Origin of the sequence: Sphingobium olei, assembly GCF_042678845.1 — a bacterium.
Classification (GTDB): domain Bacteria; phylum Pseudomonadota; class Alphaproteobacteria; order Sphingomonadales; family Sphingomonadaceae; genus Sphingobium; species Sphingobium olei.
This window is the reverse complement of record NZ_JBHTLS010000131.1, coordinates 55,654-170,175: the sequence shown is the minus strand read 5'-3', so window position 1 is coordinate 170,175 and position 114,522 is coordinate 55,654. Positions and strand designations below refer to the sequence as shown.

Annotated in this window: 101 protein-coding genes, 2 tRNA genes and 1 pseudogene (1 of these 104 only partly in view); 53 read left to right on the top strand and 51 right to left on the bottom strand. The window is 64.7% G+C overall.

Annotated features, from left to right (window positions below):
* Positions 1–1,597, bottom strand: the 5' portion of a protein-coding gene (polA, locus tag ACFQ24_RS15850) for a DNA polymerase I (RefSeq protein WP_380912927.1). Its footprint begins 1,190 nt before the window's first position; the window shows 1,597 of its 2,787 coding nt (coding positions 1–1,597); its start codon is at positions 1,595–1,597; its stop codon lies off the left edge, out of view.
* Between the two features lie 116 nt (positions 1,598–1,713).
* Here polA and ACFQ24_RS15845 point away from each other — a divergent pair, with 116 nt between their 5' ends.
* Complete coding sequence (locus tag ACFQ24_RS15845; protein WP_380912925.1) at positions 1,714–2,517, top strand: transporter; 804 nt, start codon at positions 1,714–1,716, stop codon at positions 2,515–2,517.
* A gap of 9 nt (positions 2,518–2,526) precedes the next feature.
* Here the strand turns inward: ACFQ24_RS15845 and ACFQ24_RS15840 are convergent, their stop codons facing one another.
* Positions 2,527–3,663 carry a serine hydrolase gene (locus ACFQ24_RS15840; protein ID WP_380912923.1) on the bottom strand — a complete coding sequence of 379 codons (1,137 nt, stop codon included), beginning with the start codon at positions 3,661–3,663 and terminating at the stop codon, positions 2,527–2,529.
* 186 nt (positions 3,664–3,849) lie between these two features.
* Here ACFQ24_RS15840 and ACFQ24_RS15835 point away from each other — a divergent pair, with 186 nt between their 5' ends.
* Positions 3,850–4,677, top strand: coding sequence for an alpha/beta fold hydrolase (locus ACFQ24_RS15835; protein WP_380912921.1), 828 nt, complete (start codon positions 3,850–3,852; stop codon positions 4,675–4,677).
* Here the strand turns inward: ACFQ24_RS15835 and nadB are convergent.
* From nadB to ACFQ24_RS15810, 5 genes are all read right to left on the bottom strand, one after another.
* The gene (gene nadB, locus ACFQ24_RS15830; RefSeq protein WP_380912919.1) at positions 4,674–6,266 is read right to left on the bottom strand and encodes an L-aspartate oxidase; all 1,593 of its coding nucleotides are present in this window, start codon (positions 6,264–6,266) and stop codon (positions 4,674–4,676) included. The two genes, ACFQ24_RS15835 and nadB, sit on opposite strands and share 4 nt — an antisense overlap.
* A 106-nt stretch (positions 6,267–6,372) precedes the next feature.
* Entirely contained in the window at positions 6,373–7,317 is a 945-nt protein-coding gene (locus ACFQ24_RS15825; RefSeq protein WP_380912917.1) for an ABC transporter ATP-binding protein, read from the bottom strand.
* Between the two features lie 238 nt (positions 7,318–7,555).
* Positions 7,556–7,867, bottom strand: coding sequence for a LysR family transcriptional regulator (locus ACFQ24_RS15820; RefSeq protein WP_380912915.1), 312 nt, complete (start codon positions 7,865–7,867; stop codon positions 7,556–7,558).
* 149 nt (positions 7,868–8,016) lie between these two features.
* On the bottom strand, positions 8,017–9,183 hold the full coding sequence (locus tag ACFQ24_RS15815) for a pyridoxal phosphate-dependent aminotransferase (protein ID WP_380912913.1): 1,167 nt from the start codon (positions 9,181–9,183) through the stop codon (positions 8,017–8,019).
* Between the two features lie 245 nt (positions 9,184–9,428).
* The gene (locus ACFQ24_RS15810; protein ID WP_380912911.1) at positions 9,429–10,601 is read right to left on the bottom strand and encodes a pyridoxal phosphate-dependent aminotransferase; all 1,173 of its coding nucleotides are present in this window, start codon (positions 10,599–10,601) and stop codon (positions 9,429–9,431) included.
* Between the two features lie 165 nt (positions 10,602–10,766).
* Between ACFQ24_RS15810 and ptsP the strand changes: the two genes are divergently transcribed.
* From ptsP to ftsH, 6 genes are all read left to right on the top strand, one after another.
* Positions 10,767–13,040 (top strand): phosphoenolpyruvate--protein phosphotransferase, encoded by a 2,274-nt coding sequence (gene ptsP, locus ACFQ24_RS15805; protein ID WP_380912909.1) that lies wholly within the window; start codon positions 10,767–10,769, stop codon positions 13,038–13,040.
* 89 nt (positions 13,041–13,129) lie between these two features.
* The gene (locus ACFQ24_RS15800) at positions 13,130–13,978 is read left to right on the top strand and encodes a helix-turn-helix domain-containing protein (protein ID WP_380912907.1); all 849 of its coding nucleotides are present in this window, start codon (positions 13,130–13,132) and stop codon (positions 13,976–13,978) included.
* Positions 13,979–14,070: 92 nt separating this feature from the next.
* Positions 14,071–15,015, top strand: coding sequence for a tetratricopeptide repeat protein (locus tag ACFQ24_RS15795; protein WP_380912905.1), 945 nt, complete (start codon positions 14,071–14,073; stop codon positions 15,013–15,015).
* Positions 15,006–15,956: a tRNA lysidine(34) synthetase TilS gene (tilS, locus tag ACFQ24_RS15790; RefSeq protein WP_380912903.1), complete on the top strand. Its 951-nt coding sequence runs from the start codon at positions 15,006–15,008 to the stop codon at positions 15,954–15,956. The genes ACFQ24_RS15795 and tilS overlap by 10 nt, the downstream gene beginning before the upstream one ends.
* A gap of 149 nt (positions 15,957–16,105) precedes the next feature.
* On the top strand, positions 16,106–16,297 hold the full coding sequence (locus ACFQ24_RS15785; protein ID WP_380912901.1) for a hypothetical protein: 192 nt from the start codon (positions 16,106–16,108) through the stop codon (positions 16,295–16,297).
* 111 nt (positions 16,298–16,408) lie between these two features.
* Positions 16,409–18,358, top strand: a complete 1,950-nt coding sequence (gene ftsH, locus ACFQ24_RS15780) for an ATP-dependent zinc metalloprotease FtsH (protein ID WP_380912899.1) — start codon at positions 16,409–16,411, stop codon at positions 18,356–18,358.
* A 117-nt stretch (positions 18,359–18,475) separates the two neighbouring features.
* On the opposite strand, the gene ACFQ24_RS15775 is transcribed toward ftsH, so the two are convergent.
* From ACFQ24_RS15775 to purM, 3 genes are all read right to left on the bottom strand, one after another.
* Positions 18,476–19,045: a nucleotidyltransferase family protein gene (locus ACFQ24_RS15775; RefSeq protein WP_380912897.1), complete on the bottom strand. Its 570-nt coding sequence runs from the start codon at positions 19,043–19,045 to the stop codon at positions 18,476–18,478.
* 88 nt (positions 19,046–19,133) lie between these two features.
* Positions 19,134–20,084, bottom strand: a complete 951-nt coding sequence (purN, locus tag ACFQ24_RS15770; protein WP_380912895.1) for a phosphoribosylglycinamide formyltransferase — start codon at positions 20,082–20,084, stop codon at positions 19,134–19,136.
* A 112-nt stretch (positions 20,085–20,196) separates the two neighbouring features.
* Positions 20,197–21,291, bottom strand: a complete 1,095-nt coding sequence (gene purM / locus ACFQ24_RS15765) for a phosphoribosylformylglycinamidine cyclo-ligase (protein WP_380912893.1) — start codon at positions 21,289–21,291, stop codon at positions 20,197–20,199.
* Positions 21,292–21,427: 136 nt separating this feature from the next.
* On the opposite strand from purM, the gene ACFQ24_RS15760 reads away from it, so the two are divergent.
* The 4 genes from ACFQ24_RS15760 to ACFQ24_RS15745 are packed head-to-tail and all read left to right on the top strand — an operon-like array spanning position 21,428 to position 26,997.
* A complete protein-coding gene (locus ACFQ24_RS15760) occupies positions 21,428–22,693 on the top strand; it encodes a heavy-metal-associated domain-containing protein (RefSeq protein WP_380912892.1) in 1,266 nt (421 codons plus the stop codon).
* On the top strand, positions 22,690–23,328 hold the full coding sequence (locus ACFQ24_RS15755; RefSeq protein WP_380912890.1) for a chromosomal replication initiator DnaA: 639 nt from the start codon (positions 22,690–22,692) through the stop codon (positions 23,326–23,328). The genes ACFQ24_RS15760 and ACFQ24_RS15755 overlap by 4 nt, the downstream gene beginning before the upstream one ends.
* Before the next feature lie 3 nt (positions 23,329–23,331).
* The gene (locus tag ACFQ24_RS15750; RefSeq protein WP_380912888.1) at positions 23,332–25,470 is read left to right on the top strand and encodes an RNA degradosome polyphosphate kinase; all 2,139 of its coding nucleotides are present in this window, start codon (positions 23,332–23,334) and stop codon (positions 25,468–25,470) included.
* Between the two features lie 6 nt (positions 25,471–25,476).
* Positions 25,477–26,997 (top strand): Ppx/GppA phosphatase family protein, encoded by a 1,521-nt coding sequence (locus ACFQ24_RS15745; protein WP_380912887.1) that lies wholly within the window; start codon positions 25,477–25,479, stop codon positions 26,995–26,997.
* Between the two features lie 120 nt (positions 26,998–27,117).
* Here ACFQ24_RS15745 and rplL read toward each other — a convergent pair whose 3' ends face one another.
* The 3 genes from rplL to ACFQ24_RS15730 all read right to left on the bottom strand — a co-directional run bounded on the left by rplL (position 27,118) and on the right by ACFQ24_RS15730 (position 31,057).
* Positions 27,118–27,495, bottom strand: a complete 378-nt coding sequence (gene rplL / locus ACFQ24_RS15740) for a 50S ribosomal protein L7/L12 (RefSeq protein ID WP_380912885.1) — start codon at positions 27,493–27,495, stop codon at positions 27,118–27,120.
* Between the two features lie 69 nt (positions 27,496–27,564).
* Positions 27,565–28,080, bottom strand: coding sequence for a 50S ribosomal protein L10 (rplJ, locus tag ACFQ24_RS15735; protein ID WP_380912883.1), 516 nt, complete (start codon positions 28,078–28,080; stop codon positions 27,565–27,567).
* A gap of 394 nt (positions 28,081–28,474) precedes the next feature.
* Positions 28,475–31,057, bottom strand: a complete 2,583-nt coding sequence (locus ACFQ24_RS15730; RefSeq protein ID WP_380912881.1) for a TonB-dependent receptor — start codon at positions 31,055–31,057, stop codon at positions 28,475–28,477.
* A gap of 283 nt (positions 31,058–31,340) precedes the next feature.
* On the opposite strand from ACFQ24_RS15730, the gene ACFQ24_RS15725 reads away from it, so the two are divergent.
* Both ACFQ24_RS15725 and ACFQ24_RS15720 read left to right on the top strand, forming a co-directional pair.
* A complete protein-coding gene (locus ACFQ24_RS15725) occupies positions 31,341–31,964 on the top strand; it encodes a hypothetical protein (protein WP_380912879.1) in 624 nt (207 codons plus the stop codon).
* Complete coding sequence (locus tag ACFQ24_RS15720) at positions 31,961–33,601, top strand: sialidase family protein (RefSeq protein ID WP_380912877.1); 1,641 nt, start codon at positions 31,961–31,963, stop codon at positions 33,599–33,601. The genes ACFQ24_RS15725 and ACFQ24_RS15720 overlap by 4 nt, the downstream gene beginning before the upstream one ends.
* Before the next feature lie 469 nt (positions 33,602–34,070).
* On the opposite strand, the gene ACFQ24_RS15715 is transcribed toward ACFQ24_RS15720, so the two are convergent.
* Positions 34,071–35,462 carry a carboxylesterase/lipase family protein gene (locus ACFQ24_RS15715; RefSeq protein ID WP_380912875.1) on the bottom strand — a complete coding sequence of 464 codons (1,392 nt, stop codon included), beginning with the start codon at positions 35,460–35,462 and terminating at the stop codon, positions 34,071–34,073.
* A 459-nt stretch (positions 35,463–35,921) separates the two neighbouring features.
* Here ACFQ24_RS15715 and ACFQ24_RS15710 point away from each other — a divergent pair, with 459 nt between their 5' ends.
* Positions 35,922–38,702 carry a TonB-dependent receptor gene (locus ACFQ24_RS15710; RefSeq protein ID WP_380912873.1) on the top strand — a complete coding sequence of 927 codons (2,781 nt, stop codon included), beginning with the start codon at positions 35,922–35,924 and terminating at the stop codon, positions 38,700–38,702.
* 141 nt (positions 38,703–38,843) lie between these two features.
* Here the strand turns inward: ACFQ24_RS15710 and ACFQ24_RS15705 are convergent, their stop codons facing one another.
* Positions 38,844–39,866, bottom strand: a complete 1,023-nt coding sequence (locus ACFQ24_RS15705) for a LacI family DNA-binding transcriptional regulator (protein ID WP_380912871.1) — start codon at positions 39,864–39,866, stop codon at positions 38,844–38,846.
* A 147-nt stretch (positions 39,867–40,013) separates the two neighbouring features.
* Between ACFQ24_RS15705 and ACFQ24_RS15700 the strand changes: the two genes are divergently transcribed.
* The 4 genes from ACFQ24_RS15700 (at position 40,014) to ACFQ24_RS15685 (ending at position 47,168) form a co-directional block, all read left to right on the top strand.
* Entirely contained in the window at positions 40,014–41,837 is a 1,824-nt protein-coding gene (locus ACFQ24_RS15700; RefSeq protein WP_380912869.1) for an alpha-amylase family glycosyl hydrolase, read from the top strand.
* Entirely contained in the window at positions 41,834–43,432 is a 1,599-nt protein-coding gene (locus ACFQ24_RS15695) for an alpha-glucosidase (protein ID WP_380912867.1), read from the top strand. The genes ACFQ24_RS15700 and ACFQ24_RS15695 overlap by 4 nt, the downstream gene beginning before the upstream one ends.
* A gap of 10 nt (positions 43,433–43,442) precedes the next feature.
* Positions 43,443–45,500, top strand: coding sequence for a glycoside hydrolase family 97 protein (locus tag ACFQ24_RS15690; protein WP_380912865.1), 2,058 nt, complete (start codon positions 43,443–43,445; stop codon positions 45,498–45,500).
* 165 nt (positions 45,501–45,665) lie between these two features.
* Positions 45,666–47,168, top strand: coding sequence for an MFS transporter (locus ACFQ24_RS15685; RefSeq protein ID WP_380912863.1), 1,503 nt, complete (start codon positions 45,666–45,668; stop codon positions 47,166–47,168).
* 228 nt (positions 47,169–47,396) lie between these two features.
* On the opposite strand, the gene cobA is transcribed toward ACFQ24_RS15685, so the two are convergent.
* From cobA to ACFQ24_RS15640, 9 genes and pseudogenes are all read right to left on the bottom strand, one after another.
* Positions 47,397–48,176, bottom strand: a complete 780-nt coding sequence (cobA, locus tag ACFQ24_RS15680; protein WP_380912861.1) for a uroporphyrinogen-III C-methyltransferase — start codon at positions 48,174–48,176, stop codon at positions 47,397–47,399.
* Positions 48,163–50,775: a molybdopterin-dependent oxidoreductase gene (locus ACFQ24_RS15675; protein ID WP_380912859.1), complete on the bottom strand. Its 2,613-nt coding sequence runs from the start codon at positions 50,773–50,775 to the stop codon at positions 48,163–48,165. The genes cobA and ACFQ24_RS15675 overlap by 14 nt, the downstream gene beginning before the upstream one ends.
* Positions 50,775–51,110 carry a nitrite reductase small subunit NirD gene (gene nirD / locus ACFQ24_RS15670; RefSeq protein WP_380912857.1) on the bottom strand — a complete coding sequence of 112 codons (336 nt, stop codon included), beginning with the start codon at positions 51,108–51,110 and terminating at the stop codon, positions 50,775–50,777. Before nirD ends, ACFQ24_RS15675 begins: the two co-directional genes overlap by 1 nt.
* A gap of 5 nt (positions 51,111–51,115) precedes the next feature.
* Entirely contained in the window at positions 51,116–53,623 is a 2,508-nt protein-coding gene (nirB, locus tag ACFQ24_RS15665) for a nitrite reductase large subunit NirB (RefSeq protein WP_380912855.1), read from the bottom strand.
* A gap of 196 nt (positions 53,624–53,819) precedes the next feature.
* Complete coding sequence (locus tag ACFQ24_RS15660; protein ID WP_380912853.1) at positions 53,820–55,028, bottom strand: hypothetical protein; 1,209 nt, start codon at positions 55,026–55,028, stop codon at positions 53,820–53,822.
* 76 nt (positions 55,029–55,104) lie between these two features.
* Positions 55,105–56,349, bottom strand: a complete 1,245-nt coding sequence (locus ACFQ24_RS15655; protein WP_380912851.1) for a nitrate/nitrite transporter — start codon at positions 56,347–56,349, stop codon at positions 55,105–55,107.
* Positions 56,350–56,562: 213 nt separating this feature from the next.
* Positions 56,563–57,771 (bottom strand): ABC transporter substrate-binding protein, encoded by a 1,209-nt coding sequence (locus ACFQ24_RS15650; protein WP_380912849.1) that lies wholly within the window; start codon positions 57,769–57,771, stop codon positions 56,563–56,565.
* On the bottom strand, positions 57,768–58,349 hold the full coding sequence (locus ACFQ24_RS15645) for an ANTAR domain-containing response regulator (protein WP_380912847.1): 582 nt from the start codon (positions 58,347–58,349) through the stop codon (positions 57,768–57,770). Before ACFQ24_RS15645 ends, ACFQ24_RS15650 begins: the two co-directional genes overlap by 4 nt.
* Before the next feature lie 89 nt (positions 58,350–58,438).
* Positions 58,439–58,792, bottom strand: a pseudogene (locus ACFQ24_RS15640) (transposase); the annotation flags it as partial.
* A 325-nt stretch (positions 58,793–59,117) separates the two neighbouring features.
* Between ACFQ24_RS15640 and ACFQ24_RS15635 the strand changes: the two are divergent.
* From ACFQ24_RS15635 to ACFQ24_RS15590, 10 genes are all read left to right on the top strand, one after another.
* Complete coding sequence (locus ACFQ24_RS15635) at positions 59,118–60,365, top strand: tyrosine-type recombinase/integrase (RefSeq protein WP_380912845.1); 1,248 nt, start codon at positions 59,118–59,120, stop codon at positions 60,363–60,365.
* Between the two features lie 101 nt (positions 60,366–60,466).
* Positions 60,467–60,931 (top strand): hypothetical protein, encoded by a 465-nt coding sequence (locus tag ACFQ24_RS15630; RefSeq protein WP_380912843.1) that lies wholly within the window; start codon positions 60,467–60,469, stop codon positions 60,929–60,931.
* 122 nt (positions 60,932–61,053) lie between these two features.
* Entirely contained in the window at positions 61,054–61,704 is a 651-nt protein-coding gene (locus ACFQ24_RS15625) for a hypothetical protein (RefSeq protein ID WP_380912841.1), read from the top strand.
* A 65-nt stretch (positions 61,705–61,769) separates the two neighbouring features.
* On the top strand, positions 61,770–62,003 hold the full coding sequence (locus ACFQ24_RS15620) for a helix-turn-helix domain-containing protein (RefSeq protein ID WP_380912839.1): 234 nt from the start codon (positions 61,770–61,772) through the stop codon (positions 62,001–62,003).
* A 3-nt stretch (positions 62,004–62,006) separates the two neighbouring features.
* A complete protein-coding gene (locus ACFQ24_RS15615) occupies positions 62,007–62,195 on the top strand; it encodes a hypothetical protein (protein ID WP_380912837.1) in 189 nt (62 codons plus the stop codon).
* Positions 62,188–62,499, top strand: coding sequence for a hypothetical protein (locus tag ACFQ24_RS15610; RefSeq protein WP_380912836.1), 312 nt, complete (start codon positions 62,188–62,190; stop codon positions 62,497–62,499). Before ACFQ24_RS15615 ends, ACFQ24_RS15610 begins: the two co-directional genes overlap by 8 nt.
* Complete coding sequence (locus tag ACFQ24_RS15605; RefSeq protein ID WP_380912834.1) at positions 62,496–63,446, top strand: toprim domain-containing protein; 951 nt, start codon at positions 62,496–62,498, stop codon at positions 63,444–63,446. Before ACFQ24_RS15610 ends, ACFQ24_RS15605 begins: the two co-directional genes overlap by 4 nt.
* Positions 63,439–64,734 (top strand): AAA family ATPase, encoded by a 1,296-nt coding sequence (locus tag ACFQ24_RS15600; protein ID WP_380912832.1) that lies wholly within the window; start codon positions 63,439–63,441, stop codon positions 64,732–64,734. The genes ACFQ24_RS15605 and ACFQ24_RS15600 overlap by 8 nt, the downstream gene beginning before the upstream one ends.
* Before the next feature lie 197 nt (positions 64,735–64,931).
* Complete coding sequence (locus ACFQ24_RS15595; protein WP_380912830.1) at positions 64,932–65,513, top strand: hypothetical protein; 582 nt, start codon at positions 64,932–64,934, stop codon at positions 65,511–65,513.
* On the top strand, positions 65,470–65,604 hold the full coding sequence (locus ACFQ24_RS15590; RefSeq protein WP_380912944.1) for a hypothetical protein: 135 nt from the start codon (positions 65,470–65,472) through the stop codon (positions 65,602–65,604). Before ACFQ24_RS15595 ends, ACFQ24_RS15590 begins: the two co-directional genes overlap by 44 nt.
* Positions 65,605–65,630: 26 nt before the next feature.
* Here the strand turns inward: ACFQ24_RS15590 and ACFQ24_RS15585 are convergent, their stop codons facing one another.
* A complete protein-coding gene (locus ACFQ24_RS15585) occupies positions 65,631–66,092 on the bottom strand; it encodes a surface-adhesin E family protein (protein ID WP_380912828.1) in 462 nt (153 codons plus the stop codon).
* A gap of 329 nt (positions 66,093–66,421) precedes the next feature.
* On the opposite strand from ACFQ24_RS15585, the gene ACFQ24_RS15580 reads away from it, so the two are divergent.
* Entirely contained in the window at positions 66,422–66,766 is a 345-nt protein-coding gene (locus ACFQ24_RS15580; RefSeq protein WP_380912826.1) for a hypothetical protein, read from the top strand.
* Between the two features lie 521 nt (positions 66,767–67,287).
* Here the strand turns inward: ACFQ24_RS15580 and ACFQ24_RS15575 are convergent.
* A tRNA-Ser gene (locus ACFQ24_RS15575) sits at positions 67,288–67,378 on the bottom strand.
* Between the two features lie 92 nt (positions 67,379–67,470).
* Here ACFQ24_RS15575 and ACFQ24_RS15570 point away from each other — a divergent pair.
* Positions 67,471–68,376 (top strand): peptidylprolyl isomerase, encoded by a 906-nt coding sequence (locus ACFQ24_RS15570; protein WP_380912824.1) that lies wholly within the window; start codon positions 67,471–67,473, stop codon positions 68,374–68,376.
* Here ACFQ24_RS15570 and ACFQ24_RS15565 read toward each other — a convergent pair.
* Positions 68,373–68,834 (bottom strand): Lrp/AsnC family transcriptional regulator, encoded by a 462-nt coding sequence (locus tag ACFQ24_RS15565; protein ID WP_380912822.1) that lies wholly within the window; start codon positions 68,832–68,834, stop codon positions 68,373–68,375. The two genes, ACFQ24_RS15570 and ACFQ24_RS15565, sit on opposite strands and share 4 nt — an antisense overlap.
* A gap of 153 nt (positions 68,835–68,987) precedes the next feature.
* Here ACFQ24_RS15565 and ald point away from each other — a divergent pair, with 153 nt between their 5' ends.
* Positions 68,988–70,103 (top strand): alanine dehydrogenase, encoded by a 1,116-nt coding sequence (gene ald / locus ACFQ24_RS15560; protein WP_380912820.1) that lies wholly within the window; start codon positions 68,988–68,990, stop codon positions 70,101–70,103.
* 313 nt (positions 70,104–70,416) lie between these two features.
* Entirely contained in the window at positions 70,417–71,247 is an 831-nt protein-coding gene (locus tag ACFQ24_RS15555; protein ID WP_380912818.1) for a sulfite exporter TauE/SafE family protein, read from the top strand.
* Between the two features lie 39 nt (positions 71,248–71,286).
* On the opposite strand, the gene ACFQ24_RS15550 is transcribed toward ACFQ24_RS15555, so the two are convergent.
* Positions 71,287–72,525: a phospholipase D-like domain-containing protein gene (locus ACFQ24_RS15550; RefSeq protein WP_380912816.1), complete on the bottom strand. Its 1,239-nt coding sequence runs from the start codon at positions 72,523–72,525 to the stop codon at positions 71,287–71,289.
* 86 nt (positions 72,526–72,611) lie between these two features.
* Here ACFQ24_RS15550 and rpoZ point away from each other — a divergent pair, with 86 nt between their 5' ends.
* Entirely contained in the window at positions 72,612–72,956 is a 345-nt protein-coding gene (rpoZ, locus tag ACFQ24_RS15545) for a DNA-directed RNA polymerase subunit omega (protein ID WP_066763185.1), read from the top strand.
* 118 nt (positions 72,957–73,074) lie between these two features.
* On the opposite strand, the gene ACFQ24_RS15540 is transcribed toward rpoZ, so the two are convergent.
* Positions 73,075–73,392 (bottom strand): glycine zipper 2TM domain-containing protein, encoded by a 318-nt coding sequence (locus ACFQ24_RS15540; protein ID WP_380912814.1) that lies wholly within the window; start codon positions 73,390–73,392, stop codon positions 73,075–73,077.
* 116 nt (positions 73,393–73,508) lie between these two features.
* Positions 73,509–74,201: a uracil-DNA glycosylase gene (ung, locus tag ACFQ24_RS15535; RefSeq protein ID WP_380912812.1), complete on the bottom strand. Its 693-nt coding sequence runs from the start codon at positions 74,199–74,201 to the stop codon at positions 73,509–73,511.
* 100 nt (positions 74,202–74,301) lie between these two features.
* Here ung and bla point away from each other — a divergent pair, with 100 nt between their 5' ends.
* The 3 genes from bla to ACFQ24_RS15520 are packed head-to-tail and all read left to right on the top strand — an operon-like array spanning position 74,302 to position 76,883.
* Positions 74,302–75,357 carry a class A beta-lactamase gene (gene bla, locus ACFQ24_RS15530; RefSeq protein WP_380912810.1) on the top strand — a complete coding sequence of 352 codons (1,056 nt, stop codon included), beginning with the start codon at positions 74,302–74,304 and terminating at the stop codon, positions 75,355–75,357.
* A gap of 51 nt (positions 75,358–75,408) precedes the next feature.
* Positions 75,409–75,771 carry an Mpo1-like protein gene (locus tag ACFQ24_RS15525; protein ID WP_380912808.1) on the top strand — a complete coding sequence of 121 codons (363 nt, stop codon included), beginning with the start codon at positions 75,409–75,411 and terminating at the stop codon, positions 75,769–75,771.
* A gap of 44 nt (positions 75,772–75,815) precedes the next feature.
* Positions 75,816–76,883, top strand: a complete 1,068-nt coding sequence (locus ACFQ24_RS15520) for a GNAT family N-acetyltransferase (RefSeq protein ID WP_380912806.1) — start codon at positions 75,816–75,818, stop codon at positions 76,881–76,883.
* Here the strand turns inward: ACFQ24_RS15520 and ACFQ24_RS15515 are convergent.
* A complete protein-coding gene (locus ACFQ24_RS15515) occupies positions 76,861–77,730 on the bottom strand; it encodes a cupin-like domain-containing protein (protein WP_380912804.1) in 870 nt (289 codons plus the stop codon). The two genes, ACFQ24_RS15520 and ACFQ24_RS15515, sit on opposite strands and share 23 nt — an antisense overlap.
* Positions 77,727–78,857 (bottom strand): GNAT family N-acetyltransferase, encoded by a 1,131-nt coding sequence (locus tag ACFQ24_RS15510; RefSeq protein ID WP_380912802.1) that lies wholly within the window; start codon positions 78,855–78,857, stop codon positions 77,727–77,729. Before ACFQ24_RS15510 ends, ACFQ24_RS15515 begins: the two co-directional genes overlap by 4 nt.
* 149 nt (positions 78,858–79,006) lie before the next feature.
* Here ACFQ24_RS15510 and ACFQ24_RS15505 point away from each other — a divergent pair, with 149 nt between their 5' ends.
* The 4 genes from ACFQ24_RS15505 to ACFQ24_RS15490 all read left to right on the top strand — a co-directional run bounded on the left by ACFQ24_RS15505 (position 79,007) and on the right by ACFQ24_RS15490 (position 82,699).
* On the top strand, positions 79,007–80,008 hold the full coding sequence (locus ACFQ24_RS15505; RefSeq protein WP_380912800.1) for an NAD-dependent epimerase/dehydratase family protein: 1,002 nt from the start codon (positions 79,007–79,009) through the stop codon (positions 80,006–80,008).
* A 278-nt stretch (positions 80,009–80,286) separates the two neighbouring features.
* Positions 80,287–81,297 carry a KpsF/GutQ family sugar-phosphate isomerase gene (locus tag ACFQ24_RS15500; RefSeq protein ID WP_380912798.1) on the top strand — a complete coding sequence of 337 codons (1,011 nt, stop codon included), beginning with the start codon at positions 80,287–80,289 and terminating at the stop codon, positions 81,295–81,297.
* 5 nt (positions 81,298–81,302) lie between these two features.
* Complete coding sequence (gene kdsB, locus ACFQ24_RS15495) at positions 81,303–82,103, top strand: 3-deoxy-manno-octulosonate cytidylyltransferase (protein ID WP_380912942.1); 801 nt, start codon at positions 81,303–81,305, stop codon at positions 82,101–82,103.
* Between the two features lie 5 nt (positions 82,104–82,108).
* Positions 82,109–82,699, top strand: a complete 591-nt coding sequence (locus tag ACFQ24_RS15490; protein ID WP_380912796.1) for a histidine phosphatase family protein — start codon at positions 82,109–82,111, stop codon at positions 82,697–82,699.
* 6 nt (positions 82,700–82,705) lie between these two features.
* Here ACFQ24_RS15490 and dmeF read toward each other — a convergent pair whose 3' ends face one another.
* A complete protein-coding gene (dmeF, locus tag ACFQ24_RS15485) occupies positions 82,706–83,683 on the bottom strand; it encodes a CDF family Co(II)/Ni(II) efflux transporter DmeF (protein WP_380912794.1) in 978 nt (325 codons plus the stop codon).
* 5 nt (positions 83,684–83,688) lie between these two features.
* Positions 83,689–83,961 carry a metal/formaldehyde-sensitive transcriptional repressor gene (locus tag ACFQ24_RS15480; RefSeq protein ID WP_380912792.1) on the bottom strand — a complete coding sequence of 91 codons (273 nt, stop codon included), beginning with the start codon at positions 83,959–83,961 and terminating at the stop codon, positions 83,689–83,691.
* A 75-nt stretch (positions 83,962–84,036) separates the two neighbouring features.
* On the opposite strand from ACFQ24_RS15480, the gene crtY reads away from it, so the two are divergent.
* The 4 genes from crtY (at position 84,037) to ACFQ24_RS15460 (ending at position 88,276) form a co-directional block, all read left to right on the top strand.
* Positions 84,037–85,179 (top strand): lycopene beta-cyclase CrtY, encoded by a 1,143-nt coding sequence (gene crtY, locus ACFQ24_RS15475; RefSeq protein WP_380912790.1) that lies wholly within the window; start codon positions 84,037–84,039, stop codon positions 85,177–85,179.
* Positions 85,179–86,666, top strand: coding sequence for a phytoene desaturase (locus ACFQ24_RS15470; protein WP_380912788.1), 1,488 nt, complete (start codon positions 85,179–85,181; stop codon positions 86,664–86,666). Before crtY ends, ACFQ24_RS15470 begins: the two co-directional genes overlap by 1 nt.
* Positions 86,667–87,248 (top strand): LOG family protein, encoded by a 582-nt coding sequence (locus tag ACFQ24_RS15465; RefSeq protein WP_380912786.1) that lies wholly within the window; start codon positions 86,667–86,669, stop codon positions 87,246–87,248.
* A gap of 131 nt (positions 87,249–87,379) precedes the next feature.
* Positions 87,380–88,276: a phytoene/squalene synthase family protein gene (locus ACFQ24_RS15460; protein WP_380912940.1), complete on the top strand. Its 897-nt coding sequence runs from the start codon at positions 87,380–87,382 to the stop codon at positions 88,274–88,276.
* Positions 88,277–88,386: 110 nt separating this feature from the next.
* Here ACFQ24_RS15460 and ACFQ24_RS15455 read toward each other — a convergent pair whose 3' ends face one another.
* The 12 genes from ACFQ24_RS15455 to araD1 all read right to left on the bottom strand — a co-directional run bounded on the left by ACFQ24_RS15455 (position 88,387) and on the right by araD1 (position 100,874).
* Positions 88,387–89,826, bottom strand: coding sequence for an ammonium transporter (locus tag ACFQ24_RS15455; RefSeq protein ID WP_380912784.1), 1,440 nt, complete (start codon positions 89,824–89,826; stop codon positions 88,387–88,389).
* A gap of 11 nt (positions 89,827–89,837) precedes the next feature.
* The gene (locus ACFQ24_RS15450; protein ID WP_004209785.1) at positions 89,838–90,176 is read right to left on the bottom strand and encodes a P-II family nitrogen regulator; all 339 of its coding nucleotides are present in this window, start codon (positions 90,174–90,176) and stop codon (positions 89,838–89,840) included.
* A gap of 154 nt (positions 90,177–90,330) precedes the next feature.
* Positions 90,331–90,906 carry a DUF924 family protein gene (locus tag ACFQ24_RS15445; protein ID WP_380912782.1) on the bottom strand — a complete coding sequence of 192 codons (576 nt, stop codon included), beginning with the start codon at positions 90,904–90,906 and terminating at the stop codon, positions 90,331–90,333.
* A gap of 111 nt (positions 90,907–91,017) precedes the next feature.
* Positions 91,018–92,460 (bottom strand): metalloprotease TldD, encoded by a 1,443-nt coding sequence (tldD, locus tag ACFQ24_RS15440; protein WP_380912780.1) that lies wholly within the window; start codon positions 92,458–92,460, stop codon positions 91,018–91,020.
* A 91-nt stretch (positions 92,461–92,551) separates the two neighbouring features.
* A complete protein-coding gene (locus ACFQ24_RS15435; protein WP_380912778.1) occupies positions 92,552–92,779 on the bottom strand; it encodes a zinc-finger domain-containing protein in 228 nt (75 codons plus the stop codon).
* Between the two features lie 539 nt (positions 92,780–93,318).
* Positions 93,319–93,394 (bottom strand) — tRNA-Val (locus ACFQ24_RS15430).
* A gap of 49 nt (positions 93,395–93,443) precedes the next feature.
* A complete protein-coding gene (locus ACFQ24_RS15425) occupies positions 93,444–94,466 on the bottom strand; it encodes a winged helix DNA-binding protein (RefSeq protein WP_380912776.1) in 1,023 nt (340 codons plus the stop codon).
* A 217-nt stretch (positions 94,467–94,683) separates the two neighbouring features.
* A complete protein-coding gene (locus ACFQ24_RS15420; RefSeq protein ID WP_380912774.1) occupies positions 94,684–95,535 on the bottom strand; it encodes a D-amino-acid transaminase in 852 nt (283 codons plus the stop codon).
* 178 nt (positions 95,536–95,713) lie between these two features.
* Entirely contained in the window at positions 95,714–97,228 is a 1,515-nt protein-coding gene (rpoN, locus tag ACFQ24_RS15415) for an RNA polymerase factor sigma-54 (RefSeq protein WP_380912772.1), read from the bottom strand.
* Between the two features lie 46 nt (positions 97,229–97,274).
* Positions 97,275–98,057, bottom strand: coding sequence for an LPS export ABC transporter ATP-binding protein (gene lptB / locus ACFQ24_RS15410; protein ID WP_380912770.1), 783 nt, complete (start codon positions 98,055–98,057; stop codon positions 97,275–97,277).
* A gap of 193 nt (positions 98,058–98,250) precedes the next feature.
* The gene (locus ACFQ24_RS15405; protein ID WP_380912939.1) at positions 98,251–99,819 is read right to left on the bottom strand and encodes an alpha-N-arabinofuranosidase; all 1,569 of its coding nucleotides are present in this window, start codon (positions 99,817–99,819) and stop codon (positions 98,251–98,253) included.
* A 62-nt stretch (positions 99,820–99,881) separates the two neighbouring features.
* Complete coding sequence (gene araD1, locus ACFQ24_RS15400) at positions 99,882–100,874, bottom strand: AraD1 family protein (RefSeq protein WP_380912768.1); 993 nt, start codon at positions 100,872–100,874, stop codon at positions 99,882–99,884.
* 181 nt (positions 100,875–101,055) lie between these two features.
* On the opposite strand from araD1, the gene ACFQ24_RS15395 reads away from it, so the two are divergent.
* Positions 101,056–101,820, top strand: a complete 765-nt coding sequence (locus tag ACFQ24_RS15395; RefSeq protein ID WP_380912766.1) for a FadR/GntR family transcriptional regulator — start codon at positions 101,056–101,058, stop codon at positions 101,818–101,820.
* 78 nt (positions 101,821–101,898) lie between these two features.
* On the opposite strand, the gene ACFQ24_RS15390 is transcribed toward ACFQ24_RS15395, so the two are convergent.
* Positions 101,899–103,206 carry a sugar MFS transporter gene (locus ACFQ24_RS15390; RefSeq protein ID WP_380912764.1) on the bottom strand — a complete coding sequence of 436 codons (1,308 nt, stop codon included), beginning with the start codon at positions 103,204–103,206 and terminating at the stop codon, positions 101,899–101,901.
* A gap of 125 nt (positions 103,207–103,331) precedes the next feature.
* Here ACFQ24_RS15390 and ACFQ24_RS15385 point away from each other — a divergent pair, with 125 nt between their 5' ends.
* On the top strand, positions 103,332–104,486 hold the full coding sequence (locus ACFQ24_RS15385) for an aldose epimerase family protein (protein ID WP_380912762.1): 1,155 nt from the start codon (positions 103,332–103,334) through the stop codon (positions 104,484–104,486).
* 228 nt (positions 104,487–104,714) lie between these two features.
* Here the strand turns inward: ACFQ24_RS15385 and ACFQ24_RS15380 are convergent, their stop codons facing one another.
* Positions 104,715–104,957 (bottom strand): hypothetical protein, encoded by a 243-nt coding sequence (locus tag ACFQ24_RS15380; protein WP_380912760.1) that lies wholly within the window; start codon positions 104,955–104,957, stop codon positions 104,715–104,717.
* A 219-nt stretch (positions 104,958–105,176) separates the two neighbouring features.
* On the opposite strand from ACFQ24_RS15380, the gene ACFQ24_RS15375 reads away from it, so the two are divergent.
* Positions 105,177–107,075 (top strand): potassium transporter Kup, encoded by a 1,899-nt coding sequence (locus ACFQ24_RS15375; protein ID WP_380912758.1) that lies wholly within the window; start codon positions 105,177–105,179, stop codon positions 107,073–107,075.
* Between the two features lie 6 nt (positions 107,076–107,081).
* On the opposite strand, the gene ACFQ24_RS15370 is transcribed toward ACFQ24_RS15375, so the two are convergent.
* From ACFQ24_RS15370 to ACFQ24_RS15360, 3 genes are all read right to left on the bottom strand, one after another.
* On the bottom strand, positions 107,082–107,234 hold the full coding sequence (locus tag ACFQ24_RS15370) for a hypothetical protein (protein ID WP_380912756.1): 153 nt from the start codon (positions 107,232–107,234) through the stop codon (positions 107,082–107,084).
* 19 nt (positions 107,235–107,253) lie between these two features.
* Positions 107,254–107,964 carry a hypothetical protein gene (locus ACFQ24_RS15365; protein WP_380912754.1) on the bottom strand — a complete coding sequence of 237 codons (711 nt, stop codon included), beginning with the start codon at positions 107,962–107,964 and terminating at the stop codon, positions 107,254–107,256.
* A 127-nt stretch (positions 107,965–108,091) separates the two neighbouring features.
* Positions 108,092–109,315, bottom strand: coding sequence for a toxic anion resistance protein (locus ACFQ24_RS15360; protein ID WP_380912752.1), 1,224 nt, complete (start codon positions 109,313–109,315; stop codon positions 108,092–108,094).
* Between the two features lie 155 nt (positions 109,316–109,470).
* On the opposite strand from ACFQ24_RS15360, the gene ACFQ24_RS15355 reads away from it, so the two are divergent.
* The 5 genes from ACFQ24_RS15355 (at position 109,471) to ACFQ24_RS15335 (ending at position 114,520) form a co-directional block, all read left to right on the top strand.
* Positions 109,471–109,791 carry a DUF485 domain-containing protein gene (locus ACFQ24_RS15355; RefSeq protein WP_380912750.1) on the top strand — a complete coding sequence of 107 codons (321 nt, stop codon included), beginning with the start codon at positions 109,471–109,473 and terminating at the stop codon, positions 109,789–109,791.
* The gene (locus ACFQ24_RS15350; RefSeq protein WP_380912748.1) at positions 109,788–111,482 is read left to right on the top strand and encodes a cation acetate symporter; all 1,695 of its coding nucleotides are present in this window, start codon (positions 109,788–109,790) and stop codon (positions 111,480–111,482) included. The genes ACFQ24_RS15355 and ACFQ24_RS15350 overlap by 4 nt, the downstream gene beginning before the upstream one ends.
* A gap of 103 nt (positions 111,483–111,585) precedes the next feature.
* Positions 111,586–113,406 (top strand): translational GTPase TypA, encoded by a 1,821-nt coding sequence (gene typA / locus ACFQ24_RS15345; RefSeq protein ID WP_380912746.1) that lies wholly within the window; start codon positions 111,586–111,588, stop codon positions 113,404–113,406.
* A 210-nt stretch (positions 113,407–113,616) separates the two neighbouring features.
* Positions 113,617–114,108, top strand: coding sequence for a LuxR C-terminal-related transcriptional regulator (locus ACFQ24_RS15340; RefSeq protein ID WP_380912744.1), 492 nt, complete (start codon positions 113,617–113,619; stop codon positions 114,106–114,108).
* Positions 114,109–114,175: 67 nt separating this feature from the next.
* The gene (locus ACFQ24_RS15335) at positions 114,176–114,520 is read left to right on the top strand and encodes a hypothetical protein (protein ID WP_380912742.1); all 345 of its coding nucleotides are present in this window, start codon (positions 114,176–114,178) and stop codon (positions 114,518–114,520) included.
* Positions 114,521–114,522: the final 2 nt, after the last annotated feature.

The following is a 114,522-nucleotide window of genomic DNA, read 5'->3' as shown; positions in this document are numbered from 1 at the left end:
CGACGAGCGGCCGGTCGACCAGTTCATAGACGCGGCTCGCGCCTTCATTGGCGACGCGGGCCTTGAAGCGCTTCCACAGGCGCAGGGTGACGTCCGCATCCTCGGCGGCATATTCGGTCGCGCGGTCGAGGGGGACTTCGCCGAAGGTTATCTGGTTCTTGCCGGAGCCGACCACATCCTTGAAGCTGATGCAGGTGTGATTGAGGTGTACCCGCGCCGCCTCGTCCATGCCGTGGCCGGCGAGAGACTGGCCTGCGTCGAGATCGAAGCTCATGACGATGGTGTCGTCAAAGGGCGCGACCTCTATGCCATGGCGGCGCAGGACGGTAAGGTCATATTTGAGATTCTGGCCGACCTTGAGAACGGCGTCGTCCTCCAGCAGCGGCTTGAGTTTTGCAAGGACAAGCGCCTTGTCGAGTTGCTGAGGGCGCTCGGCGAACATGTCGGTGCTGCCATGGCCGACGGGGATGTAGCAGGCTGCGTTCGGGCCGGTGGCGAGGCTGATGCCGACCAGGCCGCAGGACACGCAGTCGAGCATGTCGGTTTCAGTATCGATCGCGACCAGGCCCTCCGCCTGCGCCGCCGCGATCCAGCGGTCGAGCGCCTCTTCCGTGACCACGGTTTCATAGAGGCTGCGATCGATCGCTGGTTCGTCGGCAAAAGCGGGCGGGGGCGGGGCGGCTTCGTCGGTCATTGCCGCAGCGGTGGCCGCGACTGCCACCGCAGCCGCCGGTGCGCCGAGCCGCCCCAGCAGCGTCTTGAAGCCATGATGCTCAAGGAACGCCTGCAACGGTTCCTTGGGGATGCCCTTGAGCGTCAGCTCCTCCAGCGGTTCGGGCAGGTCCATCGTTTCGTGCAGCGCGACGAGCCGGCGCGACAGGCGCGCCATGTCGGCGTGCGCGATCAGGTTTTCCTGCATCTTCGATTTCTTCATCAGCGGCGCGGCATCCAGCGCCGCTTCCAGCCCGCCATATTCGGTGATGAGCTTCGCCGCCGTCTTGGGTCCGATGCCGGGGATGCCGGGCACATTGTCCACGCTGTCGCCCATCAGAGCCAGAACGTCGCCCAGCAGTTCCGGTCCGACGCCGAACTTGCCGATGACATAGTCGGCGCCGCGCCGCTCATTCTTCATCGTGTCGTACATGTCGACGCCGGGCTGGATCAGCTGCATCAAGTCCTTGTCGGAGCTGACGATGGTGACGTGCCAGCCCTGCGCCACCGCCGCCTTCGTATAGCTGGCGATGATGTCGTCCGCTTCATAGCCCGCCTCCTCGATGCAGGGGAGGGAGAAGGCGCGGGTGGCGTCGCGGATCATCGGGAACTGGGGGACGAGGTCTTCCGGCGGCGGCGGACGGTGTGCCTTATACTGGTCGTACATGTCGTTGCGGAAGGTGTGCGACCCCTTGTCCAGCACCACCGCCATATGGGTCGGCCCTTCCGCGCGGCCCAACTCCTCCGCCAGCTTCCAGAGCATCGTCGTATAGCCATAGACCGCGCCGACGGGCTGGCCGTGCCGGTTGGTGAGCGGCGGCAACTGGTGATAGGCGCGGAAGATGTAGCCCGAGCCGTCGACGAGGTAGAGATGATTCTGGGTCATGGCGAGGGAGATAGCCGCTAACCGTCGCCCCCTCCAGTGCTGCCGCCTTCTGAAGGGAACAAGGATGGTGCAGAATTATTTCTGCCTTGTTGCTATATTCGGGTGAGAGGGGCGTCATGAATTTCCGGTGGATGCTTGCCGCAGCCGCGCTGGCCGCCTGTCCCGTGCTCGCACATGCGCAGGATGCGCGGGACTTGTGCACGGATCGGCAGGGCCTTGGCACGCCGCCCTGTACCGTGGAGCCGGGGCGCGTCGTGGCGGAGCTGGGCCTCGCTGATTGGACCCACGACAAGGATGCGCTGAGCCGCACCGATACGGTGGAGGCCGGCGACCTTCTCCTCCGCTTTGGCCTGACCGAGAGCCTGGAGGCGCAGATCGGCTGGACCGCCTATGGTCATGAGCGGGTGCGGGATCGTGTCACCGGCCTTGTCGATCGGAGCGCGGGGGTGGGCGATGTGCGGATCGGCCTGCTCCGGAATCTGCGCAACCCGGATGGATCGGGCTTCTCCATCGCCGTCCTGCCCTACGCCACCTTGCCGACCGGCGGTTCCGCGATCGGCGCGGGAGACTGGGGCGCGGGACTCCTCCTTCCCGTCAGCTACGAGCTGACCAAGGGCGTCGCTCTGCAACTGACGCCCGAGGTCGATGCCGCCGTGGATGAAGATGGCGACGGTCGCCATCTCGCCTATGGCAGCGTTATGGGCCTTGGCCTCGACATCAGCGATGCGGTTTCGGCGAGCATCGAGACGTCGTTGGTGGGCGACCGTGACCCATCAGATCACAGCACGCAGGCGCTGGCCGGATTGTCGCTGGCATGGCAGCCGGGCGACGATCTGCAATTCGACGCCGGCGTCAACCTGGGCCTCAACGCGGACTCGCCCGACCGGGAGCTTTATGTCGGCGTCACGCGCCGCTTCTGACCCCGTAGATCAGCGCTTTTCATGGTTGGCGGCGATGGCCCGCGACACTGCCTGCATCAGTTCCATACGCTCGGGGATGGGGCGAGTGGTGGAACCGATCATGACTGCCACCGCATAGCTGGTGCCGTCAGGCGCGGTCATGATGCCGATGTCGTTATAGCCGGTCGAGCGCGGCGGCAGGTCCTGCCCGGTGCCGGTCTTGTGGAGATAGGACCAGCCGGGAGGGACGCCGCCCTTGATGCGCCGGGGTCCGGTCTTGGCTTCCGACATGATCGACATGAGCAGCCGCGAGGAGGCGGGCGAGAGCATCTGGTTCTGCTTCAGCTTGGCGAGCGCGTGGACGATGGATGAGGGGGCGGCGCCATCCGGCGGATTGGCCAGATAATTGTCGAGCGCCCGGACCCGGACCCCCATCGGCAGCCGGGCGCGGGCGGCGTAGAAATTGCGGCCGACGGAATAATCCTGACGCCAGTCGAGTCCCGCCGTCGCCGATTGCAGCAAGCGTTCGCCGGGACCGAAGCGGATGTCGCGGATCATCTTGCGCGCGAGATAGCTACGCACCGCTTCCGGCCCGCCCACGGCGCGCAGCAGCGTGTCGTTGGCGGTATTGTCGCTCTGCGTCATGGCGCGGCGCATCAGGTCGGAATAGCTGGTCGTCCACATCCCGTCCTTCAGCATCATGGCGCTGGGCTGATGGAACAGGGTCAGGTCGTTCTTCGTGATCGTCGCCGTGTCGGTGATGCGCAGCTTGCCGCGATCCACCGCGTCGAGGAAGGTCATGGAGACCCACAGCTTCGAGACGCTTTGCTGCGGAAAGAGGGCATTGCCGTTCCACGCCACCGTCCAGTCCGCACCGATGCGGCGGACCGCGATCCCGACCTTCCCGCTGAAGCTCTGGCCAAGATTGCGCACTACCTCGACAAGCGCGGGGGGCGGCGCTTCCCTCTGGTCGATGTCGCGATAGGGTTCGGGCGGATTGGCGACGGGGCGGATCGGCCACGTATTGGTCGTAGGCTGCGGCTTTTTCTGAGGCACCGCCGCTGCCGCCTGCGCGCCCGGCCGTTCCGGCGCGCTGACGCAGGCGGACAAGGCTGCGATCAACAGGGCGAGGCGCACTGTGTCGCCCCGATTGCCATTCGATGTCATTGATAACCCCGGCACTCTCTGCCGCCATATGGCGCGCTTGGGAGGCGAGACGGCAAGGGCCCTGCGACGAATGATTCCTGAAATACGATGGAGGGAAGGGCAAGGGTGCAACCGCTTGATCCATATCGATATTGCTCAGTTGCGGTTCAGCGGCGGACGGGCAATAGCGGCGGCATGGAGCAGAGGATGGACAGGCGGACGCTGCTGGTCGGCGCGGCGGCGGCGGGCGGGTTGGCATGGGCACGTCCGGGCTGGGCGGCGCCGTTCGCGTCGCGCCGCATTGCCTTGACCGTGCGCGGCAACGGGCCGGACGTGCTGCTGATCCCCGGCCTGTCCAGCGGTCCTGCCGTCTGGAACGGCGTGGTCGGCGCGCTCGGCCGATATCGATTTCATCTGGTGCAGGTTCGTGGCTTCGCGGGCTTGCCGGCCGACGGCAATGCAAACGGCCCCGTCGTGCAGCCGGTGGCGGACGAAATCGCCCGCTACATCGCTGCCGCAGGGCTGAAGCGGCCCGCCGTGGTCGGCCATTCGATGGGCGGGACGCTGGCGATGATGCTGGGGCTGAAGGGGGTCGCCCGGCGGGTGATGGTGGTCGACATGCTGCCCGCCGGCGCGGCGATGGTCGGCGGGACGGCGAGCGGTCTTGGCTTTCTGGCGGATCAGCTGAGCGGCTATCTGACCGGGACGGCGGCGGGGCGGCGCTACCTGGCGCAGATGGTCGCGCGCACGCCCGGCGCACAGGGCAGCGATCCCGACGTGATCGCCAACGCGCTGCGCGACCTTGCCAATATCGACCTGGAACCGCAATTGTCGCGCCTGCCCGTTCCCCTGGCGGTCGTCTATGCCGTGGGGAACGATGCGCAGATGAACGCCGCCATCACCGACCGGTTTCGCAGCGCCTACGCGGTTAAGAAAGGGGCTGTGCTGAAGCCCGTCGGCCCCAGCGGGCATATGGTGATGGGCGACCAGCCCGCCCGGTTCAACGCACTGCTGAAGGATTTTCTGGCCGGTTAGGGCGCCAGCACCGTGTCGACGGCTTCGGGCAGCGTGTCGGGATAGTCCAGCGTATAGTGAAGACCCCGGCTTTCCTTGCGGTGAAGGGCGGAGCGAACCACCAGCCGCGCCACTTCCAGCAGGTTGCGCAGTTCGATGAGGTCGGGGGTCACGCGGAAATTCCCGTAATAATCGTCCACTTCTCTGGACAGAAGATCGATGCGGTGCTGGGCGCGCTCCAGCCGCTTGGTGGTGCGGACGATGCCGACATAGTCCCACATGAAGCGGCGGATTTCCTTCCAGTTGTGCTGGACGATCACTTCTTCGTCGCTGTTGGTGACGCGGCTTTCGTCCCATGGCCGGATCGGCGGGGGCGGGGGCAGCGCGTCCCAGTTCGCGCGTATGTGCCGGCCCGCCGCCTCGCCGAAGACGAAACATTCGAGCAGCGAGTTGGAGGCGAGGCGGTTCGCGCCATGGAGGCCGCTTTCGGATACTTCGCCGGCGGCGTAGAGGCCGGGCAGGTCGGTGCGGCCGTCAAGGTCGATGACCACGCCGCCGCAGGTATAATGCTGCGCGGGCACGACCGGGATCGGTTCTTTGGTGATATCGATGTCTAGGTCCAGCAGCCGGGCATAGATGGTCGGGAAGTGATGCTTCACGAACTCGGGATCTTTGTGGCTGATGTCGAGATGGACATAGTCGAGACCGAGGCGCTTGATCTCATGATCGATCGCACGCGCCACCACGTCGCGCGGGGCGAGTTCCTCGCGCGGATCGAAGCGGGGCATGAAGCGCTCGCCGGTGCCGGGAATCTTGAGATGTCCGCCTTCGCCGCGCACCGCCTCCGTAATCAGGAAATTCTTGACCTCCAGATTGTAGAGGCAGGTCGGGTGGAACTGGTTCATTTCCATGTTCGACACACGGCAGCCGGCGCGCCAGGCCATGGCGATGCCGTCGCCGGTCGCGCCGCGGGGGGCGGTGGAGAAGAGATAGGTGCGCCCCGCGCCCCCGGTGCAGAGGATCGTCGCCTTGCCCAGCAGCGTATCGATGCGATTCGTCGCCTTGTTGAAGGCATAGACGCCCCAGACATGGCCGTCGCCCGAATAGCGCTCGCCATGGCGGGAGGTGATGAGGTCGATGGCGACCATGTCCTCCATCAGGGTGATGTTGGGATTGGCGCGCGCGGCCTTCAGCAGCGCGACCTGCACCGCATGGCCGGTCGCGTCGTCGACATGGATGATGCGGCGGTGGCTGTGGCCGCCCTCGCGCGTCAGGTGCCAGCGCTCGCCAAATTCCTCGCCGCCGTTGAAGGGGACGCCGAGGGCGGCGAGCCGCTCGATCGCGGCGGGGGCTTCGGAGACGACGAACTCGACGGTGGCGCGGTCGTTGAGGCCCGCGCCTGCCACCATCGTGTCGTGGACATGCGCCTCGAAACTGTCGCCAGCGTCGAGCACCGCGGCGATGCCGCCCTGCGCCCAGTTGGTGGAGCCACCGTCCAGCGCGCCCTTGGCCAGCACCAGCACCTTGCGGTCCTGCGCCAGATTGATCGCGGCGGTAAGCCCGGCAGCGCCGGAGCCGATGATGACGACATCGTGGAGGGTGGTGGTCATTCTTGTTCTGGTTTCTTGATCCGTTCGGGCTGAGCCTGCCGAAGCCCCACCCTGTCTTGAAGAAAAGGAGGCCCTTCGACAAGCTCAGGGCGAACGGAAGAAAAGATCAACCCTGCGCATCCGCCGTCAGGTTGAGGAAGACGTCCTCCAGGTCGGGATCGCGGGTGGAGACGTCGACGATGGAGAGGCCGTTGGCCTGCACCGCGCTCAGCACCTGGCCGGCGTTCGCGCGGTCCTTGCTGTAGGTGATGGTGAGTGTGCGGTCGTTCGACAGTTCGACCTTTTCGAAGCAGGGCGCGTCAGGGGCGGCGAGAAGATCGCGGTCGACCGTCACGACCACAACCTTTTCCTGCGCCATGGCGATGAGTTCGCGGGTCGGCTTGTCGGTGATGACGCGGCCGTGGTTGATGATGCCGATACGGTCGCACAGTTCCTCGGCCTCTTCCAGATAATGGGTGGTCAGCACGATGGTGACGCCGCGCTGATTGAGTTCGCGCACATAGGCCCAGAGTTGCTGGCGCAGCTGGACGTCGACGCCGGCGGTGGGTTCGTCCAGCACCAGGATGGGCGGCGAATGGACCATCGCCTTTGCCACCAGCAGCCGCCGCTTCATGCCGCCCGAGAGGGTGCGTGCATAGGCGTTGGCCTTGTCGTCCAGATGGACGGCGCGCAGCAGTTCCATCGAGCGGCGGCGATCCTTGGGCACACCATAATAGCCGGCCTGGTTCTCCAGCGTCTCGAACGGGGTGAAGAAGGGGTCGAACACGATTTCCTGCGGCACGATGCCGATCGAGTTCTTGGCATTGCGCGGGTGCGCGTCGATGTCGAAGCCCCAGATGCTGACGTCGCCAGCGGTCTTGTTCACCATGCCGGCGAGGATGTTGATCGTGGTCGACTTGCCCGCGCCGTTGGGGCCGAGCAGGCCGTATATCTGGCCGCGCGGGATGGAGAGATTGATGCCGTCGAGCGCGCGCTTGCCGCCCTTGTAGACTTTGGTGAGGTTGCGGATCTCGATGGCGGCCTGAGGCGAGGCGAACGGGGCGTCGGTCATGGCCCCTCTATGGGGATGGGGAAGGGCGAAAGAAAGAGGCTGATTGCCGCTGCGAAGCGGGGTCCGAAACGCGACAGGTGAAGTTCACACCATTCTGCCCATTTTCACGCAGGGATTCGCGCAAATCGGGGCGGTGAAGCGACAGGCGCGCGCCGGGATCGCGACGGCGACGCGACATCCGGGTCATGCCGAAGTCACTATGGGGCGACAGGTTCGCGACGGGATGCCAGGGGGCATGTCAGGGCGCGGCGCGGGGCTGACGCGGCGGCGCCGGCTGGGGCGCGAAGGGATCGGCCATGCGTTCGGCATGGAGCGCGAGCGCCCGGGTCCAGGTGAGGTCGAACGGGGTGCCGGCGAGGCGCGCGCGCAGGCGGTGGGCGCTGGAGCGCGACATGCCCGCCGCCTTCGCCGCGCGTGCGACATTGCCGCTCTCAAGGAGGGCGATGAGGAAGAGCCGCTGGCGCGCGGGCGTCCAGTGGCGGCGGTCGGGCGGGATCGGGCCGGCAATCGTGGCGGCGGGATCGGCGGGGGAGGCGGGCTGCTGCGTCATCCGACAGGATAGATCAAAGAAAATCCTACATTGGAAGGGCTTTTCGCCCCTCTGTCTCGCCTGTGCCGGAGCAGACGCGCCGCGTTCGAGGAAAAAGGGCGCCCGGTTGCCCGGACGCCCTTCCTTCGTGACGGCGCTATGGGGAATGCTTACGCCTTGTAGACCTTGTCGACGGCTGCGCGGAACTTGGCCATGTCGTCGGACGAGCCGACGGTGACGCGCGAGACGGTGGGCCAGATCGCCCAGCTGCGGCCGATCTGAACCTTTTCCGGCGCGGCGAGCAGGGCGGCCTGCATCTCCTTGGCCGGCTTCTTCCAGTTGACCATGAACATGTTGGCCTGGCTGCCCGGCTGCACCTCGATGCCCTTCTTGGTCAGATAGGCGATCGTTTCCTCGCGGTTGCCGATCATTTCGTTGCGGCGCGCCTTGATGAGGGCGGCTTCCTTATAGACCGCATTGCCGCAATGCATGGCGGTGATGGCGAGGCCGCCGGCGGCCGGGCCGAACAGCATGATGCGCTTCTGCACTTCGGGATCCGCAAAGGTGAGGCCGAGGCGCACGCCCGCCATGCCGAACAGCTTCGAGAAGGTCCGCATGACGATGATGTCCTTGCGGTTGCCGATCAGGCTGGCGGCGCTGGGCGCTTCGGAGAAGTGGATATAGGCTTCGTCCACCAGCAGCATGGCGTCGGCCGGCTTGTTGTCGAGCAGCCACTTGATGTCGGCGAGCGGCGTGATCGTGCCGGTCGGGTTGTTCGGCGTGCAGATATAGTAGAGGCCGGCGTTCGGGTTGGCGGCCAGCATCGCCTTCACGTCATGACCCTCGCCGATGGCCTGGGGCGCCTTGGCGATCGGAGCCTTCAGATAGTCGGCGGTGCGCCAGGCGGATTCGAAGGTCGGATCGGCAGTGACCAGGCCCTTGGTCGGCGAGCAATAGGCCGCGACGATGCTGACCAGCGGGCCGCCCGAGCCGGGCCAGGGCATGATGTGGGTTTCGGGCAGGCTTTCCACCGCCGCGACGGTCTTGATGAGGTCGCCGCGATAATTGTCGGGATCATACCAGTTGCCGAAGGAAGCGGCTTCGGCGGCGGCCTGCACACCCGAGGGGAAGGGGCCGGTCCAGCATTCGTTGGCGCCGATGCGCACTGCGCCCTTGATGCCGCGACCGGCCTGCTGCTGCGCGAGGGCGGCGGCGGGGAGCAGCGAACTGGCGGCGACGCCCGCGCCGACGAGGGCGGTGATTTCGGCAAGCTGGCGGCGCGAATAGCCGCGGTCCATCAGGTCTTCCTTGGCTTCCTTGTTCAGCATCATGGTCATGGTGTGATGTCCCCTGTCTGCGATGAGAGCGTCTGCGATGCGACTGTCTTGCTTGTTCAGGAGGGGAAACGAAGCGGCGGCGCATTTCCGCAATGCGCCGCCGCCAGTTTATTGAATTTTATTAAGGCGATTTGGCCTTGTCCCAATGGTCGTCATCCCGGACTTGATCCGGGATCCCGCTTTTCCTTTAGGTCAGACAGACAGCGGGGCCCCGGATCAGGTCCGGGGCGACGAGGTATGGCTATTTACGCCTTCCACACCTTGTCGACGGCGGCGTTGAAGGCTTCCATCTCGCTCATCGAGCCGACCGACACGCGCGAGACATTGGGCCAGATCGGCCAGCTCCGCCCGATCTGCACATTCTGCGCCAGCAGCGCGTCCATCATGCCCTTGGCGGGCCTGCCCCAGTCCACCATGAACATATTGGCCTGGCTGCCGGGAATGACCTTGGTCCCCTTCGCCTTGAGGTGGGCGACCGACTTTTCGCGCGCGGCGACCATTTCGGCGCGGCGCTGCTTGATGAGCGCGGCTTCAGTGACCGAAGCCGTGCCGCAGGCGACGGCGGTCATCGGCAGCATCCCGCTCACCTGCCCCCCGTCATAGCGCATCATCTTCTCCATCAGCGCAGGCGAAGCGAAGGTGAGGCCGAGACGCATGCCCGCCATGCCGAACAGCTTGGAGAAGGTGCGCAGGATCAGCACGTCATCGCGCGTCGCGGCCAGCTTCGCGGCGTTGGGGCCGTCGACCCAGTGGATATAGGCTTCGTCCACCACCAAGATCGCGTCCTTGGGCTTGTTGTTCGCCAGCCATTCGATGTCGGCGATGGGCGTGACCGTGCCGGTGGGGTTGTTGGGCGAGCAGATATAATAGACGCCGGCATTGGGATCGGCCGCCAGCATCGCCTTCACGTCATGGGCGTAATCCTTGGTCAGCGGCACCTTCTTCACTGGCGCGTCGAGCCAGGCGGCGGTCCGCCAGATCGCTTCATAAGTGGGGTCGGCGGTCACTACGCCGCGCGTGGGCGAGGCGTAGGCGACGGCGACGCGGCTCAGCGGATCGGACGAGCCGGGCCAGGCGACGATGCGCTCGGCCGGGATGCCCTCCACCGAGGCGACGGCGGCGAACAGCTTGGCATGTTCGTCGTCGGGTTCGTAGCGGTTGCCTTCCTGCGCCAGCCTGGTGGCGGCGGCCACGCCCGAGGGGAAGGGGCCGGTCCAGCATTCGTTGGCGCCGATGCGCACCGCGCCCGCCACGGCTTTCGCGGCCTGCTGCGCGCTCGCTTCGGGCATGCGGATGGTCGCGGCGGCGGCGCCGAGCAGCGCCGCGGCCTTTGCCATCTGGCGGCGGGAATAGCCGCGCGCGGCCAGATCCTGTTCGAAACTTGCCGGTTCAAATGTGGATGCTGCGTCGGTCGCCATGGTCGCTGTCCCTCTCTGGTCAGGGGATGCGGAACCCCCCATCACCCCGCTGAACGATTGTATCGAATGTTTCCGCCATGCAAACAGGCAAAGTCCATCAATAATGCGCCGCGACCGAATGAAATCGCCTTGGTAAGCCCGGCATCAATCTGTTAGCGCAATGACATGCCCAGCACGCCCGCCGCCGCCGCTCGCCAGATACTGGTCCGCCTTCAGGAAGTGATGGCCGCGCGCACCAGCGCGCAGGCCAAGCTCAACAAGGTGGTGGAGATCATCGGCGAGTCGCTGTCGAGCGAGGTCTGCTCCATCTATCTGGTGCGCGAGGGCGTGCTGGAGCTGTTCGCGACGCGGGGATTGAAGCAGGAGGCGGTGCATGTCACCCGCATGGCGATGGGCGAGGGGCTGGTCGGCCTGATCGCCACCAACGTAGAGACGCTGAACCTGGACGAGGCGGCGGCGCACCCGGACTTTTCCTATCGCCCCGAAACGGGCGAGGACATGTTCCACAGCTTCGCGGGCGTGCCGATCGTCCGCCGCGAGCGCGCCATCGGCGTGCTGTGCGTGCAGCATATGGAGCCGCGCCGGTACGAAGAGGTCGAGATCGAGGCGTTGCAGACCGTCGCCATGGTGCTGTCGGAACTGATCGCCAATGCCGAGCTGGCCGATGACGGCCCGGCGGACTCGCGGGTCGCCGAGACCGGCACGACGATGCTGCACGGGCTGCAGCTGGTGATGGGGATGGCGCGGGGCCATGCGGTGTTCCACCAGCCGCGCATCCATGTCGAACATACGGTGGCGGAGGATACCGAGGCGGAGCGCGCGCGCGTCATTTCCGCCTTCGCCAAGATGCGCGAGCAGATCGACCGCATGACCGGCGCGGCCGAATTCGGCACCGAGGGCGAGCATCAGGAGGTGCTCGAAACATACAAGATGTTCGCCTATGACGAGGGGTGGACGCGCCGCATCAACGAGGCGATCGACAGCGGCCTGACCGCCGAGGCGGCGATCGAGCGGGTGCAGCAGCGCACGCGGATGCGGATGCGGCAGATCGACGATCCGCTGCTGTCCGACCGGATGCACGATCTGGAGGATCTGGCGAACCGGCTGCTGCGGATCGTGTCGGGGCAGCTGGGCACGGCGGCGCAGATGGGCCTGCGGCAAGACGCGATCCTGATCGCGCGCAACCTTGGCCCAGCCGAACTGCTGGAATATGACCGGCGGCGGCTGAAGGGCGTGATCCTGGAGGAAGGATCGCTGACGGCGCATGTCACCATCGTTGCGCGCGCCATGGGCGTGCCGGTGCTGGGCCGGGTGCGCGACGTGCGCCATCAGGTGAGCGAGGGCGACCTGATCCTGATGGACGTCAACGAGAATACGCTGCTGCTCCGCCCGAGCGCCGACATGGACGAGGCGTTCGAGAACAAGCTGCACGTCACCCAGAAGCGCCGTGCCGAATTCGCCGCGATGCGCGACCTGCCATCGGTGACGGCGGACGGGCAGCGGGTCGAGCTGATGGTCAATGCCGGCCTGCGGGAGGATGCGCAGGCGCTGGACCTGGTGGGGGCGGACGGCATCGGCCTGTTCCGCACCGAATTCCAGTTCCTGGTGTCGGCCACGCTGCCGCAGCGGGAAAAGCAGCAGCGGCTGTACAAGGATGTGCTGGATGCGGCGGGCGACCGGCCCGTCATCTTTCGGACGGTGGACATCGGCGGCGACAAGGCGCTGCCCTACATGCAGCGCGACGATGACGAGCATGAGGACAATCCGGCGATGGGCTGGCGCGCGCTGCGGCTGGCGCTGGACCGCGATGGCCTCATGAAGGCGCAGGCGCGCGCGCTGCTGGAGGCGGGCGCGGGCAAGGTCTTGAACATCATGTTCCCCATGGTGTCGGAACCCTGGGAATATGAGGAAGCCCGCGCGTTGGTGGAGGGGCAGCGCGAATGGCTGATCGGCCAGCGCAAGAAGATGCCGATCGCGGTCAGATATGGCGCGATGCTGGAGGTGCCGGCGCTGGCGGAGGTGCTGGACCTGCTGCTGCCGCGCCTCGATTTCCTCTCGATCGGCACCAACGACCTGACGCAATTCCTGTTCGCCGCCGACCGCGCCCATCCCAAGCTGGCGGAGCGATACGACTGGCTGAGCATCGCCATCCTGCGCTTCCTGGACCGGGTGGTGCGGGCATGCGCGGCGCATCAGGTGCCCGTGGGCGTGTGCGGCGAGATGGGCGGGCGCACGCTGGAGGCGATGGCACTGATCGCGCTCGGCATCCGCCGCCTGTCGATCACCCCGGCGTCGGTCGGGCCGGTCAAGGCGATGATCCGCATGATCGACGCGGCGGAACTGCAGGCGTTGATGCGCCAGTGGCTGGACGAAGGCGCGGCCGACATGCGCGCCCGGCTGTCCCATTGGGCGAAAGAGCGGAATATCGAAGCTGGGTGAACTGCCCGTCCCGGCGTTGACAAGGTCAGTGCCACAATGAGACAAGACCGGCAAGAACAGGGCCGGCAAGAATAAGGTCGCGGAGCAGCATGGCGGACGAAACGGAACCAGACACCGGCGCGGTCGGCGCGGCGGAGGCGCAGACCAATACCCCCGGCGCGAAGCTGCACGCGGGACGGGAAGCGCTGGGCCTGTCGATCCAGGATGTCGCGACCCGGACCCGCATCGCCCAGCGCCAGCTGGAGGCGATCGAGCGCGACGATTATGGCGCGTTGCCCGGCATTCCCTACGCGGTCGGCTTCGCGCGCGCCTATGCCCGCGCCATCGGCATGGACGAGGTGGAGATCGCCGCCGACGTGCGCCGCGCCGTGCATGAAAGCGATCTGGGCGCCAACCGCTATGAAGCGTTCGAGCCGGTCGACCCCGCCCGCGTCCCGCCGCGACGGCTGGCCTGGGTCGTGGCGGTGATCGTGGTGCTGCTGATCGCGGGCTATACGCTGTGGCGCACGCAGGTGCTGACGCCGCCGATGGGCGAGCAGATCGCGCAGCAGCAGACGACCCAGCCCGCCGCCCCGCGGCCCGCCGGAACCCGCCCGTCCGTGCCGCCGGCTGCCCAGCCGGTCGTCTTCACCGCAGTCGATGACGTATGGCTGCGCATCTATGACGAGGCGGGCGAGCGGTTGAAGGACGGCCTGATGAAGAAGGGCGAGAGCTTCACCCTGCCCGCCGCGGCCAAGGGGCCGATGATCCTGACTGGCCGTCCGCAGGCGCTGTCGGTGACGGTCGGCGGCAAGCCGATCCCGCCGCTGGGCGCGGCAGACCGGACCATCGCGGACGTGCCGGTGAGCGCCGAGGCGCTGCTGGCACGGGGCGCTGCGACCGCTCCGGCCGGGGCGACGCCTGCCCCAGCGCCGGCGGCCGTTCCCGCGCGCCCCTGAGCCGGGCGCCCCTGACCCGAGCGCACGTCGCGCTTTACCGAGCGGAATAAGCGATTATGGTTGGGCGTGAGAGAGTTAAGTCGGGGATCATGATGCGTAACGCCCTTTTTGCGACTTCGGCCGTCCTGTTGGCGATCGCCCCCGCAGCGACCGCGCAGACGACGGTGGAGGGCCGCGTCGACCGGCTGGAAAAGGAAATGCGCGCGGTGCAGCGCAAGGTGTTTCCCGGTGGCCAGCCGCTGGAGGCGGAGATCAGCCGGCCGGCGACGCCGACCGTCGCGCCCGGCAGCCCGGCCAGCACGCCGATCGCGGATTTGACGGCGCGGGTCGGCGCGCTGGAATCGCAGCTTGCCTCGGTCACAGGGCAGGTCGAGGAAACCAGCTTCAAGCTGCGCCAGCTGGAAGAGGCGTTCAACCGCTACAAGGCGGAGACGGACGCCAAGCTGGCCCCGCCGGCGGTCGATCCGGCGGCTGCGCCGGCCGCTACCGCGCCCTTCACGCCGCCGGCCGGTAGCGCCCCGGCTCCGGCCGCGACGCGTCCTGCAGCGACGAAGCCGGCACCCGCGCCCGCCAAACCGGCCCCGACGCCGGTCGCCAGCGAAGAACGCAAGACGGCGGTCGCGGCGATCGAGCGGCCCAGTACGGGCAACGCGGCCGACGACGCCTACAGCTATGGCTTCCGCCTGTGGGACGCGAAATTCTATCCCGAGGCTCAGGCGCAGCTGAAGGCAACGGTCGAGAAATATGGCGACAGCCCGATCGCCAGCAAGGCGCAGAATTTGCTCGGCCGCGCCTATCTGGACGATGGCAAGCCCGCGCTCGCGTCGGTCGCCTTCTATGAAAATTACCAGAAGCGTCCGCGTGGCGATCGCGCGCCCGACAGTCTCGCTTATTTGGGCGAGGCGCTGATCCAGCTCAAGAAGCCAAGCGACGCGTGCAAGGTCTATCAGGAACTGGAACAGGTCTATGGCGAGACGCTGTCCGCCAGCCTGAAGGGCATGATGACCAAGGGACGCGCCACCGCGAAGTGCAGCTAGGGAGCGACCGGGCGGCGCTGGAGGCGCTGCTGGCGCAGGCCGTCGCCGCGCTGACCGGCGCTGACGACGCCGCGCGCTTCGGCATCGCGGTGTCGGGCGGGCCGGACAGCATGGCGCTCCTCTCTTTGGCGGCGCGGCTCTATGCAGGTCGAGTCGAGGCGGTGACGGTCGATCACCAGCTGCGGCCCGAGGCGGCGGAGGAAGCGGCCATGGTGGCGCGCTGGTGCGCCGGCGCGGGGGTCCCGCACGCGATTTTGACGCCTGACGCGCCCGTCACGGGCAATGTCCAGAACTGGGCGCGGATCATGCGATACCGGCTGATCGAGCAATGGGGGAGCGCGCGCGGCATCGATTGGATCATGACGGCGCATCATGCCGACGATCAGCTGGAAACCATGATCATGCGCCTGAACCGGGGATCGGGCGTAGCGGGACTTGCGGGCGTGCGGGCGCGGACGGGGCGGGTGATCCGCCCGCTGCTGGGCGTGCGCAAGGCGGCGCTGGTCACGCTGGCGCAGGCGCAGGGGCTGCCTTTCGTCGATGATCCTTCGAATGTCGACCGGCGGTTCGACCGGGCGGCGCTGCGGGCGGTGCTGGCAGGGGTGGACTGGATCGATGCGGAGGCGGCGGGGCGCAGCGCGGCGGCGCTGGCCGAAGCGGAGGCGGCGCTGGCCTGGAGCGTCGAAGCGCTGGCAGCGGCGCATGTGCGGCAGGAAGGCGCGGGCTGGCGGCTGGAGCGTACCGATCTGCCGCGCGAATATCTGCGCCGCCTGCTGCTGCACATGCTGGCGCTCGCCGATCCCGAGGCACCTGCGCCGCGTGGCGAGGCCATCGATCGTGCGATCGCGCAGGCCTTGGCGGGCGGCAAAAGCAGCCTGGGCGGGTGGCTGCTGACCGGTGGCGAAAGCTGGACACTGATGCCTGCACCAGCCCGGCGGTAACGAGCTATGCCTGCCGTAAGCGGTCGTTACGATATGGTTCCACGGATAATCGCGCGAGCCGAACGGTCTGCCGTTTTTGTGCGGTGCAGTGACCTTTCCTTAACGGCCCTTTGCCCTATCCTGCGCCCGCACAAGCGGGGAATTTGTAGATGATGGAATTTGCAGCGCTGACCTATGGCCTGTTGGCAAGCGTTATCCTTTCGGCGGCGCAACGGAACCGGAAAATGGCGCGGCCGCACCCGCCGCTGCTGCTCTATGTCGGTTATCTGCTGTGCGGCCTGTCCGCCGGCGTGGCGATTGCGCTGGCCTGGGTCGCCGCGCGGCTGTTTCTGGGGGCTTGACGCCGGTCATCGGACGTAAAGATGTCGGGCCATAAAGCGGGCGGGGGAGGACGCCCGTCCGCTTGCGCTTTTGCGGGCGCGCCCTATCTTGGCCGGTGAAAGAGAGTGATGATGAACGACGAGAAAGACCCGCAGGGCAACCCCTGGATCAAGAGCGCCATGATATGGGCGGGCGTGATCGTCGCCCTGCTGCTGTTCGTGTCGATGTTCGGCAACACCACCGCCACCGGCGGCGGGACGGGCATCGCCTATTCCGAATTCCGCTCCAAGGTGCAGGACGGCCAGGTCAAGGACGTCGCCATCGCGCCCGACAAGATCAGCGGCACATTGTCGAGCGGGCAGAAATTCTCGACCGTTCCGGTGAACGATCCGGGCCTCACCGGCTTGCTGGACGATTATAACGTCAAATATTCGGGCCAGGCGCAGGAGCAGCCGAGCTTCTGGCAATATCTGCTGTTCCAGTCGCTGCCGTTCCTGCTGATCCTCGGCATCGCCTTCTTCGTGCTGCGCCAGATGCAGAAGGGCGGCGGCGCTGGCGGGGCGATGGGTTTCGGCAAGTCGAAGGCCAAGCTGCTGACCGAAAAGCACGGCAAGGTGACGTTCGATGACGTTGCCGGCATCGACGAAGCGCGCGAGGAATTGCAGGAAATCGTCGAGTTCCTGAAGGATCCGAGCAAGTTCGCGCGGCTGGGCGGCAAGATCCCCAAGGGTGCGCTGCTGGTCGGTTCGCCCGGCACCGGCAAGACGCTGCTGGCGCGGGCGATCGCTGGCGAGGCGGGCGTCCCCTTCTTCACCATCTCCGGTTCCGACTTCGTCGAGATGTTCGTGGGCGTCGGCGCGAGCCGCGTGCGCGACATGTTCGAGCAGGCGAAGAAGAACGCGCCCTGCATCGTTTTCATCGACGAAATCGACGCGGTCGGCCGCCATCGCGGCGCGGGCCTGGGCAATGGCAATGACGAGCGCGAGCAGACGCTGAACCAACTGCTGGTCGAGATGGACGGCTTCGAGGCGAACGAGGGCATCATCATCGTCGCTGCGACCAACCGTCCCGACGTGCTGGACCCCGCGCTGCTGCGCCCCGGCCGCTTCGACCGTCAGGTCGTGGTGCCGCGCCCCGACATCGAGGGCCGCGAGAAGATCCTGGCCGTCCATATGAAGAAGGTGCCGCTGGCGCCCGATGTCAATCCGCGCACCATTGCGCGCGGCACGCCGGGCTTTTCGGGCGCGGACCTCGCCAACCTCGTCAACGAAGCTGCTTTGATGGCCGCCCGCCGGGGCAAGCGGCTGGTCGCCATGGACGAGTTCGAGGCGGCCAAGGACAAGGTCATGATGGGCAGCGAGCGCCGCTCCATGGTCATGACCGACGACGAAAAGAAGATGACCGCCTATCATGAGGCGGGCCATGCCATCGTCGCGGTCCATGAACCCGCGTCGGACCCGATCCACAAGGCTACGATCATCCCGCGCGGCCGCGCGCTGGGCATGGTGATGCGCCTGCCGGAACGCGACAGCTACAGCTATCACCGCGACAAGATGCACGCCAACATGGCCGTCGCCATGGGCGGTCGCGTGGCCGAGGAGATCATCTTCGGATACGACAAGGTGTCGAGCGGCGCGTCGGGCGACATCCAGTACGCCACCAAGCTGGCGCGCGACATGGTCACGCAATGGGGCATGTCCGACAAGCTGGGGCCGCTGCAATATGAAGAGCAGCAGGGCGAAACCTTTCTTGGCTATTCGCAGAGCCAGCGCGTCCATATGTCGGACGAGACGGCCAAGCTGATCGACAAGGAAATCCGCGGCCTGGTGGAGCAGGGCTATGCCCGGGCGCAGGAATTGCTGAAGGGCCATGAGGACCAGCTGCACCTTCTGGCCAATGCGATGCTGGAATATGAGACGCTGTCGGGCGACGAGATCAAGGCGCTGCTGGAGAAGGGCGAGATCACCCGCGACGACGGCACGACGATCAAACCATCGGTGATCCCGGCGGCGGGCAGCTCCATCCCCCGCACGCGCAAGCGCAAGGGTCCGTTCGGCGATCCCACGCCGCTGGGTGCCTGAGGCGCAGCGAAATGGGATGAAAAAGCGGGCGGGGTCGATGACCTCGCCCTTTTGGTGGTGTGGGAGGTCCGCTACCGACCCAAAAATGGACGCTGAAAACCGCGTGTGAACGGCCCGCTAGCTGCCGCTATGTCGGTCCCCAAGCGACAGGAGGGGATACCGTTCAAGCCAGCGTTTCGAGTTTACTCGATCCATGAAAATCGGGTGCTTTGTCGTCAGGAAGTTCGGCGTTGGCTGCAATCGTAGCGCGAACAAATCACGCAAACCAAAAGGCGCATTGACCTCAACTGCCCCCGAACGCCCAAGCCGAACCGCAACAGCTGTCGCTGTCTCGGGCCAGTGCTGCATGGCGTCGGACACGGACGCATAAGGATCGTCACCGTTGCGATGGTGCATCCTAGCTTGATTCTTCACCGACCACGACAGGCAAGGCATTTTGATGCGCAGGCTCTGCTCAATCGAGCGGTCACGGCTTTCTTCCGGCTGAGCGGTGTTATACCAGATGACATCCACATCACCCCTTGGCACGGTCACGTCATTGCCGTGAAGATGCGCCCACAACGCATCGCGAACGAAGCCTGCGCCGATCCAACAATCAGGCAGGTCGAGTTCCGCTACCGCTTCAAGAGCTTGGCGGCGCAGCGGATCGCTCATCATGAGGGTCTGGAGGATAGCGGTTTGATCCATGCACATCTTTTTACCGACTGCAGCTAGCGACCGCTTTTCTTATTTATATGTTGTAAGCCGCCTGTCCGCTTCCCACCCCAAAGCGCCCTCAAAATTCTTCGGCAATATCCATCAGGCCGAGCAGCTTCTTCGGAGCGATCTGGCGCCAGCTGGCGCGGAGGCGGATGGCGATGTGGTCCCAGTCTGTGTCGCCCAGGTCGAGGCGGATGCCGACCCAGTCGTTGCCGAAATAGGCGGGGCGATAATAGCGGGCGGGGTCGGCCTCTATCAGTGTCGCCTGTTCGTCGGGCGCACTGGTCTTGACCAGCAGGGCGATGATGCCGTCGCCATGATGGTCGCGCGTGAACCAGCCGAACTTCTTGCCCTTAGCGACGCCGAAGCAGGGCATGCCGTGCGACAGCGTCTCTTCCGCCTGCGGCATGGCGAGCGCAATTTCGCGCACCTTGTTGAGCAGCCAGTCGGGCTGCCGCTCGCGCGTCACGAAATCGGCAAGGGTGCGGGAATAAAGCTGATGCTCGGCGATCAGGATGCGGGCGGCGAGGGTGTCGGCGGTGTCGCCCGGCAGGATCGCGACCGGCGTCTGGCCGAGCACTGGCCCATCATCGAGTTCCGCCGTCACGATATGGACGGAGCAGCCGGCATGGCTGTCACCCGCATCGATCGCGCGCTGGTGCGTGTCCAGCCCCTTATATTTGGGGAGCAGGCTGGGGTGAATGTTGAGCATCCGGTTTTCCCATGCGCCGACGAATTCGGGCGAGAGCAGACGCATATAGCCCGCGAGCGCGACATAGTCCGCGCCCGCCGCGCGCAGTTGCGCGTCGATGATGCGGTCGAACTCGGCGCGTTTCAGCCCCTTGTGGCTTTGGCCGAAGGTCGCGATCCCTTCCGCGGCGGCGAGGGCGAGACCCGGTGCGTCGGGATCGTTGGCGGCGACCAGCACAATCTCATAGGGGCAGCTTTCCGCCTTTGCCGCGTAGAGCAGGGCCGCCATGTTCGACCCGCGACCGGAAATCAGGACGCCGACTTTTGCCCGTTGCATGACGAACTTCCCTCCCGCTTGTAGGAGAGGTCGGGGGAGGGCCAGTTAGGCCGGCTCCTTCGACATGCCCTCCCCTAACCCCTCCCGCAAGCGGGAGGGGGATTGGCATTGTTCAACCCAGATGCGTCGCCGACCAGTCGGCCCGCGCGCTCCATGTTTCGGCGCTGCCACGGACGGTGCAGCCCTTGTCGCCTTCCTCCACCGCGCCGATGGTGAAGACGGTTTCGCCCGCATCCTCCAGCGCCTTGGTGACGGCGGCGACATGCGCTTCGTCCACGGCCAGCACCATGCCGACGCCGCAGTTGAAGGTGCGCGCCATTTCCTCCGGCTCGATATGGCCCTGCGCCTGGAGGAAGGCCATCAGGCGCGGCTGTTCCCAGGCGTCGGCGTTCACCACGGCGTGCGCACCGTCGGGCAGAACGCGCGGGATGTTTTCGAGAAGGCCGCCGCCGGTGACGTGGGCGAGCGCGTTGATCATGCCCGCGCGCACCAGCGGCAGCAGGCTCTTCACATAGATGCGGGTCGGCGCCATCAGCGCGTCGATCAGCAGCACTTCGTTATCGAACAAGGCGGGGCGATCGAGCTTCCATCCCTTGTCGGCGGCGAGGCGGCGGACCAGCGAATAGCCGTTGGAATGCACGCCCGAGGAAGCGAGGCCGAGCAGTATGTCGCCCGGCTTCACCCGGTTGCCGGTCAGCGCCTTGGCCCGTTCCACCGCGCCGACGCAGAAGCCCGCAAGGTCATAGTCGCCATCGGCATACATGCCAGGCATTTCGGCGGTTTCGCCGCCGATCAGCGCGCAGCCCGCCTGGCGGCAGCCTTCGGCGATGCCGGCGATCACCCGTTCGGCAACGCCGCTTTCCAGCCGGCCGGTGGCGTAATAATCGAGGAAGAAGAGCGGTTCGGCCCCCTGCACGATCAGGTCGTTGGCGCACATGGCGACCAGGTCGATGCCGACGCCATCGTGCCGGTCATGATCGATGGCGAGCTTGAGCTTTGTGCCCACGCCGTCATTGGCGGCGACCAGCAAAGGATCGTCATAGCCCGCCGCCTTCAGGTCGAAGAAGCCGCCGAAGCCGCCCAGTTCGGCGTCGGCGCCGGGGCGGCGGGTGGCTTTCGCCAGCGGGGCGATGGCGCGGACGAGGGCGTTGCCGGCGGCGATGTCGACGCCAGCCTTGGCGTAGCTGTAGGATTCGGTGTCGCTCATGTCTGCGCGCCCTAGAGCATTTTCGAGGTGGATGGAAACATCGCGCGACCCGAAAATGCGATCAGCGCCGGAACGCGCAGGGCGGGGCAAAAGGGAAGGCTTGGCAGGGCGGCCAAATCCCGCCAAAAGGACGCGCGTGAGCCTGAGCCAGACCCTTTTCCGCCCGCCGGCCTTCCTGCGCCTGCTGTCGCGGCCGCTGCAGATCATCCTCGCCATCGCGATCGGCCTCGCCGCCGCTGCGCTGTTCGCGCAGATGGAGGGGGAACGCGGCGTGCCGCCGATCGCCAGCGGCGGCGATTTCGAGGTGCGCGGTGTCAAGGTGGACGTGATGGCCAAGGATGCCGACAGCGCCCGCTATGCCGGGTGGCGCATCGCCCAGCGGCAGGCGTGGCGGATGCTGTGGACCCGCACCCATGGCGGGACCGGCGCGCCAGCGCTGTCCGATTCGCAGCTGGAAGGCATGATTTCCGGCATGGAGATCGAGCAGGAGCAGGTCGGCCCCAACCGCTATGTCGCGACGCTGGGCGTGCTGTTCGACCGGGCGCGCACCGGCGGGCTGCTGGGCGTGAGCGGCAATGTGATGCGGTCGCCGCCGCTGCTGGTCATCCCGGTGCTGTGGGATGGCGGATCGGCCGTGTCCTACGAGCGTACCAACGAATGGCAGAAGGCGTGGGCGCGCTATCGCACCGGCGACAGCGCGATCGACTATGTCCGCGTCGCCGGTTCCATCGCCGACCCGATCCTGCTGAACGCGGGGCAGGTGGGGCGGCGCGGACGGCTGTGGTGGCGCGTGCTGCTCGACCAATATGGCGCGGCCGACGTGGTGGTCCCGATCGCGCGGCTGGACCGCGCCTGGCCGGGCGGTCCGGTGACGGGCACTTTCACCGCGCGCTATGGCCCGGACGACCGGCTGATCGGCAGCTTCCAGCTGCGCGCGTCGAACGACAGCGGCATCGCGCAGATGATGGACGAAGGCGCGCGGCGGATCGACGAGCTTTACATCCGTGCGCTGAACGACGGGCGCTTGCGGCCGGACCCGTCGCTGATCATCGAGGAGCCGGTCGATCCCGACGCGCTCGCCATCGAAAATGCCAGCGAGCAGCCGATCGATATGGGCGAGCTGCCGGTGGTGGCGGCGCCGGGCGTCTCCAGCTTCTCCATCCAGTTCGATACGCCCGACGTGGCGTCGGTCGGCGCGGGCGAGGCGGCGGTGCGGGGCGTTCCGGGCGTGCGGTCCGCCGCCACCAGCAGCCTGGCGCTGGGCGGCACGTCCGTCATGCAGGTGAGCTTCGAGGGTACGGCCGACGCGCTGCGCGCCGGGCTGACCGCGCGCGGCTTCACCGTCGCGGTGTCGGGCAACACGCTGCGCATCAGCCGCCGGGCAGCGCCGCCGGGGCAATGAGCCAGATCAGCCTGCCCTTCGAGTGGCAAGGGGAAAGCGACGGCGGCGATTTCCTGGTCAGCGAGGCGAACCGGATGGCGGTGATGCATCTGGAGCGCTGGCGCGACTGGCCGCTGTCCGTGAGCGTGCTGACGGGGCCGCCCCGGTCGGGCCGATCGACGCTCGCCCGGCTGTTCGCGGCGATGAGCGGCGGTGACGTGATCGACGAGGCGGAAGGGGGCGACGAGCACCGGCTGTTCCACGCCTGGAACGCGGCGCAGACCGCGCGCCGGCCGCTGCTGATGGTCGGCAGCACCTCGCCCGCCAGCTGGACGGTGGCGCTGCCCGACCTGCGATCGCGGCTGGCCGCCGTGCCCCATGTCGCCATAAGCGAGCCGGACGAGGCGCTGGCCCGCGCGCTGATTCAGCGGCATTTCGAGCGGGCGGGGGCGGCCTATGCCCCCGACGTGCCGGAGTGGCTGGTCCGTCGCGTGGAGCGGACCTATGGCGCAATCGCCGAGGTCACGCGCCTTCTGGACCGGGAGGCGCTGTCATCCGGGCGTAAGATTTCCATCGCAATGGCGAAATCCGTTCTGCAATCGGCGGCGTTTCTGCCTATAGTCCCGTCCGATCTTTCCAACGACCAGCGCGAGTAATCCGTGGCCGAAGCCGATCCCATCGCCAGCCTGTCGCCCACGGGCGAGCGCTATTTCAATCGCGAACTGTCCTGGCTCGCCTTTAACCAGCGCGTGCTGGAGGAGGCGATGAACCGCGCCCATCCGCTGCTGGAGCGGCTGCGCTTCCTGTCGATCTCCGGCGCGAACCTGGACGAATTCTTTTCCGTGCGGGTGGCGGGCCTGAAAGGCCAGCAATTGCAGGATGTCGACCTGCGCTCCGCCGACGGACTGACCCCGGCGCAGCAGCTGGGCGCGATCACCGACGCCACCGCCACGCTGATGCGGGCGCAGCAGAAGGTGTGGGGGGCGCTGCACGACGAACTGGGCGAGGTCGGGATCGAGGTGATCGGCCCGTCCGCGCAGATGGATGGCGCGTGCGCGGCGTGGCTGCGCGAACATTTCCTGACGCAGATCTTCCCCATCCTGACGCCGCAGGCGCTGGACCCGGCGCATCCCTTTCCCTTCATCCCCAATCAGGGGCTGTCGATCGTCTTCGACCTGGAGCGTCTGTCGGACCAGCAGCCGATCCGCGAGCTGGTGATGATTCCGTCCTCGCTCGCCCGGTTCGTGCGGGTGCCGGGCGAGCCGGCGCGCTACATCGCGCTGGAAGCGGTCATCCGCCGCTTTTCCGCCGATCTCTTCCCCGGATACAGGGTGCGCAACAGCGGCGTGTTCCGCATCATTCGCGACAGCGACATCGAGATCGAGGAAGAGGCGGAGGATCTGGTCCGCTATTTCCGCAGCGCCATCAAGCGCCGTCGCCGGGGCCGCGTGATCCGCATGGAGATTGAGGAGCGCATCCCCGAGCCGGTCGAGGAGATGCTGCAGGACATGCTTCAGGGGCATGAGGCGATCGTGGTCGAGGTGGAGGGCTTCATCGGCATCGGCGACCTTTCCGGCATCGTCGATGCCGACCGGCCCGACCTGAAGTTCGAGCCCTATGCCCCACGCTTCCCCGAGCGCATCCGCGAATATGGCGGCGACTGTTTCGCCGCGATCCGGGCGAAGGACATCGTCGTCCATCATCCCTATGAGGCGTTCGACGTCGTCATATCCTTCCTGAAGCAGGCGGCGTCCGACCCGGACGTGGTCGCGATCAAGCAGACGCTCTACCGCGCGGGCAAGCAGTCCGCCGTCATCCGCGCACTGATCGACGCGGCGGAGGCGGGCAAGTCCGTCACCGCCGTCGTGGAGCTGAAGGCGCGGTTCGACGAAGAGCAGAATCTCCTCTGGGCCGACGCGCTGGAGCGGGCGGGGGTGCAGGTGGTCTATGGTTTCATCGACTGGAAGACGCATGCCAAGGTGTCGATGGTGGTGCGGCGCGAAGGCGACCAGTTCCGCACCTACTGCCATTTCGGCACCGGCAACTATCATCCGGTGACCGCGCGCATCTACACCGATTTGAGTTTCTTCACCGCCGATCCGGCCTATGGCCGCGACGCGGCGGCGCTGTTCAACTATATCACCGGCTATGTCGAGCCGGAGCGGCTGGAGAAGCTGGTGATGAGCCCGCGCGACCTGCGCAACACGCTCTGCCGGTGCATCGAGGCGGAGATCGAGCATGTTCGCGCGGGGAGGCCGGGAACCATCTGGGCCAAGATGAATAGTCTGGTCGACCCGGCCATCATCGAGAAACTCTATGCGGCGAGCAATGCAGGCGTTCAGATCGACCTCGTCGTGCGCGGCATATGCTGCCTGCGGCCGGGCGTGCCCGGCATGTCGGAAAATATCCGGGTGAAGTCGGTCGTCGGCCGGTTCCTGGAGCATAGTCGCATCACCGTGTTCGGCAACGGCAAGGCGCTGCCGAACAATGGCGCGAAGGTGTTCATCAGCTCCGCCGACTGGATGCCGCGCAATTTCGACCGGCGCGTGGAATTCCTGGCGCCGGTGGAGACGGAAACCGTCCATGACCAGATATTGGACCAGGTGATGGTGGCGAACCTGATCGACACCGAGCAAAGCTGGTCGCTGGACAAGGACGGCGTGTATCATCGGCTGGAGGCTGGGGACCGGCCGTTCAACCTGCACCGTTACTTCATGACCAACCCGTCGCTGTCCGGCCGGGGCGCGGCGTTCGACAATGAAGCGGTGCCGACGCTGCGCCTGCGCGGGCGGGGCTGAAGCGCGATGAATTCCATGCTGCGCCGCGTCCGGGCCGTCGCCGAACAGATGGCGACATCGCCCGAACCCGCACATGCCCGCACCGCCATCATCGACATCGGATCGAACAGCGTCCGGCTGGTCGTCTATGACGGGCCGAGGCGCATCCCCTTCATCCTCTTCAACGAAAAGGTGATGGCAGGGCTGGGCGCGTCGCTGGCGAAGACCGGCGCGATCGAGCCGCAAGCGATGGAGCGGGGCCTGAGCGCCGTCGCGCGCTTCGCCCATCTGTGCCGCGCGATGAAGGTGGCGGACATACGCTGCGTCGCGACGGCAGCGGTGCGGGACGCGACCAACGGCGGCGACTTCATCGCCCGCGCGGCGGAGATGGGCCTGACCGTCGAATTGCTGACCGGAGGGCAGGAGGCGATCGGCGCGGCGATGGGCGTGCTGTCGGGCATACCGGGCGCGGACGGCATCGTCGGCGATCTGGGCGGCGGCAGTCTGGAGCTGGCGCGGGTGCGGGACGGGGCGGTGGAGCAGACGATATCGCTGCCGCTGGGCGTACTGCGCCTGCCGCAGATACGCGAGAAGGGACCACGCGCGCTGGAGCGGCAGGTCGTCAAGATGCTGGACAAGGCGGGCTGGCGGCCGGAGCCGGGCCTGCCCTTCTACCTGGTCGGCGGATCGTGGCGCGCGCTTGCCCGGTTCGACATGCAGCTGACCGAGTTTCCGCTGCCCGTCGTCCACCAATATGAGATGACTGCCGCGCGGGCCGAGCAGCTGACCCGCATCGTCAGCCATGTGGACAAGGCGCGGCTGAAGCAGATTCCGGCCATGACCGGATCGCGCGTGCCCACATTGCCGGACGCTGCGGCACTGCTGTCCGTCGTCGTGCGGCAGCTGAAATCCAGCCGGCTGGTCGTGTCCGCCTACGGATTACGGGAAGGATTGTTGTACGAGGCATTGCCGCAGGATATTCGCGGGCACGATCCTCTGCTGGTCGCGGCGGAGGCGGAAGGGGAGGCGCAGGCGCGCTTTCGCGGCCATGGCGACCGGATCGACAAGTGGATCGCGCCGCTCTTCCCCGACGATGCCGCGCCCATGCGCCGCATCCGCCGGGCCGCGTGCCTGCTGGCGGACGTCGGCTGGCGCGCGAACCCCGATTTCCGCGCGGAGCGGGGCGTGGAGATCGCGCTGCACAGCAACTGGGTGGGCATCACCGCCTGCGAGCGGGCGATGCTGGGCCAGGCGCTGCATACCCATTTCGGCGGGGGGCTGTCCGCGCCCGCGGGGGTCGAGCGGCTCGCCACGGCCGATGCGCTGCGCCGCGCGACGCTCTGGGGCCTTGCCATTCGCCTTGCCCAGCGGCTGTCGGGCGGGGTGGAGGTGCCGCTGACCCATTCGCGGCTGGAGCGGCATGATGACCGGGTTGATCTCTATCTGCGCGGCGACGATGCGGAACTCTATGGCGAGGTGGTCGAACGCCGGCTGCGCGCCATCGCCCAAGCGCTGGGCGTTCGCTACCAACTGATCACCCTCGGCTGACCGGCCATTTGGCGCGTGCCCAAAGAAAAGGGGCGGTCGCCATGCGGCGCCGCCCCTTTTCTGTTTCCGGCTGGACCGGATCGGTTCGCCCCGAAGCATGACGCCCCGGGGCAGGTCCGATTACTTCAGCTCGACGGTCGCGCCGGCTTCTTCCAGCTGCTTCTTCAGCTTTTCGGCTTCTTCCTTGTTCACGCCTTCCTTGACGGCCTTCGGCGCGCCTTCGACCAGCGCCTTGGCTTCGGTCAGACCCAGGCCGGTGATGGCGCGGACTTCCTTGATGACGTTGATCTTCTTGCCGCCGTCGCCGGTCAGGATGACGTCGAATTCGTCCTTCACTTCTTCAGCGGCAGCAGCCGGGGCGCCACCGGCGGGGGCGGCAACAGCCACAGCGGCGGCGGCCGAAACGCCCCACTTTTCTTCCAGAGCCTTGGAGAGCTCGGCGGCTTCGAGGACGGTGAGGGCCGAAAGCTGATCGACCAGAGCGTTGATGTCTGCCATGTGTACTATTCCTTGTTTGGGGCGGAATGCCCCGTCAGATGAGGGTCAAAAAATCGGGTCGGGAAAGGCTTACGCCGCTTCCTTTTCCGCATAGGCGTTGAAGACGCGCGCAAGCTGCGCAGCCGGTGCCTGGGTGACGGTCGCGAGCTTGGTAGCCGGGGCGACCAGAAGGCCGACCAGCTTCGCACGCAGTTCATCCAGCGACGGCATCGACGCCAGGGCCTTCACGCCCTCCGCATCGAGCAGCACTTCACCCATCGCGCCGCCAACGATCTCAAGCTTGTCGTTGGTCTTGGCGAAATCGATCGCAACCTTGGCGGCGGCGACCGGATCGGCCGAGGTGGCGAGGCCGACCGGACCGGTCAGCAGGTCGCTGAGGCCGGTATAGGCGGTGCCATCAAGGGCGATGCGGGCGAGGCGGTTCTTCGTAACCTTGTAGGTCGCGCCGGCTTCGCGCATCTTCTGGCGCAGGACGGTCGACTGGGCGACCGTCATGCCGAGGTTGCGGGTCACGACGACCACACCGACCTGTGCCAGCTCTGCGTTCAGCGCGGAAACGACCTCAGCTTTCTGATTACGATCCATGCCATTACTCCACTTCAGGTCCGCATGGGGCATGAAAGCCTTGCGCGGACGACTAAACCCACGCCAGATGGCATGGGGCACTTGGGTCCGAAGGGGAGAGATCGACTGGCCCGGTCCTCAAAACAGGAAACAGGCAGACCCGAACCGGCGCGAAGGCCGACCCGGCAAAGAACTTTTCCCCGTCTAGGCCGGACATTAAGAAGGGCAGATTCCCTTCACCGACTGTCTCGGACGGAAGACCGGAAGCGGTTGGCCGCCGGTCTGCTGGCGCGCCCTTAGGGGAAATGGGCGGCATTGTCACGCGGAAAGTGGATATTGTGTTCCCGGGCCGGCGGCGAGGGCAGGAGGACGCTTTGGCATCCCCCTGCCACCCGCTCATGTCATCGCTGGTCGATCAATAGGCCGCTGACAGGGTGAGGAACCACTGGCGCGGCGGGATGGGATAGGCCGAATAGCTGTTCGTGGCCGACCCGATCGAAAGGGTCGATACGCCCTTCTTGTCCGTGAGGTTCGTCACATTGAGCGCAAGCTCCACCTTCTGCAGCGGCAGGATATTGTCTGGCACCCGCGCCGCAACGCGCAGCGAGGTCAGGAAGTAGGAGGAGACGCTGGCATCGTTGGTGAAGGTGGCGAAGCGGCGGCCGACATAATCGCCGATCGCCTGCACCTCGACGGGGCCGAGGTTCAGCGTCGCGACCGTCTTGTTCATCCATTTGGGCGTGCCGGGCAGCTGCTTGCCGCAGGTGGGGACGACGCCGCCCGTGACGATATAGCCGCCGATGCAGCTGTCGGTCGCCGCGCCGATCCCCTGCGCCGTCGAGGTATAGTCGTTGCGATATTTGGACAGATTGTAGGACACGGCATTGTAGAACGAGGCCACATTGCCGAGGCGCAGCGTGAAGGCCGCGTCGACGCCGTCGGTCTTCACGTCGCCGACATTGACCAGCGTCGACGTGCCGCCGGTGATGCCGCTGCCCGCGATGCCGCCCGGATTGGTCGGGATCGCCAGCAGGCGGTTGCTGAAATCGACATGATAATAGTTGATCTGCCCCTGGAGCGTCACGCCGTTGCCGAGGCTGCGGTTGGTGCGAAGCCCGGCTTCGTAGGTCCAGCTGGTTTCAGGCTTGCCTTGATCGGCGAAGGCATCGAATGCGGCCTGGCTGCCGGTGAACCAGGGGCCGCCGCCGCCCGCCAGATAGGCCTGATACTGCCGCAGATTCTTCTGGACGTTGGCGTAGACCTGCTCATGCCCGTTGAAGTCATAAGTGGCGCCAAGAGCCGGCAGGAACCAGTTCTTCGTGTCGATCTTGCCTTCGGGCAGCGCGGTGGTCCCGCCCAGCGAGCCGAGCCGCGGTTGCACGGGGTAGCGGCCGCTCGCCCACTGGGCGCTGGTTTTGAAGCCGCCCTGGACGAGCAGGCGATCGGTGACCTGCCACGTATCCTGGATATGGAGTTGCAGCTGGTTGATCCGCGCTTCGCCCTGATATTGGGTGAACAGCGGCTCCAGCACGTCGCGCGGACGGATATAGGGCGTGCTGATCGCGGGATTGCCGACCGGCACCGCATACCAGCGCCGCCACTGGGTCGTGCTGTTATGTTCAAACCATCCGCCGAATTCGATTTTGTGGGGACCAGCGTCCACGCTGACCGACGAGATCACCCCTTCGCGGTCGATGCGATATTCGGTGGTGCGGGTGATGAGGCCCGAACCGCCGGTCGCCGCGACCAGAGCTGCGCCGGCCGCCGCCGCCTGCGCGTCGGTAAGGGCGGTGCAGGCGGCCGGCCGGACGCCGTTGTTGTTCGCCGTGAAACGGCAATTGGTGGGCAGTCTGGCATAGTTGGGATCAAGATAGGGCTGCGCGGTCGTGATCGACTGGCCGAGCGGGCCGGCGACGACTCCCGCGCCGTCATTATGATGATAATAGCCGGTGGTCGACCAGGTGATCTTGTCCGACAGGTGCGCGTCATACCGCGCATAGGCGAGGTAATCGGTGCGCTGGGCATCGGAATAATAGTTGCGATAGTTGCTGCCTTCCGCCGCCGGGCTGTTGCCGAGCGCCGTCAGGTAGCTGGAGCGATAGCCGTCGAAGTCGGGATAGAAGAAGGGCTTTGTATAGGGCGTGAAGAGCTGAACGGCGGTCGCCGTGCCACCGGCCGACGGCTTGAAGAACACCGTCGCGTCCTCATTGGGCTGCGTCATGTCGTTATAGTCGAAATAGAGCGTCAGCTTGCCCGTGCTATCGTCATGCACGAACTTGGCGTTCGCCTGCCACCCCTTCTGGATGCCGTTGAAGTCCCACGCGCGGGCCCGCTGCCGCACGCCGGAGATATAGGCGGCGTTGCCTCCGCCGATGTCGCCGCTGTCGATGCGCAGATAGGTGCGCGACGCGTCGTAGCTGCCGACGGTCTGGGCGGCGCGAACGCCGAAGGCCTGTTCGGGATCGGAGGAGAAGGTTTCCACCGTGCCGCCCAGATTGCTGTTCGAGGGCGTGGCGAGATCGCCTGCGCCCGTCGCCACGACGACCCGGGCGACATTTTCGGAGATCACCGCACGCTGCGGCGACAGGCCGTTATAATTGCCGTAGCTCTGATCGCCCAATGGGAGGCCGTCCATCGTGTAGCCGAGCTGATTGCCGGCGAAGCCATGGACGAATATCTGCGCGTTCTGCTCGTTATTCCCCCAGGGATCGGCCGTGATGTAAAGGACGCCGGGCAGCGTCTGGATCGCCTTCAGCGGCGCGACGCCGGGCAGGATCTTCTGAATTTCGCTGGATACGATCGCCGTGGCGGAACGGGTCGTCTTGGCGCCGGTCACGATGATCGAGCCCATATCCGGGGTGGCGTCCGGGGCCGGCGCGGCCTCAGGCGCGGCCGCTTCATCCCGCGCCATCGCCTGCGTCATTGTGCCGAGCGAAAGTGCGGAGCCCGCGAGCAATGCCCAGCGAACGGTCCTGGCCGAAAAACGAGTCGCCATCATGTGTGAAGATCCCCCAACATCCGTGATGCGCACGATGCGCGCAGCCGGCCGGGTAGCGTCATGTCATGGCAGTTTAAGTCGATTTCGATGACAGGATGGCGTCACTCAAATGACCTGCGTTGTCATGTGCGCCGCCTTATCGAGGAGGAGTGCAAACACATCGGCAAACTGCCCATCGACCGGCTAGCGCATCTGCTTCGGCGGCGCTTGCTTTGGTGATGCCGCCTGATAGGCATGCATGCCGATGACAGCGCTATCACAGCAGGGGAGGGGAGCAGCAAACATGACTTGGTTCGCGCGTAAGGCGATGGCGCATATTGGCATGGCGATGGCTGCCCTGACGTTCGCCGTGTCGCCGATCGTCCATGCGGGCGACGGAGCGATCGACACCCCGGCGGCCCCCTATCAGTGGCGCAACGTCAAGGTGGGCGGAGGCGGCTTTGCGCCCGGTATCGTCTTTAGCCCGGCGGAGCGGGGGCTTGCCTATCTGCGGACCGATATGGGCGGCGCTTACCGCTGGGACGCCAGGATGGGGCAATGGGTGCCGTTGCAGGACGGGGAAGCGGAATCCAGCTATATGGGCGTCGAAAGCATCGCCCCTGACCCGGTGGATGCGGCCGTGGTCTATATGGCGGCAGGCATGAACGCACGCGGACCGGCCGCCATCTTCCGGTCCGCCGATCGTGGCGCGCATTGGAAGAGGACGGACGTGCCTTTCTCCATGGGCGGCAATGAGGATGGCGTGGCCTTGGCGAGCGACTGGCGGTCGATCCGCACGACAACCGCCGGCTTTTCTTTGGGTCTCGTCATGACGGGCTGTGGCGCAGTCTGGATGCCGGCGCGCATTGGCACAAGGTCGATGGGTTCCCTCTTGCCGGGCTCGGGCTTCCCGACCGGCCGAGGATGACCCATGGGGGCCTGTCGTTCATTCTGTTCGATCCTGCGCGCCGCGGCACGATCTTCGTCGCCAGTGCCGATCCGGGGCGATCCCATCTGTTCCGGTCGCGCGACGGCGGCGATACATGGCAGGCCCTGTCGGGCGGCCCATCGGCCGATATGTTGCCCGTCAAGGCCGCGCTGGGAAGCGACGGCGTCCTGACCATCAGCTATTGCGACGCGATCGGCCCGAACGGCATCACGCGCGGAGCCGTATGGCGGTTCGATACTCAGTCGGATATCTGGACCGATGTGACGCCTCTGAAGGGCGCGGCGGTCGTGGCCGGCGGCTATATGGGCGTCGCCGTGTCGCGGCGCGACCCGAACGTCATCGCCGTCAGCACGGTCAATCGCTACACGCCCGGCGACACCGTGTGGCGGTCGGCCGATGCCGGGCGGACCTGGAGCGAACTGGCGCCGCGCAGCGTGCGGGACGTGAGCGAAACGCCCTTCCTGAATTTCGAGAAGAAGGCTGATTTCGGCCACTGGATCGCGGGGCTGGCGATCGATCCCTTCGATGCCGATCATGCCGCCTATGTCACCGGCGCGACGCTCTATGCCACCCATGAATTTGGCAAGGTGGGCCAGATGCAATGGGCGCCATGGACGCGCGGCATCGAACAGACGGCGATCATCACCCTGATAAGCCCGACCGGCGGGGCGCCGCTGGTGTCCGGCTTCGGCGATCTCGGCGGGTTTCGGCATGATGATCTGACGGTGTCGCCCGATCATGTGCATCATGATCCCATGCTGACCAATAGCAACACGCTCGATTATGCCGGCCTTGTGCCCGACATCATGGTGCGGAGCGGCAATACCCATGCGGCGGTGGTGCCGGACACGTCGCTGGCATGGTCGCGCGATGGCGCTCGCACCTGGATGCCGCTCCGTGTCCCGGTGCGACCGTCCGATCCCGCTGCGCCGCCGCCGCCGGAGCGTACGGGCGATGCGGCGATCACCGTTTCGGCGGACGGGAGAGTTTTCCTCGTCGAAACCGACAAGCCGATCCGGACCAGCGATCGCGGGCAGAGCTGGACGGCGGTCGAAGGCCTGCCTTCGCGCGTCAGGGTGACGGCGGACAAGGCAGATGCAAATCGCTTCTACGCCATCGATTTCGCTGCCAACCGGATCGTGCGCAGCGACGATGGCGGCAGACATTTTCGGCAGGTCGCGAGCGAAGGCCTGCCCGCAGACCTGTCCGCCGCGCGCGTGCGTGGACGCGAAGCGCCCAATCCGCTGCTCGCGGTGCCCGGTCGCGCGGGCGCGCTATGGCTGTTGCTGGGCACGTCGCTCTATTCCACGACCGATGCGGGGGAGCATTGGACGAAGGCAGGCGGGGACATCGCGGTACAGCGCTTCGGATTGGGGAAAGGCGCACCGGGCAAATCGTCGCCGGCGCTCTACGCCATCGGCTCCGATCAGGGCAGGCGAGGCGTCTTTCGTTCGATCGACGGCGGAACGCAGTGGCAAAGGATCAACGACGATGCCCATCAATGGGGCGGACGCCTGCGCATGATAAGCGGCGATCCGCGGCGCTTCGGCCGCGTCTATCTTGCCACCGACGGCCGGGGCATCATGGCCGGCGATCCCCAAGGGGTAAAGCCTTGAAGTCGCCCGATTTCGTCGTGGGGCAGGGACGATCTCGCTGGCTTCACCCAAATCGTCAATAGCCCAGGCCAGTGTCGCCACCGGCTTCGAGGTGGGCGGATTCTGCGTTGCGGTGCGCAACAACACTGCCACTCGACTGGGGCCTGCGCGCGTTGTTCAGTTACTGATCGGAGCGATCGTTGCGACAGCGCTGGCGGCGTCGTCATCCCCCTTCGCCAGCGCTCTGATCCCTGCCGCGCCAAAACGCACCATCGGCGCGATGCTCGCACCGATAGCGGTGCTTCTGACGCCCGGCGTGGCGAAAAGCACAAGGACTTTGTGCGCGTGGCCGTGGATCAATCCCGGATTTGTGCAGTGCCGTTCCGCTTGACCTCCCTCTCCAGCAGAGCGACGGCTCGCTGGAACGGAATCATCGAGGCAGCTTTTGCTCGTGCCGAAGGGCGGCCGAACGAATCCGACCGGCATCGTCCTACTCCACGCCGCAGGCTTTCGATCCGGGTTCCGCGACGCCGCGATCGGAAAAGTCCATGATCCCGCCCTCACCCTTCGCAGCGAGCTTTTGCCATTCCGGGAGACCAGATCCGTTTGGATTCCCGTTCTTGACGAAATTGGCGACATATCTGGAGATGGTCGCGCCCATGGCCTGATCGCGCGACGTGACGGCGTTTCCATATTTGATGTCTTGCGTGTTGAAAAAGAAGGGAATGTCACTGGCGTGCGAGGCGCCCTTGGCTGACAAGGACTGCGCGACATAGGAGAAGCAATAGGGATAGACGGCCGCTCCCTGGCGGGCCAGGAGCCCGCCCAACTCGCTGGCGCCGGCAATCATGAATCCCGACGGACCGCCGATATCCGCGCTCGTCGCACCGATCATCACACTCGTTCCCCGGAGCTGCGACGCCTGGAGAACGGGGCGGGGTTCATTGACCACAATGCCGTCCACATAGGGACCGGAGTAGGTCGGGCTGGGCCTGCCGAGCGTCGCGAGGTTCAGCTCGTCGATCACCGCGTCCGGGGCGAGCCGGCGCAGCTTGTCCGCATCGGCAGAGGCGCCATGCGCCTCTGCGAACGCTCGCGCCTTCTGCTCGGCGGTCGTCAGGGCGGCATCCTGTCCCATGCGGCCGTCCCCGCCCGACATGATGATGGCTCTGGCAAACTTGCCCTTGGTGAGCGGGGACGTGAGCAGCATGTTGACGGACATGCCGCCGGCGCTTTCGCCCATCAGCGTGATGTCGTCGGGGTCACCGCCGAAAGCGGCGATGTTGCGCTTCGTCCATTCCAGCGCCGCGACCTGGTCCAGTAATGCATAGTTGCCGGAATAGGGCTGGCGCTCGTCCCCTTGGCCCAACCCGGGATTGGCCATGAAGCCGAAGCGACCCAGCCGATAGTTGATGCTGACGACGATTATGCCCTGCTCCGCAAGGCGGGCGCCCGAATAGGTCGGCGGAGACGAGCCGCCATTCACGAATCCGCCGCCGTGGATCCAGAACAGCACCGGCAGGCGTCGAGCGCCTGCCGCCTTGGGCCGCCAGATATTTGCGAACAGGCAATTTTCAGATGGCGTCGTTCCCAGCGGCGCGGCGTCGCTGGGGAAGGGAAGTTGCATGCAGTCGGCACCGTAGTGGGTGGCATTGCGTATGCCGTCCCACCTGGGCGCGGGCTGTGGGGCTTTCCAGCGATTTTGGCCGGCGGTGCTGGCGGCATAGGGGATGCCTTTCCAGGCGATCGACCCTCCCTCGCTTGCACCCCGCACCATGCCCGATTCGGTTCGAACGGTAGGCGCCACAGGCTGCGCCGCGGCGAGCGCCGGCGCGAGACATGCGGCGATCACCGATGAGAAGATAGTCGGGCGTGATCTCATGGTCGGTCCTCTCCTGTGTGGTGCAACATGCGATAGCAACGAAGCGGCTACGATATCGGGTTCGTCGCGGTCGCCATGATGGGTTGAAGATAGGGGAAAGGCGGCGCGGGCGGCAAGGACATGAGGACGCTGTCGGAGCGGTCGGGTTCTGGTCGACCTGCGTTCATTTGGATCGATGTCAAAGGCATTTGCCGCATCGGCCAACTCGGACCTTGAGCGCCAGACCCTCGAATTTCGGTCGGTTCTCACGGCCGCCGCAAGGCCGGCCCATTACCGGCAGGATCGGCGCTCAAGCGCCGCGACTGCGGTCGACCTCCTGACGGCAGGCGCACGGCCTTGCCGCTCCCCTGAATACGTATGCTGGATTCTGTGCAGAGCGACAGGGGCGACGGTATTGGAAGCGGACCGACACATGTCGGCAAGAAACGCTCAAGATGCGTCCTGGGGAGGATAACCGTCATGCATCAATTCCGTCATACCGTCCTGCGCGCCGCGCTGCTGGCAGGGGTTTCCTTCTCCGTCGCACAGGTCGCCCATGCGCAGACCGGACCTGAAACCGCAGCCCCCGCTGCCGACGAGCCCGACGCCATCGTCGTCACCGGCATCCGCGCCTCGCTTGCCTCCGCCGCCAAGGTGAAGCGCGATTCCGTGCTGATCGTCGATTCCATCTCGGCCGAAGATGTCGGCAAGCTGCCGGACGTGTCGATCGCGGACTCGCTCGCCCGTCTTCCCGGCGTCACCGCGCAGCGCCTCGAAGGCCGTGACCAGCGCCTGTCGATCCGCGGCCTTGGCCCGGATTTCTCGACCACCCTGCTCAACGGCCGCGAACAGGTGACCGTCGGCGACAATCGCGGCGTCGAATATGACCAATATCCGTCCGAATTTTTCCAGAACGTCAATGTTTACAAGAGTGCCGATGCCGCGCTGATCGCCGCCGGCATATCCGGCACAGTCGACCTGCGGATGCTGCGTCCGCTCGACAAGAACGACCGCATCCTGGCCGTGTCGCTGCGCGGCCAGATGAACGGCATGGACAAGCTCAATCCCGATGGCCAGCGCTATGGCTATCGTGCGTCTGCCACCTATGTCGATCAGTTCGCCAACGACACGCTGGGCCTGTCGCTGGGCTTTGCCGCTTCCCAGACCCCGTCGCAAAATGAGCGGTTCAATGCCTGGGGCTATCCCACCGATGCCGCCGGCAACCTGATCATCGGCGGCGCCAAGCCCTATGTGCAGTCGAACCTCCTGAAGCGCTACGGCGTGGTCGGCACGCTGGAATGGCAGCCGAGCGACACTTTCCATTCGACCTTCGACGTCCTGGCGTCGCATTTCGAGGAAGTGCAGCGCCTGCGCGGCATCGAATTTCCGCTCGTCTGGGGCAGCAATGTCGGCGTCAGCAACGTGATGGTCGACAATGGCTTCGTCACCGGCGCCACCTTCTCCAACGTCTACGGCGTCCAGCGCAACGACTATAACAAGCGCAAGGCCGACACCATTTCGCTCGGCTGGAACAACGCCATCCGCCTGAACGATAGTCTCAAGCTCAACGTCGATGCCAGCTGGTCGCGCGCCAAGCGCACCGACTTCCTGCTCGAAACCTATTCGGGCACTGGCTATCTGCGTTCCGGCGTACCGGACACCGTGCGCGTCGAGCGCCAGTCGAACGGCCTGTTCAGCATCGTGCCGACGCTGGATTATACCAACACCAATCTCATCAGCCTGACCGATCCCAATGGTTGGGGCTATAACGGCACCAGCGCCGTTGTGCAGGCGGGCTTCCTCAACCGGCCCAAGTTCACCGACGACATGAAGTCGTTCCGCGCGAACCTGATCGGCGATATTTCCGGGAGCATCTTCAGCAATTGGGAAGTCGGCGGCAATTACAGCCGGCGCAAGAAGACCAGCGCCTATACCAGCTATTTCCTCTGCCCCACCGGCGGCACGGATTGCACCATAGCCAACGGCACGCCCGGTTCGGCCGCGGTGCCGCAGCAAGCGCTGCTCGGCAAGAATGTCTCGCTCGACTATCTAGGCGTGCCGGCGATGCTGACGCTCGACCCGCTCTATCTCTACGACAATGTCCTGGATGCGGTCTTCGACAACCGGCCGTCCTCCTTGGTGCGTGACAATGTGGTGAAGGAGGATGTCTTCACCGGCTATGCGAAGATGACGCTGGACGGCGATCTGGGCGGCAAGCCGCTGAAGGGCGCGATCGGCCTGCAGGTGATCCACACCCGCCAGGCGTCGACCGGCACCATTTCCAACTTCGCCAATGGCGTCGTCACGGTCGTTCCGGCTTCGGGCAAGGAGAGCTTCACCGATTTCCTGCCCAGCGCCCAGCTGTCGGTCGAGCTGGAACCCGGCTTCTTCGTGAAGATCGGCGCGGCGCAGACGATGGTGCGCCCACGCATGGACCAGGAACGCGTCAACCAGGAGTATAATTTCAACCTGGCCAATGTGGGCCTGGGTTCCGATCCGCAATATAGCCCGTTCAGCTCGAATGGCGGCAACATCGCGCTGCGTCCTTACCAATCGACCAACATTGACCTTTCGGTCGAGAAATATTTCACGGGCGGCGGCTATCTCTCGCTTGCGGGCTTTTTCAAGAACCTGACCGACTTCGTCGATCCCAACAACAATATCGCCTATGATTTTTCGGGCGTGCTGCCGTCCCTGCCTGCCCCCATTCGCGACCAGATCGTCGCCGACGGCAGCTTCATCGGCCTGCTGAAGGCCCCGGCCAACACCGGCAAGGGCACGATCATGGGCGTGGAGGGCACTGCGTCACTGCCGTTCAAGGTGTTCAGCGAAACGCTCGACGGCTTCGGCATCTTCGCCAGCGGTTCCTACACCCACAGCGAAGTCAAATATGGCAGCAATCCGACCGACGTCGTCACCCTGCCGGGCCTGTCCAAATGGGTCGCCAGCGGCACCGCCTATTATGAAAAGAGCGGTTTCCAGGCGCGCGTCTCCTATCGTTATCGCTCTTCCTTCCTGGGCGAAGTCGCTGGGCTCTCGGCCGCGCCGACCTTCCGCACGGCCAAGGCGGAGGGTATATTGGACGCGCAGATCGGCTATGAATTCCAGTCCGGTCCGCTCACCGGCCTGTCCATCCTGTTGCAGGGCAAGAACCTTACCGACCAGCCGTTCGTCACCTACCAGAATGACGATAAGCGCCAGGTCATCGACTATCAGCGCTATGGCCGCGATTATTATCTGGGCCTGACCTATAAATTCTGACCCAGCCTTCCCCCGGGTTGCCCGACTGCACGCGGGCAATCCTCCTCCCCGGACCGCCACCCCTTTGAAGGGAGGGCGGTCCGCTTTTCCTTGGGGCGAGAGGGAAGCGCATGATTTCCCGTTCGTAGGCTTTGAAAATCCCTATGCCGTCATCCGCATGACCAGCCGGGGCGCCAACAGGGTGGGCGTCCCAGGCTTGCCGTCGATCTGGCCGATCAGGGCATCGACCAGCACTTCGCCCGCGCGCAGATAGTCCTGCGCCACGGTGGTCAGCGGCTGTCGCGTCAGGCTGGCGGCGGGGATGTCGTCGAAACCGATTAGCGCGACGTCGTCGGGGACCGACAGGCCATGTTCGTCCAGCGCCCGCATCGCGCCGATCGCGATCAGGTCCGATCCGGCGAAGATCGCATCGAACGGCACGCCGCGCGCGATCAGGCGGCTGGCCGCCTCATAGCCCGACTGCTCGGTTGACAGCGCATCGACATGCAGGCCCGGATCGACCGGATGCCCGGCCTCGCGCAGCACTTCGGACAGGCCGGCATACCGATCGCGAAACTCGGGATAATGGCTCGACGCGTCGCCCAGGAAGGCGATCCGGCTGCGTCCCCGCGCGATCAGATGCGCGCCCGCATCGCGCCCGCCAAGCCGATTGTCGCAACCGATCGTCATCCCAAGCGCATGCTGGTCCACCGATCCCCAGCGGACGAAATGCGTGCCCTGCGCCACCAGTTGCTCCAGCCGCCTGCGGTAGATTTCATAATCGCCATAGCCCAGCAGGATGATGCCGTCGGCCTTGCGGCTATCCTCATAATCGACATGCCAGTCGGTCGACAGCTGCTGGAAACTGGTGAGCAGGTCATAGCCGCGCTTGGCGCATGTCTGCAGGATCGGCCCCAGCATCGACAGGAAGAAGGGGTTGATCCAGCTTTCGTCGGGCAGCAGATCCTCGAAGAACAGCAGGGCCAGCGTGTTGCTCTTGCCCCGCCGCAGCGACGACGCATTCTTGTCCACGGTGTAGTTGAGCTGCCGGGCGATCGCCTCGACCCGCAGCCGTGTCCCCTCGCTCACCGTTTTGTCGCCGCGCAGCGCGCGCGACACGGTCGGCTGGGACACGCCGGCCAGCGTGGCGATGTCGAAGGATGTCACTTTGTCGTTGCCGGCCATCGCCGAACTTTACGCCTCCGCGCTCGGATTGGGAAGGCGGCGGCTTTGAATACGTATGCCGGCCCCTTGGCCCGGCCGGTAACCGCCGACTAAGAAGGAGCCAAGTCGCGGCAATCAGGCACAAGCGACAGGGGAGGGGTGAAGGCCATGCGCGGACGAACGGCGATGCTGCTGGCTGCGCTTTGCGCGCTTCCTGCTCCGGCCTTCGCGCAGGAGGATGGCTTCCGCGCCCGTCTGCCCGAAGATGAAGTCATCTATTTCGTCCTGCCCGACCGGTTCGACAATGCCGACCCCGCCAACGACAAGGGCGGGCTGAAGGGGGACCGGCTCCAGACCGGCTTTGACCCCGTGTCCAAGGGCTTCTACCATGGCGGCGACCTTAAAGGGCTGATCCGCCGGCTCGATTATATTCAGGGGCTGGGCGCCACCGCCATCTGGGTCGGCCCGATTTTCCGCAACAAGCCGGTGCAAGGTCCAAAGGGGCAGGAAAGCGCGGGTTATCACGGCTATTGGATCACCGATTTCGAGCATGTCGATCCGCATTTCGGCACCGACGCCGATTTCGACGCTCTGGTGAAGGCGGCCCATGGCCGGGGGATGAAGGTCTATATGGACATCATCGCCAATCACACGGCGGACGTGATCCGCTATCGCGAATGCGCCGACCGGTCCTGTCCCTATCGCTCGCGCGCCGACTATCCCTATCAGCGGCGCGGCGGCGTGGCCGGCGCGGCGATCAATCCCGGCTTTTCCGGCGATACGGACCATGGCGACGCCAATTTCGCGAGGCTCACCGACCCGGCCTATGCCTATACGCCCTTCGTGCCCAAGGGCGAGCAGGCCGCGAAGAACCCGGCTTGGCTCAACGACGTGCGCTATTACCATAATCGCGGCGAGACGACCTATTCGGGCGAGAGCGCGACCATGGGCGATTTTGCCGGGCTCGACGATCTGATGACCGAGCATCCCCGCGTGATCGCGGGCATGATCGACATTTTCGGTGGCTGGATCGACCGCTTCGGCATCGACGGCTTCCGCATCGACACCGCCCGCCATGTCGATCCGCATTTCTGGCAGCAGTTCGTGCCCGCGATGCAGGCGCGGGCCATGGCGCGCGGCATCCCCAATTTCCACATCTTCGGCGAAGTCTATATCGAGACGGTCGATGCCGGCCCGCTTGCCTGGCACACCCGCGAAGGGGGCTTGCCTGCCGTGCTCGATTTCGCCTTCCGCCAAGCGGCGCTGGAAACCGTGGCGGGGAAGGCGGCGACCGCCACCTGGGAACGGATGTTGAGCGGTGACGCCCTCTATCAGGGGGGAGCAGCCACCGCGCGCCAGTTGCCGACTTTCGTCAGCAATCATGATGCCGGGCGCTTCACCACCTTCGTTCGGCGCGCCTTTCCGCAGGCCGGCGAGGACGAAGTGCTGCGCCGCGTGATGCTCGCCAACGCCATGCTGCTGACGCTGCGTGGTGTGCCGACCATCTATTATGGCGATGAGCAGGGCTTCGTCGGCGATGGCGGCGATCAGGACGCCCGCGAGGACATGTTCGGCAGCAAGGTGGCGAGCTACAACGACAATCGCCTGCTGGGCAGCGATGCGACCACCGCCACGCCGCGCTTCGATCCGGCCCATCCTCTCTATCGGCAGATCGCGGCGCTTGCCCGCCTGCGCAGCGGCCATGCGGCACTGCGCCGGGGCAGCGAGACGATCCGTGCGCGCGGTGACGAACCGGGCCTGTTCGCCGTCTCGCGCTTCGATCCCGAAACGGGCGCCGAATATCTGATCGCCTTCAACACATCGACCGTGTCCGTCCGGGCGCAGGTTCAGGTGGACAGCGCGTCGACCGCCTTCGTTACCCTTGTCGGCGCGGACTGCGCCCCGCAGGTCTCCGCACCCGGCAGTCTCGCCATCGACCTTCCTCCCCTTGGCTACAGCGTCTGCGCTGTACGGAGCGCTCATTCACAATGACGGATAAAGCTCCCTGGTGGCGCGGTGCCACCATCTACCAGATCTACCCGCGCAGCTTTGCCGACTCCAATGGCGATGGCATCGGCGATCTCGCCGGTATTACGGCGCATCTCCCCTATGTCGCCTCGCTTGGCGTCGATGCCATCTGGCTCTCGCCTTTCTTCAAAAGCCCGATGCGCGACTTCGGCTATGACGTGTCCGACTATTGCGATGTCGATCCGATCTTCGGCACGCTCGCCGATTTCGACGCGCTGGTCGCCCGCGCCCATGATCTTGGCCTGCGCATCATCGTGGATCAGGTGTGGGCGCATACATCCGACCAGCATCCCTGGTTCATCGAAAGCCGCTCCAGTCGCGGCAACGACCATGCCGACTGGTATGTCTGGGCCGATGCAAAGCCGGACGGATCCCCGCCCAACAATTGGCAGTCGGTGTTCGGCGGCCCGGCCTGGACCTGGGACGCGCGCCGCCGCCAATATTATATGCACAATTTCCTGAAGGAGCAGCCTCAGATCAACCTGCACAATGAAGCGGTGCAGGCGGCGGTGCTGGATATCGTGCGCTTCTGGCTCGACCGCGGGGTGGACGGCTTCCGCATCGATGCGATCAACCATTCGATGCCCGACCCGCAGTTGCGCGACAATCCGCCCGCGCCGGAGGACGGCCGCATCCGCACGCGTCCCTATGATTTCCAGATCAGGCGCTACAGCCAAAGCCATCCGGACATTCCGCTGTTCCTGGAAAAGGTGCGCGCCGTGTTCGATGAATATCCCGACCGCTTCACCGTCGCCGAAGTGGGCGGCGACAATAGCGACGCGGAGATGAAGGCGTTCACGCAGGGCGATCATCGCCTCAACACCGCCTATGGCTTCGACTTTCTCTATGCACCAAAGCTGTCGGCGCCGTTCTTGAAAAGCGTGCTGTCGCGCTGGCCGGCGGAGCAGGGGATTGGCTGGCCAAGCTGGGCTTTCGAAAATCATGATGCGCCGCGCGCCGTTTCGCGCTGGGCCGGCGACATCGACCCCCATGCCTATTGCCGGATGAAGATGCTGATGCTCGGTTGCCTGCGCGGCAACATCTTCCTTTATTATGGCGAGGAACTGGGCCTGCCGCAGGTCGAGATCGCGTTCGAGGATTTGCAGGATCCCGAAGCGATCGCCAACTGGCCGCTAACCCTGTCGCGCGACGGCGCCCGGACGCCGATGCCGTGGACCAGCGCGGCACCCTGGTTCGGCTTCTCCGACGCCAAACCCTGGTTGCCGGTGGGGGAGGCGCACCGCCCGCTTGCCGTCGATGCGCAGGAAGCCGATCCTGCCTCGCTGCTGCATTGGACGCGCAAGGTGCTGGCGCTGCGCAATGCCACGCCGCCGCTGCGCAGAGGCACGATCCATTTCCTCGATACGCCCGGCGACCTGCTCGCCTTCGAACGGACGCAAGACGGGCAGCAATGCCTCTGCGTCTTCAACCTGGGTGACAGCTCCGTCGCCTGGCAACCGGCAGATGCCGGGCGCTGGCAGGTCACGCTGTCGACCGGGATCATTGCCGACTGGAATTTCGCTCCCGCATCCGGCCTCGTCGCCGCCTTCCAAGTTTAAGGACGTTCCCATGAAGCGACTGACCGCGCTCGCCCTGCCTCTCATCGCCCTGGCGCTCGCCCCCGCAGCCGCCCGGGCCGATGTGGTGGCCCAGGCATCCTCGCCCGATGGCCATATCACCCTCTCCATCAGCCTCGATGGGGAGGGCCGCTCGAGCTATGCCGTGCAGCGCAACGGCAAGCCGCTGATCGTCGACAGCCGCCTGGGCTTCTTGTTCACCGACGCGCCCAAGATCGAGCGCAACCTGACGCTTGCGGATAGCAAGCAGGCCAGCAGCGACATAAGCTGGACCCAACCCTGGGGCGAATGGGCCACGATCCGCGACCACCATAACGAGCTGAAGCTCAGCTTCCGCGAGAAGGGGGATCTCAAGCGCGAGATGGACGTGACCTTCCGCCTGTTCGACGATGGCGTCGCCTTCCGCTACACGCTGCCGGACCAGGCCAATCTCCATCACGCCAACATCGCCGAGGAGCTGACCCAGTTCGCCTTCGCGCAGGGCGGCACCGCCTGGTGGAAGCCAGCCTATGAATGGAACCGCGAGGAATATCTCTACAACCGCACCCCGCTCGACGCGGTCGGCACCGCGCAGACAGTGATGACGGTGAAGCTGGCCGATGGCACCCATGTCGCCTTGCATGAGGCGGCGCTGGTCGACTATTCGGCCATGAATCTCGCCCGTGCCGAAGGCACCGTCTTCCGCGCTTCGCTGACGCCCGGTTCGGGCGGGCCGAAGGTGTCGCGCGACGCCGGCTTCTCCACCCCCTGGCGCACCATCGCCATCGCGGACGATGCCGCCGGCCTCTACATGAACCACATGATCCTGAACTTGAACGAGCCGAACAAGCTCGGTGACGTGTCCAGCTGGATCAAGCCGGGCAAGTTCGTCGGCGTCTGGTGGAACATGATCAAGGGCGACTGGACCTGGGCGCGCGGTCCCAAACACGGGGCCACAACCGCCAATGTCCGCCGCTACATCGATTTCGCCGCGGCCAGCGGCATCCCCGCCGTGCTGGTCGAAGGCTGGAATGTCGGCTGGGACGGCAACTGGTTCGGCAACGGCAACGACATGAACTTCTCGCGACCCACCGAGGACTTTGATGCCGATGGACTTGCCGCCTATGCAAAGTCGAAAGGCGTCACGCTGATCGGCCATCATGAAACCGGCGGATCGGCCAGCCATTATGACGGGCAACTCGATACCGCCTTCAAATGGGCGGCTGACCATGGCGAGCAGGTGGTGAAGACCGGCTATGTCACCGATGCGGGGCAGATCGAACGGGTCGATGCCGATGGATCGAAGCATCGCGAATGGCATGAAGGCCAGTGGATGGTGAACCATTATCTGCGCGTCGTGCAGGCCGCCGCCAAATATCATGTCAGCATCGACAGCCATGAACCGGTCAAGGATACCGGCCTGCGCCGCACCTATCCCAACTGGGTCGCGCGCGAAGGCGGGCGGGGCATGGAATATAACGCCTGGGTCGGCGGCAAGAACCCGCCGGAGCATGAGGCGAACCTGGTCTTCACCCAGCTGCTGGGCGGGCCGATGGACTTCACCCCCGGCGTGCTCAGCCTGTCGGGTTCGGAAGGCAGCACGATCCATTCGACCATCGCCAAGCAGCTTGCCCTCTACGTCGTCCTCTATTCGCCTGTGGTGATGGCCGCCGATACGCCGGAAAATTATGCCAGATATCCCGGCCCCTTCCAGTTCATCAAGGATGTGCCGACCGACTGGTCCGACACGCGGGCGCTCAATGGCGAGGTGGGCGACTATGTCACCATCGCGCGCAAGGCCAAGGGCAGCGACGACTGGTATCTGGGCGCGGTGGGCGATGAGCAGTCCCGCTCGTCGAAAGTGACGCTCGACTTCCTCGATGCCGGCCGCAGCTATACGGCCGAAATCTATCGCGACGGCCCCGGCGCCGACTATCGTACCGAAGGGCGGCACGCGATCGTTATCGAAAAAAAGCAGGTGAAGAAGGGCGATGTCCTGAGCCTCGACCTCGCGCCGGGTGGCGGTCAGGCGATCCGCTTCGTCGCCAGCGGGAGCAAGCGCAAACGCTAGGCCGGATCGGTGCGGGAGACGCCCCGGCTGTCCTATCCCGCCCGGTCCCGTCAGGCTGCGTAACCGCATACAGGTGGACATTCCGATAGGATCAGGCGCTCGCAACAAAATGACGAAATCTGCGGGAAATATGGGAAGTTAAGGCGAAGGATGGGAATGGCCGGGATGAACGACACAGGGCTGGCAAGGGGGCTGGAAGCGGGCTCCACGATGTCCGACGGCCGACCGCGCCAGGGCTTTTGGGGGCTGTGGAATATCAGCTTCGGCTTCTTCGGCATCCAGATCGGCTTCGCGCTGCAGAACGCCAATATGTCGCGCATCTTCCAGTCGCTGGGGGAAAGTCTCGACAATCTTGCCCTGCTGTGGATCGCCGCGCCGCTGACCGGCCTTCTGGTCCAGCCGGTGATCGGCCATTATAGCGACCGCACATGGTGCCGCTTCGGTCGGCGCAGGCCCTATTTTTTCGCTGGTGCGTTGTTTGCTGCGCTCGCCCTGTTCGGCATGCCCAATGCGCCGGGCCTGCTCGCCGCCGCCTTGATGCTCTGGATCCTCGACGCCTCGCTCAACGTCTCGATGGAGCCGTTCCGCGCCTTTGTCGGCGATATGCTGGCGAAGGAACAGCATATGGCGGGCTATGCGATCCAGACCGCCTTCATCGGCGCCGGTGCGGTGATCGGCTCTTCGACTCCGTGGCTGCTCGACCGGATGGGCGTCTCCAACGTCGCGCCCGCCGGCATGATCCCCGACACCGTGCGGGTCAGCTTCTACATCGGCGGCGCGGCGCTGTTCCTGGCCGTGCTCTGGACGGTCCTCACCACCCGCGAATATTCGCCCGGACAAATGGCGGATTTTACCCAGGCCAACGAAGCTGCACTGCAAGAGGAGGCCCCGCCGGTCCCCGCCGGCGGCCCCATGTGGATGGTCGCCGGCCTCGCCATCATTGCCGCCGTATGGGGCTGGGCATTGGAGAAGGAACTCTATCTGCTCGGCGGCCTGATCGCCGCCTATGGCCTCGCCCGCAGCGTCGCGCGCGGCCAGACCGATACTCTGCTCAGTCATATAGTCGGCAATTTCGCGACCATGCCGCCCATGATGAAGAAGCTGGCGCTGGTCCAGTTCTTCACCTGGTCGGCTCTCTTCATCATGTGGATCTATACCACGCCGGTCGTCGCTCAATATGTCTTCGGCTCAGCGGATCCGACCAGTGCTGCCTATAATGCGGGGGGCAATTGGGTCGGCATCCTCTTTGCCACCTATAATGGCGTCGCCGCCTTCGCTGCGCCCTTCCTGCTCCAGCCGCTCGCCCGCCGCATCGGACAGGCGCAGACCCATGCGCTGGCGCTGACGCTCGGCGCGCTCGGCTTCCTGTCCTTCCTTGTCCTGCGCGATGCGCACGCGCTGCTCCTGTCGGAAGTGGCGATCGGGATCGCATGGGCGTCCACACTCGCCATGCCCTATGCGATGCTCGCGTCCAGCGTGCCGCAGAGCAAGCTTGGCATCTATATGGGGCTGTTCAATGCCTTCGTGGTCATTCCGCAATTGCTGGTGGCAACGGTAATGGGCACGATCATGCACCAGTTTTTCCCGACTGAGCCGATCTGGACCATGGCCTTTGCCGGCGCGGTCATGCTTCTGGCTGCGCTCGCCACTCTGCGCTGCCGGACCTGACAGAGGGCATAGGGGCAACGTCGCAATCATGCCGCGTCGGCGATTTGGCGCCAGGCACCAGCAGAGTGATCAGCCGCGCATTCTCCCGGTGCAACCTCGTCACTTCGTTGTGAAGTCTGTCCACTTGCGCCGCAACATCCGCAATTTCGACATACTCGCTGCCATCGCATGATCCCATGAAAGCAAGAAACTTGTTGAACCAGATGTCAATCCGACCTGAGATCGGCATCAAACCTCCTCCCATGTCGTCAAGGCGAGGTCCGCGCGCTGACGGATGCCGATCGCTTCTCCGACCAGGATCAACATGGGCTGGCCCTCATCCATCGCCCCTGCCGACAGGGGCAGCAAATCCAGGCGGGTATAGAGCAACCGTTCCGTGGGCAGGCTTATGTCGCAGGCGATCATGACCGGGGTGGCTCCGGAAAGACCCATCTTGATCAGATTGGAACTGATATCGCGGGCGGCGGAACGTCCCATGTAGAATATGGTCGTCGCCTTGGGGTCCGCCAGGCCAGCCCAGTCCAAATCCAGGCTTTCGCCTTTGCGCACATGGGCGGTCGCAAATTGCACGCGCCGGGAAACGCCGCGCAGCGACAGGGATAACCGAGCACTTGCCGCGGCAGCCGTGGCGGCCGTGATGCCGGGACAGAGGAAGCAGGCGATGCCCGCATCGGCCAAGGCCTCCATTTCCTCCGTGGCGCGTCCGAATAGGGTGGGGTCGCCGCCCTTGAGCCGCACGACCCGCTTGCCCGCCCGCGCCGCTGCGACGAGCAGGTCGTTGATGCTGTCCTGCGCCTTGGAATGGCGGCCGGAGCGCTTGCCCACACTCACCATCTGAGTGGACGGCCGGACCAGATCCAGCACGCCCGGTCCGACCAGCGCATCGTAGAAAACCACGTCCGCCGCGCCGATCAACCGTTCCGCCTTGCGGGTCAGGAGATCGGGATCGCCCGGCCCCGCGCCTACCAGCCAAACCGTTCCGGGCGTGATGAGATCATTCGGCTGCATGGAGCGTCTCCTGCGAAGTCTGGATCAGGATGTTGGCAAGGGCGGGGCGGCACGATCCGCAATTGGTTCCTGCGCCAATCGCCTTGCCGATGGCGGGCACGTCGATAAGCTGCTGGGACCGGATGGCGGCCACGATCTGGTTGAGCCCGATGTCGAAACAGACGCAGATGGTCGCGCCCTTGTCCGTCTGCCGCCCCGGCCCCCGCGCGGCCAGAACGGCCGGTCCGACATCATCGGCAGCCAACTGGGCGATCAGCCAGTCGCGCGATGGCAAGAGGCCGCTGCGCGTCACGAACAACGCCGCTGACAGCTTGCCGTCCCTGATGATCGCCAACCGTCGCGTCCCGCGCGCCGGATCGATCGCCTCGACCCTGTCCCCCTTGGGCAGAGCGGCTTCCAACCGCGCCGGGTCGCCGTTGCCCGCAATTTCATAGAGCGCGCCGCCTGGCACCGTGACCCGCGTCGCCCATAGACAGGGAAGGCCGACCGGATCGTCGCCCCGCCGGATCAGAAAGCCTTTCCATTCGGTCGCCACCTTCTGCACGGCGGCGGGCGTGGACTTGAAACCCGGCTGGCCTGAATGCGGGTCGGTCAGCGGACGGGGCAGCAGGCCGGTGCGGCCCCCGCTTGAAATCTGGTCGGTCCAGTGGATCGGCGTGAAGATGTCGCCCCGGCGCTGACCCTCGTTCAACGCGGCGCGGAAGATGCTGTCCCCCTGCGGCGTGGATATGCGGGCGAGATCGCCGTCCGCTATGCCAAGCGCCTGAGCATCTGCGGGATGAATCTCGACCAGCGGCTCTTCGCGATGACGGGCAAGTTTGGGCGACAAGCCGGTGCGCGTCATCGTATGCCATTGATCGCGATAGCGCCCGGTGTTGAGCGTCATCGGCCAGTCGCGCAGGGGCGCCTGCACGTCCATCTGCCTGACGGTGACGAGCCGCGCCTTGCGATCCGGGGTGCTGAAACCTCCATCCGCAAAAGGATGCGCGCCGCCCCAGCGGAACGGTTCCATCGCGTCATAGGCGTTGTTGCCGATGGTCGCATGCGACCGCAGGTCGAGCAGGCGCTTTCCGTCATTCTGATAGGCCGTCAACCGAGCATGTTCGCGCCAGATGTCCGCAGGCCGGTCATAGGCAAAGGCGCCCTGCCAGCCCATCCGGCGAGCGACCTGCGTGACGATCCACCAGTCCGGTTTCGCTTCGCCGGGCGGGGCCATGAAGGGGCGCTGGCGGCTGATCGTGCGGTCGGAGTTGGTAACGGTGCCGTCCTTCTCTCCCCAAGCGGCGGCGGGAAGGCGGACATGGGCGTGAGCGCCGGTGTCCGTGTCAGTGATCACGTCCGACATGACGACGAACGGGCAGGCAGCCAGCGCGTCCCGCACCCGGCCTGCGTCCGGCAAGGACACGGCGGGGTTGGTCGCCATCACCCACAGCGCCTTGACGCGGCCTTCTCCGATCGCGCGGAACAGATCGACGGCTTTCAGTCCCGGCTTCGTCGCCATGGCGGGCGCGGCCCAGAAGCGTCCGACCCGTGCGACATTCTCCGGCGCGAAATCCATATGCGCGGCCAGCGTCGAGGCGAGGCCGCCAACTTCGCGCCCGCCCATCGCATTGGGCTGGCCGGTGATGGAGAAGGGCGCTGCACCCGGCTTTCCGATGCGGCCTGTCGCCAGATGCAGATTGAGGATCGCGTTGACCTGATCGGTGCCGCGGATCGACTGGTTGATGCCCTGGCTGAACAGCGTGACGGTGCGCGGCGTGGCGGCGAACAGCTCGAAAAATTGCTGGAGCGATGCGGGCGGCAGATCGCACGTCTTCGCGGTCGTCCAGAGGTCGTGCCCGGCGCGGATATGGCCCCAGAAGTCATCGGGTGCGGCGACATGATCGGCCAGATAGGCGGCGTCCGTCAGCCCCTTCGCGTCCATCCAGGCCAGCAGCCCGTTCATCAGCGCGACGTCGGTGCCCGGCCTGACCGGCAGATGCAGGTCCGCGCCTTCACAGGTCTCGGTGCGGCGCGGATCGATCACTACCAGCTTCGTGCCGCGCGCGGCGCGGGCGGCCTGGATGCGCTGGTAGACGATGGGGTGGCACCAGGCCGTGTTCGATCCGACGAGGATGACGAGATCGGCTTCGTCGAGATCGGCATAGGTGGCGGGCACGATATCCTCGCCGAAGGCGCGATTATGCCCTGCGACCGCGCTCGACATGCAAAGGCGGCTGTTGGTGTCGATATTGGCCGATCCGATGAAGCCCTTCATCAGTTTGTTGGCGACATAATAATCTTCGGTCAGCAATTGGCCGGAGACGTAGAAGGCGACGCTGTCGGGGCCGTACCGCTCGATCGTTTCGGCAAAGCGCCTGGCCACGAGGTCGAGCGCCTTGTCCCAGCTTGCCCGCCTGTTGCCGATCATCGGGTGGAGGAGGCGGCCCGTGAGGCCCACCGTCTCGCCCAGATGCGTGCCCTTCGAGCACAGGCGGCCGGCATTCGCCGGGTGCGCCTCATCCCCCTTGATCGTGACTGCACGCGGGCCGGTCGGCGCCGCGGAAATGCCGCAGCCGACGCCGCAATAGGCGCAGGTGGTGCGGACCGCGTTCCCCATCAGGCAGCGGCCCGCACGGTGGCGGGACGCGCGATCAGGATGCGGCCTGCGTCCTGCCTGACCGCGATCGTCGGCGTGCAGCCTTCGTCATTGCCCTGCGCCTCGCCCGTCTTCAGGGCGATGTTCCAGTTGTGCAACGGGCAGGCGACGCTGTGGCCATGGACGATGCCTTGGCTGAGCGGTCCCTTCTTGTGCGGACATTCGTTCACGAGAGCGAAGAGCTGATCGTCGCCGGTGCGGAATATGGCGATCTCCTTTTCGCCCGGCAGTTGCACCGTGCGCGCGCCGCGCTGGGGAATGTCGTCCAGCGTGCCGATATCGATCCAGTCGGTCATGTCTTTTACTCCGCGGCGATGGCAATAGGGGCGAGGGGCTGGTGCAGTTCGGCGTTGCCGCCCGCCGCGCGCTCGGCCCAGGGGTCGTCCTGGCTGAAGCTCTGCGAATAGAGGAAGCGCGCGCGCAGCGCCTCGCGACCCGCATCATCCTCGACGATCCGGCCCTTGATGTACTCGACGCCGACTCGCTCTATCCAAGGCGCGGTCCGCTCCAGGTAGCGGGCCTCCTCGCGGTAGAGCTGGATGAAAGCGGCGCAGTAATCGAGCGCTTCCTGCTCGGTGGATACCTTGCACAGCAAGTCGGTGGCGCGGACATGGATGCCCCCATTGCCGCCGACATGCAGTTCATAGCCGGAGTCGACGCAGACGATGCCGAAATCCTTTATCGTCGCTTCGGCGCAGTTGCGCGGGCAGCCCGACACCGCAATCTTGAACTTGTGGGGCATCCACGATCCCCAGGTCATCCGCTCGGTCTTGACGCCGAGGCCGGTCGAATCCTGCGTGCCGAAGCGGCACCATTCGGACCCGACGCAGGTCTTCACCGTGCGGAGCGACTTGCCATAGGCGTGGCCCGAGACCATGCCGGCGGCGTTCAGGTCCGCCCAGACGGCGGGCAGATCCTCGCCCTTGATCCCGAAAATGTCGAGCCGTTGGCCGCCCGTCACCTTGACCATCGGGGCGTTATACTTCTCGACCACATCGGCGATCGCGCGCAGTTCGCGCGGATTGGTGAGGCCGCCCCACATGCGCGGAACGACCGAATAGGTGCCGTCCTTCTGGATGTTGGCGTGCATCCGTTCGTTGACGAAGCGGCTCTGCTGGTCGTCCTGATATTCGCCCGGCAGCGCGCAGAGGAGGTAATAGTTGAGCGCGGGACGGCAGGAGGAACAGCCATCAGGAGTGGTCCAGTGGAGACGCTGCATGACTTCGGGGATGGAGCGCATGTTCTGCGCCACGATTTCCCGCCGCACATCGTCATGGGTGAAGCTGGTGCATTTGCACATCGTCTTGGGGCCGGATTGCACATCCTCGCCCAGCACAGCGGCCAGCAGATTTTCAACGAGGCCCGTGCAACTGCCGCAGCTGGCCGACGCCTTGCAGGTGGCGCGCACGGCGTCGAGGCTGCACGCGCCCTTTTCGATGCAGGCCACCACCTGGCCCTTGGTGACGCCGTTGCAGCCGCAAATCTCGGCATCGTCCGAGAGCGCCGCAACGGCCGCCTTAGGGTCCAGCGCGCCTCCTCCCGAGGCGTAACCCTGGCCAAAGATCAACAGGTCGCGAATGTCGGCGATATTCTCGCTTTTTTTCAGCAGGTCGAAATACCAGCCGCCGTCGGCCGTATCGCCATAAAGCACCGCGCCGACGATGCGGTCGTCCTTGACGACGACGCGCTTGTAGACGCCCCGGGAAGCGTCGCGCAGGACTATGTCCTCGCACCCGTCGCCGCCGGAAAAGTCGCCTGCGGAGAAGACGTCCAGGCCTGCAACCTTGAGCTTGGTCGAGGTCACCGAGCCGCGATAGCCCGTGTGCCGGTCGGTCAGGCCGTCGGCCAGGCTGCGGCACATGTCCCACAGCGGTGCGACGAGGCCATAGACATTGCCGTCATGCTCGACGCACTCACCGACCGCGAGCACATTGAGGTCGCTGGTGACCATATGATCGTCGACCAGGATGCCGCGATTGACCGCCAGTCCGGCTTCCTTCGCCAGCGCCGTTGCGGGGCGGATGCCGACCGCCATGACGACGAGGCTCGCGGGAATCTCGCGCCCATCCTTGAGCCGCACGCCCTCGACCTTGCCCTCGCCGTAAATCTCGGCCGTGTCGGCGCCGGTCAGGATGGTCTGCCCGCGCGCCTCCAGCGCGGTCTTGAGCAGCCAGCCGGCCGCTTCATCCAGCTGCCGCTCCATCAGCGTGTCCATCAGGTGGATCACCGTCACCTTCATGCCGCGCAGCGTCAGGCCATGCGCTGCTTCCAGACCGAGCAGCCCGCCGCCGATCACGACTGCGCTGCCGCCGGTCGCGGCGGCATCCAGCATCGTGTCGACATCCTTCATGTCGCGGAAGCTGATGACGCCGGGCAAATCCTTGCCGGGCACAGGGATGATGAAGGGATCGGACCCGGTTGCGATCAGCAGCCGGTCATAATGGACCGTCCGCCCGCTGCGGGCGGTGACGCTCTTGGCGGCGCGGTCGATCGTGACGATCGGATCGGAGACGATCAGGTCGATGCCATTGTCGTCATACCAGGCGCGGGGATTGATGACGATGTCCTCGAAGCTCTTTTCGCCCGCCAGGACGGGGGAGAGCATGATGCGGTTATAGTTCACATGCGGTTCGGCGCCGAAGATGGTGACGCGATAGCGGCCCGCATCGCGTGCCAGCAATTCCTCCACCGCGCGGCAGCCGGCCATGCCGTTGCCGACGACGACCAGATGTTCGCGGACATCCTCGAACGGGACGAGCGCATCCTCGACATCTTCCGTGCGATCGTCATTCCTGACTTGAAGTTCCATCCCCGGTCCTTTCGGAAACAAAAAAGGCCGCCATCCGGACCCTTGGACATGAAATCCAAAAGTCTGGATGGCGGCCTTGCCATCATGAGCGCATCGGCGGTTCTACCTTGAACCGCGTCCGCTATGTCGGTGGGACATCCTTGTCCCTTGCAGTGCAGCATATGGCGATTCGCGCCGCCGCTCAACCCTTAAAACGTCAGAGCGTCCAGTCGGCCTGGAGCCACAGCTTTTCGGTATCGGTCGCGAATGCCTTCGCGTCATAATGGGCGTAGCGCGCGGACAGCATGGTCTTCCCTGCCTTCGCCGATGCCAGCAGGTTCCATTCATTGCCATAATGCTGGTCGAGCCGGTCGCTGTCGAACCGGTGCCATGTCGCCAGCAAGGAAACGCCCGTCAGCGGCCCCCATCGCTTCCACCCATAGCCGCCGCCTGCGTAGAGATCGCGCACGCCGTTGGCGGGCGTGGTCAGGAACTTGTCGGCCCAGCCCTGGAATTTGAAGTTGGTGCCAAGCGGCGTCTGAAAGCTGGTGAGCGCCGCCCCCCGATCCGCACCGAGCACCTCATAGCCGGCATTCAGCTTCCAGCCTTTGACGTCCAGTGTCGCGTCCGCCAGCCAATAGTCGGCCCGATAATCGTTCGGGTTGCGATGATAGTCCGACTGACGCGCATGGCTGAGCTGGTATGAAATTTTGGCGATGCGAGAAATCGGCAAGGCTCCAGCCAGCCGCGCGCCATAGGTCTGGCTCGACAGGCGATAGCCCTGAACCGCCGCCTCGTCCTGATCGACCAGATAGGCAAAGCCCGTCAGCGTGCCGACCGGCGTCGCGTAGGACAGGTTGGCGAAAATGTTGTCGCCGCTGACGGCCTGCTGCCGCGCACCGCGCCCCTGAAAGCCCCAGATGGTCCGCGCGCTCCAGGCATAGGCGATGTCGATCTTCAGCCCCTTCGCCGGAACCAGTTCCAGCCGGGCGGCATCATAGGTCTGCCCGTTGTCGCGAAAGGCGACGTTGCCGACGAACCGCTCGTCGTCCAGCGCGATCTTCTGCCGCCCGCCGGTCAGCGTCAACGCCTTGCTGCGATATTGAAGTTGCGCGATGTAGAGCGCGACATTCTCCGGATCGGCGATCAGGGGTCGGGTCGCCGCGCCATTGAGGCCGTCATAACGCCGATCCAGGATCGACAGGGTGCCTTGTCCGACGACCGTGGCAGACAGCGCGCCGCTGCTCGCCATCGCGCCGGTGCGGACGCGGGCCGTGACAGCGTCCGACGTGTCTATCGGCAAGCCCGCCTGATCGGCATGTTCGTAGCGCAGGCGCGCTTCGGCTACGGGCTTCAGCAGAATTTCCTGCGCGCAGGCAGGTCCGGCGAAGGCGATCATGGCCGCCGTCGCAAACAGATATTTCATGAATTCATCCCCCCTCGGATGCGTGATGGTGTCGGGGCGGCGATGATCATGTCGATCCCGCCGCCCTCCTCTCCGTTCAGATACGCGCGCTGCTGATCCAGTTGGCGCGCCATTTGCCTTTGACCAGCGCGAGGCCGATCAGCGCGACGATGGCCAGCGCGGCGAAGATCAGGAAGCCGGGCGCGAAGCTGCCGGTCCACTGCTTGGCGAGGCCCAGCGAACTGGCGAGATAGAAGCCGCCAATGCCGCCAGCCATTCCGACAAGGCCAGTCATCACGCCGATCTCCGCCTGGAAGCGCTGGGGCACCAACTGGAACACCGATCCGTTGCCGGTGCCGAGTGCCAGCATGGCGAGGACGAACAGGCCAAGCGCCCCTGCCAGGCTCGTCGCGAAGCCGACGCCTGCCAGCGCCACCGCCGCGACGGCGTAGACGATCATCAGCGCCTTCGACCCGCCGATCCTGTCGGCGAGCGCGCCGCCCATCGGCCGCACCAGCGATCCGGCGAAGACGCAGGCGGCGGTGCAGTAGCCCGCGATCACCGGGGTCAGGCCGAACTGGTCGGTGAAGTAGATGGGCAGGCTGGCGGCCAGGCCCACGAAGCCGCCGAAGGTGACGGCGTAGAAGGCCATCAGCCACCAGGCGTCTGCCTGCTTCAAAGGTTCGAAATAGTCGATCATGCGCTTGGGCGCTGGCGCGTTGGGCGCATCCTTCGCCATCAGCATATAGGCGACGAACACGATCGAGAGCGGAATGCAGGCAAGCCCCAGCACCGCGTTCCAGCCGAACAGCTTCGCCAGACCGGGCGCGAAGAGGGAGGCCAGCACGGTTCCCGAATTGCCCATGCCGGCAAGACCCATCGCCTTGCCCTGATGCTCGGGCGGATACCAGCGGCTGGCGAGCGGCAGCGCGATCGCGAAGCTCGCGCCGGCAAAGCCCAGGATAACGCCCAGTGCCAGCGTTCCGCCAAAGCTGTTGACGCCCATCACCCAGGCGGTGAACAGGCCCGCGATGACGATCAACTGGCTGATCGCGCCCGACGATTTGGGGCCGATGCGATCGACCAGCAAGCCGTTCACGACCCGCAGCAGCGCACCGGCCAGGGTCGGCGTCGCGACCATCAGCCCCTTTTCCGCCGGGGTCAGCGCCAAAGTCTTGGAAATGGCGGGCGCCAGCGGCCCCAACAGCACCCACACCATGAAGGCGAGGTCGAAATAGAGAAAGGCGGCGATCAAGGTCGGCGTATGGCCGGCCTTCCAGAAGCTGGTCGCGCCGGACGCCGAAGCATCCTGTCCTTCGCGGTCCCAATAAGCGGTTGCCATAGTATGTCCCCCATATTCTGACGAAAAATGGACACGAAAAAAGCCGCAGCCCGAATGTCGTCCTTGACGGACGAACCCGGTCAGCGGCTTTGCTGCGAAACTGGTGAGGAGGCACGATCCCCACCCTGGGACGGCGCATCCGAATGCGTCACGCTTCGTCGCGCGACTCGATAATCATCCCGCAATATGCGTCATGTTGCAAGGCACAAAATGTCAGCGGGAGAAGCCGGCCAGAAATTCGTCCATGCGTTCGGGATCGAACGTCCGTCCGTCGAAAAAGCGATCCGGCCCCAGCGTCAGTTCTCCCTTGCGCGAACCCACGGCCAGTGGATGGGCGACCGCGCCTTCCACCTTCATGCTGGCGCCGGGGATCGGCATGTCGCTATCAGCCAGCGCTCGGCGGAAGATATCGGGGCGGAAGACCGCGCCTGCCTTCGCCATCGTCGCGGCATCGTGCGGCACCATTTTCCAGCGCACCATTTGCGAGTAGATCCAGAGCGCCTGGCTACGCCAGGGGAAGGGGGTAGCCTCGCGACTGAACAGCATGAAGTCGGGATTGGCGATGGGCGCATCCCCGGCTCGCGCCACGATACGCCCTTCCAATGCACGGGCGATCAGGTCGGCGGGCTGATCGACATAGCGCGGGTCGGCCAGCAGTTCGGCCAAGGCGGGATGGTTGGCCGGATCGTCGCACCAGGCCGCGGCCCGCGCCAGCGCTCGCAATAGCCGATCAACGATGTCGGAATGCTCCTCCAGCCATGCTTCGCGGAAGGCCAGCACCTTCTCTACGCCGCGCCGCCAGATGCGCTCGCCGATCGCGACCGTTTCGGCCAAGCCTGCTTCGACCGCCGCGCTGCCCCACGGCTCGCCCGCGATGAAGCCGTCAATTTCGCCGGCTCGCAACGCCTCGACGGTCAGGGAAGGCGGCAGCACGCGCAGCAGCACATCGCGGTCAGGATCGACACCTGCGCTCGCCAGCCAGTAGCGCAACATGATGGCGTGGCTTGAAAAGCGATGGACGACGCCGATCACCGGCTTGCGCCGCCACAATCCGATGGCGGCAGCGAAATCATGCGCGGTGCCGAGCGGGTCGGACAGGCGTGCAGCGAGATCCGGCTCCAGCGCTTTGGCGAAATCGCTCGCCATCACCAGCATGTTGCCGTTGACGCCCAGCTTGTAGGGGGCGGCGAGCGCGGCAGGTTGCTGGCTCAGCCCCAAGGTCACGGCGACGGCGAGCGGGGCCAGCATCTGCGCGGCATGGACCTGCCCGAACACCAGCCGGTCGCGCAGCGTCGCCCAACTCGTCGTGCGGACGAGGTCGATGCTCAGCCCTTCGCCTTCTGCAAAGCCCTTCTCGCGTGCCGCCACCAGCACCGCCGCGTCGTTGAGCGGCAGAAAGGCGATTTTGAGGTGCGTCGTCATAGTCCCCCTCCGAGCAGGTCGCTCGCCGTTATCAGCGCCTGCGCCACATCCACGATCTTCTTGCCCTGGTTCATGGCGCTCGACCGCAACAGCGCATAGGCATCCTGTTCCGAGAGGCCGCGCTGATTCATCAGGATCGACTTGGCACGGTCGATGATCTTGCGGTCCGAAAGAGCGGTGCGCGCTTCGTCCAGTTCGGCCTGCATCTTCGAAAAGGCATTGAAGCGGCGGACGGCGAGTTCGAGCACCGGCTTCACCCGCTCCTTGCGCAGCCCGTCCACGACATAGGCGGAAACGCCCGCGTCGATCGCCGCGCCAATCATCGCCTCGTCCGACTGATCGACGAACATGGCGATGGGGCGGGCCAGCGCGCGGCTGACGGTCAGCATTTCCTCCAGCGTATCCCGGCTCGGACTGCCTAGGTCCATGAGCACGACGTCGGGCGCCATGCGCTCCAGCCGGGCGACGAACGCGCCACGCGGCGGGACGATGTGGATATCGTGATAGCCCGCGTCACGAAGGCCTTCTTCGAGGACCGTTGCGCGCAAACCGCTATCATCGATAATGACAATCCGCATCGCCGCCCCCTTATGCGGTCCATAGCAGGAAATTCCGTACAACATCTACCGCAAGCACAAGGTGGGATTCTGACGGGCGGGGGCTCCATTCGTGACCAGCTTTGGACCCACCCGTCATTCTGCTCCAGCATCAGTGCGCCGACGAGGCGGACGACGGCGGCATCGTTGGGGAAGATGCCGATGACATCGGCCCTGCGCTTGATCTCTTCGCTCACCCTTTTCAGTGTTTCACCCTTTTCGGTGGGTTGGTGGACGCGATCTCTGCGCAGGCGTCCTTCGGGAAGGTCATCTAAGCGAGCACGTCCTCGCGCGATCATTCCATCATGTCGGCCAGTTCGGAACTTCTCGCGCAAAGCATCGGCCACCTGCTGCCACTGCTGGTGAGCCGCTTCGGCGGTTTTCTGCGCAAAGATGGTCTTGATCATGGCAATGACAGCCGGTCGCTATCAGCCGAAGCCGAACTGGCGAACTAAGCGGTGGTACTCATGGAGAAAAAGTCGAGATCGGCGGACTGTTGCGGACCCCCTGAAAACTGGATCTGGCGGAGCGGGAGTCCGCCTAACTAGCGTCCAGCCGCATCCGAATGCCTCCACTAAGATGGCTAAGATAGGAGGATTTAGTGGAGGCTCGCCCGTTCGCTTGTCCGAGTGCGTCCCGTTGCGTTCCCATAAAACCGCGCTATTATCGGGGAACAGTTTTGGGAACGCGGTGCTGCGACGCCATTGGGGCGGTCTAGGGGCAGGTTCGGTTCCCTGACAGGGAGCCATAATGCCCAAGAAGCTCAGCAACGTGCTCACGCCCTTGGCGGTGAAGAATGCAAAGCCCGGTCGCCATGCCGATGGTGGCGGGCTGCATTTGCTGGTGAAGGAAAGCGGTGCCCGATCATGGGTCTATCGATTCATGCTCAGCGGCAAGTCGCGGGACATTGGCCTTGGCGCGGCTGGACCGGACGGCATTTCCTTGTCGCAGGCCCGCGACGCCCGCGACGCGCTGCGCCTCAAGGTCAAGGCGGGGATTGATCCCCTTGAGGAACGCCAGCGGGAGGCCGCTGAGGCCCTTGCAGCGGCTCAGGCGGCACAAATCGCCGGAATGACGTTCAAGGCCGTGGCGGAAGCCTACATCGGCGCGAATGAGGGAAGCTGGCGCAATGACAAGCATCGCCAGCAATGGAAGAACACGCTGGCCACTTATGTCTATCCCGTGATCGGGGAATTGCCCGTTGCCGAGGTCGGGACTGCGCACGTCCTGCAAATCCTTGAGCCGATCTGGAAAGCCAAGGCCGAGACTGCCAGCCGCGTGCGGGGACGCATGGAAACGATCCTCGATGCCGCCAAGGCGCGCGGATACCGGGAGGGCGAAAATCCTGCCCGGTGGCGCGGCCATATCGCGCAAATCCTGCCTGCCCGGTCCCGGCTCACGCGCGGCCACCACAAGGCCATGCCCTATGAAGCGATCCCGGTATTCGTCGGTGCGCTGCACAAGCGGGAGGCCATCGCGGCGCTGGCGCTGGAATTTACGATCCTGACCGCTGCCCGCACCGGGGAGGTGATCGGAGCGAAGTGGGATGAGGTCGATTTGGAGAAGGCAATCTGGACGATCCCTGCCAGCCGCATGAAGGCGGGCAAGGAACATCGCGTGCCCCTGTCGCCGCGCGCGGTGGAGATTTTGAAGTCCACGGAAGGGCTGCGCAAGGAATGGCTGTTCCCGGCAACCAAGGGCGGAAAAATGTCCGGCATGGCTATGACCATGCTGCTTCGCCGGATGAAAGTTGACGTGACCGTGCACGGCTTCCGTTCGGGCTTCCGCGACTGGTCTGCTGAATGCACCGGCTATGCCCATGAAGTTGCCGAAATGGCCTTGGCGCACACAATCGAGAACAAGGTGGAACGGGCCTATCGGCGCGGCGACCTGTTCGACAAGCGGCGGCGGCTCATGGACGATTGGGCCACCTATTGCGCCACGATCCCGGCGGCTGGTGCCAACGTGACGCCCATTCGCAAGGCCGAGGCCGGATAGAGTTTCACCGGGCATTCGGCCCGATGGAAGCGGGCCAGCCGGGGAAGGTAGTAGCTCCCCTGCTGGCCCTAACCACACCCGACTGCAAAGGAGTCGAGATAATGGCTAGCAATCCCATAGGCCGAGAGGCCCAGCCCGTCACCCTGCCGGGCACGATACCGCCGATGCCAGCCGTGGCGCGCATCCTGTCACGGTATGATCGCGGTAAGCTGGCGGCATTCGTCACTGTGGCAATCGACCTGCTCGACGTGCTGGACGGCGATCCCGACCGGGAAGGCGAATGCAGCGAGGATGAGGTTTCGCGCTGCACCGACATAGGTAGTCCCGTGCCCAGCGATAAGCCAGGATGCGACATTGCCGACGTTGGCGAGAATGCTTGGATCGAATGGCACGCCATGCGCGGAAGCCAGAAACGCGGGCCGAATATCACGCAAGCGCATGAGGATGCCGAGGACGACGATCCAGCCGGACAATATGATGAGGATTGCTGGACCGGCCCGCCAATGCCCGACCGTGGCGCGGGCTGTCCGATCAGCGATCCGGGGGAATATGAGGATGGCTTTTAGGGTGCGGCTGGAAAGCTGCCCAGCAAGGCCATAGAACCGTTGGCGGGGATAGGACGGCCATCCGACAAGCGCGCATCCCACGCGCTTCCCCGTCACCTTTTGGGAACCGCTTGGGAGGCGGCATGGCGTGGGATGAAAACAACTTCGATGACCGCTTGTCGAATCTCAAGAAGACTTGGGAAACCGGCGAGAAGATCGGCCTGTCTAGGTCCGAGGCCGAAAAGGTTTGGGGACTGCTGTCCCTTGAGTTGGAGTTTTCAGGGAAGCCGCTGGCGGAACTTGAGTCCGTTGCGTGGTTTGCTCGCCAATGGATGGAAACCAAGAATCCGCACTACATCGACGCTGCATTCCTCGCCTGTCGCAATGCCGAGATTGGTCCGCCGCCGACGCTGCTGAACCTCATGGCAGAGGTGGCAACAATCCGGTTTGCCGGGCTTGAGCGCGGCGGCACCGGCAAGCGCATTCAGAGTGATAGCATTCATGCAGAGGCGTTGCGCATCGTCTGCTGCCTGCACCTCGCCGGGGCGTCAGTCGAAATAGCTGCAAGCAAGGCAGCGCGCTACATTGCCGATCAGGGGTTAGGGAAAGCCTATAAGGCCAGCACCTTAGAACGCGATTACAGCACTGAGTTCCGGCGCGGCAGTCCCTCATTGGAAGATATTATGCGGGAGGCCTTGAGCCGAGCGCCGGAGGAAAATCGCCAAATTTGGGCGCAACTTGCGTCCAATCTTCCCGATGCCGACGACGATCTGAAAGGCAACCGCCGCCACTGAGGGGAGAAAATTTCTGACAATCGTTCCCCTCACGTCGAAGACCCTGCCCGATACCTGATCGTCCCATGAAGTCCGAAGCATCTCCGCGCGGGCCAAATGGGACCAATGCCATGCAATCCGTAAAACATGATCCCCCGAAAATCGGTTATAGCATTCGGGAAGCCTGCCGGGCGTCAAGCCTTGGCCGGACCACGATCTACAATCACATTTCGGCTGGTCGCCTTCGCGCTGTTCGCGTCGGCGGCAGGACGATCATTCCAGCCGAGGCGTTGCACGCGCTGATCGCGGGGGAGGCTTGAGCCATGCCCCAGAAAAGCGAAACCCGCGCGGGTAAGGCGCGGGCATCGCGGAATAGCTGTGGCGGCTGGTTCCGTGACCCTCTTACCCCTCTCGACGTGCAGGCGCAATTCCTTGTCGCCATGCACCACGTCCGGCCCGAATTGGCGGCGATGATTGCGGCTATCGCATTCGGAGGGCACGGCCATGGCTGATCGCTACCCCGACGATCCCGGCGCGAAAGGTCCGGACGGCACCAGCCAGGACGCTGCCGAGGCTATCGCGCCTTGCGTGTCCTATCTTCGCCGCGTCGCTATACGCTCATTGGACAAGCTGGGCGAGGCAACGGTGCTGGAAGCCGTCGCTGTTGCCGAGGTCGCCCGCGAAAGCCTGCAACCGCGTTTCTCCGAACTGCGGGCCATGGGCCTTGTGGAGCCAACCGGCGCGCGTCGCCGCAATCCGTCCGGCAAGGGTGCGGCGGTGCTTCGCCTTACCGAAAAAGGGAGGGCCGCACTGTGACCGATCCCGTTTCGGAATTTCTCGATGCCATGGGGGCGGCTGGCATCCGCCCTGTGGAGCCGATTGCCGACAAGCTCGCTGCCGGTGATCCCGTCCGCTTCCGCGCCGATGGCGACAAGCCCGGACGGCGCAACGGTTGGGCATGGCTTCACCTCGATGGCGTGCCCGCTGGCGTGTTCCGGCATTACCGGCTGGGCGTACGGACGGTATGGCGTGCGGGGAGCGATCCCCGTTCGCTGTCACCGGCCGAACGGCGCGCGATTATCGCTGAGGCCCGTGAGAGCGAAGCCCGGCGCAAAGCGGCAACGGAAGCCAAGCAGGAAGCGGCGGCTAGCGTTGCCCGCGACCTGTGGCGCGGCGCTGGCAAGGCCGATCCCGCGCACGGCTATTTGGCACGCAAGCGCCTGCCCGCGTTTGGTATTCGGCAGCACGGCGACGCGCTGCTTGTCCCGATGGTCGATTGCGCCTTTCGCCTGTGGAACGTCCAGCGCGTCTATCCCGATGGCCGAAAGCTGTTCCTGTCCGGCGGGCGCACCGATGAACTATTCTGGTCGCACGGCGCGCTTGTGCAGGATGGCAGGCCATCGGTTGGACCGCTGGTGATCGGGGAAGGCTTCGCCACCATGGCAGCAATCCACCATGCGACCGGTCATGGCGTGGTCGCGGCCCTATCGGCGCGCAACCTTGAAACCGTTGCCCGCGCCATGCGCAAGCTGTTCCCAAGCCGAGCAATGATCGTCGCGGCGGACGATGACCGTCACCTCTCGGAGAATATCGGTCTGCAAGCCGCTCAGAGGGCCGCTGAGTCCATCGGCGCGCTTTTGGCCACTCCGCTGCCCCTCGTCCCGGAAACGCGCGCAGCGGACTCGGGAGCCGACTTTGCGGACATTGCGCCTGCCGAGGTCGCGGCCCGGATCGCTCATGCCGGGAGGGCTGTCCATGCGTAACGCGACCGCTCCCATGGACTTTGCCGATATGGAACCCGATGACGTGGCCAGCCGCATTGCCGGTGCTACGCCTACCGGCACGGCCATTCGCGCCACGCCCTATCGCTGGCCCGATCCGGCATCGCTGCCCACGCGGCAGTGGCTGCTTGGTCACTGGCTGCTGAGGGGTGAGGTCACGGCGATCATTGCGCCGGGCGGCACCGGCAAGAGCACGATCAGCGGCACGATGGCGCTTTGCCTCGCCAGTGGCAGGCCGCTTTTGGGCAAGCCTTTGCCCCGAGGCCCGCAAGCGGTGTGGATATTCAACCTTGAGGATGGTGCCGACGAACTGGAGCGGCAAATGGCCGCTGCATGCGCGTTCCATGACATTGGCCCCGAGGATTGCGGAGACCGGTTGCACCTCGATAGCGGGCTGGTCCAACCGCTATGCACGGCCATTGAAGATCGGGACGGCTTCGCGCTGGCAGAGGAAGTATTTGTCCAGCTCGCAGTGACGATCAGGGACCGGCAAATCGCCACGGTGGTCGTTGACCCTTTCGTGTCCAGCCATGCCGTGCAGGAAAACAGCAATGGAGCAATCGACGCCATCACCAAGCGGTGGAAGCGACTGGCTCAGGAAACCGGCTGCGCGGTCGTGCTGGTGCACCATACCAAGAAATTGGGCGGGCGCGAGGTTACGGTAGAGGACGGACGCGGCGCGGTCGCGTTGCGCGATGCTGCCCGCGTCGTGCTGCCGCTCAACCCCATGGGCGAAAAGGATGCCGAGGAACTAGGCATTACCGATCCCGCCTTGCGCCGCACGCTGGTGCGTATCGACGAAGGCAAAGTCAGCCGTGCGCCTGCTGGTGCTGCCACATGGATCAAGCTGGAAAGCCAGAGCCTCGACAATGGCGCCGGGCTGGAGCCGCCCGATTTTGTCGGCGTCGCAACGCTCTGGGAAAAGCCCGACGTGTTCCATGGCCTGACAACCTGGCACCTCTACATGGTCCAGCAAGGGCTTGCGGCTGGTGACTGGCGCGAGAGTGTGCAGGCCAAGGATTGGGTTGGCCATCTGGTCGCCGAGGTGGCTGGCCTGTCCGCTGAAACCGACAAGGGGCGCATCAAGGCAATCCTGCGGACGTGGCGCAAAAACGGTGCTCTGGCGGTTGAACACCGGACGGTGAATGGCCGTGACGTTCCCTTTGCGATCGCCGGAAAGCCGGTTGACCCCAGCGAGATTGGCACCCGACCGCACCTTCAAACGTGTGGTGCGGAAGGTGTGGAAAGTGCGGGCGATGACCCGTTCTGATCCCCGTCCGCACCACCCGCACCTCTCTATAGGAGAGTGCGGTGGTGGTGTGGTGCGGGTGAAGGCCGGTGAGGGTGTGAAAATCGAATTTCAAAGGTGCGGATATGACGGCGAAAAATATCAGGGCCAAACCGGCGCAGCGGATCGACGGGACCGGATCGAAAGCCCCGGCGCATGATGACGGGCAGCGCGATCAGTTGGCCAAGGATTTGCTGGAGCCGGGATTGCGGCATGGTCATCTCGCATCGCGCTTCACTGAGGCGCTCCTCAATGGAACGGATGACGGCAAGTCACCGGACTTGAGCAACTTCTATGTCGAACTGCTGCGCGAGACGAAGAAGGCAGAAGGGGGGGATTTGTCGATTGCCAGTCGCCTGCTCGTCGCTCAAGCCATTTCCCTCGACGGCATTTTCACGGAGATGGCCCGGCGCGCTTCCTACAATATGCGCGAGTATCCCCAAGCCATGGAGATATTCATGCGGCTGGCGCTCAAGGCACAGGCAGGGAGCCGCGCAACACTGGCCGAACTGGCGAAGCTGCACCAACCGCGCGAGCAAACCGTGCGGCATGTGCACGTGAACGAGGGTGGCCAGGCTGTCATTGCCGATCAATTCCACCATCACACCGGGGGCCAAGGAAATGGAACTTCAACCGATCAACCCCATGCACAAAGCTCATGCCGCCCCCCGCTGCCTAGCCCGGACCCGCTCGGGAACGGCGTGCCAATCCCCGGCGATCAAAGGCGCGAAACGGTGCCGGATGCACGGCGGGAAAGGTAGCGGCGCTCCCGCGGGCAACTGCAACGCATGGAAACACGGCGCGCGATCAGGCGGCGCGGATAGCATAGCGGCACTTCTCGGAGAGGTTTGAACATCAGAGACGGACTGGCCCCGCCTTTAATGGCCCTTCTCGCGCGCAATGGCGTCCTGCGTTTTGGCAAGATGATCCATATCGTCAAAGATCACATCAGTTGCGCTGGGGCCGCCACAAGCTACCCGGTGCAGGTCGATGTAATATGACCCCGGCGGGCTGGGCATCCAGCTTTCTCGGAAGGGGCCATAATCAATTGAACCTCCGCTCGAATCGAAGGCGAAAGCATACAGTCTCCGCGTTTCCTTGGTGGAGCATCTAACCTCATATTGGGTCTTGATGACTTTCGCAGCCTTTCCTTTGATGGTTATGGATGGCGTGCCATATCTTTCGATCTGCCATACCCTGATCGTGCCGAGTCCGGTTTCCTGCTTTTCGCCCAAGTCGATTGCTACGACGGAATTGGGGTCAGTAGCGACAAGCACCAATGGATCGGCATGCGCAGGATGCGAATTTGCCGCAATCCCAACAAAGACAAGAACGGGCAAGCGCCACTTCCACCAAGTATTTCCGGTGCGCAATCGCACTGAGCCGTGCCCCCACTAATTGGCCGCCGGAGGATCGCAGGACGGACCGGATCGCCTCATTAAGGGCAGGCGGACAACTACCCCGCCCCGACGGCTTGTTTCTCGCGCCGTTTAGCGTGAGGCTACCTGATTACCGTGCGCGCTCGGCAATGGCAATTTCCCCGACGACCACCCCTTGCTCAAGTTTTTGGCGAGCAGTAGTTGATGCTCCACCGCCCAGCGCGGCGGCAATCCAGAGCAGACGGACGGGGCGCAGGTGCCCTGCCCATTGCCATGCACTGGAGAAACCTATGACAGACAAAATCAAAGCCGTGCGCATCATGTGCGACTTTTGCGCAGATGGGGTGTGGAGCGCGCCCTCGATCCCGAACAGCACCATGGAAGGCTTTCGGGTCAGCGATGCGCTCTGGCAGCGTATTCAGGACTGGCAGCGCTGGCATGACAGCCAGGACGGCACCAAGTGGCGTGACCCGGACTTTGATCTCACGGGATTTGTTGCCGAAGGCTATGCCATCGCCCGCGCCGTAAAGGCTGAACTGCCCGACTGGATCGTCCTCTACAGCGACGAGGCGTTGCTGGAACAGTCCATCGATACTGGCGACAAGTCGATTGAATGGCTCATCGAAATGCCGTGATGCTTCCTTGCCGGTCCGTGCGCGGGCTATCGCCGATGCGGACCGGCATTTCCTCCGGTGCCGCATCCATGCGCGATAAAATGAGCTTCGACTCATTGAATAACAAAGCAAGTCGCTGGCAAGTCACATTACAGCGAAGTTCGGCCCGGTGAGAATGGCAGTTTTCTGCCGTTTCGCGGCTGGTTCACGTGCATCTGATTTGCCCTCCAGCCGCCAAGTCATTTTGACGGAGAAGTGACCATCTGCGGAAACCCGCACAAATCTGCCATTTCTGGCCGCGATTTGTCGCGTACGGTGTGGGGCCAATTACTGACCCATGCGGACCGGAAACGCGGCCCGAATTGGATTGCCGGGTCTGCACTGCCAATCACTCGGAATTGGCCACCGGCTGGCGCGCATCATCCCTGCCACGGAAGCCGATTTGTCCCGTGGCGTTCAGCCTCAAGCGGGTGCGCTATCGGGGAGCGATTATGGGAACACCAGCCTTGATTTGAAAAAACATCAATAAAATCAAGGTATTATGGCGGAGCGGGAGGGATTCGAACCCTCGATACGCTTTTGGCGTATACTCACTTTCCAGGCGAGCGCCTTCGACCACTCGGCCACCGCTCCGCATGCACTGGAAGGCGGCTCCCTATCGTCATGCGGGCGGCTAGGCAAGGGGCATTGGCGGGGGCTTTACTTTATCCATGATGCCCTGTTTCATGCGCATCATGTGTCGCCTGCTTCCCTTGTCGCTGTCCCTGTCCATCGCACTGTTCCCGTCGGCGGCGTCATCCGCCGACACGCCGGCCACGCCGGCCGCTGTGGTAGCGCAGGCACCGGCCAGCGCATGGCTGCCTGTCCCGCCGGAGGATCTGCTGGTTCTGAGGATCAGGGGCGGGCATCGCGTCGTCATTCAGCTCGCGCCGGCCTTCGCGCCTCGCCATGTCGGGAACATCCGATTACTGGCTGCACGGCATTGGTGGGACGGAACGAGCATCAACCGCGTCCAGGACAATTATGTCGTGCAGTGGGGCGACGCGACGGAGAAAAAGCCGCTCCCGCCCGGCCTCTCTCCGACCAGCGCGCAGGACTATGTCATGGATCTGACGACGCGCAGGATGCGCATAACGCCGCTTCCCTATGCTGATCCCTATGCGGCTGCGACCGGGTTCAGCGGTGGATGGCCGATGGCGATGGACGGTGGTTCGGCCTGGCTGCCGCATTGCTATGCTTATGTCGGGGTCGGCCGGAACGTGTCACCCGATGCCGGGACGGGGGCCGAACTCTATGCCGTCATCGGGCAGGCGCCGCGCCAGCTGGATCGCAACATCGCCGTTGTCGGGCGGGTGGTGGACGGCATGTCCGTGCTGTCCAGCCTGCCGCGCGGCACCGGCGATCTTGGTTTTTATACCGCCAAGGAGCGCAAGACGCCGATCCTGTCCGCTCGCCTCGCCAGCGAAATGCCAACGGCAACTCGCCCGCGTATCGAGGTCATGGATACGGCTTCGGACAGCTTTGCTCGCTATCTGCGTCTGCGCGCCAACCGGAAGGATGATTTCTATGACCGTCCCGCCGGTGGGGTCGACATCTGCAACGCCCCCGTGCCCATCCGTGCGCGCAACTAAAGGCTCCGTACACGATAACCGCGCCAGTCGCGGATGCGTCGGATGGCAAAGCTGGTGCGGATCGCGGCGACGCCTGGCAGGCGGGCGAGGCAGTCGCGGTGGATGGCGTCGAAACCTTTGAGGTCGGCCGCAGCCACGCGCAGCAGATAGTCCGCCTGTCCCGCCATCAAGTGGCATTCCAGGATTTCAGGAAAGTCGGCCACAGCGGCCTCGAACCGATCCATGGTCTCCCGGCTCTGGCTGGTGAGCGACATTTCTACGAACGCATGAAGCGTGATGCCCAGAGCGTCGGGGTCGAGGCGCGCCGCATAGCCCGCGATCAATCCTGCTTCCTCAAGCGCTTTGACACGCCGATGGCAGGCCGAAGACGACAGGCCGATTTGCTCGCTTAATTCCGCGACCGAGCGGCGCGAATCCGTTTGAAGCGTCTCCAGCAAGGCGACATCGAAGCGATCCATGGAATTACATCCCTGATAGTGCGGATATGCCGGGATAGTTTTCCGACGTTTGCATGGCCAGGGGTAAAATCAGGGAACATTCCCTGGCTCGTCCGCGCTATGATCCGAAATGGCAGGCGCCAGAGCGCCGATACTCATTTTTGGAGGGCCTGGATGATCGTCGGAACCGTCAAAGAAATCAAAAATCACGAATATCGGGTGGGACTGACGCCCGAAAGCGTGCATGAGCTGGCCAGCCACGGTCATCAGCTGCTTGTCGAAAGCGGCGCTGGGGAGGGCATCGGCGCTGGTGACGACCTGTATGTAAAGGCAGGGGCGGAAATCGTCTCGTCCGCGGAGGAAATCTTCGCCCGCGCGGAGATGATCGTGAAGGTCAAGGAACCCCAGGCGGGGGAACGCGCCATGCTGCGCCCGGGCCAGATCCTCTATACCTACCTCCACTTGGCCCCCGACCCCGATCAGACGCGCGATCTGATCGCCAGCGGCGCCACCTGCATCGCCTATGAAACCGTGACGGATGCGCATGGCGGCCTGCCACTGCTGAAGCCCATGAGCCAGGTCGCCGGACGCATGGCGATCCAGGCAGGCGCGACCGCGCTCGAAAAGGCGCATGGCGGACGCGGCGTGTTGCTGGGCGGCGTGCCGGGCGTGTTGCCGGCCAAGGTGGCAGTGATCGGCGGCGGCGTCGTTGGCTTCAACGCGGCCCAGATGGCGGCGGGGCTGGGCGCGGACGTCACCATCCTCGATCGCAGCCCCGAAGTGCTCGAGAAGCTCGGCATGTATTTCGAAGCCCGCGCGAAGACGCGCTTTTCCAATCGGGCGAACCTGGCGGAATGCGTGGCGGAGGCGGACCTCGTCATCGGCGCGGTGCTGATCCCCGGCGCGGCCGCACCCAAGCTGGTGAGCGCGGACATGCTCAAGACCATGAAGAAGGGCGCTGTTCTGGTGGACGTCGCCATCGATCAGGGCGGCTGCTTCGAAACCAGTCACGCGACCACCCATGCCGATCCGACCTATGTCGTGGATGGGGTCGTCCATTATTGCGTCGCCAACATGCCGGGCGCTGTCGCGCGCACCAGCACCTACGCGCTCAACAATGTCACATTGCCCCATGCCCTGCGCATCGCCGAACTCGGCTGGAAGGAAGCCCTGCGCACCGACCCGCATCTGCGCGCCGGCCTCAACGTCTGGGACGGCAAGATAACCTATCGCGCGGTCGCCGATGATCTTGGCCTGCCGTATACGCCCGCTGAAGACGCGGTTGCCTGACCCATTTTTGCAAGACGCTGCCGACAAGCGCTTGACGAAGAAGCGCCAGCCTTCCCTTGGGCTGGCGCTTCTTCTTTTTTGGTCGTTCTCTCAGGCCAGCGCAAAGGGCGTCGATCCGGGGTGAGGGTTTGCGGACCATCATTCGTTTAGGCGGGGCAGGGGGACATGCCACATGCCCCCATGCAGCTTTGTTCCGCCGAAGAGAGGCATGGTTTAACGTCATGGTCGATTTACCCACTTCCGCTGCCTTGATCCGAGAAGGCGAACGTAACAACATGCGCGCTGGTCATATCGGGCAGGAAGGGGCACGCTGATGCACGTAGATGTCATGACCTGGCTGATCCCGCTCCTGTCCATGCTGGCCGCTGGACTGGTGGCGGGTTTCGCGGCCGGCATATTCGGCATTGGCGGCGGCTTTGTCGTCGTGCCCGCGCTGCTGGTCGTGCTGCCGCTGCTGGGCGGAACGAAAGACGGCATCGCCCATGTGGCGATCGGCACATCGGCCGCCACCATCATCCTGACCTCCATCCGCTCGCTGCTCGCCCATTCCAAGCGCGGCGCAGTGGAGTTCGACGTGCTCAAGACATGGGCACCGTGGATCATCCTGGGCTGCGGGGTGGGCGTAGTCCTGGCCGGCCATGTCGATGGCCGTACACTCAAGATGATCTTCGGCGTGGGCGTCATCCTGATGTCGCTCAATTTCCTCATCCCCGTGTTGAACGGCAAGGTGATCAGCGACCAGATGCCATCTGGGCTGGCCCGTATCGGCATTGCGGGGGGATTGGGCACCTTTTCCTCGCTGCTGGGCATCGGCGGCGGCACGATCGCCATCATGACGATGACGCTGTGCGGCCGCACGATCCACCGGGCGATCGCCACGGCTTCGGGCATCGGAACCCTGATCGCCGTACCGACGACCATCGGTTTCGCCATAATCGGGCTCAAGGAAAGCGGCCTGCCTTGGGGATCGCTGGGTTATATCAACATCCCGGCCACCGTTGCGATCGCGTCCATGTCGATGCTGACCGCGCCGCTGGGCGTCGCTGCCGCGCACAGCCTGCCGGCCGGCCCGCTCAAGAAAATCTTCGGGCTCTATCTGCTCATCATCGGCGCGCTGATGCTCCGCAACGGGCTCAAGGTCTAGAAGTAGGAGGCCGGCGGTCGACCTTGCGTCGCCGGCCGTTCAGCCCGCGTCGGGATCGCGGAAGTTGAGCCGCCGCGTCACGGTATAGTCCAGCACCCCCACCAGCAGATAGCTGACCCATTGCTTCACCAGGGTAAGCGGGGTGCGGCCCGCCTTGTGCGCCTCAAGGGTGATGACCCTGCTTGCCGCCTCCTCCCTGTCGATAAAGGCGCGAACATCCTGTGCGAAGGCGTGATCCTCGATCCGCAGCATCAGTTCCAGATTGAGGAAGAGGCTGCGCATGTCGAAATTGGCGGACCCCACGAAAACGGCGTCGTCGATCACGATCAGCTTCATGTGCAGCTTGCAGGACTGATATTCCGCAATCCTCACGCCGCGCTTGAGCAGGGGGCCGTAGAGCAGCCTCGCGGCGGCGACGGTGGCCCCATTGTCGGATTTGGCGGGCAGGATGATGCGTGCGCCCCGTCGCCGGGCCGCTCGCGCGATCCGTTTCAACATGCCGCGGCCTGGAGAGAAATAGGCTTCGACCATGTCGACCCGCGCCGCTTTCTCAAGATCATGCTTCACTACCTGCGCCCAGGGGCTCAAGCGCCGGGTCGGCCCGCCGATCAGCCAGCGAAACGGCGTGTCGGACGCCAGCCGGCGTGGAGGGCGCCAGCGCCTGACCATTCTGCGCAGGTCTCGGAAGCGCTGGCGCCGGCCCGACACCCAGCGCCAAAGCTGGCCGTACCAGGCGCTCATCGCGGCAACCTGATCGCCCTCGATCCACAGGCCGATGTCGCGCCAGCAATCGTCGGCGGGAATGCCGAAATAGCCATCCTCGACATTGAAGCCGCCCATCAGCAACCGGCTATCGTCCGCAATCGCCATTTTCTGGTGGTTGCGGATGAGGTAGCGGGTGGATCGACGGGTGCCGAAGCGCGCGAACCGCGCGCCGGACGCCACCAATGGAGCGAAAAAGGCGTCGGGCGTCGCGCCGGATCCGAAGCCGTCGATCATGAGCGTGACCGCCACGCCCCGCCGGCGCGCCGCGATCAGCGCGTCGCGGACGAGCGTGCCGCTGTCATCGGCGGCAAAGATGTAATAATAGAGCTTCAGGCTGCGGCACGCGCCCTCGATCAGCGCGATCAGGGCATCGCGCAGTGCCCGACCCTCCACGATCAGGCGAAGCTGGTTACCCGATAGATCGGTCCGGATCGCCGATGCGTCGCTCGAAGGCGGGGCGGATGTCACGGTCGCCATCGCCCAGTCATGCCGCGTTTGGGACCGGCGCGCCATGGCTTTATGGGCTTTTCATTGACTCGTAAGGTGCGGGCTGTTAGTCCAGCACTTCAAGATTTCCATTCGTTGTTCAGGAGGCCCGTTTGGCCCGCGTTACCGTCGAAGATTGCGTCGACAAGGTTACCAATCGTTTTGATCTCGTTCTTCTCGCTGCGCAGCGCGCGCGAGAGATTTCGGGTGGTGCGGAACTGACGCTCGATCGCGATCGGGACAAGAACCCGGTCGTTGCCCTGCGTGAGATCGCCGAAGAAACCATTTTGCCCGCCGATCTTCATGATTCGGTTGTCGCCTCGCTGCAGAAGGTGCAGATTGACGATGACGATACGCCTGATGAGATCGGTTCGATCGCCCAGTCCGCCGAAGCGCTGCGCCTGACGGCGGCGGCCCCGCCGCGGAACCAGAATATCGGCGGCGACTACGACGGCTGATCGACGAACAAGTTTGGAGAGGGAATGAGGCCCGGCCTGCGCAAGCAGGACCGGGCCTCGACCGTTTTAGGCAAAAATCGGAAGGCAGGATCGTGAAACGACCCTGGCTTCATTCGGATCAGCAGCGCGAATTGCGATCGATCGCACGACCGGCCAGCGCGCCTGCGCCTGCGCCGATGATGGTGCCGGGGGCACGATCGCCGCGAGTATCGACGGCCCGGCCAAGCAGCGCGCCGGCGACGCCGCCGAGCAGCAGGCCAGTCGTGCCACCCGACTTGCGGCAGCGATAGCGATAATCGTCGCGATAGTCGGCGCGGCGGTCATAGTCGCGATAGTGGCGCTCGCGATGCGGACGCGCCTCAGCGGCGGCGGGAACCACAGACGAGACGGTGGCGGCGGCAAGGGCGGTCGCCAGAACGGCTTTGCTGATCTTCATTTGTCTTCTCCTCCAGACCGATGATTCACTTGACTGTGAGGAGCGTTATGCACCCGGTTCCATGGGCCGAAGCTGAACCGCGCCGTTATCGTCCGTTCAGCAAAGAAGGACCGCGATCAGGGGGCGAGCGCGGGCAAGGCCCAGTCGATCGCGCCGCGACCATGTGCCTCCAAAAAGGCGTTAGCGCGGGAAAAGGGCCGCGACCCCAGAAAGCCATTATGCGCGGACAAAGGGGAAGGGTGGGCGGATTTGATCACCAGATGACGGCTCTGGTCGACGAAACCCGCCTTGCGCTGGGCATAGGCGCCCCACAGCATGAACACGACCGGCTTCTGGCTCTGCGCCACGAGGCGAATGACCGCGTCGGTGAACAATTCCCAACCCTTGCCCTGATGCGATGCGGCTCGGCCCATCTCGACCGTCAACACGCTGTTGAGCAACAACACGCCCTGCCGCGCCCAATGTTCGAGAAAGCCGTGGCGCGCCGGAACGATCCCGAGGTCCGCCTGCATTTCCTTGTAGATGTTCATCAGCGAGGGCGGCGTTCGCACGCCGGGGCGAACGGAAAAGCACAGGCCATGCGCCTGCCCCTCGCCATGATAGGGGTCTTGCCCCAATATCACCGCCTTCACCTGATCCAGTGGCGTCAGGTCCAGCGCCCGGAAATATTCGCTGCCCTTGGGAAAGAGGCGCTTTCCAGCCGCCTTTTCCGATTGGAGAAAGCTCTTGAGTGCCTGCATGTGCGGCGCGGCGAACTGCTCCGCCAGGGGTTCGCGCCAGCTTTCGTGCAGCTTTATGGTTTCGCTCATGCCCGTGGTGCTCATACCCCTTGTGATGGCCCGTCCGGCAAAGCGCTGTCAACGGCGCCAATCTACTTGCCTCTCCGCCGATGATTCGCGACAGTGGCGTATGGATTTTCTTCGTCCGATCAGCGTTCTTGCCGCCTTCAGCCTGTTCGTCGCGCCGCTGCCGGGGGCGGACGCGTTCGGCCCACCGCCCAAGCCGCTGCTCCAGCAGACAGCCGAGGCGAAGCTGCTGGGAGAGTTCGCCCGTTTCGCTACCTTGTCGGATGGCACCGTAGGGATCGCGGTGCGCGATCTTCAAACGGGCGAGACGCAGGCGTTCAACGGCGATACCCTGTTTCCCATGGCCAGTGCCTACAAGGTCGCGGTCGCCGGCCGCATCTTCGCCCTGATCGATGCGGGTGAACTCCGGCTGGACGATCAGCTCGCCCTCGATCCCGCGCTGGCGAGCGAAGGCGGGATAGCCTGGATGTTCTCGCGTCCCGGCGCGAGCCTATCCGTCGATCGCCTTCTGCAACTGATGCTGCAGAAGAGCGACAATAATGCCACCGACGTTCTGGTGGCGCGGGCAGGCGGTCCTCAGGCAATCACCCAGTTCGTGACCGGTCTGGGCGTGCGGGGCCTCCGCGTGGATAGCGACACGGCGCATCTTCTGTATCGTGCCATGGGCATTCATCCACTGTCCGGCACCTTCCGCCAGAATGCAGAGGCTGCGCGCAAGGCCGATCCGCAGATCGCCGTCCGCGACATCGGGGATCTTCCGAACATCGCCTTCGCCGCCGAGCCGGAGGATACCTCTACGCCTACGGCGATGCTCGATCTCGTCACCGCGTTCGAGGCGGGGCGCGCCTTGTCGCCTGCCAGTACGCAGCGGCTCTTCACCATTATGGCGGGATGCGAAACCGGCAAGGCGCGGATCGTTGGCATGCTGCCGCCGGGCACGGCGGTCGCGCATAAGACCGGATCGCTGAACGGCGTCGGCAATGATGTCGGCGTCGTGCGGTTGCCGGATGGGCGGCGGTTCGCCGTCGCGGTGTTCGTCATGAAGGACAGCAAGGGGCATGTGTCGCGCGATCGCGTGATCGCCGAAGCAGCACGCGCGGCCTACGACTATTTCCTCTATGCCCCGGACAGGGAGCACGGCCGGGCGCATAATACTTAACGGCATCGCCGTAGATCGTTACGCTGCCAGTCCAGAAGAGGATGGCTGGTGATGCCCATTAAAAGCTTTCACGATTTCTGGCCCTATTATCTGCAGGAACATGCGCGACCCGGCACACGGGCGCTGCACTATGCGGGAACCAGCATTGTGGTGGGACTGCTCGCGGCCTTGCCGCTGTCGCGCCATTGGTGGACGGGACTGGCGCTGCCGCTCGCGGGCTATGGCTTTGCCTGGGCGGGTCACTGGCTGGTCGAGCGCAACCGGCCGGCGACGTTCCGCTATCCGCTCTGGTCACTTCGCGCGGACTTCCTGATGTGGAAACGCTTTCTCACAGGCAGGATCGGGCGGGATCTTGAGCGGGCGGGCGTCAGGACGGACGGCACCGTCGATCCCGCGCGGCGAATCTTTGCCTGATCGACCCGCTTGACCGGCCGTCCCGCTCTGCCACAAGGAGCGCGATGCCTCTCGCCGCCACATTCGTCCAGCCCGATCGCAGCAGCCTGGCCCGGCGTTGGCAAGCGTTGGAGGCGCAGTCCGACGCCTCCTTCTTCCTGCGCTGGACGTGGATTGGCGCATGGCTGGACAGCTACCCGGTAACGCCGGAATTGATCGCCGTGACGGACGAGCGCGGGGAGGATGTCGCGCTGGCGCTGCTGGGACACGCCATGATGCCTCGGTTGCTGGGACGGGCTGCGACCCTCAGCCTCAACCAGTCGGGCGACGCAGCGGCGGACCGGCCCTATATCGAATATAACGGCCTCTTGGCGGCTAAGGGCAGGGAAGAGGAAGCCGCTCATGCGGTCCTTGCGGCCTTTGCGCGTCGTCGTGACTGGCGCGCCTTGAGACTTAGTGGCGTGGTGCCCGGTTCGCCGCTTGTGCGATTACCCGCCCGCCGCCGGGTCCGCGTCGACGTCTCTCCCGTCTATCAGATCGATCTCGATGCGGTGCGGGCTGCCGACGGCGATTATCTCTCGCTGCTCAGCGCCAATACACGCAGCCAGATACGCCGCGCGACGAAGGATCATGGCGGCCGCCTGCCCCATGTGACTGTCGCCACCCTGGATGAGATCGAACCGTGGCTGGCGGACATGGCGGCCCTCAACGCGGGGCGTCACGCCGACAATGCCTGGGACGACGCCGCCTTTCGCGGCTTCGTCGCGACGCTCGCCGCTTGCGGCCTTGCGACCGGGGAGGTGGAACTGCTTCGCCTGCAGGATGCCGGCGGCACCGTTGGCCTGTTGCTCAATTTCGTCCAGGACGGGATTGCGATGAACTATCAGTCCGCCTTCGCCGGGCCTCGCTCCGCAAAGGACAAACCCGGCCTGCTCTGTCATGCCGCCGCCGTCGACCATTATGCCGGCAGGGGCCTTTCGCGCTACTCGCTTCTCGCCGGCAAGGACCGGTACAAGCAGAGCCTCTCCACCTGCGAGGAGCAGCTGGAGTGGTGGCTGATCGAGCGGTTCAGCCCTCGCCTGGAACTGGAGGCGCTCCTGCGCCGCCTGCTCAGGCGCCCAGCTTTCGCATGATGCGGTAGGCGAAGCGGCGAAGGCCCTGCCGTTCGGGCCGTTCGCTGACTCTCCCGGTTGGCAGCCCCCGCTTGCGCAGAAGCGCGTTGAAGCTGTGCAATTCGCCTTCCGCGACGCTTCGTTCCGACCGCCATGTCACAGACAGGCTGACCGACACGGTCGGGCCATTCTCGACAAAATGGGGCGCTTTCACCGGCACATGGATGGCGTCCCCCGCCTCCAGCCTGAAGGCCGTCCCTCTTGCCTTGAACCCATCCTGCCAGACGAGATTGCGGTGGCCGCCACCGTGGAAATCCTCGCTTTTCTGCGCCGGGACCAAATCCTCGTCACGAGCGGGGAAGACGGTCATGGTCTTCACGCCCATGATCTGGAGCAGGATATTATGTTCCGGGTCCATGTGGAACGGGGTCACGCTGCCGGGCGATGACAGGAAGATGAAGGCCTCCCGATGCAGCATCGGGCCGGTTCTGTCCTGCACGGTCGACGCCAGTTCCGCGAGCGCGCCATCGAGCAGAGCGCCATAGGCGTCGTCGCGCTCCACATTCTTGAGCACCGCCCAACTGCCGTTGCTTTCGATGGTGCGGATTGTCTCGCCCAGGGTCAGTCCATTGGAAGGCGTGTCTTCCGGCTGCACGCCCAGCGGCAGCTTGCCGAGATTATATTCCACGGACGTGGCCGGCATCCGTTCGGCCAGCGCCGCGAGCGCATCCAGCGTCAGCAGCGGATGCCCCGCCATATTGTGGGATAGGCTGGCGGGGCGATCTGGATAGGCAGCGCCGAAGTCGGCAATCGCCTGCGGGGGGAAAATCGCGCCGCTGTCGGCGGCGATGGGGCGATGAACGGTCATGCCTTTCCTTTCAGCAGGCGAGAGACAGCCTCAAGCCCGTTCGCGGCGGACAATGCGGCATTGCGCCGCAACCGCGCGGTGCCGCGGCCATGCAGGGCGACGCGATATTGGACGATCGTGCGCCGTTCCGCCCAAAGGCTGTCGATCATCGGATGGTCGGCGGCGGCGCAACTGTCCATCCACACGATATCCGGGTCATCCTGCACGTCATGGAGATTCGCGATCTCGATCAGTACGCCGGGGGAGAAGCGGCCGAGCGCCTCGTCGAAGGCGATCTTGAAGGAAAAGGCGCCGGATCCCTGCCGGAAATTGACCAGCATGGCGATCGGCCGTTCGTCCAGGTCGATGCGCAGCATGTGCAGATTGCCGGACGCAAAGGCAGCAGCGCAGGCCGCACGGAAAAAGGCGCTGTGTTCGGGCCGGTTGGCGAGGGCCGTGCCCTGTTTGCCCTTCCAGCCGGAGGCCTCAAGCGCCAGAAATTCATCGCACCACGCAGTCAGTTCAGCGTGATCGCCCAGCCGGCGCGTCACGACCGTTCCGAGTTCGCCCAGCCGCTTCTGCAGGCGGCGCAATTCCTTCCGCTTCTTGGACCGGACCTGCGTTTCCCAATAGGCATCGGCGCTGAGGTCCGACCGGAGCATTGCCCGCTCGTAGCGGTGGATTTCGCGCCAGCGACGCCCCTGTTCGACGCATACCGCCTCGATCGCGGCGGCGTTCGCGCCCGCGGCGTCGAGGCCCTCCAGATGGAGGAAGCCATTGGCCCAGCCCGCCGCGTCGAGTTCACGGAAAAAGCCGCGCCATGCGGCTGCCTCATGGCCGCGCCGCAGGATCGGCGCGCCAAAGAAACAATGATCATGCATCCAGTTGGCGACGCAGCCGATCGGCAATCGGCCATGGCGGGGCGACAGAACGACCGGCAGCAGCCCGATCACCTGATCCCGCTCCTTCACCTCGATCACCCTCACGTGACGGTCGTCCGCCAGGTGGTCGAGAGCCGCGATCAACAGATCAGGAGCATAGAAGGCGTTGGGCTCGGCGACATTCCGAGCAAGCTCCTGCCATGCGCCTTGACCGTTTAAACGCGCGGCAGACGGCACGGAAAGCGAAGGATGGGCGGCCATGTCCATAGGGGCCGCCTTCTAGCCGACAAAGATTAGGGAAAAGCTAAGTCGCCGGTCCACGATGCTGTCATATGGCCGGTGCGGCGCTTCATCCGCTATGCTATCGCCGAACGGCATGTCGACATCCGCTGCGATCCAACGGGGAGAAGAAGAGCGTGACCATATTGGTAACCGGCGTGGCGGGCTTCATAGGCATGCATGTCGCCGACCAGCTTCTCGCCCAGGGCTTCGCCGTCATCGGCATCGACAATATGAACGACTATTATCCGGTTTCGCTCAAGCGCGACCGGATTGCCGCGCTACAGGCGGCGCATGGGCGGCTGTTCACCTTTCACGAAATCGACTTTGCCGACATGGGCGCGTTGCAGGCGGCGCTCGCCGATCAGGTCATCGAATCGGTGGTCCATCTGGGGGCGCAGGCAGGGGTGCGCTATTCGCTGGTCAATCCGCACGCCTATGTGCGCTCGAACCTTGCGGGGCATGTCAACATCCTGGAACTGGCGCGCGAGCGCCGGGTTCGGCATCTGGTCTATGCCTCATCCTCCTCCGTCTATGGGGGTAACGACACGCTTCCCTTCCGCGTCGAGGATCGCGCCGATCACCCGGTGTCCCTCTATGCGGCGACCAAGCGGGCGGACGAGTTGATGAGCGAGACCTATGCGCATCTTTTCCGCATTCCGATGACGGGCCTTCGCTTCTTCACCGTCTATGGTCCCTGGGGGCGGCCCGACATGGCGATGTGGATCTTCACGTCGAAGATTCTCGCCGGGCAACCGATCCCCGTGTTCAACCACGGCCGGATGCAGCGCGACTTCACCTATATCGACGACATCGTCGCCGGCGTGCTTGGTTGTCTGGAACATCCGCCAGCGGACGATGGCGCGGTGAAGGCCGGCGGGAGCCGCGCGCCGCATCGGCTCTACAATATCGGCAATAACCGGCCTGAAGAGCTGATGCACCTGATCGCGGTTCTGGAGGAGGCTCTGGGTCGAAAGGCGGAGATCGACTTCCAGCCAATCCAGCCCGGCGACGTTCACGCCACCTATGCGGACATCAGCGCCATCGCCCGTGATATCGGCTTCGCGCCCACCACAGGGATCGAGACAGGCGTGCCGAAATTCGTGGACTGGTATCGATCCTATCACCGTCTCGGATGATCTCGGCACGTCCCGTCACATCATTCCGTTCATCGCCCTCATCCCTCGGGCTGGCGACGAAGAGCGGCGCAAATGCAACGCTCTAGCCATATTGTCATCTCGCGCATGCAAAATGGATTGCCATAAGTGTCTGAAAGCGCGTAAGTCGTTCGTCAGGCCAGCTGGGGTGAGTTGGCCAGGGGGGTCGCGGAACGAGGAGAGACGGCGCATCGCAACCGATGGCCGTCGCCGCTGAACGACCGTGTCCCGGTCGCGCATGCGGAAAAAAGGGCAAACGCGTGTCGATATCAGCTTCGAAGATCATCCCATTTGGCAATGGCGGACATATCGTTGAAAGCGCCTGCCGCAGCCTTTCCATCGCTGCTTCAGGACTGAACGCGCTGGAATCGAGATTCGCCGACCGGGAATTTTCGGCCACCTTCCTGCGCGTCGTCGGCGTCATAATGAACGTTCGGGGCCGCGTGATCGTCACCGGCATCGGCAAGAGCGGCATCGTCGCTCGCAAGATGACCGCTACTTTGACCTCTACGGGCACGCCGGCGATCTTCCTGCACCCGGCCGACGCGGGTCATGGCGACCTGGGCATGATCACGCCTGACGATGTCGTGCTGATGCTGTCGCACTCGGGAGAGTCGACGGAGCTTGGCCCCATCATTCAATATTGCAAGCGGTTCGCCATCCCTTTGGCGGCGATGACCGCGCGCGAACAGAGCACGGTGGCGCTCGCCGCCGACATGTGCATGCTGATGCCGGACGTGGAGGAAGCTTGCCCCAACGCGCTCGCGCCCACCACATCGACGACCGTGCAAATGGCCTTTGGCGATGCGCTGGCGATTGCGCTGATGGAAATGCGCGGCTTTTCGGCCGACGATTTCCACAAATTCCATCCCAACGGCCGTCTGGGCGCGCAGCTTGTCAAGGTGCGTGAACTCATGGCCGCAGGAAGCGACGTTCCGAGCGTCAGGGAAGATGCCTCGCTGCTGGACGCCACGATCGAAATGACCCGGGCGCGGCTTGGGGGGACGGCGGTGGTCGACCGGAATGGCCGTCTCATAGGGGCCTTTACCGATGGCGACTTGCGCCGGACCGTCACCGGCAAGCAGAATCTGACCGAATCCGTAGGACGTTTCATGACCGCCGCGCCTTTGGCCATTGGCCCTGAAGAACTGGCGTCGGAGGCGCTTCGCCTGATGCATGAAAAGAACATCATGCTCCTCTTCGTGTGCGACAATGGCAAGCTCGTCGGGGCCGTGCATATGCATGATCTGCTGCACGCCGGGGTTGCCTGAGCGTTCTGGTCGTCATTCCCGCGCGGGCGGGATCGTCCCGCCTGCCGCGCAAGCCGCTTCGCCTTATTGCCGGGCGGACGCTGCTTCATCGCACCATCGCCATGGCGCGCTCCGCCATCGATGCACGAACCGACGTCGCGCTCGTCGTGGCGACCGACGACAGGGAAATCGCGGATCATGCCGGGGCGGTCGGCTGTACCGCGATCATGACCGAAAGCGCCATTGCGACGGGCTCCGGCCGCGCATTGGCCGCAGCCCTGTCGCAGTCTCTCCTGCCCCGTTTCGTCGTCAACCTTCAGGGGGATTCGCCCTTTCAGCCCAGGGGCGCGCTCGATGCGGTCATCGCCGCGTTGCAGGCCGGCGCGGAGGTCGCTACCCCGGTCATCGGACTGGATTGGGCGGCGCTTGATGCGCTGCGCGACCACAAGACGCGATCGCCCTTCAGCGGAACGACATGCGCTCGCTCGCCTGACGGCCGCGCGCTCTGGTTTTCCAAGACGATCATCCCAGCAATTCGCGACGAGGACGCCTTGCGTGCCAGTCTGCCGCGCTCGCCCATCTGGCGGCATGTGGGCCTCTATGGCTATGCCCTCGATGCGCTTCGGCGCTTCGAGGCGTCGCCGCCGACCAGCCTGGAAAAACTGGAGGGGCTAGAACAGCTTCGCTTGCTGGAGTTGGGGATTCCCGTGACGACGGTGGCGGTCGACCCGCCGTTGTTCGACAGTAGCGGGATCGACACGGAAGCGGATATCGCGCGTGTGGAGGCCCTCATCGCCACCCATGGCGACCCCACGCCCAACCTGTAACGACAATGCGCCGACTGTTCATCATCCGCCACGGCAACACCTTCGCCCGCGGCGAGCAAGCGCGGCGGGTCGGAGTGCGCACCGACATTCCTTTGGTGGAGTCGGGCCGGACCCAGGCGGAGCAACTCGGCCAATGGTTCGCGCAGGGGCAACTGCCGGTGCGGCGGATCCTGTCCAGTCCGTTGCAGCGGGCGCGGCAAACGGCGCAATCTATCGCGGCGGCTGTTGGTATCGAGCGCGCCGGCACATGCGACTGGCTAAGCGAGATCGACCATGGGCCGGACGAGGATCAACCCGAAGTCGCCGTCCTTGCCAGGATCGGCGCGGAGGCGCTGACCCGCTGGGACGAACATGCCATTCCGCCGGACGGCTGGATCGTCGATGTCGATGCGCGGATACAGGCATGGCGCACCTTCTTTGCGGAAGGCGGCGAGGGGATCGACCTGCTCGTCACCAGCAACGGCGCGGCCCGCTTCGCCTTGGTCGCGGCGGGCCTCCCGCTGGGTGCGCTGAAGCTGCGAACGGGTGCGTTCGGCGAGCTTGCGGTGGATGATGCAGGGCAGGTCAGCCTGATCCGTTGGGACGTGCGACCTTAAGGGGCGTCAGCCGCATTCCACCGTCACATGTTCCATCCGGGGCAGGGCGCTGATGCGGGCGCGCACGGCTGGGCCGTCCGCTCCGGGCGCGAGGCTGATGATCGCGGCATGCGCATGTGGCCCTATGCGCCACACATGCAGGTCGCGGATGACAGCGCCCTGCGTCTCCACCTCGCGCCGCACGGCCGCCGTCAATACAGGTTCGGCGGTGTCGAGCAGGATGGATGCGGTGTCCTTCATCAGCCCCCACGACCAGCGGGCGATGACCGCAGCCCCCAGCAGGCCGACCGCCGGGTCCATCCACCACCAGTCCAGATAACGCCCCGCAAGCAAGGCGCCGATCGCGAGCACGGATGTCAGGGCGTCGGTCAGGACATGGATATAGGCCGCGCGCAGGTTGTTGTCCGCGTGGATGTGGCCATGCCCGTCATCATGGCTGTGGCCGTGGCCCAGCAGGAAGGCGCTGGCGATGTTGATGACCAGGCCGACGACGGCGACCAGCGTGGCTTCCCCGAACGCGACCTGGACCGGCTGAAACAGCCGGATGCCCGATTCGACCGCGATGAAGATGGCGGTCAGCGCGAGCAGCAGCGCGGACGCAAAACCGGCTAGGTCGCCGACCTTGCCGGTGCCGAAGGTGTAGCGGGGGTTCCGGGCATGGCGTCGGGCAAAGCGATAGGCCGCCGCCGCCACGGCCAGTGCGCCGGCATGGGTCGCCATGTGAAAGCCGTCCGCCAGCAGCGCCATCGACCCGCTGAGCCAGCCGAAGACGATCTCGATGACCATGGTGGCCGCTGTCAGCCACACGACCCAGAGGGTCCGCTTTTCATTCTGGTCATGACCTTCGGCCAGGTAGATATGGTCGAAATAGTGGCTTTCTTCCGCAAAGGCCGCGGCCGCCGACCTATGATCATGGTGCTCGGGATGACCATGGTCATGCCCATGATCGTGGTGATGTCCATGGGAATGATGCGGGTCGTGCATCGCCTTCATTTCCCGTAGCGGCGGATCAGCGCCAGCATCTCTTCGCTGGCCGCTGCTCTCGCGTCGTCGGACAGTCCGGGCCTGGCGACATGCTCGCGCATATGCTGTTCGATCAACTCTTCCATCAGGCTGCCCACCGCCCCGCGGACCGAGGCGACAAGCTGCAATGTTTCCGAACAACCAGCGTCGCCCGACAGCTGTCGTTCGACAGCCGCGACCTGACCGGCGATGCGCCGAACCCGCGCGAGCAATTTGTCCCTGTCCGCCACAATGTGCATAATATACCCCCCTATACTATATGTGATTCAAAGACAAGGGTGGATCGCGGACCTCCACCGGCCTACCACCATGGCATGGATTTGGAATGCGATCTGGCGATCATCGGCGGCGGCCTCTCAGGCGGCCTGATCGCGCTCGCCTTTGCGGCGCTCCGGCCGGAGGTGCGGCTGCTTCTGATCGAGCAGGGCGAGGAGCCGGGCGGCAATCACATCTGGTCCTTCTTCGATGGCGACGTGGCGGAGGCGCATCGCTGGCTCGTCGACCCGCTGGTCGCCCATCGCTGGCCGCAGGGGCACGCCGTCCATTTTCCCGGTCACAGCCGGCGATTGGGCACGCCTTACAACAGCGTGACGGCTGTCCACTTCGCTGTCTCATTAAGGTGCAAGCTGGGCGAAAGGCTGCTGACCAATGCGCGCGTGACCGACATGTCATCGAGTCATGTTCAGCTCGCGGATGGCCGCCATATTGCCGCCGCTGCGGTCATCGATGCGCGAGGGGCAGGGGATCTGGGCGCCCTGCGCTGCGGCTGGCAAAAGTTCGTGGGCCATAGCGTACGTTGCGCCGAACCGCATGGGATGGATCGGCCGGTCATCATGGATGCCACGGTGGATCAGATCGACGGATATCGCTTCGTCTACCTGCTGCCGTGGGACGACCGGACAATCTTCATCGAAGATACCTATTATAGCGACTCGCCCGACCTGGATGTCGCCGCCATAGGCCGCAGGATTGCAGCCTATGCGGAAGAGAGGGGATGGCGGGGGAGCGTCGTTCATCGGGAGCAGGGCGTGCTGCCGGTAGTCCATGGCGGAGACTTTGACCGATACTGGCCCGAGCATGACTCGGTTGCGCGCGCCGGGGTAAAGGCGGGCCTGTTTCAGCCTATGACCGGCTATTCCCTGCCCGATGCCGCCCGCTTCGCGCTCTGGCTCGCGGATCAGCCGCTTGATGGCTTGGCCTCCGCCACGCGGGCCTATGCGAAGGCGCAATGGCGGAAGGGCGGCTATTACAGGATGCTTGGCCGGATGCTGTTCGGCGCGGCGGTGCCCGACCAGCGCTGGCGCATTTTCGAACGCTTCTATCGGCTCGACCCTTTCCTCATCCAGCGCTTCTACGCCGGACGATCGACCGCGGCTGATCGTTTGCGCATCTTGTGCGGCAAGCCGCCTGTCCCCATAAGGAGCGCCATGCGAACATTGTGGAACCCGCCCGCCTGATGAACAGGACAGCGATCGTCATTGGTGCAGGCTTTGGCGGCCTGGCGCTCGCCATCCGGCTCCAGTCGGCCGGCATAGCCACCACCCTGGTCGAAGCGCGGGATCGCCCCGGCGGTCGCGCCTATATGTGGGAAAAGGACGGCTTCACCTTCGACGCGGGGCCGACCGTAGTCACTGATCCCGATTGCCTCGCGGAACTGTGGCGGCTGTCGGGCCATGACATGGCGCAGGACGTGACGCTGATGCCGGTGTCGCCCTTCTACCGGCTCAACTGGCGCGACGGCACGAATTTCGACTATTCGAATAACGAGGCGCAGCTTCGCGCAGAGATCGCGAAGCTCGATCCGGCCGACGTCGCCGGCTATGAACGGTTTCTCGACTATTCCGCCGCCGTCTATGAGGAAGGCTATCGCAAGCTCGGCCATGTCGCCTTCCTGGACTTTGCGTCGATGGTCCGGGCGGCCCCTGCGCTGGCGAAGCATCAGGCGTGGCGCTCCGTCTATTCGATGGTGTCCTCCTTCGTGAAGAGCGAGAAGCTGCGCGAGGCGCTGAGCTTCCACACGCTGCTCGTCGGCGGCAACCCCATGAAGACCAGCACGATCTACGCCCTCATCCACAAGCTGGAAAAGGACGGCGGCGTGTGGTTCGCGAAGGGCGGCACCAATCGTCTGGTGCAGGGCATGGCGACGCATTTCGAGCGGCTGGGCGGCACGTTGCGCCTGGGAGACGCCGTTACACGGATCGAGACCTATGGCGACAAGGCGACGGCCGTCCACACCGCCTCGGGCTGGCGGGGGGAGGCAGACGCCATCGCGTCGAACGCCGACCTGATGCACAGCTATCGCGACCTGCTCGGCCATCATCCACGCGGAGAAAAGCAGGGCGAGAAGCTCGCCGCCAAGCGCTGGTCGCCCAGCCTGTTCGTGCTGCATTTCGGCATCAAGGGCAGCTGGCCCGGCATCCCGCATCATATGATCCTGTTCGGTCCCCGCTATGAAGGGTTGCTGACGGACATTTATGACCATGGCGTGCTGCCGCAGGATTTCTCGCTTTATCTGCATCATCCCACCGTCACCGATCCGTCGATGGCGCCGGATGGGTACTCCACATTCTATGCGCTGGCTCCTGTGCCGCACATGGGCAAGCTGCCGATCGACTGGGACCAGTTCGGCGCGGCCTATGCAGAGCGCATCCTGGATGAAATCCAGCATCGCCTGATACCGGACATTCGATCGCGCATCGTCACGCGGTTCCACTACACCCCCCGCGATTTCGGTCGAGACCTTGCCGCGCACCAGGGCAGCGCCTTCAGCCTTGAACCCTTGCTGACCCAAAGCGCCTGGTTCCGCGCGCATAATCGCGATGATGTCATTCCCAACCTCTATCTGGTAGGGGCCGGCACCCATCCCGGCGCGGGCATCCCCGGCGTAGTGGGGAGCGCCAAGGCGACGGCGGCGCTGATGCTGGACGATCTGGGCAGGATATAAATGAAGAGACTGGCGGTTTATTGCGGTTCGGCGACGCCGGCCGACCTCACCTATATCGACGCGGCCCGGCATGTCGGCCGCGCTTTGGCGCAGCGGGGGATCGGCGTCGTCTATGGCGGCGGGCGGCTGGGCCTGATGGGCGCGGTGGCGGACGCGGCGCTGGAGGCGGGCGGCGAGGTGATCGGTGTCATTCCCGAAGCGCTGGTGGGCGCGGAAGTGGCGCACAAGGGCTGCACGGAGCTGCACGTCGTGCAGACGATGCATCAGCGCAAGCAGATGTTCACTGACCTGTCGGACGGTTTCGTCACCTTGCCGGGCGGCGTCGGCACGATGGACGAATTGTGGGAAGCGATCAGTTGGGCGCAGCTTGGTTATCACAACAAGCCGGTCGGGCTGCTCAACATCCGGGGCTTCTATGACCAGCTGATTGGCTTCAATCGGCAGATGGTGGCCTCTGGCTTCATCCGGGCCCAGCATGCCGGCATCCTGATCCATGCGGACGGTATCGAGGCGCTGCTGGACGCAATGGCGGCATATCAGCCGCATGAAACCATCTTCGCGATGAAAGCGGACCGGCTTTGACCGATAGCCCCGACCCTTCGGGGGCGGCGCCGCGCGCCGTCGCCGAAGGGTTGGGCTATGCCCAAGGCACCGTCTCCGTCTCCGCCTCGCTCCACGACCGCGCCGCCCTCGTTGCCCACGCCCGCGAAAGCATCGCGCGCGGGTCCAAGAGCTTTGCCATGGCGTCGAAGCTGTTCGACCCGACCACCCGCGAACGCGCCTGGCTGCTCTATGCCTGGTGCCGCAAGTGCGACGACATTGCCGACGGGCAGGATCATGGCGGCGTGCTGTCGGGCGTGACTGACGGCCCCGCCCGCCTCGCGGACATGCGCGCCCATACCGATGCGGCGCTGCGAGGGGAGCCGACTGGCGACCCTGCCTTTGACGGTTTCGGTCTTGTCATGCGGGAATGCGCGATCCCGGCCCGCTATGCGCATGACCTGATCGACGGCTTTGCGCTCGATGCGGCGGACTGGCGGCCGCAGAGCGAGGGCGACCTCCTGCGCTATTGCTATCATGTGGCGGGAGCGGTCGGCTGTATGATGGCGGTGCTGATGGGCGCCGATCCGGCCGATGAAGCGACGCTCGACCGGGCCTGCGACCTGGGATTGGCGTTCCAGCTTGCCAACATCGCGCGGGACATTGGCGAGGATGCGGCTGCGGAACGTTGCTATCTGCCCGCCGACTGGCTTGCGAAGATGGCTTTGACGCCCGCTACCCTGATGACCGCGGAAGCGCGACCTCGCCTGACTGTGTTGGGACGGAAGCTGGCGGACATGGCGGCAGCCTATGAGGAAAGCGCGCGGCACGGCACAGGCGCGCTGCCGCTCAGGGCTGCGTGGGCAGTGCTTGCAGCCGCCGGCATCTATGGCGACATCGCGCGCGAAGTCGCGCGGCGTGGCGGGGCGGCTTGGGACGACAGAGTTGTCACGCCGAAGCACGAAAAATTGGCATGGGTTGCCCGTGCCGGCGTTCAGATCATCGGCCGCGCGCGCCGCTGGCCTGCCGCATCGCCCCGACCCGCGACGCTCTGGACCCGCCCCCGCTAAGCGCAAAATATAGGGCCGATACTTTCGCATCGGCCCCAAGGCATGTTCGCAGGAGGAACATCGTGTGGCGGGCGGCCCTTGGCCCTCTAAGGCGGGCCGCCCTGCCTATCTCAGTAGTTGTAGGCGCGCTCGCCGTGGCTGGAGAGGTCGAGGCCCTCCTGCTCGGCATCGGCGCTCGGACGCAGACCGATGGTCTTGTCGATCACGAAATAGAGGATCGCGCTCAACACGCCCGAATAGACGAGGGTGAAGACGACGGCCTTGATCTGCGTGACGACCTGGGTCGCGATCGAGTAGCTGTCGGCGTTGAAGCCGGCCGGGAAGACGGTGTAGTCGAACACGCCCTGACCGCCGAGCGACGGTGCCGCGACGATGCCGGTGCCGATCGCGCCGACGATGCCGCCGACGCAGTGGACACCGAACACGTCCAGGCTGTCGTCATATCCGACCTTGCCCTTAACGAACGCCACGAAGATGTAGCAGATCGGCGAGACGACGAGGCCGAGGACGATCGAGGTCATCGGCGCACCGAGACCAGCAGCCGGGGTGATGGCGACCAAGCCCGCGACCGCGCCGGTGACTGCACCCAGCAGCGACGGCTTGCCGTGATGGAACTGCTCGACGAGCGCCCAGCTGACTGCCGCCGCGCAGGTGGCGAGCATGGTGTTGATGAAGGCGACGCCGGTGACGGCATTGGCTTCCAGGTTGGAGCCCGCGTTGAAACCGAACCAGCCAACCCACAGAAGGCTCGCGCCGATCATGGTCATGGTCAGCGAGTGCGGGGCCATGGGTTCCTTGGGATAGCCGATGCGCTTGCCAATGATGATCGCGCCCACCAGGCCGGCGATACCGGCGTTGATGTGGACCACGGTGCCGCCGGCGAAGTCGAGCGCGCCCCAGCCCCAGAGCAGACCAGCGTCAGTCGGTGCGTCAGCCAGGAAGTCCGGGCCAGCCCAATACCAGACCATGTGGGCCATCGGGAAGTAGACGATGGTCAGCCACAGCACCACGAAGACGATCAGCGCCGAGAACTTCACGCGTTCGGCGAAAGCACCGACGATGAGGGCCGGCGTGATCATGGCGAACGTCATCTGGAACACCACGAACACCAGTTCGGGCAGGTAGATGTTGTTGCTGAAGGTCGCGGCATAGGTGCTGCTGCTGACATTCATCAGGAACGCCTTGTCCAGCCCGCCGACCAGCCAGGGCAGCGGCGAGTTGGTCGATGTGAAGGCCATCGAGTAGCCCCAGCAGGCCCAGACCAGGCCGGCAACCGACACGATCATGAACACCTGCATCAGGATGCTCAGCATGTTCTTCGTGCGGACGAGGCCGCCGTAGAAGAGGGCGAGGCCGGGAACCGACATCATCAGCACCAGCGCGGCCGAAACCAGCATCCAGGCGACGTCGCCCTTGTTCACCATGCCGGCCATGGCGGCGGCATCGGGAGCCTTGATCGGCCCCGCAGCGGCGGCGAGCGCCGGCGACGCGGCGAGCAGGGACAGGCCGGCCGCCCCCGCAATGCCGCACATTATCTTGGAAAAGCTCATCATTTCCCCCTTTACAGCGCGGTTTCGCCGGTCTCGCCGGTGCGGATCCGCACGGCTTGGCCCACATCCAGGACGAAGATCTTGCCATCGCCGATGGCGCCCGAATTGGCGGCCGCCTGCGTCGCTTCCACGACGCGGGGCGCGAGATCGTCGTCGCAGACGACCTCGATCTTGATCTTCGGGACCATATTGGTGGAATATTCGGCGCCGCGATAAATTTCGGTCTGGCCTTTCTGGCGACCGAAGCCCTTCACTTCGCTGACCGTCATTCCCGCGATGCCGAGCGAGGACAGCGCCTCGCGGACATCGTCAAGCTTGAACGGCTTGATGATAGCCATGACAAGTTTCATGTCGCCCCCTTTATTGGTGTGCGGGGGCATATCAGCAAATGCCGTGCCAAATTGCTAAAGACGGGTTAATGCGCCCGTTGCCCAGGCGTGCGCCCGTCGCGTCGCTGAAAAAATGGGCAATGAACGAAAGCTGCTTAGTTTTTAGGCAGCCCGATCACCAGCGTGCGCCTTCCGTTACAGCATCCGCCTCTTCAGGCCGGCTGACGCGGCCGAGCATGGTGTTGCGATGGGGGAAACGCCCAAACCGCTTTATGGTTGCATGATGCTTTCGTGCGAATTCGAGCGACTCTTGATCGCCCGCGCCTTCGAACAGGCTGAGGGACAGATCCTGATCTTCCAACGATTCGCTGTGCATGAAGGGCATGTAGAAGAACAGCCGTCCTGCGCCGCCAATCTGGATGTCGTAGCCATGCGCGATCGCGCCCCGCGCAACATCTCTCGCCAAGGCATCGGTCTGAAATGCGCGCGCGCTGTTCCGAAACATATTTCGGGGGAGTTGATCGAACAGGAGCACCGCCGCGAGGGCATCGTCGGCCCGGCCCAGAAAGGATATCACCGGCTCGGCCTGCTTTTTTTCCCACAGGTCGGTAAAGCGCGCAGCGCAGGTCCGGTCCAGCGCAGCGTCATGGCTCCACCAGCCATCTTCGCCCACTTCGTTGAACCAGAAATCCAGAAGGGCGGCGGCCCAGTCCGCGGTCACGGCATCGTGGCTGTCGGTCAACATGTTCATGATGATCCAATGACGCAGCGGCAGGACGGTTCCCGCTATCGACCATCCTATCGGCTCGACCTGTCGCGGCATGTGCCCCTAAACGGGAGCGCGCCGGGGCAGGAGGCGCATTCAGGCGGCCGTGCCGCCCACCGTCAGCCCTTCCATGAGCAATGTGGGTTGGCCGACGCCGGCGGGTACGCTCTGTCCCCCCTTGCCGCACATCCCGATGCCCTCATCCAGTGCCCAATCCTTGCCGATGCCGATCACCTTGGTCAGCGCGGTAGGGCCATCGCCGATTAGCGTTGCGCCCTTGATGGGATCGCCCAGCTTGCCATTCTCCACCTTATACGCTTCGGTGCAGGAGAAGACGAACTTGCCCGACACGATGTCCACCTGCCCGCCGCCGAAGCTCTTGGCGAAGATGCCGGACTTCATGCGGCTCAGCAGTTCCTCCGGATCATCCTGCCCGCCCTTGATGAAAGTGTTGGTCATGCGCGGCATGGGGGCATGGGCATAGCTTTCGCGCCGCCCATTGCCGGTGGGTTCGACGCCCATCAGGCGCGCGTTCAGTCGGTCCTGCATATAGCCGCGCAATATGCCGTCCTCGATCAGGACATTCTCCTGCGTCGGCGTGCCTTCATCGTCGATCGAAAGCGAGCCGCGCCGGTCCAGGATGCTGCCGTCGTCCACCACGGTGACGCCCGGCGCGGCGACCCGCTGTCCGATCCGGCCGGAAAAGGCGCTGGTCCCCTTGCGGTTGAAGTCACCCTCCAGGCCATGCCCGATCGCCTCATGAACAAGCACGCCAGGCCAGCCGGGCCCAAGCAGCACCGTCATCTCGCCGGCGGGCGCCGCGACCGATCGCATATTGACCCGCGCCTGGGCCAGCGCTTCGTCGATCGCGCGGTTCCAGATCGCAGGGTCCATGACCTTGTCGTAGAGATAGCGGCCGCCAACGCCGAATACGCCCGTTTCACGACGCCCGTTCTCTTCCAGAATGACCGAGACGTTCAGGCGCACCAGCGGGCGGATGTCGGTTGCGGTAAAGCCGTCCGCCCGGACGATCTCGACAACGGACCAGCTGCCCGCCAGGCTGACCGACACCTGCACGACGTGCGGATCGCGTGCGCGGGCGGCCGCGTCGATCTCCGCGCATAGTGAGACCTTCTCGGCGAAGGGCACGATCTCGAGCGGATTGGCGTCGGTATAGAGATGCCGGTTCGTCCGCTGCGGCGGGGGAGCAGGTTGACCCTTGGCGGGATCGAGCAGGGTGAGCGTCTGCGCCGCCTTTCGGATGGCGGCCTCGCTGATGTCGTTGGCGTGGGCGAAGCCGGTCATTTCACCAGACACGCCGCGCAAGCCGAAACCGGCGTCGGTCGAATAATCCGCGGTTTTCAGCCGTCCATCGTCAAAGCCGAAGCTCTCGCTCGCCCGATATTGCAGATAAAGCTCACCATCGTCGCACGAGGCCAGCGCCTGCCCGGTCAATTGCCGAGCAGTGTCAGGGTCCAGCAGGCCGGGGCGATAGAGAAGGCCGCGAGCGTCGGTAAAGAAGGGAGCGATATCGGTCATGTCCCCGATATAGGCGCGCCGTTCGCTCAACCCAACCAGAAAAGCTGCATGGCGATTTTCGGCTGCCCAGTGGCGAGGCGCGGCCGTCTTGCTAGAGGCTGGCGCTCGAAGCGATGTCCGGCTTGGATGCGACGTCGCCATTGTCCGCGACGCTGCCGATCAGGACGAAGCGGCGGTCGCAATAGCCGCAATCGACATAGCCATGCTCGTCGATTTCCAGGAAGACGCGCGGATGGCCGAGCGCGGCCGGTATGTCGCCCGATCCGTCGCAGGAGATGCGGGATTTGGTGACTCGGATGATTTCAGGCGGCTGGATCATGGCCGATGGCGTTAGCAGCGGTAACGGCGCGCTGCAATATGGGCGGTTACATCAGCGGCGGCAGCGGACGCGGGCAGGGCGCGGGCTTGGCCCCCGCGGCGCCAGCGGCAGGGGGCGAGTCGGGACAGGCGCGTGCAGCCATGACGGCGAATGGAGACAGCATCAGCAGCAGGGGCAATGTGGCGCCGGCGAGGGATGCTGCGAACGACATGCAGGAACAATGCGCCGTCGAAGCTTGCGGGGACATGAACGTTACGGACGCGGAGTAGGATTTGAGCAGGGCACCCTCGCTGGCGCTGGCGCGTTGCGTCGGGAGGGGGCCTACGGCGCGCCGGCTCTACGGCTTTCACACACGCGGAAATTTCGCCGGTAGAAATGCCATCAAGTATTGCCTGATCGGCTACACCCTCGCAGCATAGCTGCTCGGAGGTTTTCGGCTCGACCGTCCCCAGGACAGGCTCCAAAAGCTGACACCCTTCGCTGTCGCTCGGGAGCGTCGCCGGAAGCCGTCCCCCGGACGGCTCCTTCTTCAACGAAACTGGTGGGCGATGACGGGCTCGAACCGCCGACATTCTCGGTGTAAACGAGACGCTCTACCAACTGAGCTAATCGCCCCCATGGGGAAGCGCCTATTGCGGGCAAAAGGCGCGTCGGTCAAGCGGCGTCATGTGGTCAACAGCCGCCGACTGGCACCGAACCAGCGAATGAGCGCGTCGGCGGTTTCCTGCGCCAGGGTGATGAAGACGCGGCGGCCGTCATAAGGATCGGCCTGCCGCTCCACCAGCCCCTTGTCGGTCAGCGTCCTGATCCAGCGCAACGCCGTGGTGGGCGGCACCGCTGCGGCGATGCAGAGGCTGGATACCGAAACCCGCTCCCGCTCCAGCCGTGCCGCCAGCAGATCGAGCAGCATGTCCCAGGCCGGGTCGGCGAACAGGTCGCCCGGCAGGAAGTCGGCACGCAAGCGGCGCGCGCGCAGCAGGTCGCGGATTTGTGCCGCGTTGATTTCGGTCGATGGATTGGTGGGCACCGTGCCAGCCGCGCCCATTGGCGCAAGGGCGGGCATACCGATATAGTCGCTGGGCCGGTCCGAAATGCGCGGGCCAAGATCGAAGCTGGGCGTTGCGCCGTTGCGGGCGCGGTGGGTCAGTGCGTCCAGCGTCCGTGCCAGACGACCGACCTCATCGCTCAACTGCTGCAACTTCGCGCTTTCCCGGTCGACCTCGTGAACGCGACCCGCTGCAGGCCGATGCTCGCCCAAGGCGACGATGGCAGCAGCCAGTTCCATCCGATCCGGATCGCACAGCAATTGCGTGTGCGGGCTACGCACGCAGCCATAGGCAAGGTCGACCGTATCCCATCCGGCGACGAGGATGACGGCCATGCCGGTCTGCACCGCCTGCGTTTCGACCTGTACGAGCAGCCGCTCTAGCGATGGCGTCGCGGATTGACAGAAAAGCAGGAGGCCGTCGCAATGCGTCTGGCGGTCCAGACGGACCGAGGCGCCTTCAAGACCGATCGTGCCCAGCAGCCGGAAGCCCGCGGCGTCGGCAAGCGGCTGGAAATCCTCCGCATCCAGCCAGTCGCCGAAAACCAGAAGGCCGGGGCGATCGTCCCGCGCGGCCAATGGCAGGGCGACCTGCCCAATGCTACCTTCGATGGGCGGAGTGAGAGAATAGTCTTCCAACATCGCGTCGCTCCCGTTCTAGCTTCGTTCCCGAGAATAAAGCAAGAACGGATTCAATCAGCCCGATATTGGTCCAAAACAAACCGACCCGGGAGGAAAAGGCGTGGCAAAGCCGGCCTTTCAGTTCGGGTTTGTCCGATTCTGCGGGAAATGCGGCCGATCTGGCGACTTTTGCCCACATCGGGCAGGCACCAAAATCCGTCCATTTCGGTGATAATAGTCAAACGGCAGTGGATCGCGCGAAATCGATGTACAGGGTGCGCAGCCGGGTGGCTATCGGACCCGGGGTTCCGTCGCCGATGTTGCGGCCGTCGATCCTTACCACCGACTGGCACAGGGTCGAGGCGCTGGTGATGAAGGCCTCCTTCGCATCGAGCGCTTCCGCCACGGTGAAGGGGCGGCGGACGATGCGCAGGCCGCTTTCCTCTGCCAGGGCTGTGAGCGCGCTGGCAGTGCAACCGGCGAGAACCGCCTCGCTATAGGGGCGGGTGATGATCCCTTCGTCGATGACGATGAAGGCGGTGGACGATGCGCCTTCGGTGACGAAGCCGTCTTCGACCATCCAGGCTTCTTGGGCGCCGGCGTCCCGCGCCGCCTGCTTTGCCATCGCCTGCGCCAGCAGGCCGACGCTCTTGATGTCGCGGCGCTTCCAGCGAAGGTCCGGCATGGTCGCGACAGCGATGCCGGTGCGGACAGCGGGCAGATCCAGGAAGGGTCGGTCCTGCACGAACAGGAAGAGTGTCGGGCTAAGCGACGCGGGCGCTATAAAGTCGCGTGAGACATCCGCCCCGCGCGTCACCTGAAGATAGACAAGGCCCTCGGACAAAGCATTGCGGACCACCAGTTCCTTCTGCACCGCCTGAATGTCATCGGGCGACAGGGGCAGCGTGATGCCGATGGCGGCGGTTGAGCGTTCCAGGCGCGCCAGATGGCTGGCATTGTCGACCAGCCGCCCGTCGATGACGGCCGCGACCTCATAGATGCCGTCCGCGAACAGGAAGCCGCGGTCGAGCGGAGAGACGCGGGCATCTTCCAACGGCAGGAAAACACCGTTCAGATAGGCGATCGACATGGAGGAGAATGTCCTTTCAGGCGGCGATGGCCCGGCCGTTGCAGGGGGCGCGAGTAGGAATCAAGTCCCTTAACTTCGCATATTTCCCGCAGATTTTGACATTTTGTTACGAGCGGCTGATCCTATCGCGAAGTCCTACGCAGTATAGGGCCAGCCCTGTCGCATAGGACAGGCGGGGTCAGGCGGCGCGGCCCTTGAGCGCCTTTTGCCGGCGGCGCTGGACCGACGAGCCGATGCCCAGAGCCTCGCGATATTTCGCGACCGTGCGGCGCGCTATGTCCATGCCCCGCGCGCGGAGCATGTCGACCAGCGTGTCATCGGAGAGGATCGCCTGCGGGTCTTCCGCCCCGATCAGCGCCTTGATGTGGCTCTTCACCGCTTCGGCGGACACCGCGCCGTCCCCGGTCGCGGAGGAGACCCCGCTGGAGAAGAAATATTTAAGCTCGTAAAGGCCGCGCGGGCAGGAAAGATATTTGTTGGATGTGACGCGGCTGACCGTGCTTTCGTGCATGCCGATCGCGTCGGCCACCGCCTTCAACGTCATGGGCTTTAAGTGCGCTACGCCTTCGCGGAAGAAGGCCTCCTGCTGCTTCACGATCTCGCCCGCCACCTTGATGATGGTCTTTTGCCGTTGGTCGAGCGCCTTCACCAGCCAGTTGGCGCTGGCGAGGCAGTCGGCAAGCCAGGCCTTGCTGTTCCGGTCCTGCGGGCCGCTCGCCAGTTCGACATAATAGCTGCGGTTGACGAGCAGACGGGGAAGGGTGGCGCTGTTGATCTCTATGCCCCAGCCTTCGCGCGTCTTCCGCACGAACAGGTCCGGGGTGACGGGGGCAGCGCGCTCGCCCGCGAATTGCAGGCCGGGCTTTGGATCATAGGCACGCAGTTCCGCGATCATGTCCGCCATATCCTCCTCATCCACGCCGCAGATGCGGCGAAGCTGGGGCAGGGCGCCTTTGGCCAGCAGGTCGAGATTGGCGAGCAGCCGCGCCATACAGGGATCGTAGCGATCGGCCTCCTTCGCCTGAAGCGCGAGACATTCGGACAGGGAACGCGCGCCCACGCCCGTGGGATCGAAGCCGTGGATGACGGTCAGCACCCGTTCGACATCGAACAGAGGTACACCCAGCGCATGGCCGGCCTGGAGCAGGTTCGCCTCCAGATAGCCGGTCTCGTCAATCTGCCCGATCAGGTGCGCGGCAATGATGAGGTCCATGCCCGAAAGTGCGGCGCGCGCCTGATCCATCAGATGTTCGTGCAGGCCGACATCGGGCGCGGCGAAACTGTCGAAATCCGGCGCATCCTCGCCATAGCCGCTGCCGCCGCCCATCATGTCCATGCCGCCGCCAGGCCCGGTCATGCGGTCGGCCGGGCCGTCGTCGATGAAGATGGTCGCGCCGTGATCGACGTCGAGCGGGCTGTCTGCTGCGCCCAATCCTTGCGCGATCAGTTCGTCGCTCGCGCCGGTTTCGGCAGGGAGGGCAGGGCGCTCCTCCGTTAGGTCTACCCCGTCGGGGATTGGAGCAACGTCGGTGGGACCGCCGGGTTCGAGGAGCGGATTTTTCTCCAGCTCCCCGGCGACGAACGCGTCGATCTCCAGATTGCTGAGCGCCAGCAGCTTGATCGCCTGCTGCAACTGGGGCGTCATCACCAGCGACTGGCTTTGACGCAGGTCCAGACGAGGGCCGAGCGCCATTACCGTTCGCTCTGTCCGGCGAGAGGAGAGCGCAGCGTCGCCATGCCTAGAGCTGGAAATTCTCGCCCAGATAGAGGCGACGCACATCGGCGTTGGCGACGAGTTCGGTCGGGCTTCCGGCGAAAAGAACCTGCCCGTCATAGATGATGCAGGCGCGGTCGACGATCTCCAGCGTCTCGCGGACATTATGATCGGTGATGAGGACGCCGATGCCGCGTGTCTTCAACTGCTTCACGAGGTCGCGAATGTCGGCGATGGAGAGCGGGTCGATGCCGGCGAAGGGTTCGTCCAGCAGGACGATGGACGGATTTGCGGCCAGCGCGCGGGCGATCTCGCAACGGCGACGCTCGCCACCCGACAGGGCCATCGCGGCCGAATCGCGCAGGCGCCCAAGGCCGAATTCGGAGAGCAGTTGCTCCAGCCGCGCCTCTCGCGCAGCCTTGTCCGGCTCGGCCAGTTCCAGCACCGCGCCGATATTCTGCGCCACGGTCATGCCGCGAAAGATGGACGTTTCCTGCGGAAGATAGCCAAGGCCGAGGATAGCGCGGCGATACATGGGCAGATTGGTGATGTCCTGCCCGTCGAGGATGATGCGGCCATGATCCGGGCGGACGAGGCCCATGACGGAATAAAAGCAGGTCGTCTTGCCCGCGCCGTTGGGGCCGAGCAGGCCTACGACCTCTCCCTTGCCCACGGTCAGCGACACGTCGGACAGCACGACCCGCTTGTCATAACTTTTCGCGATCGAGATCACCGACAGGCCGTCGCCGACTTCCTGCGGAATTTGCGGCCTTGGAGCCGCCCGGTCCGGGGCCATCACGTCGTCCATGCGGTACGTCCTTACACGAAATTCTGGATCGCGCGCGAAAATGGCGTCGCGCGCGACAACTGGCAAGCTTTGTGCATGGGAAAGGGCGCGGGGCAAGGAGAAAATGCCGGAGCAGGGCGGTCCGCGCGACGGGCCGCCGACACGACCGGCAGGCTTCCAACCCTATGGGGGGAAAGCCTGCCGGTCCTTATCGTCATTGCAGGTCGAGCACGACCACCGACTTGGGCGGCAGGGTGACGGTGAGCGTACCGCCGGCGATCTGCGCGCCCGTGAACGGAGCGGGCTTCACCACGTCCGGCGCATCGAACGTGTTGTGGGCGTTGATTGCCTGCGCCGTCAGCACCCGGCCCGACACGGTCGCGGCGTTGAGGCCGTCCAGCTTGACCGTGACCGTGTTGGGCTGATTGGGGTCGAGATTGGAAAGGCCGACATGGACCTTGCCGTCCTTGCCGCGCACGGCCGATCCGCTGACCGCCGGCATCACGAACTTGTCCTTGTTGTACCAAGGCGTCGTCAGGTCGATCGGCAGGACCGTCGCGTCCTGCCACGGCTTGTACATCTCGAACACATGGTAGGTCGGCGTCAGGATCATCTTTTTGCCGTCTGTCAGGATCATCGCCTGAAGGACGTTCACCATCTGCGCGATGGCGGTCATGCGGACGCGATCGGCATGCTTGGCGAAAATGTCGAGATTGACCGACGCGACCAGGGCGTCGCGCAGCGTGTTCTGCTGGCGCAGGAAACCGGGGTTTGTGCCCGGATCGGGCGCATACCAGGTGCCCCATTCATCGACAGCCAGGAACACGCGCTTCTGGGGATCATATTTGTCCATGATCTTGGAATGGCCGGTGATGAGTTCGTCCATCTTCCAGGTGGCGGCGAGCGTGTCTGCCCATTCGGTTTCGCCGAAATTGACCGGGTCCGCCTTGGGCGGCCAGCCACCCTGGGGCAGCGTGTAATAGTGGAGCGAGAGCGCATCGAGTTGCTTGGCCGCCTCGCGCATGGTCACTTCGGTCCAGTTATAGTCGCCGCCATTGGCGCCCGAAGCGATGCGGACCAGCGTCTTGCCGGCCGGAACCTTGAGGAAGGTCGAATAGCGCTTCGTCACATCCGCGGCATATTGCGCGGTCATGTTGCCGCCGCAGCCCCACAGCTCATTGCCAATGCCGAAGGAGGCGAGCGCCCAGGGTTCCTTATGCCCGTTCTTCGCCCGCTCGTCGGCAAGACTGCCGGCCGGGGCGGTGATATATTCGATCCACTCCGCCATTTCCTGCGGCGTGCCGTTGCCGACATTGCCAGAAATATAGGCTTCCGCGCCGACCTGGCGCAGCAGCTCGAAATATTCGTGGGTGCCGACCGCGTTGGGCTCGGTCACGCCGCCCCAGTTGGTGTTCACCTTGACCGGCCGCTTGCCCCGCGGGCCGATCCCTTCACGCCAATGATATTCGTCGGCAAAGCAGCCGCCCGGCCAGCGGATGACGGGCACGGCGAGGTTGCGCAGCGCGCCTATGACATCGTTGCGGAACCCGTTGGTGTTGGGGATGGACTTGTCGTTGCCGACCCACAGGCCGCCATAGATGCCATGACCCAGATGTTCGGCGAACTGGGTGAAGATCCGCTTGTCGTAGACCGGGCCTGGCTTGTCGGCGTGGATCGTGGCGGTGGTCGGCTTGCCGTCCGTGTCCGCCACGGCCGTGCCGCACGCCAGCGCGCTGGCGCAAAGCAGCAGCGTGGCGGTGGTGCGGCGCAGGGTCTTCATCATCATGCGTCCTCTCCTGAAGCTCTTATCGGGTGAATGGATGGTCTCGGGGATGGGCAACCGCCCTACAGCGGCTGGACGGCCAGATCGGCCGGTTGCGCGCGCGTGAGCGGGTTGCGTGCGGGCAGGGTGAAGGGCGCCGCTTCGATCTCGAAGACGTCGCCTTCCTGCGTGGTCACGCCGTCGCTGAACGAGAGGGTCGCGGTGCCGAAGAAATGAACATGCACGTCACCGGGTCGGCGGAACAGCGCATATTTGAAATGATGATGCTCCAGGTTCGCCAGGCTGTGCGACATGTTCGCTTCGCCCGACAGGAAGGGTTTTTCCCAAATGACCTGCCCGGCGCGCAGGACGCGGCTGGACCCTTCGATATGGGCGGGCGGGTCGCCGACCAGCAGTTCCGGCCCGAGCGCGGCCTGCCGCAGCTTTGAGTGGGCGAGCCAGAGATAATTGTGCCGTTCGGTGACATGGTCCGAAAATTCGTTCGCGAGCGCGAGGCCCAGGCGGTAGGGCCTGCCGTCGTCACCGATGATGTAGATGCCGGCCAGTTCCGGCTCCTCGCCCCCATCCTTGGCGAAGGACGGCATGGTCAGCGCGTCGCCGGGGCCAACCAGTTGCGATCCGTCGCCCTTGTAAAACCATTCGGGTTGCTGGCCGACTTGCCCCGGGGCGGGCTTGCCGCCTTCCAGGCCTTCCAGGAACATGCGCATGCTGTCGGTCTGCTTTTCGGCTGCCGCGGCTTCGCGATGCATCTTGTCGCGGCCTTCTGCCGACCCAAGATGGGTAAGGCCGGTGCCGGTCATCAGCACATGCGCGTCGTCTTCATGATCGATCGGTGCGAGCAGCCGGCCAGCCGCATATTCCGCGGCGATGTCGACGCTTCCGCCCTGGCCTGCCTCTTCGACTGCCTGGGCAAGGCCGATGCCGCCGGCGATCGCGCGTAGCGCCAGCGCCCGGATTGTCGAAAAGCCGGGCACGAAATGTGCGGCGTCGCCCTGGGCGGCGATGACCGATCGCTCGCCAATGCCGGACCGATGCTGCAACAGGCGCAATGTCATGAAATCTTCCTCCCGCGCGCCAGTTGGCGCTTTTTCATCGATGGCCGCGTCGCTGCGCGCCGATGGGCACGCACGCAACGATATGGGTGATTTACTCCGACATATTTCAGGAGAGTGGTAATGGCAATCCTCGTGTTGTAGCACGAGCCATTTCGCGTTGGGGAAGCGGGAGGAGCGGGAAATGGCACAAGACGACCCTTCGAAGCAGGGGAAGGCCAAGGACGATGGCGGTGAAGTCAGGCCAGTGAGAGGGCCTGGCCGGCGGCTGCACGGCGCGATCGCCCACAAACTGGGCATGGCGATCCTGTCCGGCCAGTATCAGCCGGGCGATACGCTGTCGGGAGAGGTCGCGTTCGCAGAGGAACTGGAAGTGTCGCGCAGCGCCTATCGGGAGGCGATACAGGTGCTGACCGCGAAGGGCCTGGTGGAAAGCCGGCCAAAGGCAGGCACCCGCGTACTGCCGCGCACGCGATGGAACCTGCTCGACCCCGAAGTGCTGGCCTGGGCCTTCGCCGGGGAGCCGGACATCCAGTTCGTGCGCGACCTGTTCGAACTGCGCGCCATCGTCGAGCCGGCGGCGGCGAGGCTGGCTGCGCAGCGGCGGGACAAGGATGACATCCGGATCATGAAGGACGCGCTCGCCGCCATGCGTCGCCACACGCTGGCGACCGAGGCCGGGCGGGCGGCGGACCGGGACTTCCACAATGCGATCCTTCAGGCGACACGGAACGATGCTTTGATCGTGCTGACCGCCAGCATCGGCGCGGCGGTCAACTGGACGACCCAGTTCAAGCAGCGCGCCCGCGCCCTGCCGCGCAACCCTATTCCCGATCATGCGCGGGTGTTCGACGCGATCGCCGCGGGTGATCCGGTTGCGGCGTCGGACGCCATGCGGGCGCTCGTGGACCTGGCGCTGGAGGACACGGCGAGCGCCATGCGGGACTAAGGCGAAGCCGCTTCCGCAAAGAAAAAGGCCGGTGCGGTCGTCCCGCACCGGCCTTTTGCTGTTTTCGATGCCGTCGTGTCAGTCAGCGATCTGCTGGTCCGGCAAGGCGTTCGTCACCTTGCAGCCCCACAGCGCGTAGAAGAGGACATAAAGTTCGCAGGCGGCGGTCAGCAGGAAGCTGGTCTGCAAGCCGTAGATATCCGCGAGCCAGCCCTGCACCACCACCAGCGCGCCGCCCGCGATGGCCATGATCAGCAGGCCTGAGCCTTCCTCGGTCAGCGGTCCCAGCCCCTTGATGCCGAGCGTGAAGATGGTCGGGAACATGATCGAGTGGAACAGGCCGACCAGGATCAGCGACCACATGGCGACCGGGCCGGTGGTGAACACGGTGACCAGCATCACCAGGAACGCGCCCACGGAAAAGGCGGCGAGGACATGGCCGGCGTCGAACTTCTGCATGATGGCGGAGCCGGCGAAGCGGCCGACCATCATTCCGCCCCACAGGAAGGTCAGGTAATTGCCAGCCTGCTCGTGCGTCAGATTGGCGATCTGCGGCTGGCTGACGAAGTTGACGAACAGGTTGGCGACGCCGATTTCCGCGATCAGGTAAATGAAGATGGCCGGGATGCCGAACACCAGGTTGCGGTGGTTCCACAGCGAATATTTCTTCCGCTCCTCCTTGTTGTGGCGCTGCGTCGCGGCACCCATTGCGGGCAAGGGAAAGCGCGCGATCACCACGGCCAGAACGACCAGGACGATCGCCACCAGCACATAGGGGAGGACCACCGACTGCGCGTCCGCCAGCCGTTCCGCCTGGGTCAGGACGACATCGCCTTGCGCCGTGCCCCCTTTCGACCGGCCAAGGATCAGATAGGCACCGAACATCGGCGCGAGCATGGTGCCGGCCGAATTCATCGCCTGCACCAGGTTGAGGCGGGAAGAGGCGGTTTCGGGCTTGCCGACGACGGCGACATAGGGGTTGGCCGCGACCTGAAGCAGGGTGATGCCGCTGGCGATGACGAACAGCATGACCAGCGTCACGCCATAGGAGGGAATGGAAGCCGCCAGCGTCATGCCGAGCGCGCCCGCCGCCATGATGAGCAGCCCGATCACCATGGATTTCTGGTATCCCACCCGCTCGATCAGCTTGGCGGACGGGATGGACGCGAAGAAATAGGCGATGAACCAGACCGATTCGATCAGCGTCGTCTGGGTGTAGCTGAGGTCGAACACGCTCCGCAGATGCGGCAGCAGCGTGTTGTTGATGACGGTGATGAAGCCCCACATGAAGAAGAGGCTGGCAAGCAGGGCCAGCGCAGGGCCATAACGCGTGCCGGGGTTATAGGTCGCGGATGCCCCCGCGCCTGACGAGATCGGTCCAGCCATTCATCCTCCTCCGCAAGAAATCTTGATGCAAACTACCATGTGCAAGGCTTGCGTCCGCATAATATGTCCGAGTATATGTCCCCCAACCGCCCGTCAATGGGCGACCGCTGTTAGGGAGGACGTTCATGCACAAGGCCGGGATCATTGCTCTGAAATCCACACTTTCCCGCGGTGCTATGGGCGCCGTCATGGCGGCTGGGGCGGCATTGGCGGCAGAGGCCAGCCGTGCGCCGGCCGGAACCGCGAACGGCGCGGCGGTGGAGACGATCACCCTCAGCAACGGGCAAGGGGTGTCGGCGAAAATCCTGACCTATGGCGCGACGCTGCAATCGCTGTCGGGACCGGACAAGGCAGGCAAGGTGGCGGACGTCCTGCTGGGCTATGACGACCTCAAGGGCTATGTCGAGCATCCCAACTATTATGGCGTGACCGTGGGCCGCTATGCCAATCGCATCGCGGGCGGCAAGTTCTCGCTCGACGGCAAGACCTATCAGTTGCCGCTCAACGACAAGGTCAATTCGCTGCACGGCGGGGGCAAGGGCTTCGACAAGCAGGTGTGGACGGTCGTGTCCATGAAAAGCGGTCCCAAGGCGAGCGTGGTGCTGGGCCTCACCAGCCCGGAAGGCGACGCGGGTTACCCCGGCAAGCTGGACGTCACCGTCACATACACGCTGGACGAGGCCGGCAACCTGGGGATCGTGTTCGACGCGAAGACCGACAAGCCCACGATCGTCAACATGACCAATCATGCCATCTTCAACCTGGCGGGCGAGGGCGCGCCCGAAGGAACGGTCAATCACCTGCTGACCATCCCGGCCAAGGCCTTCACGCCGGTCGATGTGCATCTCATTCCCACGGGCGAACTCAAGCCCGTGGAAGGCGGCGTCTTCGATTTCCGCATGCCCCGGCGCGTGGCGGACGGCATTCGCGACGGACGCGATCCGCAGATCGTCGCCGGACATGGCTACGACCATAATTTCGCGCTCGACAAGGGGCTGACCAAGGTGCCGGGGCTGGCGGCGCGCCTCGAAGATCCGCAGTCGGGCCGCGTGCTGGACGTGTTGACGACCGAGCCGGGCGTCCAGTTCTACACGGGCAACTTCCTGGACGGGTCGCTGCTGGGCAAGGGTAGCCACCTCTACCGCATGGGCGACGGCATCGCGCTGGAGCCGCAGAAATTCCCGGACGCGCCCAACAAGCCCAGTTTCGTGTCGGCGCGGGTCGATCCGGGCAAGCCCTATCATCATGAAATGATCTATCGCCTGTCGGTGAAGCGCTAAACGGAGCGCAGCAGTCCGACGCCCTCGCGGTTGCAACCTCGCCCGTCAAACGGAGCGAGGTTTGTCTTCCTCGTCAAAGGGGGTTGCAAGGCGAGGATAAATCTCTTAGAGGGGCGGGGACAACGTTGTCATGCCTCTCCAAGATTGGCAATGTTGCGACCCCGGACAGCTGACGGCGAACTGCACACGCCCGTCGCTGTCCGGGTCTATTTTTCGCGCACATCGGCGCTAACCAGCCCATCGCGCCGTGACCGGCACCTTCCTAAGCAACGCTGCGCTCATGACGAGCAGCGCCATGCCTGATGAGGTGCAGAGAAAGCAGGCCCCGGCCAGCAGCAGCTGACCCGCAGTGACAGCGGTCGAGCGATGCACCGAAGCGGCCAATTGGGAACCCAGCGGCCGATCGCACAGCAGCAGCGCCAGTCCGGCCAATCGCAATCCGATCCATATCGGCCAACCATGACGGGTCATGCAGACGGCTCTCCTTCATACGGTGAAGGACGCTTTACATACGGCCGGCCGCATAGCATTTCGAGAGCGTCAACCGCGCCGCTCCATTGTATTTGCGTAGGAATTTGTGTCTTCTGACCGTTTTCATATGGAAATACTATGGACCCGCACGATCATTCATATGGAATTTACCTCTGCGCTCATGGCATCGACGGCAGGAATGACGGAGAATGATCATCGATGCAGGGTGAGGTCGAAGGAAATGCGGGAAGCGCCCATGCTCCCGCTCAGGGACTGGGGCCACTGGCGCTGGGCGCGCTGGGCGTGGTGTTCGGCGACATCGGCACGTCGCCGCTTTATGCGCTGAAGGAAAGCTTCGTCGGTCACCACCCCCTTACGGTCGATCCGCTGCATATCTACGGGGTGCTGTCGCTGATCTTCTGGACGATGACGCTGATCGTGACGGTCAAATATGTGTTCATCGTCATGCGTGCGGACAATCATGGCGAAGGCGGCAGCATGGCATTGCTGGCGCTGATCCGGCGCAATCTGGAAGGGTCGGGCAGAACCCCGTTGATCGCCGCGCTCGGCGTGCTGGCGACCGCGCTCTTCTACGGCGACGCCATCATCACACCCGCAATTTCCGTGCTCTCGGCCGTGGAGGGCCTGACGGTGGTCCAGGCGAGCCTCACGTCGCTCGTCCTGCCGATCGCCATCGTCATCCTTGTCGCGCTTTTCCTGATCCAGCGATTCGGCACGGCGCGGGTCGGGGCGTTGTTCGGTCCGGTGATGGTCGTCTACTTCATCGTGCTCGCGCTGCTCGGCATCGTGAATATCCTGCGCCATCCCGAGATCGTCGCCATCGTCAATCCTGTCTGGGCGTTCCGCTTCTTTGCCCTGGACCCCTTGCTGGCTTTCCTGGCGCTGGGGTCGGTCGTGCTGGCGGTCACGGGCGCGGAGGCGCTCTATGCCGACATGGGGCATTTCGGGCGAAAGGCGATCAGCATCGCCTGGCTCTACGCCGCCTTCCCCTGCCTGCTGCTCAACTATCTGGGGCAGGGCGCGCTGCTGATCGATCAGCCGGCGGCGGCGGCGAACCCCTTCTTCCTGATGGCGCCCGACTGGGCGCGCCTGCCGCTGGTGATCCTCGCCACGCTGGCGACGATCATCGCCAGCCAGGCGGTGATTTCCGGGGCCTTTTCAGTGACGCAGCAGGCGGTGCAGCTGGGCTTCCTGCCCCGTCTTCGCATCCTGCACACCAGCGCGTCGGCAGCGGGGCAGATCTACGTGCCGCTGGTCAACTATGCGCTGCTGATCTTCGTGATCCTGCTGGTGGTGGGCTTCGGCAGTTCGACGGACCTTGCGGCCGCCTACGGCATCGCCGTCACGGGCACCATGGTGATCACTGCCTGCATGTTGGGCGTACTGACTTTCTCCGTATGGCGCTGGCCGCCGCTGGCGGCGGGCGGCGTAACCGGCCTGTTCCTGCTGATCGATGGCGCTTACTTCGCGTCGAACGCGACCAAGATTCCCGATGGCGGATGGTTCCCCCTGATGGTGGCGACCGTGGCCTTCGTGATCCTGACGACATGGGCGACGGGCCGCCGGATCATGCGCGAGAGGTTGCAGGAAGGCGCGATGGAGCTGGACCTTTTCATCCAGTCCACCATGACGTCGCTGAAGCGCGTGCCGGGCACCGCCATCTTCCTGTCTTCCAGCACTGCGGGCGTCCCGCCGGCATTGCTTCACAACGTCAAGCACAACCGCATCCTGCACGAACGCAACATCATCCTGACGGTAAAGACCCATGGCGTGCCGCACCTGCATGAAGCGGTGCGGTCGCAGGTGGAGGATCATGGCGCGGGCTTCTACCGCCTTGTCCTCAATCATGGTTTCATGGAGGAAGTAGACATCCCGGCCGTGCTGAAAACGGTTCAGGATTGCGGCGGACCGATCACGGTGAAGGACAGCAGCTATTTCCTCAGTCGCCAGACGCTGATCCCGTCTGCGCGGCCCGGCATGGCGATCTGGCGCGAAAAGCTGTTCGCCTGGATGATCCGCAATGCCGAAAGCCCGATGGACTTCTTCAAGCTGCCGGTGAACCGGGTGGTGGAACTGGGATCGCAGCTGGAAATCTGAGGCACGTCATTTGCGCCGCCACCGCCGAAACAGCGAAAGGCCCATGAACCCGCCGCCCAACACCGCCGCGATCGCCCCGCCGGCCGACGCCAGCGCCCATGCGCCGGCCGCCAGCAGGCCCGTCAGGAAATCCACGATGATGAGCGTGAGATGGATCATGCCATAAGGAGCGCAGGGCCTATTGCCCCAGTTCCTTGGCTTCCTGATATTTGAGTTCTAGGAACCGGTTCTGCACGGCGAGCTTGTCGAGGTCGCCGCTAGCGAGAGTCTCGCTCATCCGCGCGATTTCGGCGTCTATGACGGACAGCCCTTCGACAAGCTGCTTTTCGGGGACGCGGCCGTTGCGCTCCTGCCGCCGGAGCGGCTCGGGAATGGATTGGTAGCCGGTGACGAGTTCGGGAAGGTGATCGGCCAGGAGCTTGCGGATCTCCTGCGCGGCGGGATCGCCTTCGCCCACCCGCTCCAGTTGCGGTCCAAGCGTTTCCAGCCGCACCCCGATGCTGTCGACCAGCGTGACGGCGGGCGCGGGCAACGCCTTGCGCTGGTTCTCCAGCCAGATCTCGGTCTTGAGCGGCAAGGCGGCGAGCTCCGTCTGCGCCAGCGCCTCGGTGCGGACGCGGTCTTGCGCCGGAAGAAGCGCGATCAGCACCAGTGCGGCGATGATGACGCCGAGCGCGATCATGACGCCCGTAACGCCCAGCGGCATGACGAAGCCTGCCACCGCACTGGCGAGCAGGATGGCGAGCACCGCCCAAAAGGCATATTTGATCTTGCGAATGAGGCCGGCATTGCGCCGTTCCCGCGCCCGCGTGGACAGGCTGCGCCCCCGCTCGCTATGGCGGCGCAGCACCGCTTCGGCATCGGCCAAAACGCGGTCGGAGCGGCTCATGAGCCAGCGCCCCATGTCCGTTCGGGTTGAGCCTGTAGAAGCCCGGTCCTTCTCTTCCTCTTCAGGAAAGATTGGCCCTTGGTCAGGCTCAGGGCGAACGGAATGCAGCGGGATAACATGGAATGCCTTACCCCTCGATCGCGCTCAGCAGGGGGTTTTCCACCCGCGCTTCCTGCGCCGCCTGCGCCTGGCCTTCGGCACGGGCGATATAGCCCTTGGACTTCTCAACCTCGTTCGACAGCGTGTTTACCGTCGTCTTCATGTTCTCGAGCGCCTTGAGCTTGAACGCGTCGATGTTGTCCATCGTGTCGTAGATATTCTGGAAGGCGCGCTGGAGCGTTTCGATCGGGATTGTGCTGGAGGCGGCCTGCTCATGGATTTGCGCGGTCTGGCTCTTGAGCAGTTCGCCGGTGCGGTCGATCATGTTCGCGGTCGTGGTGTTGAGCGCGGTAATCTGTTCGAGGACGAGCTTCTGCCCCACCAGCGCCTGCGCTACCGTCACCGCCGTCCGCAGCGCGGCGACCGTGGTGGTGCTGGCGCGGTCCACGCCCTTCACCAGTTCGACATTGTTCTTCTTGACGAGGTCGAGCGCGAGATAGCCCTGCACCGTCACCGCCATCTGCGTCAGCAGATCCTGTGTGCGCTGGCGGATGTAGAAGAGTGCGCTTTCGCGGATCGCCTTTGCCTTGGCCGGATCGGTCGAATCCAGCTCCAGCGCCTTGGCTTCCAGCCGCGCGTCCATCGTCTTGCTGATATGGATCATCTGCTCCAGACGACCCATGGTCTGCCACATATTCTGCCGTTCCACGTCGATGGCGGCGTTGTCCTTGATCAACGTATCCTTGCCGCTGGCAAGGCTGCCGAGGATCGAATTGATGTGGCTCTGCGCGCTTTTATAGCCGTCGAAATAGTCGCGCATCTTGTTGCCGAAGGGGATGATGCCGAACAGCTTCTTGGGCGCGAGCAGGCTGCCCTGCTTACCGGGATCGAGATCCTCCACCGTGCGCCGCAACTCGGCAAGGTCGGCCCCAACCTTCGTGTCGCTGTCCATCGCGCGCACCGGCCGGTCGAGAAAGCGGTTGCTGTGCCCAGCGGCCTCCGCAATCTCCTTGCGGCCCATATTGGTGAGTTGGTCCACGCGCTTGCCGAATTCGGGCGAGTTCGCATCCTGGGCGACGAGATCGTCGATAAAGGCGTCGACCTTCTCGTCCAGCTTGCTGCGCGTGCCGTGCTCGATGGGGACCAATCCTGCCGCCTTTTCCGGTGCGACGGCGGGCACTGGATCGGGCGGAGTCAGGTTCAGCATGTCGCCAGCGGTCGTAGCAGTAGCGGTCGGCGGGGTCGAAGCCATGTCATCTCCCAGAAGCCATTGGCGGCATGAACTGTCATATGTGCATAAAACAGTCGCGCCGCAAGTCAGCGTCCCGTTTATAAAGGCGCACCCGACGCCATTGCAATCGCTTGAGGCGAGGCTAGGGTGCGGGTCAAAGCCAGGAGGAGGGGGGTATGGACCCTAACAGGGATGACGCGGTGATCGCGGCGGTGGGCAATGACTCCCGCTATATCGAACTGGTGGCGCGTCGGGCCCGGTTGGGCTGGCTGCTGTCGGCGCTGATCTTCATCGCCTTCGTCGGCTATCTGCTGCTGATCGCGTTCGACAAGGCCTTGCTCGGTGCGCCAGTCGGATCGGGCGTGACATCGGTCGGCATTCCCGTGGGCCTGGGCCTCATCCTGTTCGCCATTGCGCTGACCGCCGTCTACGTCGTTCACGCCAACCGCCATCATGACGCGCAGATGGCCGCGATCCTTGCGGATCATGCCGCATGAAGGCGTTGCTCGCGGCGCTCGCCATCCTGACGCCCGTTCCCGCCTTCGCCGCCGCGTTGGAGGGCGAGGCGCAGCGCCAGCCGATCAACTGGGTTGCCATCCTGATGTTCGTCGCCTTTGTCGGGCTGACGCTGTGGATCACCAAGGCAGCGGCCGCGCGCACCCGTACCGCGTCCGACTTCTACACGGCTGGCGGGGGCATCACCGGCTTCCAGAACGGCCTTGCCATGGCCGGCGATTATATGTCCGCCGCCTCCTTCCTCGGCATCTCGGCGCAAATCTTCAACGATGGCTATGATGGCCTCATCTATTCCACAGGCTTCCTCGTTGGCTGGCCGATCCTGCTGTTCCTGATGGCAGAGCGGCTGCGCAACCTTGGCCGCTTCACCTTTGCCGATGTCGCTTCCTATCGCTTCGCGCAGCCGCCGGTGCGCAGCTTTGCGGCCGTCAGCACGTTGCTGGTCGTCAGTTTCTATTTGGTCGCGCAGATGGTGGGGGCGGGGCAGCTCATCAAATTGCTGTTCGGCCTGCCTTACGCCGCCGCGGTGCTGATCGTCGGCGGCCTCATGATGCTCTACGTCCTCTTCGGCGGCATGCGCGCCACGACTTGGGTGCAGATCATTAAGGCGGTGATGCTGCTGGGCGGCGCGAGCTTCATGGCGGTCATGGTGCTGGCGCAGACCGGTTTCAGCCTGGAAGCGCTGTTCGCCCGCGCCGTGGAGGTGAAGACGCAGGCTGCCATTGCCGACGGCGCAAGCGCGGGGCAAGCGGCGGAGCAGGGCCGGTCGATCATGGCGCCGGGCAATTTCATCAAGGATCCCGTCTCGGCCATCTCCTTCGGCCTGGCTCTGATGCTGGGGACGGCCGGCCTGCCGCACATATTGATGCGCTTCTTCACCGTTCCCGACGCGAAGGAGGCGCGCAAGTCGGTGCTCTGGGCGACGGGCTGGATCGGCTATTTCTACATCCTGACCTTCATCATCGGGTTCGGTGCGATCGTGCTGGTCGGTACAGAGGGCAGCTATCTGGACGGGGACGGGGGGCTGCGCGGGGGCGGTAATATGGCCGCCATTCACCTGGCCCATGCCATCGGGGGCAATGCCTTCCTCGGCTTCATATCCGCTGTCGCGTTCGCCACCATCCTGGCGGTGGTGGCGGGGCTGACCCTGTCGGCCGCGTCGGCCGTGAGCCACGATCTCTACGCCACGGTCTTCAAGCGGGGGGAGGCGAGTTCGGCCGACGAACTGCGCGTGTCGCGGCTGACGACGCTGGCGCTCGGCGCGTTTGCGGTGCTGCTGGGGCTGGTGTTCGAAAAGCAGAATGTCGCCTTCATGGTCAGCCTCGCCTTCGCGCTGGCGGCTTCGGGTAATTTCCCGGTGCTGATCCTTTCGCTTCTGTGGAGCGGCTGCACGACGCGGGGGGCTGCGTGGGGCGGGACGGTCGGGCTGCTCACCGCGTTCGTGCTGACCCTGTTGTCGCCGGCGGTCTGGACGACGACCTTCGGTCTTGACGCAGCGCCGTTCCCCTATAGCTCGGCGGCGATCTTCTCCGTCCCGGCCGGTTTCATCGCCATCTGGCTGATCTCGCTGGCGGACCGAAGCCCGCGCGCGGCGGTGGACAAGGCGGGCTACGCGGCACAGCGGGTGCGGGCGGAAACCGGCATCGGAGCGTTCGCCGCAAGCGACCATTAAACGGCCCGCCCTTGCCGCAACGCGTCATTTCCTGTAGGGGCGCGCCCGATAGTTCCGGGCTGGCGCCGTGCCGACCGGGAAACCCGATCCCAAAAGGCAGTTCATGTCCCAGCGTAATATCGCCATCATCGCGCACGTCGACCATGGCAAGACCACCCTCGTCGACCAGCTTTTCCGCCAGTCCGGCACCTTCCGCGACAATCAGCGCGTGGAGGAGCGCGCGATGGACAGCAACGACCTGGAAAAGGAACGCGGCATCACCATCCTGGCGAAGCCCACCTCGGTCGAATGGAACGGCACGCGCATCAACATCGTCGACACGCCTGGCCACGCCGACTTCGGCGGTGAGGTGGAGCGGATCCTCTCCATGGTGGACGGCGTCATCCTGCTGGTCGATTCGTCCGAAGGCGCGATGCCGCAGACCAAGTTCGTCACCGGCAAGGCGCTGGCGCTGGGCCTCAAGCCCATCGTTGTCGTCAACAAGGTCGATCGCCCGGACGAGCGCATTCAGGAAGTGCTGGACGAGGTGTTCGACCTGTTCGTGACGCTGGACGCGACCGACGAACAGCTCGACTTCCCCGTTCTCTACGCATCGGGCCGCAACGGCTATGCCAGCGAAGACCCGCAGCGCCGCGAAGGCACGCTGGAGCCGCTATTCCAGAAGATCGTCGACCATGTGCCGCCGCCGGCGCTGGACGAGGATGCGCCGTTCAGCTTCCTGGTGACGCTGCTCGACCGCGACAATTTCCTTGGCCGCATCCTGACGGGTCGCGTCCAGTCGGGCACGCTCAAGGTCAACCAGCCGATTCATGCGCTCGATGCCGAAGGCAATGTGATCGAAACCGGTCGCGCGTCGAAGATTCTGTCCTTCCGCGGCCTCGACCGCGTACCGGTGGACGAGGCGAAGGCGGGCGACATCATTTCGCTTGCCGGCCTGACCGTCGCCACCGTGGCCAACACCATCGCCGACCCGCAGGTCAGTGCGCCGATCAAGGCGCAGCCGATCGACCCGCCGACGCTCTCGATGCGCTTTGCGGTCAACGATTCGCCGATGGCTGGCCGCGAGGGCAGCAAGGTGACGAGTCGCATGATCCGCGATCGCCTGATGCGCGAAGCGGAATCCAACGTCGCTATCAAGGTGACGGAATCGGCGGACAAGGACAGTTTTGAGGTCGCGGGACGCGGCGAGCTTCAGCTGGGCGTGCTCATCGAAACCATGCGCCGGGAAGGGTTCGAGCTGGGCATCAGCCGTCCGCGCGTGCTGTTCGGCGAAGATGAGAATGGCGGCAAGACCGAGCCTTATGAAACGGTCGTCATCGATGTGGACGACGAATTTTCCGGTACGGTCGTCGATAAGATGAACATCCGCAAGGCTGAGATGACCGACATGCGTCCCTCGGGCGGCGGCAAGACCCGCATCACCTTTTCCGCACCGTCGCGCGGCCTGATCGGCTATCATGGCGAATTTCTGTCCGACACGCGCGGCACCGGCATCATGAACCGGCTGTTCGAGAAGTACGGGCCGCACAAGGGCAAGATCGAAGGGCGCAAGAATGGCGTCCTCATCTCGAACGGCGCGGGCGAGGCGGTGGCCTATGCCCTGGGTCCGCTCGAAGAGCGCGGCATCCTGTTCGTCGGCGTGGGCGAAGCGCTCTATGAGGGCATGATCATCGGCGAGAACGCCAAGCCCGAAGACCTCGAAGTCAACCCGATGAAGTCGAAGGCGCTGACCAACTTCCGCGCCAGCGGCAAGGACGATTCGATCCGCCTGACGCCGCCCAAGAAGATGACGCTGGAACAGGCCATCGCCTATATCGACGATGACGAGATGGTCGAGGTCACCCCCAAGACCATCCGTCTGCGCAAGCGCTATCTGGACCCGAACGAGCGCAAGCGCATGAGCCGGGCCAAAGCTGCGGCCTGATCGAAGGAGGGCGGGGTCATCCCCGCCCCTTTTTGCTGAAACGCGCCGCCGGAAGGGCGAAAGATTGCGCGTTCATCCATGTTCGTGGCACTTTGCGGTGCAACGCAAACCGAATCGCAACCCTGTTTTCCTTATTTGAACGGGATAGCTGGGCCATTCGCTGCCGGTCGTTCGTTGTCCGGCAGGGGGCCTTGCAGGAGGAAAGATGGAGTGGCGGACACCCTGCCTGAATTGAGCGAGGGGGAAAAACAGTGCCTGCGCCTTGTCGCGCAGGGCTTCAATTCCAAAGAGATCGCGCGTCAGCTCCATGTGTCGGAGCATACGGTCGACCAGCGTGTACGCACCAGTTTGCGTAAATTCGGTGTGCCTTCGCGTAAAGAAGCCGCGCGGCTTTTCGTTACGATAGGGCAACAGACGCCCCAGATCGACGCATATCAGCCTTTGATATATCAAGCGCAGCCGCTTGCCTTAGATCCCGAACCTGCGTCATCCCTTGCTCAGCCGGACGGAGCGGAAGCGGAACCGGGGCGGACATCGCTCCTACGTCGCATCCTCGCCTTCGGCCCGCCGCTTGGGGGATCGACCAATGAACTGAGCATTGATGGCCGCATATTGGCGATGATTCGCGCCGCCGTTCTGACCGGTGCCGGGGTCGTCACATTGCTGCTGCTGATTGCCGGAGCTTTCAAAGCTCTGGGTTGATCCTTCCCATTATCGCCATGCTGATGACCGCACCGTCCGAAGGACGCTTGTGCGAGGGAGAAGACTTGTGCTGAACCTAGATCGCGAAAAGACCCAGGCCGTCGCCGACCAGAACCGTCAGGCGTTCGTCGCCCTGGACAATGCTCTGGCCGAAGCTGCTCAGCTGACGACGGCGTTCCTCACTGCGTCTCAGAACTCCGGTCTGACCGCGAGCGAAAGTCAGCGCATCCTCAAGCAAATTCACCAAAGCGCCTCCAAGATCATCGAAGGCCGCAGCGACATGGTCCGTGCGACCGCCCTTTTGACGCGCTGCATCGAACAGAGCCAGCATGAGGTAACCGCCTTTGGCTGTCCCCTCGGCCTCGAAACCGAACAGCGCGAATCTCCGCGCCACCTGACCCTGGTCGCTTGACC

Coding starts and splice junctions, on each gene's coding strand:
- ACFQ24_RS15815 (WP_380912913.1), bottom strand. CDS start 9,183: ATGACCATGATGCTGAACAAGGAAGCCAAGGAAGACCTGATGGACCGC.
- ptsP (WP_380912909.1), top strand. CDS start 10,767: ATGCCCAGCACGCCCGCCGCCGCCGCTCGCCAGATACTGGTCCGCCTT.
- ACFQ24_RS15580 (WP_380912826.1), top strand. CDS start 66,422: ATGACAGACAAAATCAAAGCCGTGCGCATCATGTGCGACTTTTGCGCA.
- ACFQ24_RS15715 (WP_380912875.1), bottom strand. CDS start 35,462: ATGAGATCACGCCCGACTATCTTCTCATCGGTGATCGCCGCATGTCTC.
- ACFQ24_RS15635 (WP_380912845.1), top strand. CDS start 59,118: ATGCCCAAGAAGCTCAGCAACGTGCTCACGCCCTTGGCGGTGAAGAAT.
- ftsH (WP_380912899.1), top strand. CDS start 16,409: ATGAACGACGAGAAAGACCCGCAGGGCAACCCCTGGATCAAGAGCGCC.
- ACFQ24_RS15450 (WP_004209785.1), bottom strand. CDS start 90,176: ATGAAACTTGTCATGGCTATCATCAAGCCGTTCAAGCTTGACGATGTC.
- ACFQ24_RS15695 (WP_380912867.1), top strand. CDS start 41,834: ATGACGGATAAAGCTCCCTGGTGGCGCGGTGCCACCATCTACCAGATC.
- rplJ (WP_380912883.1), bottom strand. CDS start 28,080: ATGGATCGTAATCAGAAAGCTGAGGTCGTTTCCGCGCTGAACGCAGAG.
- ACFQ24_RS15420 (WP_380912774.1), bottom strand. CDS start 95,535: ATGTCGATCGCCTATCTGAACGGTGTTTTCCTGCCGTTGGAAGATGCC.
- ACFQ24_RS15520 (WP_380912806.1), top strand. CDS start 75,816: ATGCCTCTCGCCGCCACATTCGTCCAGCCCGATCGCAGCAGCCTGGCC.
- ald (WP_380912820.1), top strand. CDS start 68,988: ATGATCGTCGGAACCGTCAAAGAAATCAAAAATCACGAATATCGGGTG.
- ACFQ24_RS15755 (WP_380912890.1), top strand. CDS start 22,690: ATGAGCCAGATCAGCCTGCCCTTCGAGTGGCAAGGGGAAAGCGACGGC.
- ACFQ24_RS15700 (WP_380912869.1), top strand. CDS start 40,014: ATGCGCGGACGAACGGCGATGCTGCTGGCTGCGCTTTGCGCGCTTCCT.
- ACFQ24_RS15785 (WP_380912901.1), top strand. CDS start 16,106: ATGATGGAATTTGCAGCGCTGACCTATGGCCTGTTGGCAAGCGTTATC.
- ung (WP_380912812.1), bottom strand. CDS start 74,201: ATGAGCGAAACCATAAAGCTGCACGAAAGCTGGCGCGAACCCCTGGCG.
- ACFQ24_RS15810 (WP_380912911.1), bottom strand. CDS start 10,601: ATGGCGACCGACGCAGCATCCACATTTGAACCGGCAAGTTTCGAACAG.
- dmeF (WP_380912794.1), bottom strand. CDS start 83,683: ATGCACGACCCGCATCATTCCCATGGACATCACCACGATCATGGGCAT.
- ACFQ24_RS15775 (WP_380912897.1), bottom strand. CDS start 19,045: ATGGATCAAACCGCTATCCTCCAGACCCTCATGATGAGCGATCCGCTG.
- crtY (WP_380912790.1), top strand. CDS start 84,037: ATGGATTTGGAATGCGATCTGGCGATCATCGGCGGCGGCCTCTCAGGC.
- ACFQ24_RS15840 (WP_380912923.1), bottom strand. CDS start 3,663: ATGACATCGAATGGCAATCGGGGCGACACAGTGCGCCTCGCCCTGTTG.
- ACFQ24_RS15360 (WP_380912752.1), bottom strand. CDS start 109,315: ATGGCTTCGACCCCGCCGACCGCTACTGCTACGACCGCTGGCGACATG.
- tldD (WP_380912780.1), bottom strand. CDS start 92,460: ATGACCGATATCGCTCCCTTCTTTACCGACGCTCGCGGCCTTCTCTAT.
- ACFQ24_RS15800 (WP_380912907.1), top strand. CDS start 13,130: ATGGCGGACGAAACGGAACCAGACACCGGCGCGGTCGGCGCGGCGGAG.
- ACFQ24_RS15615 (WP_380912837.1), top strand. CDS start 62,007: ATGCCCCAGAAAAGCGAAACCCGCGCGGGTAAGGCGCGGGCATCGCGG.
- ACFQ24_RS15510 (WP_380912802.1), bottom strand. CDS start 78,857: ATGGACATGGCCGCCCATCCTTCGCTTTCCGTGCCGTCTGCCGCGCGT.
- ACFQ24_RS15730 (WP_380912881.1), bottom strand. CDS start 31,057: ATGATGGCGACTCGTTTTTCGGCCAGGACCGTTCGCTGGGCATTGCTC.
- ACFQ24_RS15720 (WP_380912877.1), top strand. CDS start 31,961: ATGACCCATGGGGGCCTGTCGTTCATTCTGTTCGATCCTGCGCGCCGC.
- nirB (WP_380912855.1), bottom strand. CDS start 53,623: ATGGAACTTCAAGTCAGGAATGACGATCGCACGGAAGATGTCGAGGAT.
- ACFQ24_RS15555 (WP_380912818.1), top strand. CDS start 70,417: ATGCACGTAGATGTCATGACCTGGCTGATCCCGCTCCTGTCCATGCTG.
- nirD (WP_380912857.1), bottom strand. CDS start 51,110: ATGACCGACTGGATCGATATCGGCACGCTGGACGACATTCCCCAGCGC.
- ACFQ24_RS15845 (WP_380912925.1), top strand. CDS start 1,714: ATGAATTTCCGGTGGATGCTTGCCGCAGCCGCGCTGGCCGCCTGTCCC.
- ACFQ24_RS15480 (WP_380912792.1), bottom strand. CDS start 83,961: ATGCACATTGTGGCGGACAGGGACAAATTGCTCGCGCGGGTTCGGCGC.
- purM (WP_380912893.1), bottom strand. CDS start 21,291: ATGAGCGACACCGAATCCTACAGCTACGCCAAGGCTGGCGTCGACATC.
- ACFQ24_RS15660 (WP_380912853.1), bottom strand. CDS start 55,028: ATGAAATATCTGTTTGCGACGGCGGCCATGATCGCCTTCGCCGGACCT.
- araD1 (WP_380912768.1), bottom strand. CDS start 100,874: ATGACATTGCGCCTGTTGCAGCATCGGTCCGGCATTGGCGAGCGATCG.
- ACFQ24_RS15835 (WP_380912921.1), top strand. CDS start 3,850: ATGGACAGGCGGACGCTGCTGGTCGGCGCGGCGGCGGCGGGCGGGTTG.
- bla (WP_380912810.1), top strand. CDS start 74,302: ATGGATTTTCTTCGTCCGATCAGCGTTCTTGCCGCCTTCAGCCTGTTC.
- ACFQ24_RS15795 (WP_380912905.1), top strand. CDS start 14,071: ATGCGTAACGCCCTTTTTGCGACTTCGGCCGTCCTGTTGGCGATCGCC.
- ACFQ24_RS15685 (WP_380912863.1), top strand. CDS start 45,666: ATGAACGACACAGGGCTGGCAAGGGGGCTGGAAGCGGGCTCCACGATG.
- nadB (WP_380912919.1), bottom strand. CDS start 6,266: ATGACCACCACCCTCCACGATGTCGTCATCATCGGCTCCGGCGCTGCC.
- ACFQ24_RS15355 (WP_380912750.1), top strand. CDS start 109,471: ATGGACCCTAACAGGGATGACGCGGTGATCGCGGCGGTGGGCAATGAC.
- rplL (WP_380912885.1), bottom strand. CDS start 27,495: ATGGCAGACATCAACGCTCTGGTCGATCAGCTTTCGGCCCTCACCGTC.
- ACFQ24_RS15540 (WP_380912814.1), bottom strand. CDS start 73,392: ATGAAGATCAGCAAAGCCGTTCTGGCGACCGCCCTTGCCGCCGCCACC.
- ACFQ24_RS15515 (WP_380912804.1), bottom strand. CDS start 77,730: ATGACCGTTCATCGCCCCATCGCCGCCGACAGCGGCGCGATTTTCCCC.
- ACFQ24_RS15725 (WP_380912879.1), top strand. CDS start 31,341: ATGACTTGGTTCGCGCGTAAGGCGATGGCGCATATTGGCATGGCGATG.
- ACFQ24_RS15390 (WP_380912764.1), bottom strand. CDS start 103,206: ATGGCTGGACCGATCTCGTCAGGCGCGGGGGCATCCGCGACCTATAAC.
- ACFQ24_RS15655 (WP_380912851.1), bottom strand. CDS start 56,349: ATGGCAACCGCTTATTGGGACCGCGAAGGACAGGATGCTTCGGCGTCC.
- ACFQ24_RS15465 (WP_380912786.1), top strand. CDS start 86,667: ATGAAGAGACTGGCGGTTTATTGCGGTTCGGCGACGCCGGCCGACCTC.
- ACFQ24_RS15470 (WP_380912788.1), top strand. CDS start 85,179: ATGAACAGGACAGCGATCGTCATTGGTGCAGGCTTTGGCGGCCTGGCG.
- ACFQ24_RS15710 (WP_380912873.1), top strand. CDS start 35,922: ATGCATCAATTCCGTCATACCGTCCTGCGCGCCGCGCTGCTGGCAGGG.
- ACFQ24_RS15675 (WP_380912859.1), bottom strand. CDS start 50,775: ATGGGGAACGCGGTCCGCACCACCTGCGCCTATTGCGGCGTCGGCTGC.
- ACFQ24_RS15550 (WP_380912816.1), bottom strand. CDS start 72,525: ATGGCGCGCCGGTCCCAAACGCGGCATGACTGGGCGATGGCGACCGTG.
- purN (WP_380912895.1), bottom strand. CDS start 20,084: ATGCAACGGGCAAAAGTCGGCGTCCTGATTTCCGGTCGCGGGTCGAAC.
- ACFQ24_RS15610 (WP_380912836.1), top strand. CDS start 62,188: ATGGCTGATCGCTACCCCGACGATCCCGGCGCGAAAGGTCCGGACGGC.
- ACFQ24_RS15825 (WP_380912917.1), bottom strand. CDS start 7,317: ATGACCGACGCCCCGTTCGCCTCGCCTCAGGCCGCCATCGAGATCCGC.
- ACFQ24_RS15820 (WP_380912915.1), bottom strand. CDS start 7,867: ATGACGCAGCAGCCCGCCTCCCCCGCCGATCCCGCCGCCACGATTGCC.
- ACFQ24_RS15395 (WP_380912766.1), top strand. CDS start 101,056: ATGGCACAAGACGACCCTTCGAAGCAGGGGAAGGCCAAGGACGATGGC.
- ACFQ24_RS15600 (WP_380912832.1), top strand. CDS start 63,439: ATGCGTAACGCGACCGCTCCCATGGACTTTGCCGATATGGAACCCGAT.
- rpoN (WP_380912772.1), bottom strand. CDS start 97,228: ATGGCGCTCGGCCCTCGTCTGGACCTGCGTCAAAGCCAGTCGCTGGTG.
- ACFQ24_RS15690 (WP_380912865.1), top strand. CDS start 43,443: ATGAAGCGACTGACCGCGCTCGCCCTGCCTCTCATCGCCCTGGCGCTC.
- ACFQ24_RS15350 (WP_380912748.1), top strand. CDS start 109,788: ATGAAGGCGTTGCTCGCGGCGCTCGCCATCCTGACGCCCGTTCCCGCC.
- ACFQ24_RS15630 (WP_380912843.1), top strand. CDS start 60,467: ATGGCTAGCAATCCCATAGGCCGAGAGGCCCAGCCCGTCACCCTGCCG.
- ACFQ24_RS15365 (WP_380912754.1), bottom strand. CDS start 107,964: ATGAGCCGCTCCGACCGCGTTTTGGCCGATGCCGAAGCGGTGCTGCGC.
- ACFQ24_RS15380 (WP_380912760.1), bottom strand. CDS start 104,957: ATGACCCGTCATGGTTGGCCGATATGGATCGGATTGCGATTGGCCGGA.
- ACFQ24_RS15745 (WP_380912887.1), top strand. CDS start 25,477: ATGAATTCCATGCTGCGCCGCGTCCGGGCCGTCGCCGAACAGATGGCG.
- ACFQ24_RS15385 (WP_380912762.1), top strand. CDS start 103,332: ATGCACAAGGCCGGGATCATTGCTCTGAAATCCACACTTTCCCGCGGT.
- ACFQ24_RS15620 (WP_380912839.1), top strand. CDS start 61,770: ATGAAGTCCGAAGCATCTCCGCGCGGGCCAAATGGGACCAATGCCATG.
- typA (WP_380912746.1), top strand. CDS start 111,586: ATGTCCCAGCGTAATATCGCCATCATCGCGCACGTCGACCATGGCAAG.
- ACFQ24_RS15425 (WP_380912776.1), bottom strand. CDS start 94,466: ATGTTGGAAGACTATTCTCTCACTCCGCCCATCGAAGGTAGCATTGGG.
- ACFQ24_RS15705 (WP_380912871.1), bottom strand. CDS start 39,866: ATGGCCGGCAACGACAAAGTGACATCCTTCGACATCGCCACGCTGGCC.
- ACFQ24_RS15435 (WP_380912778.1), bottom strand. CDS start 92,779: ATGATCCAGCCGCCTGAAATCATCCGAGTCACCAAATCCCGCATCTCC.
- ACFQ24_RS15375 (WP_380912758.1), top strand. CDS start 105,177: ATGCAGGGTGAGGTCGAAGGAAATGCGGGAAGCGCCCATGCTCCCGCT.
- ACFQ24_RS15490 (WP_380912796.1), top strand. CDS start 82,109: ATGCGCCGACTGTTCATCATCCGCCACGGCAACACCTTCGCCCGCGGC.
- ACFQ24_RS15570 (WP_380912824.1), top strand. CDS start 67,471: ATGCGCATCATGTGTCGCCTGCTTCCCTTGTCGCTGTCCCTGTCCATC.
- ACFQ24_RS15565 (WP_380912822.1), bottom strand. CDS start 68,834: ATGGATCGCTTCGATGTCGCCTTGCTGGAGACGCTTCAAACGGATTCG.
- lptB (WP_380912770.1), bottom strand. CDS start 98,057: ATGGACGACGTGATGGCCCCGGACCGGGCGGCTCCAAGGCCGCAAATT.
- ACFQ24_RS15455 (WP_380912784.1), bottom strand. CDS start 89,826: ATGAGCTTTTCCAAGATAATGTGCGGCATTGCGGGGGCGGCCGGCCTG.
- cobA (WP_380912861.1), bottom strand. CDS start 48,176: ATGCAGCCGAATGATCTCATCACGCCCGGAACGGTTTGGCTGGTAGGC.
- ACFQ24_RS15625 (WP_380912841.1), top strand. CDS start 61,054: ATGGCGTGGGATGAAAACAACTTCGATGACCGCTTGTCGAATCTCAAG.
- ACFQ24_RS15370 (WP_380912756.1), bottom strand. CDS start 107,234: ATGATCCATCTCACGCTCATCATCGTGGATTTCCTGACGGGCCTGCTG.
- ACFQ24_RS15405 (WP_380912939.1), bottom strand. CDS start 99,819: ATGATGAAGACCCTGCGCCGCACCACCGCCACGCTGCTGCTTTGCGCC.
- ACFQ24_RS15650 (WP_380912849.1), bottom strand. CDS start 57,771: ATGACGACGCACCTCAAAATCGCCTTTCTGCCGCTCAACGACGCGGCG.
- ACFQ24_RS15445 (WP_380912782.1), bottom strand. CDS start 90,906: ATGAACATGTTGACCGACAGCCACGATGCCGTGACCGCGGACTGGGCC.
- ACFQ24_RS15645 (WP_380912847.1), bottom strand. CDS start 58,349: ATGCGGATTGTCATTATCGATGATAGCGGTTTGCGCGCAACGGTCCTC.
- ACFQ24_RS15525 (WP_380912808.1), top strand. CDS start 75,409: ATGCCCATTAAAAGCTTTCACGATTTCTGGCCCTATTATCTGCAGGAA.